General features: G+C 51.8%; 107 protein-coding genes, 8 tRNA genes and 6 pseudogenes (1 of these 121 only partly in view). 75 read left to right on the forward strand and 46 right to left on the reverse strand.

Annotation, left to right across the window (positions count from 1 at the left end):
- The 14 genes from cbiG to ldtA form a co-directional block, all read left to right on the forward strand.
- Window positions 1-167 carry the end of a cobalt-precorrin 5A hydrolase gene (gene cbiG, locus ACH0VJ_RS18385; protein WP_001098927.1) on the forward strand. 889 nt of this gene lie to the left of the window's left edge, so 167 of the gene's 1,056 nt are visible here — the last part of the coding sequence; the start codon falls outside the window, past its left edge; it ends in the stop codon at window positions 165-167.
- A complete protein-coding gene (locus ACH0VJ_RS18390; RefSeq protein WP_000953638.1) occupies window positions 167-892 on the forward strand; it encodes a precorrin-3B C(17)-methyltransferase in 726 nt (241 codons plus the stop codon). The genes cbiG and ACH0VJ_RS18390 overlap by 1 nt, the downstream gene beginning before the upstream one ends.
- Entirely contained in the window at window positions 889-1,680 is a 792-nt protein-coding gene (locus tag ACH0VJ_RS18395) for a cobalt-precorrin-6A reductase (RefSeq protein WP_001001983.1), read from the forward strand. Before ACH0VJ_RS18390 ends, ACH0VJ_RS18395 begins: the two co-directional genes overlap by 4 nt.
- A 2-nt stretch (window positions 1,681-1,682) precedes the next feature.
- Entirely contained in the window at window positions 1,683-2,477 is a 795-nt protein-coding gene (locus ACH0VJ_RS18400) for a sirohydrochlorin cobaltochelatase (protein ID WP_000709777.1), read from the forward strand.
- Window positions 2,474-3,187, forward strand: a complete 714-nt coding sequence (locus ACH0VJ_RS18405; RefSeq protein WP_001013555.1) for a cobalt-factor II C(20)-methyltransferase — start codon at window positions 2,474-2,476, stop codon at window positions 3,185-3,187. Before ACH0VJ_RS18400 ends, ACH0VJ_RS18405 begins: the two co-directional genes overlap by 4 nt.
- Window positions 3,184-3,921, forward strand: a complete 738-nt coding sequence (cbiM, locus tag ACH0VJ_RS18410) for a cobalt ECF transporter S component CbiM (RefSeq protein ID WP_000764336.1) — start codon at window positions 3,184-3,186, stop codon at window positions 3,919-3,921. The genes ACH0VJ_RS18405 and cbiM overlap by 4 nt, the downstream gene beginning before the upstream one ends.
- 1 nt (window position 3,922) lies before the next feature.
- Complete coding sequence (locus tag ACH0VJ_RS18415) at window positions 3,923-4,204, forward strand: energy-coupling factor ABC transporter substrate-binding protein (protein WP_000753212.1); 282 nt, start codon at window positions 3,923-3,925, stop codon at window positions 4,202-4,204.
- Entirely contained in the window at window positions 4,191-4,868 is a 678-nt protein-coding gene (locus tag ACH0VJ_RS18420; RefSeq protein WP_000147127.1) for an energy-coupling factor ABC transporter transmembrane protein, read from the forward strand. The genes ACH0VJ_RS18415 and ACH0VJ_RS18420 overlap by 14 nt, the downstream gene beginning before the upstream one ends.
- Window positions 4,869-4,876: 8 nt before the next feature.
- On the forward strand, window positions 4,877-5,692 hold the full coding sequence (locus tag ACH0VJ_RS18425) for an energy-coupling factor ABC transporter ATP-binding protein (protein ID WP_000881540.1): 816 nt from the start codon (window positions 4,877-4,879) through the stop codon (window positions 5,690-5,692).
- On the forward strand, window positions 5,689-7,209 hold the full coding sequence (locus ACH0VJ_RS18430) for a cobyric acid synthase (RefSeq protein ID WP_000189653.1): 1,521 nt from the start codon (window positions 5,689-5,691) through the stop codon (window positions 7,207-7,209). Before ACH0VJ_RS18425 ends, ACH0VJ_RS18430 begins: the two co-directional genes overlap by 4 nt.
- Window positions 7,206-7,751, forward strand: coding sequence for a bifunctional adenosylcobinamide kinase/adenosylcobinamide-phosphate guanylyltransferase (gene cobU / locus ACH0VJ_RS18435; RefSeq protein ID WP_000973192.1), 546 nt, complete (start codon window positions 7,206-7,208; stop codon window positions 7,749-7,751). Before ACH0VJ_RS18430 ends, cobU begins: the two co-directional genes overlap by 4 nt.
- On the forward strand, window positions 7,748-8,491 hold the full coding sequence (cobS, locus tag ACH0VJ_RS18440) for an adenosylcobinamide-GDP ribazoletransferase (RefSeq protein WP_000040003.1): 744 nt from the start codon (window positions 7,748-7,750) through the stop codon (window positions 8,489-8,491). Before cobU ends, cobS begins: the two co-directional genes overlap by 4 nt.
- A 26-nt stretch (window positions 8,492-8,517) precedes the next feature.
- A complete protein-coding gene (gene cobT / locus ACH0VJ_RS18445; protein ID WP_001193983.1) occupies window positions 8,518-9,588 on the forward strand; it encodes a nicotinate-nucleotide--dimethylbenzimidazole phosphoribosyltransferase in 1,071 nt (356 codons plus the stop codon).
- Window positions 9,589-9,665: 77 nt separating this feature from the next.
- The gene (ldtA, locus tag ACH0VJ_RS18450) at window positions 9,666-10,595 is read left to right on the forward strand and encodes a L,D-transpeptidase (protein ID WP_001252817.1); all 930 of its coding nucleotides are present in this window, start codon (window positions 9,666-9,668) and stop codon (window positions 10,593-10,595) included.
- Window positions 10,596-10,820: 225 nt separating this feature from the next.
- Here ldtA and ACH0VJ_RS18455 read toward each other — a convergent pair.
- A tRNA-Asn gene (locus ACH0VJ_RS18455) sits at window positions 10,821-10,896 on the reverse strand.
- 159 nt (window positions 10,897-11,055) lie between these two features.
- Between ACH0VJ_RS18455 and ACH0VJ_RS18460 the strand changes: the two genes are divergently transcribed.
- The 4 genes and pseudogenes from ACH0VJ_RS18460 to ACH0VJ_RS18475 all read left to right on the forward strand — a co-directional run bounded on the left by ACH0VJ_RS18460 (window position 11,056) and on the right by ACH0VJ_RS18475 (window position 13,932).
- Entirely contained in the window at window positions 11,056-12,513 is a 1,458-nt protein-coding gene (locus tag ACH0VJ_RS18460; RefSeq protein WP_001669456.1) for an EmmdR/YeeO family multidrug/toxin efflux MATE transporter, read from the forward strand.
- Window positions 12,514-12,653: 140 nt separating this feature from the next.
- Window positions 12,654-12,729, forward strand: a tRNA-Asn gene (locus ACH0VJ_RS18465).
- Between the two features lie 419 nt (window positions 12,730-13,148).
- A pseudogene (locus ACH0VJ_RS18470) lies at window positions 13,149-13,612 on the forward strand (STM2901 family protein).
- Window positions 13,606-13,932, forward strand: a complete 327-nt coding sequence (locus ACH0VJ_RS18475; protein ID WP_000228159.1) for a DUF1493 family protein — start codon at window positions 13,606-13,608, stop codon at window positions 13,930-13,932. The pseudogene ACH0VJ_RS18470 and the gene ACH0VJ_RS18475 overlap by 7 nt, the downstream one beginning before the upstream one ends.
- Here the strand turns inward: ACH0VJ_RS18475 and ACH0VJ_RS18480 are convergent.
- Window positions 13,921-14,082, reverse strand: coding sequence for a hypothetical protein (locus tag ACH0VJ_RS18480; protein ID WP_001536381.1), 162 nt, complete (start codon window positions 14,080-14,082; stop codon window positions 13,921-13,923). The genes ACH0VJ_RS18475 and ACH0VJ_RS18480 overlap by 12 nt on opposite strands.
- Before the next feature lie 45 nt (window positions 14,083-14,127).
- Here ACH0VJ_RS18480 and ACH0VJ_RS18485 point away from each other — a divergent pair, with 45 nt between their 5' ends.
- Window positions 14,128-15,582, forward strand: coding sequence for an AMP nucleosidase (locus ACH0VJ_RS18485; RefSeq protein WP_000428191.1), 1,455 nt, complete (start codon window positions 14,128-14,130; stop codon window positions 15,580-15,582).
- 522 nt (window positions 15,583-16,104) lie between these two features.
- Here ACH0VJ_RS18485 and ACH0VJ_RS18490 read toward each other — a convergent pair.
- Window positions 16,105-16,278 (reverse strand): hypothetical protein, encoded by a 174-nt coding sequence (locus ACH0VJ_RS18490; protein WP_000957535.1) that lies wholly within the window; start codon window positions 16,276-16,278, stop codon window positions 16,105-16,107.
- Between the two features lie 47 nt (window positions 16,279-16,325).
- Here ACH0VJ_RS18490 and ACH0VJ_RS18495 point away from each other — a divergent pair.
- A pseudogene (locus tag ACH0VJ_RS18495) lies at window positions 16,326-16,430 on the forward strand (DUF520 family protein); the annotation flags it as partial.
- A gap of 57 nt (window positions 16,431-16,487) precedes the next feature.
- On the opposite strand, the gene ACH0VJ_RS18500 reads toward ACH0VJ_RS18495, so the two are convergent.
- From ACH0VJ_RS18500 to mtfA, 9 genes and pseudogenes are all read right to left on the reverse strand, one after another.
- A complete protein-coding gene (locus ACH0VJ_RS18500; protein WP_000669108.1) occupies window positions 16,488-18,218 on the reverse strand; it encodes a hypothetical protein in 1,731 nt (576 codons plus the stop codon).
- A 56-nt stretch (window positions 18,219-18,274) separates the two neighbouring features.
- Window positions 18,275-19,969, reverse strand: a complete 1,695-nt coding sequence (locus ACH0VJ_RS18505; protein WP_077904895.1) for an SEL1-like repeat protein — start codon at window positions 19,967-19,969, stop codon at window positions 18,275-18,277.
- Window positions 19,970-20,652: 683 nt separating this feature from the next.
- A pseudogene (locus ACH0VJ_RS18510) lies at window positions 20,653-20,931 on the reverse strand (transposase); the annotation flags it as partial.
- A gap of 85 nt (window positions 20,932-21,016) precedes the next feature.
- Window positions 21,017-21,484, reverse strand: a pseudogene (locus tag ACH0VJ_RS18515) (phage integrase N-terminal domain-containing protein); the annotation flags it as partial.
- 477 nt (window positions 21,485-21,961) lie between these two features.
- Window positions 21,962-22,435 (reverse strand): peptidase, encoded by a 474-nt coding sequence (locus ACH0VJ_RS18520; RefSeq protein ID WP_001219015.1) that lies wholly within the window; start codon window positions 22,433-22,435, stop codon window positions 21,962-21,964.
- A gap of 162 nt (window positions 22,436-22,597) precedes the next feature.
- Window positions 22,598-22,673: transfer RNA gene (locus ACH0VJ_RS18525), tRNA-Asn, on the reverse strand.
- Window positions 22,674-23,094: 421 nt separating this feature from the next.
- Window positions 23,095-23,400, reverse strand: a pseudogene (locus ACH0VJ_RS18530) (Arm DNA-binding domain-containing protein); the annotation flags it as partial.
- 167 nt (window positions 23,401-23,567) lie between these two features.
- Window positions 23,568-23,643 (reverse strand) — tRNA-Asn (locus ACH0VJ_RS18535).
- A 100-nt stretch (window positions 23,644-23,743) separates the two neighbouring features.
- Window positions 23,744-24,541, reverse strand: a complete 798-nt coding sequence (gene mtfA, locus ACH0VJ_RS18540; RefSeq protein WP_000598920.1) for a DgsA anti-repressor MtfA — start codon at window positions 24,539-24,541, stop codon at window positions 23,744-23,746.
- Between the two features lie 88 nt (window positions 24,542-24,629).
- On the opposite strand from mtfA, the gene ACH0VJ_RS18545 reads away from it, so the two are divergent.
- The 5 genes from ACH0VJ_RS18545 to ACH0VJ_RS18565 all read left to right on the forward strand — a co-directional run bounded on the left by ACH0VJ_RS18545 (window position 24,630) and on the right by ACH0VJ_RS18565 (window position 27,866).
- Window positions 24,630-24,719: transfer RNA gene (locus ACH0VJ_RS18545), tRNA-Ser, on the forward strand.
- A 590-nt stretch (window positions 24,720-25,309) separates the two neighbouring features.
- Window positions 25,310-25,729, forward strand: coding sequence for a translesion error-prone DNA polymerase V autoproteolytic subunit (locus ACH0VJ_RS18550; protein ID WP_000394197.1), 420 nt, complete (start codon window positions 25,310-25,312; stop codon window positions 25,727-25,729).
- Window positions 25,730-25,731: 2 nt separating this feature from the next.
- A complete protein-coding gene (locus ACH0VJ_RS18555) occupies window positions 25,732-27,000 on the forward strand; it encodes a Y-family DNA polymerase (protein ID WP_000457663.1) in 1,269 nt (422 codons plus the stop codon).
- Between the two features lie 454 nt (window positions 27,001-27,454).
- Window positions 27,455-27,667, forward strand: coding sequence for a cold shock domain-containing protein (locus ACH0VJ_RS18560; protein ID WP_000208509.1), 213 nt, complete (start codon window positions 27,455-27,457; stop codon window positions 27,665-27,667).
- Window positions 27,668-27,677: 10 nt separating this feature from the next.
- Window positions 27,678-27,866 (forward strand): cold-shock protein, encoded by a 189-nt coding sequence (locus ACH0VJ_RS18565; RefSeq protein ID WP_079833561.1) that lies wholly within the window; start codon window positions 27,678-27,680, stop codon window positions 27,864-27,866.
- Window positions 27,867-28,126: 260 nt separating this feature from the next.
- Here the strand turns inward: ACH0VJ_RS18565 and ompS1 are convergent, their stop codons facing one another.
- Window positions 28,127-29,305 carry a porin OmpS1 gene (ompS1, locus tag ACH0VJ_RS18570; protein WP_001080668.1) on the reverse strand — a complete coding sequence of 393 codons (1,179 nt, stop codon included), beginning with the start codon at window positions 29,303-29,305 and terminating at the stop codon, window positions 28,127-28,129.
- Between the two features lie 649 nt (window positions 29,306-29,954).
- Between ompS1 and drpB the strand changes: the two genes are divergently transcribed.
- From drpB to ACH0VJ_RS18590, 4 genes are all read left to right on the forward strand, one after another.
- Entirely contained in the window at window positions 29,955-30,266 is a 312-nt protein-coding gene (drpB, locus tag ACH0VJ_RS18575; protein WP_000107435.1) for a cell division protein DrpB, read from the forward strand.
- A 79-nt stretch (window positions 30,267-30,345) separates the two neighbouring features.
- Entirely contained in the window at window positions 30,346-31,041 is a 696-nt protein-coding gene (locus tag ACH0VJ_RS18580; protein ID WP_000377039.1) for a phosphohydrolase, read from the forward strand.
- 73 nt (window positions 31,042-31,114) lie between these two features.
- Complete coding sequence (locus tag ACH0VJ_RS18585; protein ID WP_001157307.1) at window positions 31,115-32,545, forward strand: DNA cytosine methyltransferase; 1,431 nt, start codon at window positions 31,115-31,117, stop codon at window positions 32,543-32,545.
- Window positions 32,526-32,996: a very short patch repair endonuclease gene (locus ACH0VJ_RS18590; RefSeq protein ID WP_000785981.1), complete on the forward strand. Its 471-nt coding sequence runs from the start codon at window positions 32,526-32,528 to the stop codon at window positions 32,994-32,996. The genes ACH0VJ_RS18585 and ACH0VJ_RS18590 overlap by 20 nt, the downstream gene beginning before the upstream one ends.
- Here ACH0VJ_RS18590 and yedA read toward each other — a convergent pair.
- A complete protein-coding gene (yedA, locus tag ACH0VJ_RS18595) occupies window positions 32,985-33,905 on the reverse strand; it encodes a drug/metabolite exporter YedA (protein ID WP_001212263.1) in 921 nt (306 codons plus the stop codon). The two genes, ACH0VJ_RS18590 and yedA, sit on opposite strands and share 12 nt — an antisense overlap.
- 169 nt (window positions 33,906-34,074) lie before the next feature.
- Between yedA and ACH0VJ_RS18600 the strand changes: the two genes are divergently transcribed.
- From ACH0VJ_RS18600 to dgcQ, 3 genes are all read left to right on the forward strand, one after another.
- The gene (locus tag ACH0VJ_RS18600) at window positions 34,075-34,992 is read left to right on the forward strand and encodes a DUF808 domain-containing protein (RefSeq protein WP_085920526.1); all 918 of its coding nucleotides are present in this window, start codon (window positions 34,075-34,077) and stop codon (window positions 34,990-34,992) included.
- A 76-nt stretch (window positions 34,993-35,068) separates the two neighbouring features.
- Window positions 35,069-35,254, forward strand: coding sequence for a YodC family protein (locus tag ACH0VJ_RS18605; protein WP_000232161.1), 186 nt, complete (start codon window positions 35,069-35,071; stop codon window positions 35,252-35,254).
- Window positions 35,255-35,418: 164 nt separating this feature from the next.
- A complete protein-coding gene (gene dgcQ / locus ACH0VJ_RS18610) occupies window positions 35,419-37,131 on the forward strand; it encodes a cellulose biosynthesis regulator diguanylate cyclase DgcQ (protein ID WP_001119828.1) in 1,713 nt (570 codons plus the stop codon).
- Here dgcQ and ACH0VJ_RS18615 read toward each other — a convergent pair.
- Together ACH0VJ_RS18615 and yodD are read right to left on the reverse strand one after the other, a co-directional pair.
- The gene (locus tag ACH0VJ_RS18615; protein ID WP_000948794.1) at window positions 37,110-37,925 is read right to left on the reverse strand and encodes a mannosyl-3-phosphoglycerate phosphatase-related protein; all 816 of its coding nucleotides are present in this window, start codon (window positions 37,923-37,925) and stop codon (window positions 37,110-37,112) included. The genes dgcQ and ACH0VJ_RS18615 overlap by 22 nt on opposite strands.
- Before the next feature lie 309 nt (window positions 37,926-38,234).
- Window positions 38,235-38,462 carry a YodD family peroxide/acid resistance protein gene (gene yodD / locus ACH0VJ_RS18620; RefSeq protein WP_000844798.1) on the reverse strand — a complete coding sequence of 76 codons (228 nt, stop codon included), beginning with the start codon at window positions 38,460-38,462 and terminating at the stop codon, window positions 38,235-38,237.
- Window positions 38,463-38,590: 128 nt separating this feature from the next.
- Here yodD and dsrB point away from each other — a divergent pair, with 128 nt between their 5' ends.
- Window positions 38,591-38,785, forward strand: coding sequence for a protein DsrB (gene dsrB / locus ACH0VJ_RS18625; protein ID WP_000867218.1), 195 nt, complete (start codon window positions 38,591-38,593; stop codon window positions 38,783-38,785).
- Window positions 38,786-38,823: 38 nt separating this feature from the next.
- Here dsrB and rcsA read toward each other — a convergent pair whose 3' ends face one another.
- The 14 genes from rcsA to fliF all read right to left on the reverse strand — a co-directional run bounded on the left by rcsA (window position 38,824) and on the right by fliF (window position 50,341).
- Window positions 38,824-39,447 carry a transcriptional regulator RcsA gene (rcsA, locus tag ACH0VJ_RS18630; protein WP_000103971.1) on the reverse strand — a complete coding sequence of 208 codons (624 nt, stop codon included), beginning with the start codon at window positions 39,445-39,447 and terminating at the stop codon, window positions 38,824-38,826.
- Window positions 39,448-39,728: 281 nt separating this feature from the next.
- Window positions 39,729-40,523 carry a flagellar biosynthetic protein FliR gene (gene fliR / locus ACH0VJ_RS18635; protein WP_000616949.1) on the reverse strand — a complete coding sequence of 265 codons (795 nt, stop codon included), beginning with the start codon at window positions 40,521-40,523 and terminating at the stop codon, window positions 39,729-39,731.
- A gap of 8 nt (window positions 40,524-40,531) precedes the next feature.
- On the reverse strand, window positions 40,532-40,801 hold the full coding sequence (gene fliQ / locus ACH0VJ_RS18640) for a flagellar biosynthesis protein FliQ (protein ID WP_000187355.1): 270 nt from the start codon (window positions 40,799-40,801) through the stop codon (window positions 40,532-40,534).
- A gap of 9 nt (window positions 40,802-40,810) precedes the next feature.
- Window positions 40,811-41,548, reverse strand: a complete 738-nt coding sequence (fliP, locus tag ACH0VJ_RS18645; RefSeq protein ID WP_001253411.1) for a flagellar type III secretion system pore protein FliP — start codon at window positions 41,546-41,548, stop codon at window positions 40,811-40,813.
- Window positions 41,548-41,925 carry a flagellar biosynthetic protein FliO gene (gene fliO, locus ACH0VJ_RS18650; protein WP_000978276.1) on the reverse strand — a complete coding sequence of 126 codons (378 nt, stop codon included), beginning with the start codon at window positions 41,923-41,925 and terminating at the stop codon, window positions 41,548-41,550. The genes fliP and fliO overlap by 1 nt, the downstream gene beginning before the upstream one ends.
- Window positions 41,925-42,338 carry a flagellar motor switch protein FliN gene (gene fliN, locus ACH0VJ_RS18655; RefSeq protein ID WP_001282111.1) on the reverse strand — a complete coding sequence of 138 codons (414 nt, stop codon included), beginning with the start codon at window positions 42,336-42,338 and terminating at the stop codon, window positions 41,925-41,927. Before fliN ends, fliO begins: the two co-directional genes overlap by 1 nt.
- Complete coding sequence (gene fliM, locus ACH0VJ_RS18660) at window positions 42,335-43,339, reverse strand: flagellar motor switch protein FliM (protein WP_000502811.1); 1,005 nt, start codon at window positions 43,337-43,339, stop codon at window positions 42,335-42,337. Before fliM ends, fliN begins: the two co-directional genes overlap by 4 nt.
- A gap of 4 nt (window positions 43,340-43,343) precedes the next feature.
- A complete protein-coding gene (gene fliL / locus ACH0VJ_RS18665) occupies window positions 43,344-43,811 on the reverse strand; it encodes a flagellar basal body-associated protein FliL (RefSeq protein WP_371359476.1) in 468 nt (155 codons plus the stop codon).
- Between the two features lie 104 nt (window positions 43,812-43,915).
- Window positions 43,916-45,139, reverse strand: coding sequence for a flagellar hook length control protein FliK (fliK, locus tag ACH0VJ_RS18670; protein WP_000631673.1), 1,224 nt, complete (start codon window positions 45,137-45,139; stop codon window positions 43,916-43,918).
- The gene (fliJ, locus tag ACH0VJ_RS18675; RefSeq protein ID WP_000046981.1) at window positions 45,136-45,579 is read right to left on the reverse strand and encodes a flagellar export protein FliJ; all 444 of its coding nucleotides are present in this window, start codon (window positions 45,577-45,579) and stop codon (window positions 45,136-45,138) included. Before fliJ ends, fliK begins: the two co-directional genes overlap by 4 nt.
- 21 nt (window positions 45,580-45,600) lie before the next feature.
- On the reverse strand, window positions 45,601-46,971 hold the full coding sequence (fliI, locus tag ACH0VJ_RS18680; protein WP_000213257.1) for a flagellar protein export ATPase FliI: 1,371 nt from the start codon (window positions 46,969-46,971) through the stop codon (window positions 45,601-45,603).
- A complete protein-coding gene (gene fliH / locus ACH0VJ_RS18685) occupies window positions 46,971-47,678 on the reverse strand; it encodes a flagellar assembly protein FliH (RefSeq protein ID WP_000064160.1) in 708 nt (235 codons plus the stop codon). The genes fliI and fliH overlap by 1 nt, the downstream gene beginning before the upstream one ends.
- Complete coding sequence (gene fliG / locus ACH0VJ_RS18690; protein WP_000067735.1) at window positions 47,671-48,666, reverse strand: flagellar motor switch protein FliG; 996 nt, start codon at window positions 48,664-48,666, stop codon at window positions 47,671-47,673. The genes fliH and fliG overlap by 8 nt, the downstream gene beginning before the upstream one ends.
- Window positions 48,659-50,341: a flagellar basal-body MS-ring/collar protein FliF gene (fliF, locus tag ACH0VJ_RS18695; RefSeq protein ID WP_001276833.1), complete on the reverse strand. Its 1,683-nt coding sequence runs from the start codon at window positions 50,339-50,341 to the stop codon at window positions 48,659-48,661. Before fliF ends, fliG begins: the two co-directional genes overlap by 8 nt.
- A gap of 216 nt (window positions 50,342-50,557) precedes the next feature.
- On the opposite strand from fliF, the gene fliE reads away from it, so the two are divergent.
- Entirely contained in the window at window positions 50,558-50,872 is a 315-nt protein-coding gene (gene fliE / locus ACH0VJ_RS18700; RefSeq protein WP_000719036.1) for a flagellar hook-basal body complex protein FliE, read from the forward strand.
- A 119-nt stretch (window positions 50,873-50,991) separates the two neighbouring features.
- Here the strand turns inward: fliE and ACH0VJ_RS18705 are convergent, their stop codons facing one another.
- The 3 genes from ACH0VJ_RS18705 to yedE form a co-directional block, all read right to left on the reverse strand.
- The gene (locus ACH0VJ_RS18705; protein WP_000639596.1) at window positions 50,992-51,378 is read right to left on the reverse strand and encodes a hypothetical protein; all 387 of its coding nucleotides are present in this window, start codon (window positions 51,376-51,378) and stop codon (window positions 50,992-50,994) included.
- A 265-nt stretch (window positions 51,379-51,643) separates the two neighbouring features.
- Window positions 51,644-51,877: a sulfurtransferase-like selenium metabolism protein YedF gene (yedF, locus tag ACH0VJ_RS18710; protein ID WP_000790504.1), complete on the reverse strand. Its 234-nt coding sequence runs from the start codon at window positions 51,875-51,877 to the stop codon at window positions 51,644-51,646.
- On the reverse strand, window positions 51,874-53,079 hold the full coding sequence (yedE, locus tag ACH0VJ_RS18715; protein ID WP_001537117.1) for a selenium metabolism membrane protein YedE/FdhT: 1,206 nt from the start codon (window positions 53,077-53,079) through the stop codon (window positions 51,874-51,876). The genes yedF and yedE overlap by 4 nt, the downstream gene beginning before the upstream one ends.
- Window positions 53,080-53,264: 185 nt before the next feature.
- Here yedE and yedD point away from each other — a divergent pair, with 185 nt between their 5' ends.
- A complete protein-coding gene (gene yedD / locus ACH0VJ_RS18720) occupies window positions 53,265-53,678 on the forward strand; it encodes a lipoprotein YedD (RefSeq protein ID WP_000754694.1) in 414 nt (137 codons plus the stop codon).
- Window positions 53,679-53,717: 39 nt separating this feature from the next.
- Here the strand turns inward: yedD and amyA are convergent, their stop codons facing one another.
- From amyA to fliD, 4 genes are all read right to left on the reverse strand, one after another.
- Window positions 53,718-55,202, reverse strand: a complete 1,485-nt coding sequence (gene amyA, locus ACH0VJ_RS18725; protein WP_000795486.1) for an alpha-amylase — start codon at window positions 55,200-55,202, stop codon at window positions 53,718-53,720.
- Window positions 55,203-55,273: 71 nt separating this feature from the next.
- On the reverse strand, window positions 55,274-55,642 hold the full coding sequence (fliT, locus tag ACH0VJ_RS18730) for a flagella biosynthesis regulatory protein FliT (RefSeq protein ID WP_000204899.1): 369 nt from the start codon (window positions 55,640-55,642) through the stop codon (window positions 55,274-55,276).
- The gene (fliS, locus tag ACH0VJ_RS18735; protein ID WP_000287764.1) at window positions 55,642-56,049 is read right to left on the reverse strand and encodes a flagellar export chaperone FliS; all 408 of its coding nucleotides are present in this window, start codon (window positions 56,047-56,049) and stop codon (window positions 55,642-55,644) included. The genes fliT and fliS overlap by 1 nt, the downstream gene beginning before the upstream one ends.
- A gap of 14 nt (window positions 56,050-56,063) precedes the next feature.
- Entirely contained in the window at window positions 56,064-57,467 is a 1,404-nt protein-coding gene (gene fliD, locus ACH0VJ_RS18740) for a flagellar filament capping protein FliD (RefSeq protein WP_000146802.1), read from the reverse strand.
- A gap of 256 nt (window positions 57,468-57,723) precedes the next feature.
- Here fliD and ACH0VJ_RS18745 point away from each other — a divergent pair, with 256 nt between their 5' ends.
- The 9 genes from ACH0VJ_RS18745 to sdiA all read left to right on the forward strand — a co-directional run bounded on the left by ACH0VJ_RS18745 (window position 57,724) and on the right by sdiA (window position 66,495).
- Window positions 57,724-59,205 (forward strand): FliC/FljB family flagellin, encoded by a 1,482-nt coding sequence (locus ACH0VJ_RS18745; RefSeq protein ID WP_000079808.1) that lies wholly within the window; start codon window positions 57,724-57,726, stop codon window positions 59,203-59,205.
- 78 nt (window positions 59,206-59,283) lie between these two features.
- Window positions 59,284-60,489, forward strand: coding sequence for a flagellin lysine-N-methylase (gene fliB / locus ACH0VJ_RS18750; RefSeq protein ID WP_000659252.1), 1,206 nt, complete (start codon window positions 59,284-59,286; stop codon window positions 60,487-60,489).
- A 196-nt stretch (window positions 60,490-60,685) separates the two neighbouring features.
- Window positions 60,686-61,405 carry an RNA polymerase sigma factor FliA gene (locus tag ACH0VJ_RS18755; protein WP_001087453.1) on the forward strand — a complete coding sequence of 240 codons (720 nt, stop codon included), beginning with the start codon at window positions 60,686-60,688 and terminating at the stop codon, window positions 61,403-61,405.
- A 58-nt stretch (window positions 61,406-61,463) separates the two neighbouring features.
- The gene (gene fliZ, locus ACH0VJ_RS18760) at window positions 61,464-62,015 is read left to right on the forward strand and encodes a flagella biosynthesis regulatory protein FliZ (protein ID WP_000218080.1); all 552 of its coding nucleotides are present in this window, start codon (window positions 61,464-61,466) and stop codon (window positions 62,013-62,015) included.
- 146 nt (window positions 62,016-62,161) lie between these two features.
- On the forward strand, window positions 62,162-62,962 hold the full coding sequence (tcyJ, locus tag ACH0VJ_RS18765; protein ID WP_000761634.1) for a cystine ABC transporter substrate-binding protein: 801 nt from the start codon (window positions 62,162-62,164) through the stop codon (window positions 62,960-62,962).
- A 153-nt stretch (window positions 62,963-63,115) separates the two neighbouring features.
- Entirely contained in the window at window positions 63,116-64,102 is a 987-nt protein-coding gene (gene dcyD, locus ACH0VJ_RS18770) for a D-cysteine desulfhydrase (RefSeq protein ID WP_001128188.1), read from the forward strand.
- Between the two features lie 20 nt (window positions 64,103-64,122).
- On the forward strand, window positions 64,123-64,791 hold the full coding sequence (gene tcyL, locus ACH0VJ_RS18775) for a cystine ABC transporter permease (RefSeq protein ID WP_001158235.1): 669 nt from the start codon (window positions 64,123-64,125) through the stop codon (window positions 64,789-64,791).
- Window positions 64,788-65,540 (forward strand): L-cystine ABC transporter ATP-binding protein TcyN, encoded by a 753-nt coding sequence (gene tcyN, locus ACH0VJ_RS18780; RefSeq protein WP_001273041.1) that lies wholly within the window; start codon window positions 64,788-64,790, stop codon window positions 65,538-65,540. The genes tcyL and tcyN overlap by 4 nt, the downstream gene beginning before the upstream one ends.
- A 232-nt stretch (window positions 65,541-65,772) precedes the next feature.
- The gene (gene sdiA, locus ACH0VJ_RS18785; RefSeq protein WP_001157169.1) at window positions 65,773-66,495 is read left to right on the forward strand and encodes a transcriptional regulator SdiA; all 723 of its coding nucleotides are present in this window, start codon (window positions 65,773-65,775) and stop codon (window positions 66,493-66,495) included.
- A gap of 66 nt (window positions 66,496-66,561) precedes the next feature.
- Here sdiA and ACH0VJ_RS18790 read toward each other — a convergent pair whose 3' ends face one another.
- Both ACH0VJ_RS18790 and ACH0VJ_RS18795 read right to left on the reverse strand, forming a co-directional pair.
- A complete protein-coding gene (locus tag ACH0VJ_RS18790; RefSeq protein WP_000106483.1) occupies window positions 66,562-66,786 on the reverse strand; it encodes a DUF2594 family protein in 225 nt (74 codons plus the stop codon).
- Window positions 66,783-66,938 (reverse strand): hypothetical protein, encoded by a 156-nt coding sequence (locus tag ACH0VJ_RS18795; protein WP_000546188.1) that lies wholly within the window; start codon window positions 66,936-66,938, stop codon window positions 66,783-66,785. Before ACH0VJ_RS18795 ends, ACH0VJ_RS18790 begins: the two co-directional genes overlap by 4 nt.
- A gap of 311 nt (window positions 66,939-67,249) precedes the next feature.
- On the opposite strand from ACH0VJ_RS18795, the gene uvrY reads away from it, so the two are divergent.
- The 10 genes from uvrY (at window position 67,250) to ACH0VJ_RS18845 (ending at window position 74,470) form a co-directional block, all read left to right on the forward strand.
- A complete protein-coding gene (gene uvrY, locus ACH0VJ_RS18800) occupies window positions 67,250-67,906 on the forward strand; it encodes a UvrY/SirA/GacA family response regulator transcription factor (protein WP_000611323.1) in 657 nt (218 codons plus the stop codon).
- Window positions 67,903-69,735 carry an excinuclease ABC subunit UvrC gene (gene uvrC / locus ACH0VJ_RS18805; protein WP_001289470.1) on the forward strand — a complete coding sequence of 611 codons (1,833 nt, stop codon included), beginning with the start codon at window positions 67,903-67,905 and terminating at the stop codon, window positions 69,733-69,735. The genes uvrY and uvrC overlap by 4 nt, the downstream gene beginning before the upstream one ends.
- Before the next feature lie 56 nt (window positions 69,736-69,791).
- Complete coding sequence (pgsA, locus tag ACH0VJ_RS18810; protein ID WP_001160192.1) at window positions 69,792-70,340, forward strand: CDP-diacylglycerol--glycerol-3-phosphate 3-phosphatidyltransferase; 549 nt, start codon at window positions 69,792-69,794, stop codon at window positions 70,338-70,340.
- A 151-nt stretch (window positions 70,341-70,491) separates the two neighbouring features.
- Window positions 70,492-70,567 (forward strand) — tRNA-Gly (locus ACH0VJ_RS18815).
- 53 nt (window positions 70,568-70,620) lie between these two features.
- Window positions 70,621-70,694 (forward strand) — tRNA-Cys (locus tag ACH0VJ_RS18820).
- An 11-nt stretch (window positions 70,695-70,705) separates the two neighbouring features.
- Window positions 70,706-70,792: transfer RNA gene (locus tag ACH0VJ_RS18825), tRNA-Leu, on the forward strand.
- 249 nt (window positions 70,793-71,041) lie between these two features.
- Window positions 71,042-71,374, forward strand: a complete 333-nt coding sequence (locus ACH0VJ_RS18830) for a hypothetical protein (RefSeq protein WP_049833052.1) — start codon at window positions 71,042-71,044, stop codon at window positions 71,372-71,374.
- Between the two features lie 213 nt (window positions 71,375-71,587).
- Window positions 71,588-73,027 carry an SH3 domain-containing C40 family peptidase gene (locus ACH0VJ_RS18835; protein WP_077907585.1) on the forward strand — a complete coding sequence of 480 codons (1,440 nt, stop codon included), beginning with the start codon at window positions 71,588-71,590 and terminating at the stop codon, window positions 73,025-73,027.
- A gap of 212 nt (window positions 73,028-73,239) precedes the next feature.
- Entirely contained in the window at window positions 73,240-73,566 is a 327-nt protein-coding gene (locus ACH0VJ_RS18840; protein ID WP_000240832.1) for a glucose-6-phosphate dehydrogenase, read from the forward strand.
- 238 nt (window positions 73,567-73,804) lie between these two features.
- Window positions 73,805-74,470, forward strand: coding sequence for a YecA family protein (locus ACH0VJ_RS18845; protein WP_000781526.1), 666 nt, complete (start codon window positions 73,805-73,807; stop codon window positions 74,468-74,470).
- Window positions 74,471-74,544: 74 nt separating this feature from the next.
- Here the strand turns inward: ACH0VJ_RS18845 and tyrP are convergent, their stop codons facing one another.
- Complete coding sequence (tyrP, locus tag ACH0VJ_RS18850) at window positions 74,545-75,756, reverse strand: tyrosine transporter TyrP (protein ID WP_023196173.1); 1,212 nt, start codon at window positions 75,754-75,756, stop codon at window positions 74,545-74,547.
- Between the two features lie 226 nt (window positions 75,757-75,982).
- Here tyrP and ACH0VJ_RS18855 point away from each other — a divergent pair, with 226 nt between their 5' ends.
- Window positions 75,983-76,222 carry a YecH family metal-binding protein gene (locus ACH0VJ_RS18855; RefSeq protein WP_000377238.1) on the forward strand — a complete coding sequence of 80 codons (240 nt, stop codon included), beginning with the start codon at window positions 75,983-75,985 and terminating at the stop codon, window positions 76,220-76,222.
- Between the two features lie 45 nt (window positions 76,223-76,267).
- Here ACH0VJ_RS18855 and ftnA read toward each other — a convergent pair whose 3' ends face one another.
- Entirely contained in the window at window positions 76,268-76,765 is a 498-nt protein-coding gene (gene ftnA, locus ACH0VJ_RS18860; protein WP_000920619.1) for a non-heme ferritin, read from the reverse strand.
- 239 nt (window positions 76,766-77,004) lie between these two features.
- A complete protein-coding gene (locus ACH0VJ_RS18865; RefSeq protein ID WP_000803229.1) occupies window positions 77,005-77,340 on the reverse strand; it encodes a YecR-like lipofamily protein in 336 nt (111 codons plus the stop codon).
- Between the two features lie 255 nt (window positions 77,341-77,595).
- On the opposite strand from ACH0VJ_RS18865, the gene ACH0VJ_RS18870 reads away from it, so the two are divergent.
- The gene (locus ACH0VJ_RS18870; protein WP_000684804.1) at window positions 77,596-78,234 is read left to right on the forward strand and encodes an RpiB/LacA/LacB family sugar-phosphate isomerase; all 639 of its coding nucleotides are present in this window, start codon (window positions 77,596-77,598) and stop codon (window positions 78,232-78,234) included.
- 178 nt (window positions 78,235-78,412) lie between these two features.
- On the opposite strand, the gene ACH0VJ_RS18875 is transcribed toward ACH0VJ_RS18870, so the two are convergent.
- Window positions 78,413-78,916, reverse strand: coding sequence for a non-heme ferritin-like protein (locus ACH0VJ_RS18875; RefSeq protein WP_000741707.1), 504 nt, complete (start codon window positions 78,914-78,916; stop codon window positions 78,413-78,415).
- Window positions 78,917-79,466: 550 nt separating this feature from the next.
- On the opposite strand from ACH0VJ_RS18875, the gene ACH0VJ_RS18880 reads away from it, so the two are divergent.
- The 4 genes and pseudogenes from ACH0VJ_RS18880 (at window position 79,467) to otsA (ending at window position 82,857) form a co-directional block, all read left to right on the forward strand.
- Window positions 79,467-80,024 carry a DJ-1/PfpI family protein gene (locus ACH0VJ_RS18880; RefSeq protein WP_000754797.1) on the forward strand — a complete coding sequence of 186 codons (558 nt, stop codon included), beginning with the start codon at window positions 79,467-79,469 and terminating at the stop codon, window positions 80,022-80,024.
- A 228-nt stretch (window positions 80,025-80,252) separates the two neighbouring features.
- Window positions 80,253-80,435, forward strand: a pseudogene (araH, locus tag ACH0VJ_RS18885) (L-arabinose ABC transporter permease AraH); the annotation flags it as partial.
- A gap of 222 nt (window positions 80,436-80,657) precedes the next feature.
- Window positions 80,658-81,461 (forward strand): trehalose-phosphatase, encoded by an 804-nt coding sequence (gene otsB / locus ACH0VJ_RS18890; protein ID WP_000840120.1) that lies wholly within the window; start codon window positions 80,658-80,660, stop codon window positions 81,459-81,461.
- Window positions 81,436-82,857: an alpha,alpha-trehalose-phosphate synthase gene (otsA, locus tag ACH0VJ_RS18895; protein ID WP_000089045.1), complete on the forward strand. Its 1,422-nt coding sequence runs from the start codon at window positions 81,436-81,438 to the stop codon at window positions 82,855-82,857. Before otsB ends, otsA begins: the two co-directional genes overlap by 26 nt.
- A gap of 17 nt (window positions 82,858-82,874) precedes the next feature.
- Here otsA and uspC read toward each other — a convergent pair whose 3' ends face one another.
- Together uspC and ACH0VJ_RS18905 are read right to left on the reverse strand one after the other, a co-directional pair.
- Window positions 82,875-83,303 carry a universal stress protein UspC gene (gene uspC, locus ACH0VJ_RS18900; RefSeq protein ID WP_000122603.1) on the reverse strand — a complete coding sequence of 143 codons (429 nt, stop codon included), beginning with the start codon at window positions 83,301-83,303 and terminating at the stop codon, window positions 82,875-82,877.
- Window positions 83,300-83,416, reverse strand: coding sequence for a hypothetical protein (locus ACH0VJ_RS18905; protein WP_001617301.1), 117 nt, complete (start codon window positions 83,414-83,416; stop codon window positions 83,300-83,302). Before ACH0VJ_RS18905 ends, uspC begins: the two co-directional genes overlap by 4 nt.
- Window positions 83,417-84,098: 682 nt before the next feature.
- On the opposite strand from ACH0VJ_RS18905, the gene flhD reads away from it, so the two are divergent.
- The 15 genes from flhD (at window position 84,099) to ACH0VJ_RS18980 (ending at window position 99,720) form a co-directional block, all read left to right on the forward strand.
- Window positions 84,099-84,440, forward strand: a complete 342-nt coding sequence (gene flhD / locus ACH0VJ_RS18910) for a flagellar transcriptional regulator FlhD (protein ID WP_001518146.1) — start codon at window positions 84,099-84,101, stop codon at window positions 84,438-84,440.
- A complete protein-coding gene (flhC, locus tag ACH0VJ_RS18915; RefSeq protein WP_000605987.1) occupies window positions 84,437-85,021 on the forward strand; it encodes a flagellar transcriptional regulator FlhC in 585 nt (194 codons plus the stop codon). The genes flhD and flhC overlap by 4 nt, the downstream gene beginning before the upstream one ends.
- Window positions 85,022-85,145: 124 nt before the next feature.
- Window positions 85,146-86,033 carry a flagellar motor stator protein MotA gene (gene motA / locus ACH0VJ_RS18920; RefSeq protein ID WP_000906312.1) on the forward strand — a complete coding sequence of 296 codons (888 nt, stop codon included), beginning with the start codon at window positions 85,146-85,148 and terminating at the stop codon, window positions 86,031-86,033.
- Window positions 86,030-86,959 carry a flagellar motor protein MotB gene (motB, locus tag ACH0VJ_RS18925; protein ID WP_000795653.1) on the forward strand — a complete coding sequence of 310 codons (930 nt, stop codon included), beginning with the start codon at window positions 86,030-86,032 and terminating at the stop codon, window positions 86,957-86,959. The genes motA and motB overlap by 4 nt, the downstream gene beginning before the upstream one ends.
- Before the next feature lie 4 nt (window positions 86,960-86,963).
- The gene (cheA, locus tag ACH0VJ_RS18930) at window positions 86,964-88,979 is read left to right on the forward strand and encodes a chemotaxis protein CheA (protein ID WP_000061322.1); all 2,016 of its coding nucleotides are present in this window, start codon (window positions 86,964-86,966) and stop codon (window positions 88,977-88,979) included.
- Between the two features lie 20 nt (window positions 88,980-88,999).
- Window positions 89,000-89,503: a chemotaxis protein CheW gene (gene cheW / locus ACH0VJ_RS18935; RefSeq protein ID WP_000147295.1), complete on the forward strand. Its 504-nt coding sequence runs from the start codon at window positions 89,000-89,002 to the stop codon at window positions 89,501-89,503.
- Window positions 89,504-89,739: 236 nt separating this feature from the next.
- Window positions 89,740-91,401 carry a methyl-accepting chemotaxis protein II gene (tar, locus tag ACH0VJ_RS18940; RefSeq protein ID WP_000483266.1) on the forward strand — a complete coding sequence of 554 codons (1,662 nt, stop codon included), beginning with the start codon at window positions 89,740-89,742 and terminating at the stop codon, window positions 91,399-91,401.
- A 160-nt stretch (window positions 91,402-91,561) separates the two neighbouring features.
- Window positions 91,562-92,428, forward strand: a complete 867-nt coding sequence (cheR, locus tag ACH0VJ_RS18945; RefSeq protein WP_000204362.1) for a protein-glutamate O-methyltransferase CheR — start codon at window positions 91,562-91,564, stop codon at window positions 92,426-92,428.
- Window positions 92,425-93,474, forward strand: coding sequence for a protein-glutamate methylesterase/protein glutamine deamidase (gene cheB / locus ACH0VJ_RS18950; RefSeq protein WP_000036389.1), 1,050 nt, complete (start codon window positions 92,425-92,427; stop codon window positions 93,472-93,474). The genes cheR and cheB overlap by 4 nt, the downstream gene beginning before the upstream one ends.
- Window positions 93,475-93,491: 17 nt before the next feature.
- Window positions 93,492-93,881, forward strand: a complete 390-nt coding sequence (gene cheY, locus ACH0VJ_RS18955) for a chemotaxis response regulator CheY (RefSeq protein WP_000763861.1) — start codon at window positions 93,492-93,494, stop codon at window positions 93,879-93,881.
- Window positions 93,882-93,891: 10 nt separating this feature from the next.
- Window positions 93,892-94,536 carry a protein phosphatase CheZ gene (gene cheZ / locus ACH0VJ_RS18960; RefSeq protein WP_000983585.1) on the forward strand — a complete coding sequence of 215 codons (645 nt, stop codon included), beginning with the start codon at window positions 93,892-93,894 and terminating at the stop codon, window positions 94,534-94,536.
- Window positions 94,537-94,729: 193 nt separating this feature from the next.
- Window positions 94,730-95,881: a flagellar biosynthesis protein FlhB gene (flhB, locus tag ACH0VJ_RS18965; RefSeq protein WP_000797089.1), complete on the forward strand. Its 1,152-nt coding sequence runs from the start codon at window positions 94,730-94,732 to the stop codon at window positions 95,879-95,881.
- The gene (gene flhA, locus ACH0VJ_RS18970) at window positions 95,874-97,952 is read left to right on the forward strand and encodes a flagellar biosynthesis protein FlhA (protein WP_000002386.1); all 2,079 of its coding nucleotides are present in this window, start codon (window positions 95,874-95,876) and stop codon (window positions 97,950-97,952) included. Before flhB ends, flhA begins: the two co-directional genes overlap by 8 nt.
- Window positions 97,952-98,344 carry a flagellar protein FlhE gene (gene flhe, locus ACH0VJ_RS18975; protein ID WP_001233621.1) on the forward strand — a complete coding sequence of 131 codons (393 nt, stop codon included), beginning with the start codon at window positions 97,952-97,954 and terminating at the stop codon, window positions 98,342-98,344. The genes flhA and flhe overlap by 1 nt, the downstream gene beginning before the upstream one ends.
- 236 nt (window positions 98,345-98,580) lie before the next feature.
- Window positions 98,581-99,720, forward strand: a complete 1,140-nt coding sequence (locus tag ACH0VJ_RS18980; protein ID WP_000989901.1) for a glycoside hydrolase family 105 protein — start codon at window positions 98,581-98,583, stop codon at window positions 99,718-99,720.
- Window positions 99,721-99,773: 53 nt separating this feature from the next.
- On the opposite strand, the gene mrdA is transcribed toward ACH0VJ_RS18980, so the two are convergent.
- Window positions 99,774-101,645: a penicillin-binding protein 2 gene (mrdA, locus tag ACH0VJ_RS18985; RefSeq protein ID WP_000142857.1), complete on the reverse strand. Its 1,872-nt coding sequence runs from the start codon at window positions 101,643-101,645 to the stop codon at window positions 99,774-99,776.
- Window positions 101,646-101,898 lie beyond the last annotated feature (253 nt).

The following is a 101,898-nucleotide window of genomic DNA, read 5'->3' on the forward strand; positions in this document are numbered from 1 at the left end:
CGTTGCGCGAATTCGAACACCATTTTCCCGGTTCTGGCTTCGTCAGAAAAACGGTGGGTGTTGGCAGCGTATCCGGCCCGGCTGCGTGGTTATTAAGCCAGGGACAATTGTTAGGCGAGACCCTGCGAGAACAGGGCGTCACTATTACTTTAGGAGTTGCACACTGATGTTGAGCGTAATTGGTATTGGCCCCGGTTCGCAGGCAATGATGACGATGGAGGCGATTGAGGCGCTTCAGGCGGCGGAAATCGTCGTGGGTTACAAAACCTATACCCATCTGGTTAAAGCATTCACTGGCGACAAACAGGTGATCAAGACCGGCATGTGTAAGGAAATTGAACGCTGCCAGGCGGCTATTGAACTGGCGCAGGCCGGGCATAACGTAGCGCTCATCAGCAGCGGGGATGCGGGAATTTACGGCATGGCGGGTCTGGTGCTGGAACTGGTCGGCAAGCAAAAACTGGACGTCGAGGTGCGGCTCATTCCTGGCATGACCGCCAGCATCGCCGCCGCCTCTTTATTGGGCGCGCCGCTGATGCATGACTTCTGCCATATCAGCCTCAGCGACCTGCTGACCCCGTGGCCGGTTATTGAAAAACGCATCGTTGCCGCCGGAGAGGCAGACTTTGTTATCTGTTTTTACAACCCGCGCAGCCGCGGGCGCGAAGGGCATCTGGCGCGCGCGTTTGACCTGCTTGCCGCCAGTAAAAGCGCGCAGACGCCGGTTGGCGTGGTGAAATCCGCTGGACGTAAAAAAGAGGAAAAATGGCTGACTACGCTCGGCGATATGAATTTTGAACCGGTAGATATGACCAGTCTGGTCATCGTCGGTAATAAAACGACCTATGTTCAGGATGGGCTGATGGTAACGCCGCGAGGTTACACGCTGTGAATGAGGGGGAAGTGCTGGTGGTGGGCGGCACCAGCGATGCGCGCGCGTTATGCCGACAACTGGATGCGGCGAACGTCGCGTACACCTTATCCGTGGCGACGCCAGCCGGAAAAGCGCTGGCTGGCGACATTAAAGGACAGGTGCGCTGTGGTCGTCTGGAGTACGGGCAGATGGTCGCCTGGCTAAAAGAAAACCGTACTCGCTGGGTAATAGATGCATCACATCCTTATGCAGAAATGGTCAGCCATAACCTCCTTCGCGCCTGTGAAACGGCGGGCGTGTTGTTAAGTCGTTATCAGCGTCCGGAGCAGCTTAGCAATCTGACGCATCCGCTTCTCTATACGGCGCGCAGTATTGCCGATGCCTGCGAGATAGCGAGGCGTTTTGGTCCGCGCGTGTTACTGACGACCGGCAGTAAAGATCTGGCCGTCTGGCGTGCCGGGCTGGCGGAAAAAACGTTGCTGGCGCGCGTACTGCCCGTGGCGGAGGTGATTCAACGCTGCAGCGAACTGGGGTTCGGCGTTGGAGAAATTTTCGCACTGTGTGGGCCGTTCAGCGCTGATTTTAACGCCGCGTTTTACCACCAGTGCCGGGCCGACGTAGTCATTACCAAAGCGTCCGGCGCGGAGGGGGGATATCAGGAAAAAGTTCAGCCCTGTCTGGATGCGGGCATTCCCTGCATCGTTATTGCGCGCCCGACGCCGCTTGTGACGGGTGATGAGTTACTGGAAAGCCAGGCCGCCTTTGCGCAGCGTTTATCGCGCTGGCTGGCCGCAGCTAAGGAGTAAAAATGAAAAAAGCGCTTCTGGTAGTCAGTTTTGGCACCAGCTATCACGACACCTGTGAAAAAAACATTGTGGCGTGCGAACGTGATCTGGCGGCGTCCTGTCCCGATCGCGACCTGTTTCGCGCCTTCACTTCCGGAATGATCATTCGCAAGCTTCGCCAGCGTGACGGTATCGACATCGATACGCCATTACAGGCTTTGCAAAAGCTTGCCGCACAGGGATATCAGGACGTGGCGATTCAGTCGTTGCACATTATTAACGGCGACGAATATGAAAAAATTGTCCGTGAAGTACAAATCTTGCGTCCGTTATTCACTCGCCTGACGCTGGGCGTGCCGCTGCTGAGCAGCCATAACGATTATGTGCAGCTAATGCAGGCGTTGCGACAACAGATGCCATCGCTCAGACAAACGGAGAAAGTCGTTTTTATGGGCCACGGCGCCAGCCATCACGCATTCGCAGCTTATGCCTGTCTCGATCATATGATGACCGCGCAGCGCTTTCCGGCGCGCGTCGGCGCCGTAGAAAGCTACCCGGAGGTCGACATCCTGATCGACAGCCTGCGTGACGAAGGCGTCACCGGCGTACATTTGATGCCATTAATGCTGGTGGCGGGCGATCACGCCATTAATGATATGGCTTCAGACGACGGCGACTCATGGAAAATGCGCTTTAACGCGGCGGGCATTCCGGCGACGCCGTGGCTGAGCGGGCTGGGAGAAAACCCGGCTATCCGGGCGATGTTTGTCGCGCATTTGCACCAGGCGCTGAACATGGCGGTAGAGGAGGCGGCATGAACGGTAAATTATACGCATTAAGCACCGGGCCAGGCGCGCCCGACCTGATAACCGTCCGCGCAGCGCGGATTCTTGGCTCGCTGGACATTCTGTATGCGCCCGCCGGTCGTAAGGGGGGCGATAGTCTGGCGCTGTCGATTGTGCGCGACTATCTCGGCGAGCAGACGGAAGTACGTTGTTGCCATTTCCCTATGAGCGCTGACGGCGCCGAGAAAGAAGCGGTCTGGAACGAGGTTGCCGCCGCGCTTACCGCAGAGGTGAAAGCGGGTAAACAGGTCGGTTTTATTACCCTGGGCGATGCGATGCTATTCAGTACCTGGATTTTTTTACTCCAGCGTATCGGCTGCCCGGAGTGGCTGGAGATTGTCCCCGGCGTCACGTCCTTCGCCGCGATAGCCGCCCGCGCGAAAATGCCGCTCGCCATAGAACAGCAATCGCTGGCGGTTATTTCTTGTACCGCGCCGGAAGCGGAAATAGCCCAGGCGCTACAACAGCATGATAGCCTGGTGCTGATGAAAGTGTATGGCCGGTTCGCTCGTATTAAAGCGTTGCTGGCGCAGGCTGGCCTGCAGGAATGCGCCTTAATGATGTCCGAGGCCACGCTGCCCGGCGAGCAGTGCTGGCGCCATCTCCACGAGGTCAACGATGATCGACCGTTGCCCTATTTTTCGACCATTCTGGTCAATAAACAGTGGGAGTATGCAGAATGAAACTTGAACAGCAGCTTCGACAGTTGTCTTTCAGTGGACTGGCTGCAGCGCTATTGCTGATGGTTGTCCCGCAACAGGCGTTTGCGATGCATATCATGGAGGGCTTTTTACCGCCAGTGTGGGCGCTGGCCTGGTGGTTACTGTTTTTACCCTGCTTGTGGTATGGACTGGTGCGCTTACGGCGTATTGTGCAGGAGGATAATCATCAGAAGGTACTGCTGGCGCTGTGCGGCGCGTTTATTTTTGTCCTGTCCGCGCTCAAAATTCCGTCGGTAACGGGGAGTTGTTCACATCCGACCGGCGTTGGTCTGGCGGTTATCTTGTTCGGGCCCGGGGTGGTGGCGATTCTCGGCGCGGTTGTGCTGTTGTTTCAGGCGCTGTTGCTGGCGCACGGCGGCCTGACGACGCTTGGCGCAAACGGAATGTCGATGGCGGTGATTGGCCCGGTTGTCGGTTATCTGGTGTGGAAAATGGCCTGCCGTGCCGGACTGCGCCGCGATGTCGCCGTTTTTCTGTGCGCGATGCTGGCGGATTTGGCGACCTATTTTGTGACTTCAGTCCAGCTTGGCGTTGCGTTTCCCGATCCCCATGCCGGAGCGACAGGGTCTGTTGTGAAGTTTATGGGGATTTTCTGCCTCACACAGATTCCTGTCGCCATTGCCGAAGGTTTATTAACCGTCATGATTTATGACCAGTTAACCAAACGGCAAGTGATTACCGTACAAGGACATTAAAATGAAAAAAACGTTGATGTTGTTAGCGATGGTGGTGGCGCTGGTGATTCTGCCGTTTTTTATTAACCATGGCGGTGAATATGGCGGTTCAGACGGCGAAGCGGAAAGCCAGATTCAGGCTATTGCGCCGCAGTATAAACCCTGGTTTCAGCCGTTATATGAACCTGCCAGCGGTGAAATTGAAAGCCTGCTGTTTACCCTTCAGGGCTCTCTTGGCGCGGCGGTGATTTTTTATATCCTGGGGTATTGCAAAGGTAAACAACGCCGTGATGACCGGGCTTGATCGACTCAGCTATCAAAGCCGCTGGGCACACGTTGCGCCGCAGCGCAAGTTTTTGCTGTGGCTGGCGATGATGATACTGGCGTTTGCTCTGCCGCCTGTAGGGCAGGGCATTGAGCTGCTGATCATTGCCGGATTGAGCTGTTGGCTATTGCGCATATCCCTCTGGCGCTGGTGTCGATGGATGGCGATACCTTTTGGATTTTTGTTGGTCGGCGTGATAACGATTATCTTCAGCATCAGCCGCGAGCCGCAAATGCTGTTGGCTGGCATATCTGTCGGGCCGTACTGGATCGGGATTACCCGTGCGGGCGTGGTTACGGCGAATGAAACGTTCTGGCGTAGCCTGACGGCGCTGTCCGCGACGTTGTGGCTGGTGATGAACCTACCGTTTCCGCAGTTAATTAGCTTGCTTAAGCGCGCGCATATTCCACGCCTGCTTACCGAGCAAATCCTGTTAACGTGGCGCTTTCTCTTTATTCTTCTGGATGAGGCGGCGGCAATTCGTCGCTCGCAAACGCTGCGTTTTGGTTATTGCAGCCTGCCGAACGGCTATCGATCTCTGGCAATGCTAACTGGACTCCTGTTTACGCGGGTGTTAATGCGTTATCAGCAAATGACTACCACGCTGGATATCAAACTGTATCAGGGTGATTTTCACCTGTAAGGACTATTATGCTTGCCACTTCAGACCTGTGGTTTCGTTATCAGGATGAGCCGGTACTTAAAGGGTTAAATCTGGATTTTTCGCTTTCGCCTGTTACCGGTTTGGTGGGCGCGAACGGCTGTGGGAAGTCTACGCTTTTTATGAACCTGAGCGGCCTGTTGCGTCCGCAAAAAGGGGCCGTGTTGTGGCAGGGAAAACCGCTGGATTACAGCAAGCGCGGACTACTGGCGCTGCGCCAGCAAGTTGCGACGGTTTTTCAGGACCCTGAACAGCAGATTTTTTATACTGATATCGATAGCGACATTGCGTTTAGTTTACGTAATTTGGGGGTGCCGGAGGCGGAAATCACGCGCCGCGTCGACGAGGCGCTAACGCTGGTTGACGCCCAACATTTTCGCCATCAGCCCATTCAGTGTTTGAGTCATGGGCAAAAAAAACGTGTGGCTATCGCCGGAGCGCTGGTGCTACAGGCGCGCTATCTATTGCTGGATGAACCCACTGCTGGTCTCGATCCCGCTGGGCGCACTCAGATGCTTGCTATCATCAGGCGGATTGTGGCGCAGGGAAATCATGTCATTATCTCCAGCCATGATATCGATCTTATTTATGAAATTAGCGATGCCGTATACGTATTACGCCAGGGCCAGATCCTGATGCATGGCGCGCCTGGCGAGGTTTTCGCGTGTACGGAAGCGATGGAACACGCGGGGCTAACCCAGCCCTGGCTGGTCAAACTTCATACTCAACTGGGACTGCCGCTGTGTAAAACAGAAACGGAGTTTTTTCATCGAATGCAAAAGTGCGCATTCAGGGAGGCGTCATGACGCAGGCAGTTATGTTGCAGGGGACGGCATCCGACGTCGGCAAAAGTGTGCTGGCGGCGGGTTTATGCCGCATTTTTTATCAGGATGGTCTGCGTACCGCGCCGTTTAAATCGCAAAATATGGCGCTTAATTCTGGTATTACGCCGGATGGTAAAGAGATGGGGCGGGCGCAGATTTTTCAGGCGGAAGCCGCGGGGATCACGCCAGATGTGCGTATGAATCCGGTGCTGCTCAAACCGACCAGCGATCGTCAGGCGCAGGTCGTGCTGATGGGGAAAGTGGCGACCAATATGGATGCGGTGAGTTACCATGACTATAAACCGCGTTTGCGTGAGCAAATCCTTGCGGTCTATAACAGTCTGGCGCAGGAATATGACGTTATTGTGCTGGAAGGCGCCGGAAGCCCGGCGGAAATCAATCTGCGCGATCGCGATATCGTCAATATGGGAATGGCGGAAATGGCCCAGTGTCCGGTTATTCTGGTGGCGGATATCGACCGGGGCGGCGTATTCGCCGCTATTTATGGCACGCTGGCGCTGCTGCATAAACAGGAGCGTGACAGAGTAAAGGGCGTCATTATCAACAAATTCCGCGGCGACGTGGCGCTACTCTATTCCGGTATCGAACAAATCGAATCGCTTACCGGCGTCCCGATCCTGGGAGTGATGCCGTGGCTGGATGTGGATCTGGAAGATGAAGATGGCGTCGCGCTGCAAAACGATAAATATCGCGGTAACGCCCCCCGTGATATCACTATTGCCATTGTGCAACTGCCACATATTTCTAACTTTACGGATTTTAACGCTCTGGCGGCGCAGCCGGATGTGCGCATACGCTATATTCGCCGCCCGGAAGCGTTGGCAGACGTTGATCTGGTGATCCTGCCGGGCAGTAAGAATACGCTGAGCGACCTCGCCTGGCTGCGCGAAAGCGGGATGGCGGATGCGGTATTGCAGACACATCGGCAGGGCGTGCCGGTGATGGGGATTTGCGGCGGCTACCAGATGCTGGGCGACACCATTGTGGATGAGGTGGAGTCGGGGCTGGGTACGCAGCCGGGCCTGGGGCTGCTTAATACAATCACTCGCTTTGCACAGGATAAAACCACGACGCAGGTTAACGCGACAATGTCAGGCGAGCTGCCCGGCTGGCTGGCTGCCGCGGCGGGGCTACCGGTACGCGGTTATGAAATTCACATGGGGGAAACGGTGCTGCAGGAAGGATGCTGTACGGCCATGACGTTACAGAAAAATGGATGCTCTATGGCGGATGGCGCGGTCACCGCCGACGGACTGGCGTTTGGCACTTACCTTCATGGCCTGTTTGACAGCGATGCGTTTACCCGTGCGGTGGTCAATGGGTTACGGGCGCGAAAAGGGTTTGCGCCGTGGGAAACGACTTTTTGTTATGCGGATCATAAAGCGCGGCAATTTGATCTGCTGGCGGAAGCGATGCGGCAACATATTGATATTGATAAAATTTATAGCATCATGCAACAACATCAGGAGCCGGTATGATGATTCTGGTGACGGGCGGGGCGCGTAGTGGTAAAAGCCGTCATGCTGAAACCTTAATTGGCGATGCGCCGCAGGTACTGTATATCGCCACCTCGCAGATTCTTGATGACGAGATGGCGGCGAGAATTCAGCATCATAAAGATGGCAGGCCGGCACACTGGCGGACCGCAGAATGCTGGCGGCATCTTGATACGTTGATTACCGCGGATCTTGCCCCTGACGACGCGATTTTACTGGAATGTATTACCACCATGGTGACGAATCTGCTGTTTGCGCTGGGAGGCGCAAACGATCCCGAACAGTGGGATTATGCGGCGATGGAGCGCGCCATTGACGATGAAATTCAGATTTTAATTGCAGCCTGCCAGCGCTGCCCGGCGAAAGTGGTACTGGTGACAAATGAGGTGGGAATGGGGATCGTCCCGGAAAACCGTCTGGCGCGCCATTTTCGTGATATTGCCGGTCGGGTCAACCAACGACTGGCGGCAGCGGCGGATGAGGTCTGGCTGGTGGTCTCAGGTATTGGAGTCAAAATTAAATGAGTAAGCTGTTTTGGGCCATGCTCGCTTTTATTAGCCGCTTGCCCGTGCCGTCACGCTGGTCGCAGGGACTGGATTTCGAGCAATATTCGCGTGGGATCGTGATGTTTCCCTTTATCGGGTTGATTCTGGGGGGCGTAAGCGGCCTGATTTTCATCCTCCTGCAATCCTGGTGCGGTATTCCGCTAGCGGCGTTGTTCTGTATTCTGGCGCTGGCGCTGCTGACCGGTGGTTTTCACCTGGATGGGCTGGCCGATACCTGCGATGGTATTTTTTCCGCGCGCCGCCGTGAGCGAATGCTGGAGATTATGCGCGATAGTCGTCTGGGAACCCATGGCGGGCTGGCGCTTATTTTTGTGCTACTGGCAAAAATTCTGGTGGTCAGCGAACTGGCGTTACGTGGAACGCCAATGTTGGCGGCGCTGGCAGCGGCCTGTGCGGCTGGGCGCGGCAGCGCCGTTTTATTGATGTACCGTCATCGCTACGCCCGTGAAGAGGGGCTTGGCAATGTATTTATCGGTAAAGTCAGCGGACGGCAAACCTGCATTACTCTGGGATTGGCGATAATCATCGCCACGGTATTACTGCCTGGTATGCAAGGGTTGGCCGCAATGGTGGTCACATGCGCGGCGATTTTCATCCTTGGCCAGTTGCTTAAACGTACGCTTGGCGGTCAAACCGGCGATACGCTGGGCGCGGCGATCGAACTTGGTGAATTGATCTTTCTGCTGGCTCTGTTATGAGCCGATTATTACGGACGAGACATCTTATGCAGACACTACACGCTTTACTCCGTGACATTCCTGCGCCGGACGCCGAGGCGATGGCGCGTGCGCAGCAACATATTGACGGCCTGCTCAAACCGCCGGGCAGCCTGGGCAGACTGGAAACCTTAGCCGTTCAGCTCGCGGGTATGCCGGGTCTTAACGGTACGCCGCAGGTAGGTGAAAAGGCGGTGCTGGTGATGTGCGCCGACCATGGCGTCTGGGATGAAGGCGTAGCGGTTTCGCCCAAAATCGTGACGGCGATTCAGGCGGCGAATATGACGCGGGGAACAACCGGCGTATGCGTGCTTGCCGCTCAGGCCGGTGCGAAGGTGCATGTCATTGATGTCGGTATTGATGCCGAACCTATTCCTGGCGTAGTTAATATGCGCGTCGCGCGCGGCTGCGGAAATATTGCCGTTGGCCCGGCGATGAGTCGCTTGCAGGCTGAGGCGCTTTTGCTGGAGGTTTCCCGCTACACCTGCGACCTGGCGCAACGCGGCGTGACCTTATTTGGCGTAGGGGAGCTGGGAATGGCGAACACTACGCCAGCCGCCGCGATGGTCAGCGTTTTTACAGGAAGTGATGCAAAAGAGGTGGTGGGGATTGGCGCGAATCTTCCGCCTTCCCGCATCGATAATAAAGTGGACGTCGTGCGGCGGGCGATTGCGATTAATCAGCCCAATCCGCGCGACGGCATTGATGTGTTGTCGAAGGTGGGTGGTTTTGATCTGGTCGGGATGACCGGCGTGATGCTTGGCGCGGCAAGGTGTGGCTTACCCGTATTGCTGGATGGCTTTCTTTCCTACTCGGCAGCGCTGGCGGCCTGTCAGATTGCGCCTGCGGTGAGACCTTATCTGATCCCGTCGCACTTTTCGGCGGAAAAGGGCGCCCGCATCGCGCTCGCGCATTTGTCTATGGAACCCTATTTGCATATGGCGATGCGGTTAGGTGAAGGAAGCGGCGCGGCGCTGGCGATGCCGATCGTGGAAGCCGCGTGCGCCATGTTCCACAACATGGGGGAGTTGGCGGCCAGTAATATTGTCCTGCCGGAGGGGAACGCAAACGCAACATAACCCGGGCGCACAACATCAGCCATGTGAGAAAAAAGCTATACTTAACGCACACCTGCCGCGACAAAGGAAGGGATATAATGCGTCGTATCACACCTTTTTTTCCGTTTTTCGTCTTGTTGGTAAGCCATTTCTCGCTGGCTATAAGCTATCCGTTGCCGCCCGAAGGCAGTCGTCTGGTAGGACAGCCTGTCACAATCGCCGTACCGCAGAACAATACTCAGCCCTTAGAGTCATTTGCCGCCCGCTATGGTCAGGGGCTGAGTAATATGCTTGAAGCGAATCCCGGCGTGGATGTGTTTTTACCTCAGTCTGGTTCCACACTGGTAGTGCCGCAGCAGTTGATTCTGCCTGACACCGTTCGTGAAGGTATTGTGGTAAACGTCGCCGAGATGCGCCTTTATTATTATCCCGCAGGCACGAATACGGTTGAGGTGCTACCCATTGGTATTGGTCAGGCTGGCCGTGAAACGCCGCGCAACTGGGTAACTGCGGTTGAACGCAAACAAGATGGCCCGGTTTGGGTGCCAACGGCTAATACGCGTCGGGAATATGCTAAAGAGGGAAAAACGCTGCCCGCGATGGTGCCTGCGGGGCCGGATAACCCTATGGGGCTATACGCAATATATATCGGCAGGTTATATGCCATCCATGGCACTAATGCTAACTTTGGCATTGGCCTTCGCGTCAGTCAGGGCTGTATCCGTTTACGCAATGACGATATTAAATATTTATTCGACCATGTTCCTGTAGGAACCCGCGTTCAGATTATCGACAGGCCCGTTAAATTTTCGGTAGAGCCGGATGGCAGTCGTTGGCTGGAGGTACACGAACCGCTTTCTCGTAACCGTGCTGAATTTGAGTCAGACAAAAAAGTTCCATTGCCCGTTACGCCAGTGCTGCGCACGTTTATCAAAGGGGATGACGTTGATACTTCGCGGGTTAATGAGGTGCTGGAGCGCCGTTCCGGAATGCCGGTCAACATTAGCGCGGGCAGGTCTGGCCTTTAAATATCCTGCCACATTGCTGGTTTTCATGGGCTGGAGTATCTGTATTAGTAGTGAGTGTCATGGCAGGGGCTTCATTTTCTCAACGAACCGTGAGGCCCCCGATTAAGCCCTCAAAAACTATGGGTGTCAAAAAACCCGGCAAACCTTATCAGGTTAACCGGGTAAAGATAAGTTCTTATTTTTTGAACGTTTCCGGACTCACCAGGATGTCCCGAAACTAAAATCTGGCTCCTCTGACTGGACTCGAACCAGTGACATACGGATTAACAGTCCGCCGTTCTACCGACTGAACTACAGAGGAATCGTGTGGGGTCGTATATTAGCGGCGGAAAAATTTTTGTCAAACCCCATTTAACCTCTTACAGATTCGATTGCGGGTTATCTCATCACTTTGTTGCATTTGCAGACATTTTTTCTGCAAAAAGCTTTGCAGCCTTACGATTTCTCGCTCATTATTGAAATGTGGTTTCAACTCTCTTCTTTAAGGTCCATTTTGAACGTCTCCACTGCCTTACGCCAGGCTGTCGTCCGTACGCCCTGGTATGCCAAACGCAAGAGCTACAAAGTGTTGTTCTGGCGTGAAATCACCCCACTTGCTATCCCTATTTTTCTGGAAAATACCTGTGTTTTGCTAATGGGCGTGCTCAGTACTTTTCTCGTCAGTTGGCTGGGCAAGGAAGCAATGGCGGGCGTGGGGCTTGCCGACAGTTTTAATATGGTAATTATGGCTTTTTTTGCGGCTATCGATCTTGGTACTACGGTGGTGGTCGCCTTTAGCCTCGGCAAGCGCGACAGGCGACGCGCAAGGGCGGCGGCGCGCCAGTCGCTGGTGATTATGACGCTATTTGCCGTTGTGCTGGCAGTGGTCATTCATTATTTCGGCAGTGAAATTATTAATATTGTCGCAGGCGAGGCGACGCCAGAAGTAAAGGGGCTGGCGTTAACGTACCTTGAACTGACGGTGCTGAGTTATCCGGCTGCGGCAATTGCGCTAATCGGTAGCGGCGCGCTGCGTGGGGCAGGGAATACGAAAATCCCGTTGATGATTAACGGCGGGATGAACATTCTCAATATTATTATCAGCAGCATCCTGATTTACGGGGCTTTCTCCTGGCAAGGGCTGGGTTTTGCCGGCGCGGGGCTGGGATTAACCATTTCGCGCTACATCGGCGCGGTAGCGATTATTTGGGTGCTGATGATTGGTTTTAATCCGGCGCTGCGCATTCCGCTGAAAAGCTATCTGAAGCCGCTGAATTTCGGCATTATCTGGGAAGTGATGGGTATCGGTATTCCGGCGAGCATTGAATCAGTGCTGTTCAACGGTGGCAAGCTACTGACGCAAATGTTTGTCGCCGGAATGGGCACTAACGTTATTGCGGGTAACTTTATTGCCTTTTCCGTGGCGGCGCTTATCAACCTGCCGGGTAACGCCCTTGGTTCGGCGTCGACTATTATCACCGGTAAGCGTCTTGGTACCGGGCAAATTGGTCAGGCAGAGCGTCAACTGCGCCATGTATTCTGGATGTCGACTATCGTACTTACGGCAATTGCCTGGGGGACGGCGCCGTTTGCGGGTCTGTTTGCCTCATTTTATACCCAGGAGCAGGACGTAAAAGAGGTAGTGAAAGTTCTGCTCTGGCTTAATGCTGCCTTTATGCCAATTTGGGCGGCCGCGTGGGTGTTGCCGTCGGGTTTTAAAGGCGCGCGCGATGTGCGATTTGCGATGTGGGTATCGATGCTGGGGATGTGGGGCTGTCGCGTTGTGGCAGGGTATACGCTTGGTATTGTGCTGGGTATGGGGGTTGTAGGGGTTTGGCTGGGGATGTTTCTTGACTGGGCCGTGCGTGGCGCACTGTTTTACTGGCGTCTGATAAGCGGGCGCTGGCTGTGGAGATACCCGCGCGTAAAGAGGGAGTAAGCGCTTTTTGCTGTGAAAATCATCAGGAAACGGTGAATTTTAACCGAAGTGTGGAATAAAGCAGCAAACGAACTTTTTTTGTGAAAACAGGCTTTGACAAGCCAGGGGCACCTCGTTAATATTCGCCCCGTTCACACGATTCCTCTGTAGTTCAGTCGGTAGAACGGCGGACTGTTAATCCGTATGTCACTGGTTCGAGTCCAGTCAGAGGAGCCAGATTTTAGTTTCGGGATATCCTGGTGAGTCCGGAGACGTTTAAAAAACAATAAATTATCTTTACCCGGTTGACCTGAGAAGGTTTACCGGGTTTTTTGACATCCATAGTTTTTAGGGGCTTAATCGGGGCCTCGCGGTTCGCTGAGAAAATGGAGCCCCCACGTATGGCATTAACCGATACCGCTATCCGCAAGATCAAACCCGTATCAGTATGCTGACATATAGATGTGTTCGGTTCAAACGGAGCGATCACACAAGCTTGCCAGGTGATGCCCCTGGTGGGAATCGCGACTGTCTCTTTCATCTGATTTCAGATATTTCCAGTGATCTTGATCCGTTCTTTCCCAAAAGATTGATTTCTTTCATTCGAAACAAGGATGTACAATAAGTAAACCAAAATAGTAACTATAGAGTTTCTAATGGATACAGTAGAAGAACTAAATGGAACATACTTCTATGCAGGAAAATCCAATCTGACTGCTGCCGAACTTCTGTTATGATTTTTTGTGAGAATACCGCAAGCCAGTTTGGGATTGGTGTTGCAGATTTCGGGGCTGTTGTTGCTTTGGCATCAGGTCGTAATAATCTTTGGACAAGGGCGAAACCCGCTGGAGCGACTAAAGGCACATCATACGCGTCCAGGACTGCACGTGCAGTGTTTAAAAAGTCAAAATTTCCCTTTGGAATATTCCTTCCGACATGGTTAGGCGGTTACACCCCGTGGACAGCCAGACGTGTTATGGTTCGTAACATTGCGCCGTTTGTTGGACGTTTCATTCCTTTGATCGGGGAAATTATCCTTGCCGCAGATGTGTCACAAATAACATATCTCACTATACGCGACTACAATACCATTGCTCGGGGCAATGATAAGTTATGGTAGACAATATTGAACAGCAAGTTTACGAGCTTGTACGGCCTTATGCTGGCACATATCTGTTCAACATTAAGCAAGTGGAATTAACACCAGAGATTGACCTTGATACTGATCTGAGCATTGATGAACTTGAAGCCGAAGATCTCATGAATAAATTCTTCGAGAAACTCAATGTCGAGCGAGGTAACTTCAGAATAGAAACCTATTTTCCTAATCACCCTTTTTCATGGCATCCGTTCAAGAAAACGGAACCTGTACCCGTCCCAGATTTCACTATCAGCATGCTGATCGAGTCAGCAAAAGCCGGGAAATGGTTATATGACTAATTGTAATGAACTTAACAAATGGCTGTACCAGTACCCTTCTTTTTGAGCGATGATGGTGGCGCTAAGATAGTTCTCTTTTCTTTTTAAAGGGTTCATGTTTACTGTCGCCACCCCTACGCTAACCCCTTTAGTTTCCTCCTTTGCTGTCATACTATCGAATGACGTGCCTCACCTGTGAACGCTAAGGAGAATAATATGGAAAATAAAGGCACAAACCTGACGCCCGAGCAGGCGCTGGATCGCCTGGAGGAGCTATACGAGCAGTCGGTTAACGCGCTCCGTGAAGCCATCGCTGACTATGTTGATAACGGTACGCTGCCCGATCCCCACGCCAGGCTTAATGGACTGTTTGTTTATCCTTCGCTGTCTGTAAGCTGGGATGGCGCGACACCGAACCCGCCTAAAACACGCGCTTTTGGACGCTTTACTCATCCTGGCTGTTATACCACTACCGTTACGCGGCCTGCGCTATTTCGCGCTTATCTTCTGGAACAGCTTAACCTCGTTTACCATGATTATGGCGCGCATATTGCGGTAGAGGCCTCGCACCATGAGATCCCGTATCCTTATGTGATCGATGGCTCGGCTCTGACGCTGGATCGTTCTATGAGCGCCGGGCTAACGCGCCATTTTCCTACCACAGAACTGGCGCAGATTGGCGATGAGACGGCAGACGGTCTGTTCCACCCCGGCGAATTCTATCCGCTATCGCACTTCGACGCGCGTCGTGTTGACTTCTCGTTGGCCCGGTTACGGCACTATACCGGTACGCCGGTTGAACATTTTCAGCCCTTCGTTTTGTTTACCAACTACACCCGCTATGTCGATGAGTTTGTGCGCTGGGGATGCAGCCAAATTCTTGATCCTGACAGTCCCTATATCGCGCTTTCCTGTGCCGGCGGAATTTGGATCACGGCAGAAACGGAAGCGCCGGAAGAGGCTATTTCCGATCTGGCCTGGAAGAAGCATCAGATGCCCGCCTGGCACCTGGTAACGGCAGATGGGCAGGGGATTACGCTGGTAAATATCGGTGTCGGCCCTTCAAATGCTAAAACGATTTGCGACCATTTGGCCGTGTTGCGGCCTGACGTCTGGCTTATGATTGGGCACTGTGGAGGGTTACGAGAAAGTCAGGCGATTGGTGATTATGTGCTGGCCCATGCCTACTTACGCGATGATCATGTGCTGGATGCTGTTCTGCCGCCTGATATTCCTATTCCAAGCATTGCGGAAGTACAGCGTGCGCTGTACGACGCTACCAAAGCGGTTAGCGGAATGCCCGGCGAAGAGGTGAAACAGCGACTGCGCACGGGAACAGTCGTCACCACGGATGATCGTAACTGGGAGCTTCGTTATTCCGCATCGGCGCTGCGATTCAACCTTAGCCGCGCGGTCGCGATTGATATGGAGAGCGCGACGATTGCAGCCCAGGGCTATCGCTTCCGCGTGCCTTACGGCACGCTGCTTTGTGTTTCTGACAAACCTTTACACGGTGAAATTAAACTGCCCGGGCAGGCAAACCGGTTTTATGAGGGGGCTATTTCAGAACATTTGCAAATTGGTATTCGTGCTATTGATTTACTACGCGCAGAAGGTGATCGTTTGCACTCACGTAAATTACGCACGTTTAATGAGCCACCGTTTCGCTAACGAAATGAGCTGTCGCCTGCTGTTGGACAGGAGTGGAAGAGGCGTATTTATGTGATATGAAAAGCGGCACAATAAGGCCTTAGCGGGAGGCGATTCTGCATCCCGCTAAGGCCTTATTGTGCCGCGAGCTTCATCACCATCGCCGGATACCTGTCGCCGATAACCGCGTCTATGCCAGGAAACGCGCCGGAAGGCGAAAACATTGCGCCACACTTCACGCTCCTTGAGCGCCTGGACCCACAAGCCCGGATTAACAAGCAGATACCGACCGTGAGAATCGATCAGCTTAAAGGGGTTATCAGAAGGCTTGATACTGAGGATTTTCGCGTCGGACAGGGATATAGGGTGGTCACGCCATTATCGAACTCATAGCGCCACGAGTGGCGCGGAAAGCCTTCATCATCATAGTGGCGCACGTCGGTAAAGCGCACCAGCCGGTGCTCGCCGTTCCATTCAAATCGGTGCTCCCGGCACTGCGCCTTGCCCCAGCGGTCAGCGATGGGATTGCCGAACTCGTCGTACTCATAGTGGTGGTCTGCCCTGTAGCAACAGGCGGTCGCCTTTGACTTTCGCCTGATGCTCGCCACCTTCGGGCGGCATGTTCATGCCCAGCAGGTTGTCGTCGTCGTCAAAGCTGAACTCCTCGTGCAGAGCGTTCCAGCGCGGGTCTTCCGGCAGGCGGTGTTGGGTCAACATTAATATCTTGCGGTAATCTCTGTGGGTTTGGATTCGAATTTACGTTAGTGCGTGTGACCGGTAAATCCCGCGACTATCTGCAGGCAGCGATGGCGCTGGTGCGCGGCGGCAATTTGGGCCAGCCGTTCCAGTTCAAAAACTTCCGCGATTGATTTTTCCCGCCCGCCGCCTTCCCGCATGTGAGAAAGGTGGCCGGGCGGGTAAATCGATTAAGGCGTGGCTTTTTTAGTCTCTGCGGCCTTGTTATACAACGCCTGAATCAGCGCCTGCTGTTCCGCTCCCGGTATGATACCCAATCTGTGAAAAATATTCCCAATCTGATAAAGCTGCTGATTACCGGTGTCGTCCTGGCGGGTAATCGACGCCTGCGTGGTTAATTTTTTCAGCGTAAAGGTAATATGTTCCTGACACTCGGGCGTGTTTTCAGAACAAATCTGGCGTAACAGCATCAGGTTTTTATTATCGACCCTATCTGCGTTAATCATCAATTCCCTTGCCTGACTCCACTGTTTTGCATTCATGTGGTGGTCGATCATCGCCTCCTCTTCGAGAGAGGGAACGTGCTGGTGTAACACCCGTTTGGCATTCACCGTGTCGTTGCCATAGCCGTAAAGCTCCGCAAGTCTTTGAAAGGAACGCGACATATCTTCATCAGGCCAGGCTTTTGCTTGGCTGAGGTAAATCGCCTCGGCGCTGACGGCTAATTTTTGCGCTGCCTCAGGATGACCAATTTCTTTGAGTACTTCACCCATTTCATTTGTTGCATCTTCCCATTCGGCGAACGTCAGGGTTTGCGCCTCGGCGGAGAGGGTTGCGATATGCTTTTCCGCCACAGCATTCTGCTTATGCTGAAAGAGATTCTTCAGCGCTTTGATTTTGTACTCGTAGCAATACCTGTCGTCGTAGCAGGTATATTCCGGCGCGCTCATCAGCAAATCGATACGCTTATTCATCAGCGCAACATCATCAAGCTTGCTTAATAAATCAATCAGCTCCATTTCAATGCGCGGCGAAGGGGCAAAATTGAATATTTTATCGACCTGCGTCACATAGGTTGAAAGCGTCTCCTGATAATTCTGTGTCAGCTCGTTTTTCTTATAAAAAGAGAGCAATCCCGGTAATGAATACTGGAAATAGCTTCCTTTATTGCCGGTTGCTTTGCGCAATCTCGCAGACAACGCCATCGCCTTCTCTTTATTACCCGTGGCGTAATAGATCTCCATCAGGTCGAGATACTCCTGATAACGGTAGGCTTCAGCACTCGGTTGTTGAACAATAGCCGTATCAAACATTTTCAGCGCGCTATCTGCGTAAACCAACGCCTTTGCGGTGTCGCCCTTGGCATGGTACTGCTTCGCAATAATAAGCAGCATTTTTAGCTGAGTATAAGGAACAACAATTTTATCAGCGTAATTTTCATTATAAATAGCGACGGTTTTATCAGGATCTGAGTGCCAGGATTTTAAAACCGTGGCTAAATAAAAATTCCTCGCGTCGGCATTTTTGCTAAGAAGGGCTAAGGCTTTTTCAGGCTGTTTGCGATTAACCCAGCCATCAACGTAGCTCTCGTAGGCGGTAATGCTCGACGGTTTATCGAGACCAATTTTGGACAGGAAAATCATCGCGGCATCCGGGCTATTATTTTCAGCGATCCACGAGGCCTCATGGTTTAGCGAAAACTTCGCATCATTCGATTGTGTGTCCAGCTTTTTCAGTAATGCATCCGCACGGCTCATCGGGCCGTACATAAACAGTTCCCTGTGTAATTCAAACCAGGCTGCCTGCGATTTAAAAGTGGTGTTTTCATTTAAAGGGACGGCATTTTGCAGTTTCTGTTCGACAACTGACCAGACATCAGGCGATTGCTGACTTTGTGCAACGCTCTGATAAGAGTAAAAAACCGTGGCGGCTGTGAGTAATGTGGCGAATTTAAATTTCATAGCAACGTGTATCCTTTCAGTTCCGTTTGAATAGCCTCTTTACAGCAAAGTCATATTTACTTAGTTTGAGGCGTTAATTCCTTTAAGGCTGCCAGTGCAGGTTTGACGCCGCCTTTTACCGCCGCTGTAAGATGAAGTTTGGCTTTGTTGAGGTCTTTCTCAACGCCATCACCATTCCTGTACATGAGTCCAAGGTTATAGTGCGCCTGAGCATTTCCCTGGTCAGCGGATTTTTTAATCCACTTATAGGCTTCCGGCAGGTTTTTCGGCATTCCTTCGCCGATAAGATTTAAATATCCCACTTCTAACTGCGCATCACTTTCGCCAAGCTCTGCCGCTTTGAATAAATAGGAGAGATATTTTTTGCTGTCTTGCGTTACGCCATCACCGTCGTTGTACGCATAGGCCAAAAAGAGAAGCGCGCCGGGATGATTTTGCTCTGCGGACTGAGTTAACCATTTCATCGCCGCATCGTAGTTTGTGCATTCAAACTCATACTTACCTAAATGATATTGCGCAGTGCTGTCACCCTGCTTTGCCTTATTGGTGACGTCAGTCGGCGCATATAGCTCTGAAAGCTCTTCATCGTTGTGGTAACAACGGATGTATTTTATGCCGTCTTCATCATAGGCTTCTTCTGTACCTTCCTTGTCGCCATCGACATAGGGCAGCGCACTTAAGACCTTACCCGTACGATCGTTAAACTCTCTTTTCAGGCCGTTTCTTTCATCATTAGCAAACATAACCTCTTCAACAAGTTTACCGGTACGTTCGCTCCAGCGGCGATCGGCTCCCTGCTTTTTATCGTCTTTATATTCGGTGGTATAGGTGAGTTTGCCCTGTTCATTCCAGTGCTTAGCATCCCCATTTAGCATACCGTTTTTATAGGGATAGACTGATTCGCGGTGACCATTTTCGTACCACTTTTCGGAATCCCCGTCTAACACATCATGTTTATACATTTTGGATGAGGCAGGCTTTCCGTTGCTGAACCATTCTTTGACCGCACCATGTTTACGGCCTTCACTATCAAAAGAGGATTCTTCTTTGGGATGCCCATTTCCATACCAGCTCTGAGCAGAAAGCTGTTTGCCATTTTTATAAGTCGCTTTAGAAAGGAGTTTGCCCTCTTCACTGTATTGTTCGAACGTTCCGTCGTTTTCACCTTGGTTATTTCTGTGGTAAACACCACGAATTTTACCGGTAGAATAATATTCCGTACTGGTACCGACAATGGTGCCTTTTCTGTATGAATATTTCCCCTTTATTTTCCCATCAGGGAAATATTCAAATGCCGGGCCTTCCAGTTTCTGATTTAAATAGCTGTGTTTTTGTTTTAAAACGCCGTTATCATAAAAATGTGGGCATTCGCCATCTTTAATTTTACCTTGGGCAAAGTAACGTTTACTTTCAACGGCTCCGTTTTCATGGTATACGATGTATTCCCCTTCGGGTTGACCATCTTTAAACGTCAGCGTTTCCGCTATTTTGTCTTTTTCATCAAAGTAAGTTTCAGCTTTTCCGTCACGCTTATTTTGCGCATTATAATGATAAATATTTTTGAGATTGCCGCTTTCATAGAAAGATTTAAATACAGAAACACGTTGTCGGTTAGCGAAGTTTTCTTCGTTGGTATAGCCTTCAAAGGCTATCTGTTTACTCTGCATCACCTCCCCTGTTTCTTCTGAGGATTCCAGATACCAGCCGGTGACTTTCCATAATTTTTTCTCTTTGTCATAGGGGAGGGGCATATGGACTACTGTTGTTGCCTGACGTTTAACCGTCGGTTGCAGTTCATCATCCAGCCACAAGTCAGACGATCTTTTCATGTATTCGGCACCGCACAGCGCTTCGGTACATAGCTCGATTCCAGTCAGCATGGGCGTGCCGCCAGCATCGCACTGATCGACCGTCAGGTAAAAATAACGGTCATCGAGAATAGCCGGTCTTAAACTGCGTATTTTATTAATATATTCTTCTGTCGTCAGTCCCATTGATTCTGCGCGCGCAGAAAGGGTATTAGTATTACAGGGTGTTTTATCTTTAAAATAATAACGGTCGGCGAGTAAAAGTTTCAGGTCACTGCTAATGGCGGTTTTATTAAAATCGATATTTTCAATTTGGGCGATGAAATTAACGGGTTTGGATTCTGTACTGGGGGATTGTTTTGCACATATATTCGCGCAATATAATGAAACTATAATTGTTATGAATATTTTCTTCAAGATGTTCTCCTTGTATGAATAATAACTCCCTGAAACTTATTTCATGCTATAGAAACAAAGAGTTAATGTAAAGGATGCGAGGAGCATATTCTGGCAGGAGAGAGTTTTCTTCAGTTACCAGTAAGAATAATTTAAGTATTACGAGCGCGTTGTTTTTAATTTGATAATAACGCGCTGATGATTATTAACGATTATATACCCAATAAACCTCAAGATGCGGGAGTGAGCACCTGAAAGTGATCTTTAATTCGGGATGTCAGTGAGTCCGCTATATCCGGCAGCCTCTGGTTAAAAAAGACAGATATTGCGTCCCTGAACTCTCGCGTACTGCTGAAGTAGCGATTATTCCGGGCATGTTCGTTCATTAATTTCCACATTCGTTCTATCGGATTCAGGTTTGGACTGTAAGGGGGAAGGTAATGCAGCCTGATATTTACCACCTCCGCCCAGTCTTTCACTAACTGTGAACGGTGGTAACCTGCTCCATCCGCTGCTCGCTCTTAGCCAGCTGTCAAATTTGCCCATACACCTGCGCCACATACCGCCCACGCCCGTCCCCATGCCCCAGATCCATTGCACGCTCTGCACCGCTTCCTGTGAACGTAAGCCCATCAGCCTCGCCAGTTCCAGCGCCGCCGCCAGTCCCGGATCTTTCATGCGGGCCGTCTCCAGCACATGATGATAATGTTCCGGCGTGATCGCCTGTCGCGTCCCGCTGCGCGATGCACCAGCCAGACCCAGCGATTTATTAGTCAGCCACTCATGCTCTGCCACCTGTTTACGCCCGGCCTGTTGCAGAACAGCGCGCAGCGAGGCCATTTCATTTTGCAGCGTGCGTTTGCCGATCCCCTGCGCCAACCTTTCATGAATATAGCTTTCAATGTGGCGCACCTTAATCTGCGCAACCCGCTGGATATGGACGTTCAAAGCCCGTAAGTGGTGATCGAAACGCTGCACGATATGAATGCAATCGTTCACCGTTTTATGGCTACCGCCACAGTGCTTTGCCAGTGCCTTCATTTCACCACCTAACTTGCCCATACACTTCTCCTGTGATTTTGAGAACACAAACAGTCTCCGGCGTATGCTCTTTGGCTGCGCCAGAACGATACCTTTACGCCGGAGTGGCAGTTTGTTGAGGTATAGGGAGTTTCAGACTGTACGCGGTACAGGCTGCCTGCGTGAGCAGAAATTCTCCGGGGCATCAGCCCCCCCCCCCTCGGTATCGATCTTTTTCTCTTCTTTCTTGCTGACAGCGGCCCCAAAAAGGCGTGTCAGATTCGGGAATGAACGCCGGAACCCCGAAAACAGGGGCATGGCGCGGTGTAGTGGTTGTGCGTCACTTTGTCGCTTTGCGCGACGAAAGTGACGCACCGGTTGAGTGCCGGGCGCGAAAGATCGCGGATTCTGGCGCAGATTGACGGTCACGCGGCAGCAAAGCCGGACGTCTTTGCAGGCCGCAGCCCGTAAAGTAAAAGGCGCTGATGTGGTAACAGGTGCCGGGTGGAATCGCTTCCGTCACGGTGCAGCATTGACCAGAGATCTGGCGCAGGTACCATCGAGATACTCTTTCAGTTCTTTGGTACCGAACGTGTCGATAGCCCGCTGAGCTGCGCCAAGATTAGACGCCAGCTTGTCACCGCCAATGTCTTTATCGGCTTTAACTGCCGCAGCCCAGTCTTCTGTTTGCTTCTGCCATGACTCCGCTTGCTGTTGTTGCACTCCCGCCAGCACTTTCGGATAGACGTCCACCAGCTTCTGCGCCTGCTCCTGCGTCAGGTTCAGTTCACGCGCCACTGGTTCGAACTGCGCCAGCGCGCTGGTATCGAGTTCCTGACCTTCAGGGGCGGTGAACGCGTATTTCTCCGGCGCGCCGGGCGGCGTTTCTTCTTTCGGTGGAGTGGGCTTATTGGGAGCGGCGGGTGGATTTTCTGACGGTTTTCCTGTACCCGGATCGGTCTGCGTGCCGCCAGCGGTATCGGTTAATGCCATAGGAGGGGGCTCCATTTACTCAACGAACCGTGAGGCCCGATTAAGCCCCAAAAACTATGGATGTCAAAAAACCCGGCAAACCTTATCAGATCAACCGGGTAAAGATAATTTCTTGTTTTTTAAACGTCTCCGGACTCGCCAGGATGTCCCGAAACTAAAATCTGGCTCCTCTGACTGGACTCGAACCAGTGACATACGGATTAACAGTCCGCCGTTCTACCGACTGAACTACAGAGGAATCGTGTGAACGGGGCGCATAGTAACGATGTGCGATCGGCTTGTCAAAGGGGGAAATAAGGTTGCGCGTTTGTTTGCTGACAAAAACAACAAAGCGTTGAAGTTTTGATCTAATTCCTACTTTGCTCCGGCATGGCGCAACTTTGTCTGTAATTGCACAAGTCAAATGCTGTGACCTTACCGCAATGGCTATGTACCAGCGTCTGATGAAACGTGAAAAACTGGCAGGCACTTGGCAAATAATTCTGAGACATAACGCCGTAGAGATTAAGGGCAGGGAGTAGAATGAACTTTAGACGTGAAATATTTTGTGAAAATGGTTGATACAGGCAGTCTGACGCCGGTAGCGGAAATGGCAGATAAATTTCTGGTGCAGGCGAAAAGATTTCCGTCAATATCATAGGCAGAATTATGGTGCATCAGCTTTTGGCGACGACACGGAACGAGCGGGTTTTATCGCGCTTTTCCTGAAGGATTTTTTCATCAGCCTGTTTTTTGCGTTCGGGTCAATCCCCTGATCCAGCAGCCTTTTGACCTCGTCACGGCGTTGTCTGGCATCAGCAAGAGAAACCGCAGGGTAAACCCCAATAGAAAACACCTTCTGTTTGCCATTAAAGCGATAGCCTGACTGCCAGTATTTTGAATCGATAGAGGCCAAACCCGTCAGCGATCTTGACGGCCTTTTCCGCTGGTCTGGCATTTTTTACTTTAGTATCAGTCAGTGACATGACGGTTCCCTCCGCGTGCTGGTAAAACGCAAATCGAACCAGCTTTACCAGCAAAAGGGTATAGCTTCGAGTGGTTTTTAGTAAACGAGAGTGAACCTGAAGAAGGGGTTAATCAGTTGATATAAATGCAGAAAGCAGACGTCAGTGAACGTCTGCTTCCCTAAATTTGGCTCCTCTGACTGGACTCGAACCAGTGACATACGGATTAACAGTCCGCCGTTCTACCGACTGAACTACAGAGGAATTGTTTCAACGAGGCGCATAATACTGGGCCGGCTATAACGTGTCAACAGTAAAATTAACGCGCCAATTCAATTGGTTAATTAACCCACAAAGTGAGGAATTAATGTTCGGATTCCTCGCCGTAGTCGCCTTCGGCAGCGCTTACCCGTAAGCGCTGAGAAGGATCCTGGCGATAGAACTGGCAAAAACGCTGCCATAGTGCCGGGAAACGTGGAGCAAACAGTTCTGGCGCGCTGAAAAAATACTCTGACAACACGGCAAAACATTCAGCAGGGTCGGTGGCGGCATAGGCATCTATACTGGCAGCGCTTTCGCCAACAAGATCGATTTCATCCTGAATATTATTCATTGCCGCGTGGAGATCGTGTTCCCAGCCAGCCACATCGCGCAACGGGATGAAAGGGATGCCGCTGGCGCGATCGCCATTACGCATATCCAGTTTGTGCGCGACTTCATGAATAATGAGATTGAAACCCGAAGCATCGAACGAGTCCTGGATATCCAGCCAGTTCAGAATAATGGGCCCTTGTTGCCAGCTTTGCCCCGACTGTACGACACGCTGGCTGTGCACCAGACCTATGTCATCTTCCCATTCATCATCTACCACAAAGGGCGCGGGATAAATGAGCACTTCATGAAAACCATCAAGCCACTCAATACCGAGCTCCAGGATCGGTAAGCAAAAAATTAACGCAATACGTGCACTTTTTAACGAGTCGAGCTCAAATCCCTGTAGCGCTACCAGTCTTTTCTGCTGCAAAAAACGTTCGGCTAGCGCAATAAGCCGAGCCTGTTCTTGCGCGGTGAGGTTTACCAGAAGAGGTATAGCCAGCGCATCATCCCACGGCCAGTCTTCGTTCTGGGTTATTTCTTGTGCTTTCCAGGGCCACTTAATCATCGTTTTGCTCGTAAACTCGTCACTTGAACAAAATTACCCGAATAGGGTCTGTTAAAATGCCAAATTACCTGGCATCATTGCAATATACGGAGAGATGCCGGAGCGGCTGAACGGACCGGTCTCGAAAACCGGAGTAGGGGCAACTCTACCGGGGGTTCAAATCCCCCTCTCTCCGCCACAATTCAAACACTTAGCTCATCTTCTTTCAGCGATCAGTCTCACACTTAGAATATACTTAGAATATTCTGTTAGAATATTACGTGAAAAACGTATCGCCATCTTATGCTTTTTCTGCCAGAAGAGGGGGCCAGGGATAGTGTTATTTTTACTTTTCGATCATAAGTCAACTCCTGGTTTTCTGCCCCGCTCTTTCGCCGTCTCCCATCTGGATTAATATTGATGTCACTAGCGGCGATTTAACGCCGTCGTCCTCGGTAATCGTCGCACCCGGCCTGTTGCTCGACATGTTCCCCTGTAGACATGGGCGCAGGGCGAAAGATTAATTACTGTCAGGGAAACGCGCTGGCGCGTGGCGATAACTTACGCTGCGGGACTGTCGACGCTGTACAGAAAATCTGGCCTCCAGGCTGGCTTAAATATGCACACATGACAATACAACCGGAAAATTTACAAAACCCATAATTTGAACTGAGAGAGAAACTTACAAACGAAGCGACGAAGATTTCAACAGCCGCAGCGACTCCGGTATCTTGCGCGCATGTTCAAATAATACTACTGTATATAAAAACAGTATTCGAGGTATGGATTATGGAATTTTTCAGACCTACAGAGTTGCGCGAAATTATTCCTCTCCCATTTTTCAGTTACTTAGTGCCGTGTGGATTCCCCAGCCCCGCGGCGGACTACATTGAGCAGCGTATCGATCTTAATGAGTTGCTCGTTTCTCATCCCAGCTCAACATATTTTGTCAAAGCCACGGGTGATTCAATGATTGAAGCAGGCATCAGCGACGGCGACCTGCTGGTGGTGGATAGCTCACGGAACGCTGACCACGGTGACATTGTAATTGCGGCAATTGAAGGAGAGTTCACCGTAAAACGGTTGCAGTTGCGCCCGACAGTGCAGTTAATCCCCATGAACGGCGCCTATCGACCTATACCTGTCGGCAGTGAAGACACGCTCGACATATTCGGGGTGGTGACCTTTATCATTAAAGCGGTCAGTTGATTATGTTCGCGCTCTGCGATGTTAATAGCTTTTACGCCTCCTGCGAAACGGTCTTTCGTCCTGATTTATGTGGCCGACCGGTGGTGGTGTTATCAAACAATGATGGCTGCGTTATCGCGTGTAGCGCCGAGGCGAAACAGCTCGGTATCGCACCAGGTGAGCCATACTTCAAACAGAAAGAACGCTTCCGGCGATCCGGTGTTGTTTGCTTCAGCAGTAATTACGAGCTTTACGCTGATATGTCGAACCGGGTAATGACCACACTCGAGGAGATGGTGCCGCGGGTAGAAATTTACAGCATTGATGAGGCTTTTTGTGATCTGACGGGGGTACGAAACTGCCGGGATCTGACAGATTTCGGGCGCGAGATAAGAGCGACGGTCCTGAAGCGCACGCACCTGACTGTCGGTGTAGGCATTGCCCAGACGAAAACCCTTGCCAAGCTGGCTAACCATGCTGCGAAAAAGTGGCAGCGCCAGACCGACGGGGTGGTTGACCTGTCGAACATCGATCGCCAGCGTCGGCTGCTGGCCCTGATACCCGTAGAGGATGTCTGGGGTGTCGGCAGACGCATCAGTAAGAAGCTAAATTCCCTGGGCATCAAGACTGCTCTCGATCTCTCTGAACAAAGTACCTGGATCATCAGGAAACACTTCAATGTCGTGCTGGAGCGTACCGTGAGAGAGCTTCGCGGAGAGCCATGTCTGGAGCTTGAAGAGTTTGCGCCGGCAAAGCAGGAAATCGTTTGTAGCCGCTCTTTCGGCGAGCGGGTCACAGACTATGAGGAAATGCGCCAGGCTGTTTACAGCTACGCTGCGCGCGCGGCAGAAAAACTCCGCGGCGAGCACCAGTACTGCCGTTTCATTTCAACATTCGTCAAAACATCACCCTTTGCCCTGAACGAGCCCTACTACGGTAACAGCGCCGCGGTGACGCTTCTCACCCCCACGCAGGATTCACGTGACATTATCAATGCGGCTGTGAAATGTCTGGATAAAATCTGGCGCGACGGCCATCGCTACCAGAAAGCGGGGGTGATGCTGGGTGACTTCTTCAGCCAGGGCGTAGCGCAACTCAACCTTTTCGACGATAACGCGCCGCGCGCCGGTAGTGCGAAGTTGATGGAAGTACTGGACCATCTTAACGCAAAAGACGGGAAGGGGACGCTGTACTTCGCCGGGCAGGGGATGTCGCAACAGTGGGCTATGAAGCGAGAAATGCTTTCGCCTCGGTACACCACAAGATACTCTGATCTACTGCGTGTTAAGTAACTTGTGCGATCAATGCCTGAGATGGTTGCCAAATCATCCCCGTTCTCTAACCGGTTTTGGTCGCACAAGATCACAGGAACCTCTCACGATGAGGCGCATGTATCCTGGTTTACGACATCAGAAAATGTGGCGCGTTTATTGCCCGGCAGGCGTTGTGAGACGTCACTTATTTACGCCAGGTTTCAGCCGTAGCGACAGGCATGGATAAAAAGAGTATGGCAATCAGCGTGATAATGCTAAAAAACAATTAATATTTTTTTAACAAAACTAAAGCTTGCTATGTTCAGTTAACCATGCGTTAATGGTTGTGCGGTTTGATACAAACTTATCTGAAGTAGTGATTGTAATATTTCTCATCATTTGTTCCTCTTGAGATCTCCTTTAGGTTTTTTTCTCTCTGATAATTTTCTTCAGGCCATTTCGCCCAAGGGCTCATTCAAAAGGTAACAATATTATGACGACGAAAATCACTGGTTTAGTAAAATGGTTTAACCCTGAAAAGGGCTTTGGTTTCATTACGCCTAAAGATGGCAGCAAAGATGTGTTTGTGCATTTTTCCGCCATTCAAAGTAATGAATTCCGCACTCTGAATGAAAATCAGGAAGTGGAGTTTTCAGTAGAACAGGGACCAAAAGGTCCATCAGCGGTCAACGTTGTGGCGCTTTAAGGTATCTGATATTACTAATAAAATTCACTTCCGGTGTCCATGTTGCCATGGTTCACAATACAGAACATCGACATTCGATGTTACTGAGCAAAACCCATTTGGCGCGAAATGTATTTTTTGTAAGTTAACCATGATCACTTTTGATAATGTTGGATTATACATTCGCTCAGGACAGGTTCCGCCAGATTTTAGAAAATAATTCATATTAGCTCCGTACCGGAGCTTTTTTTATGCCCGGATGATTATCATCTATAGACGCTGACATCCATCATCTATAGTGGCATTTACCTTTCCCCAAAGGTGTTATTTCTCTTGCAGACAGCGCCTGAAAAAAGCGACGTTGTCCTCATCTATCCGATGAAGCCAGGTCACCTGTCTTTGCGCCGTTATCCGTTATTTAATTCTTGCCCTATAATAACAAGCCCGCGCTAAGCACGGGCTTGAATAACATAAAGCGTCTTAGAACTGGTAGACCAGACCAACACCTACGATATCATCGGTTGCAATACCGTTGCTTGCGTAGAAGTCATCATCTTCGTCCAGCAGGTTGATTTTATAATCAACATAGGTGGACATATTTTTGTTGAAGTAGTAAGTCATACCGACGTCAACATATTTAACCAGATCTTTGTTGGTGTAACGCCAGTTGCCACGATGGACTTCCTGACCGCCTAAATCTTTGCCCTTAGACTGCAAGTAGGCGATGGACGGACGCAGACCGAAATCGAACTGATACTGCGCAACCACTTCAAAGTTCTGGGTTTTGTTAGCAATACCGCCATTATCTTCGCCATTGCCGCCGCCATAATAGGTCATGTTGCGGGTTTCAGCGTACATCGCCGCCAGGTAAACATTGTAGGCGTCATATTTGGCACCTACGGTCCAGGCTTCAGCGGTTTCACCACCAGCATAGTTGTTGCGCTCATTCATGCCGTCGCCATAACCACGAGCAACCTGATTGTCCGTACGGTCAGAGGAAGAGTAGGCCGCACCCAGGCTTAACCCGAAGTCAAAGTCGTAGGAGGCAGACATACCGAAACCGTCGCCGTTTTCACGGGCCAGTTTGCGGCTGCCGCCGTTACCTGTACCTTCACCAGCACCGCCATTTTCATTATTACCCTGGTACTGCAACGCGAAGTTCAGGCCTTCCACCAGACCGAAGAAGTCGGTATTACGGTAGGTAGCAACGCCGTTGGTTCTGCCCAGCATATAGACATCGGTCTGGGTATAAGTATCACCGCCGAATTCCGGCAGCGCATCGGTCCAGGCTTCAATGTCGTAGATAACACCATAGTTACGGCCATAATCGAAAGAGCCGTACTCGCCGAATTTCAGACCGGCAAAGCCCAGACGAGTCCAGGAGTTTGCACCTTCGCCTTCGGTGGTGTTCACCTTAATGTTGTATTCCCACTGACCATAGCCGGTCAGCATATCGTTGATCTGCGTTTCGCCTTTAAAGCCAATACGGGCGTAGGACTGGTCGCCATCGTCGCCTGCATTGTCAGAGAAGTAACGCAGACCATCAACTTTGCCGTACAGGTCGAGTTTGTTGCCATTTTTATTATAAATTTCAGCCGCATTTGCTGCGCCTGCCACTAATAACGCCGGGACAAGCAGTGCCAGAACTTTTCTGTTCATTATGTATTCCCTTATGATAATAATTTATATGAATATGTAGCCACTTCAACAAAACTACAAATTGATACTATTCTATGAAGTTCATGGAATTTAAAAAATAACATGTAACAAAGGTATTTAAAATATTTCAATTTGTTTCTGTTTGGTTTTTTATAATACAGAGTATATAAGTAATTAAGAATATATATTCTATAATTATCATTTTTTATCAATGGGTTATGTGTTTTTGTTTGATGGCTGTTGGCGTGAATATAATTTGTTTTTTATATGTATTTGATGCTTTGATTATGAAAAAGCATAAAAAAAACCGGCATAAATGCCGGTAATGTGGGTAATGATAAAATAAATGATAAAAGGCTAATAACCGAATCATTCTGACATTTAATGCTAATAAAATAAAACGCTATCGCGGTGCGTAAAAATAAGTTGTTCTGGTTATAGGTTATTCTGCATCAGAGTGCGATTCAATCACCATTCCCTTATTTAACAGCAGGTTCAGCGCCAGACGTAACATTAACTGAGAATAAACTATTTGTGGAATGAATAGCCAGAACAGGTGGATGAGGTATTCCATGGTCGAAATGTGATTAATATCACATTATAATGTAATTAATGTCATATGACTTACATCACAAAAGCGGAGTAAAGTTTGAGTACCAGGGAGGACAACGCCACCCGTAGCATGGGCGGTAAATTAGCGTTATGGGTTTTTTATACCTTTTGCGGCTACTTCATCTGGGCGATGGCGCGTTGCGTGTGGCTGATGTCCGCCATACAAACCGAGCCGGTTCTCGGCCCAATCAGCACTCCTGGCAGCGCAACGGAAAAATGGCTTAACGCGCTTTCGCTGGGCGTCGTCTGGCTTATTCTGGGGAGTATTGCCTGGTACACCCGGCCTCGCAAAAACAGGGGGTATCCCGCCGACACTCAGCCAGAAACGCGCAAGCACGCAAGGATGTAAAGTGGTGGCGGATATGTCAGGATAGCGAACCCTGTGCTCAGGCATGTAATAAAAATGGTCTGCTATAAAGAGAGGGCGTATGGACTCAGGATACTGGCAATCGCAGTTTGAAGACTGGCTACGTCACCACCACCAGGAACAGGATGCCGCCCATGACATCTTCCATTTTCGTCGTGTTTGGGCAACCGCGCAAACGCTCGGGGAAAACAGTCCTGTCGACTGGCTGGTGGTGCTATCGGCATGTTATTTCCATGACATCGTCAGCCTGGCGAAAAATCATCCGCAGCGGCATCGTTCTTCCATTCTGGCGGCGGCAGAAACCCGGCGTATTTTTCTGCGGGATTTTCCTGACTTTCCGGCAGAAAAACTGGCGGGCATTTGTCATGCTATCGAAGCGCATAGCTTCAGCGCAAAAATTGCGCCTACCACGCCAGAGGCAAAAATCGTGCAGGATGCAGACAGGCTGGAGGCGTTGGGCGCCATTGGTCTGGCGCGGGTCTTCGCGGTCTCCGGCGCGCTGGGCGTCGCGTTGTTTGATGCCGACGATCCCTTTGCCGACAGACGGCCTCTTAACGATAAGCAATTCGCGCTCGACCATTTTCAAACCAAACTGCTGAAACTGCCGCTGACGATGCAGACTGAACGGGGCAAGTGCCTGGCGCAGCGTAATACGGATTTTCTGGTGTCGTACATGGCGAAACTGAGCGCTGAGCTGAAAGGCGACTATGAAACACGGGATGAGGCGGTCATCCAGATGTTTGCTACGCATCAGTAACCCCTGCCGCTGAAACGTAAACCGCGTCATTTTATGTTAGTCTGTCGGCAATTATTTTTGGCCGGTTAAATGTATGCAGGAAAATATTTCAGTAACACACGCCCGGAACCTCATCGCCGACGACGCCGGAAGCGAGATCCAGGCGATGCTGAGTCAATTGCTGGAAATCTACGATGTTAAAACGCTGGTGGCGCACCTTAACGGCCTGGGCGAACAGCACTGGAGCCCGGCCATCTTAAAGCGCGTAATGATGAACGCGGCATGGCATCGTTTGAGCGACAATGAACTCACCTGTCTTAAAACAGAGTTGCCGACGCCGCCAGCGCATCATCCACATTACGCCTTTCGTTTTATCGATCTCTTCGCGGGCATCGGCGGCATTCGCCGCGGATTTGAAGCGATAGGCGGACAGTGCGTGTTTACCAGCGAATGGAATAAGCACGCGGTACGGACATATAAAGCGAACTATTTTTGCGATCCGCTGCAACATCGCTTTAATGAAGATATCCGCGATATCACGTTGAGCCACCGGGAAGGGGTCAGCGATGATGAGGCGGCGGAACACATTCGCCAGCATATTCCGCAACATGATGTCCTGCTGGCGGGCTTTCCCTGTCAGCCATTTTCTCTGGCGGGCGTTTCCAAGAAAAATGCGCTGGGCCGCGCCCACGGCTTTGCCTGCGAGACTCAGGGGACATTATTTTTTGATGTCGTAAGAATTATCGACGCCCGCCGCCCCGCGCTGTTTGTGCTGGAAAACGTGAAAAACCTTAAAAGTCACGACCAGGGCAACACCTTCCGCATTATTATGCAAACGCTCGATGAACTGGGATATGACGTGGCGGATGCCGCTGACAATGGCCCGGACGATCCGAAAATTATCGACGGGCAGCACTTTCTTCCTCAGCATCGGGAACGTATTGTGTTGGTGGGATTCCGTCGCGATTTAAACCTGAAAACCGATTTTACGTTACGCAATATCGCCCGTTGTTATCCACCGCGCCGTCCGACGCTGGCAGAACTGCTGGAGCCCGTCGTCGAAGCCAAATATATCCTGACGCCGGTGCTGTGGAAATATTTATATCGCTACGCGAAAAAGCACCAGGCGCGGGGAAACGGTTTTGGCTATGGCATGGTTTATCCTGACAATCCGGAAAGTGTGGCGCGCACGTTATCTGCTCGCTACTACAAAGATGGTGCCGAAATTCTGATCGATCGTGGTTGGGATATGGCGAAAGGCGAAGTGAATTTCGACGATGCTGGCAACCAACAACATCGTCCCCGCCGACTCACGCCGAGAGAGTGCGCGCGTTTAATGGGATTTGAGGCGCCGCAAACGTACCAGTTCAGGATACCTGTCTCGGATACGCAGGCCTATCGCCAGTTTGGCAACTCCGTGGTGGTGCCGGTATTTGCTGCGGTAGCAAAGCTGCTGGAACCCAAAATTCACCAGGCGGTGACGCTGCGTCAGAGAGAGACGGCAGATGGCGGACGTTCACGATAAAGCCACGCGCAGTAAAAATATGCGCGCGATAGCGACCCGCGATACGGCGATTGAAAAACGTCTTGCTGGCCTGTTAAGCGCGCAGGGGATTACGTTTCATACTCAGGACACGACATTACCGGGCAAGCCGGACTTTGTGGTGAATGACTATGATTGTGTGATTTTTACTCACGGCTGCTTTTGGCATCATCACCACTGTTATCTGTTCAAAGTACCGGCCACGCGAACGGCTTTCTGGCTGGAAAAAATCGGTAAGAACGTTGAGCGCGATGAGCGCGATATTCAGCGTTTACAGGCGCTTGGCTGGCGGGTACTGATCGTCTGGGAGTGCGCCTTGCGCGGGCGAGCGAAATTGAGCGACGCGGCGTTGGCGGAGCGCCTGGAAGAGTGGATCTGCGGCGGCGGCGCCAGCGCGCAGATCGACACCCAGGGGATTCATCTACTGGCGTGAATCTTCCGTTTTACACGGCGTGACCACCGCCCTGGCGGGAAACAGGTACTTACCCAGAGTCACCAGCACTACGGCAAACACAATCACACCCAGCGCGGCCCATTCAACGGGCGATAACCTCTCGCCGCCCAGGCCAGTGCCAAGCAACACGGCGACAACCGGATTCACATAGGCGTAGCTGGTCGCCAGCGCCGGACTGACGTTGCGAATCAGGTACATATAGGCATTAATGGCGATAATAGAACCGAACAACGCCAGGTAACCGACGGCCATAAACCCCGATAAACCAGGCAGCGTGGCGAGCTTTTCGCCGGAAAGAAACGCCGCGCAAAGCAATACCACGCCCGCCGCCAGCATTTCAATCGCGCCCGCCATCATGCCCACAGGGAGGGCGATGCGCGAGCCGTAAACGGAACCAAATGCCCAGCTCATCGAACCTATCAGGATCAAAATCGCGCCCCACGGATTGCCGCTTAAGTTGCCGCCGCTGTTCAGCAGAATAATCCCGGCAAGTCCAATGGCAATCCCCACCCATTCTAATTTGCGCGTTTTAATACCAAAAAAGTAGCTAAAGCACAGCGTAAATAGCGGGACAGTGGCGACCACGACGGCAGCAATGCCCGATGGCACGTTTTGATGCTCCGCCACCGTCACCAGGCCGTTACCCACCGCCAGCAGCAGTAGACCAATCAGCGCGGCGTTGATGGTCTGGCGCAGCGGCGGAAGTTTTTCGCCGCGCAACAGCAAAAACGCCATGAGCAACATCCCCGCCGAGAGAAAACGTACGCCTGCCATCATCAGCGGCGGCCAGCTTTCAACGCCTATGCGGATAACAAAATAGGTAGACCCCCAAATGATGTACAAGGCAAAAAGCGCGCCAAAAAGAGGTAATAACTGCCGGAAACGCATAATCACTCACGGTGAAATAAAAAGGGTGAATATAGTAAACGTCAAAATTATTATGCTGGCGAGCATTATAATTGTCCTTTTGGAATAAAAAGGCGTTGACCCGCGCCGCCGGTTTCGGCATTACGCATTTTGCTACATACTTAACGTCTTAGAAGAAAAGACCGAGGAAATCATTTTGGCAGGAAGTAGCTTACTGACATTACTCGACGATATCGCCACGCTGCTGGACGATATTTCGGTAATGGGCAAATTGGCCGCGAAAAAAACCGCGGGCGTACTGGGGGATGACCTGTCGCTCAATGCGCAGCAGGTGACCGGCGTTCGCGCTAATCGCGAGCTGCCAGTGGTATGGAGCGTGGCGAAAGGATCATTAATCAACAAGGTTATTCTGGTGCCGTTGGCGCTGTTGATAAGCGCATTTATCCCGTGGGCCATTACGCCTTTATTAATGTTAGGCGGCGCGTTTCTCTGCTTTGAAGGGGTAGAAAAAGTCCTGCATACCTTTGAGGCGCGAAAACACAAAGAAGACCCGGCGGAGCGGCAAAAACGTCTTGAGGCGCTGGCTGCGCAAGATCCTTTGGCCTTTGAAAAAGATAAAGTAAAAGGGGCGGTACGTACCGATTTCATTCTGTCCGCTGAAATTGTGGCCATTACCCTGGGGATTGTCGCGCAGGCGCCGCTGCTTAATCAGGTGTTGGTGCTGGCGGGGATTGCGTTGGTTGTGACCATTGGCGTGTATGGCCTGGTGGGTATTATTGTCAAACTGGATGATATGGGGTACTGGTTGGCGGAAAAGCGTAGCGTGCTGGCGCAGGGCGTCGGTAAAGGATTACTGATTATCGCGCCCTGGTTAATGAAAGCATTATCCATTGTCGGTACGCTGGCGATGTTTCTGGTCGGCGGCGGGATTGTCGTACACGGTATTGCGCCGCTACACCATGCCATTGAACATTTTGCGCAGCAGCAGGGGGCTTTCATGGCGCATACGATCCCTGCGGGGCTGAATCTGGTGCTCGGCTTTATTATCGGCGCCATTGTGGTGGCGCTGGTGAAAGGTGTGGCGAAAATTCGCGGTGTTTCGCACTGATTTTCTAGAATGAATTATGCAAAATTGCCCATCCTCGTCTAAGGTGAAAACGTTTCATCTGATACAGGAGGCAGGTATGGTCTTTTCTGTCAGTGAGGAAGTTACCGTGAAAGAGGGTGGGCCCCGGATGATCGTCACCGGTTATTCCAGCGGAATGGTAGAGTGTCGCTGGTATGATGGTTTTGGCGTAAAGCGGGAGGCATTCCATGAGAATGAGCTCGTGCCAGGCAAGGAAAGGCGCGTGCGGGACGAAGCCCGATGACAAAACGCCCGGTTAATGCCGGGCGTTTTGCTGTGGAGAAAAAGAGTCGTCGCGCTGCGACATGCAGCTACCTGGTTATGCCAGGATTGAGTGGTATCCCTTGATGAGGTCTGGCTACCGTAAGCCATCAGGGGGCGTTGTATCAATAACCAGGAGTTACCAGGGTGCCGCACGAAACACTGTTAGATAATCAAGGCTGGTTTAAAAAGCTGGCGCGGCGTTTTGGTCCCGGTCATGTCGTCAACACCTGTTTTCTGATCGTGATGCTGTTCTCGACGCTACTTACCTGGCGGGAAGTGATGATATTGAAAGACGCGTATGTCGCCAGTCAGCGCAATCATCTGGGGAGCGTCGCGAATGTCCTTGACCGCCAACTGCAATTCAACATGGACAGGTTGATCTTTTTACGCAACGGTATGCATGAAGCGCTGGTGGCGCCGCTGGCTTTTTCCGCATTGCAAAGCGCGGTGACGCAGTTTGAGCAACGACGCGTCAGACATTTCTGGCAACTGGAGCTGGATAAGCGGCGGACATTGCCGTTATATGGCGTTTCCGATCAATTTGTCGCCCGGACGACGCTTCTTTCGCGGGAGAGTCGTGACCTGGCAAATGAATTAACCGCCACGCTGGAGTTAGGGTATCTGGCGCGTCTGGCGCGCTCATCCGCCATGCTGACGCTGGAGACGATGTATGTTTCTCGCTCAGGGTTTTACCTCTCAACTCTCCCTACGGCGTACGGTAGCGATATTGTCTCCCGTTACTATCAGTACGTGACTCAGCCCTGGTTTATCGAGCAAAGCCAACGGCGTAACCCACAGCGCGGCGTGCGGTGGTTTACCTCCGCACAGCCCTATGTTGCTGACGAGCAGAAAAAAGTGACAGCCAGTCTACCGCTGGATCACGATAATTACTGGTATGGCGTACTGGCAATGGATATTCCCGTCGCGTCATTACAGCGGTTCCTGCGCGATGCGGCCGAAAAGGATATTGAAGGGGAATATCAGCTATACGATAACCATCTCCGTTTGTTGACGGACTCCGCGCCGGAACAACAAACCGCGAATACGTTAAATGACCGTGAGCGCGCCTTACTGGCGCGTGAAATAGAAAAAGATACCCTGGGCGGGCTGCGTTTAGGAACGCATTATGTAAGCTGGGAGCGGCTGGATCATTTTGATGGCGTCCTGCTGCGCGTGCATACATTACGTGAAGGCATACAAGGGAATTTTGGCAGTATTAGTATCGCGCTGACGCTGTTATGGGTGCTTTTTACGGCGATGCTGTTGATCTCCTGGGGCGTTATTCGACATATGGTCAAAAACATGTTTGTTCTGCAAAATTCGCTGCAATGGCAGGCATGGCACGATCCTCTGACCCGGCTATATAACCGTGGCGCGCTGTTTGAAAAAGCGTCCAGGCTGGCAAAGCGCTACCGGGAAGCCCGCCAGCCATTTTCTGTGATACAGCTGGATTTAGATTATTTTAAAAGCGTTAACGATCGCTTTGGTCATCAGGCAGGCGATCGCGTGTTGTCCCATGCCGCTGGGCTCATTGGCAGCACCATTCGAGCGCACGACATCGCCGGACGGGTAGGGGGCGAAGAGTTTTGTATCGTTCTGCCCGGCGCGACGAAAGCGCAGGCGCTGCAGATTGCCGAACGCATACGCCAGCGCATTAATGACAAAGAGATTCTGGTGACGAAAAGCACGACGCTTCGTATCAGCGCGTCAATGGGGATCAGTAGCGCGGAGGAATACGGCGACTATGATTTTGAGCAGTTGCAGTCGCTGGCCGACAAACGGCTTTATTACGCCAAACAGTCCGGACGTAACCGTATTTGCGCCAGCGACGCGACTCAGGAGCGGGAAAAGAAATAGTCCATGCCTTCGCGCCAGCCATCCGGCCCTTCGTTCTGGCTACGGTAGACGCGCTGAGGATCGTCGTTACGCAAATGTACGCCCTCCCGGTTTAGCCCTTTAACGACAACCGCATAATCCATCACATCCAGTAAGGGCGCATCATTGGGGCCGTCTCCTAGCCCCAACGTCAGAGGACGCGCGCGCCACTGCCGACGATATGCTTCAATCAGCCAGTTGGCAGCCTGATCTTTTCCGGCGGAGGCGTCCAGCACATGCCAGAAACGGGCGCCATGGACAAATTGCAGTCCCAGGTCATTTAAACGGGCGACAAACTGCGCCATGCGTTCATCGCTATCGCGCCAGATCAGCGACACCGACGCTTCATGCAGACGGGTTAGGGCAGACTGTGCCCGGTTTAGGCCCGTCCATTCGCTTATCACCTGATCGTCAACGTCATCAAACGTGGTGAACTTAAACTGTTCCTTTTCACGCAACTTATGCAGGACGAGGCGGATTTCGTTGTGAGAAATACCGGCTATCAGGCGGGGATAGTTGGGATGGTCTTCCCAGTGAACGTCCAGTTGGATCACCGCGCCGTTTTCCGCAATCAGCGGCAGTCCCTGTAGATTTAACGTCGTCTGGAGCTGGAGCATTTCAGCCGCGGTTTTACTGCTACAGAGGATCACAGGCACGCCGCTTTCATGCAGGCGTGTAAGCCAGGGGGCCGCGGGCTGCCACTCAAAAGTGTGGCTGTTCAGCAATGTGCCGTCCAGATCGGTAAAAATCAGCAAGGGGTCATGGATTGAGAGCATTTTTTCCTCATTTTCCGTTGCAACGGCGGGCTTATTTCCAGGAAAAATCCTAAAGCACATCCGAAAGAAGTCGAACGCTAACTGGAACCGATCCCGTCGCTTCCAGGCAGCACATGCGTTGTCACACTTTTGCTACCGAACTATTAGCGCGCTTAATTATTCATGTAAAAAATATTTACTTGTCATGCAAAAAAATTGCAGATAAGGTAAATCTCACATCAGATTTCCTGGTGTAACGAATTTTCAAGTGCTTCTTGCATAAGCAAGTTTGATCCCGACCCGTAGGGCCGGGATTTTTTTCGGCCATTTTTAACGGTTTACTTCTGTTACACTAAAATCATGAATATCCAGCTCGAATGCTTCAGCTAATTCATGCCATGTATGATATTCCCGTCCGTCTACGCTCACCCGCTCAGGATCTTCCTGGCTACGGTGAACCTCGCTTTCGCTGATTTCATTGATGGCCGCCAGTAGCGCATCTACATCGACGCTCACTTCGCGCTTGGCCGTATCACTGTACTCTTTTGCCGTTTTCATCTTCACTACCTCACGGGTTCCTGACAGCCTAAGTATAGACCGTTGAGAAAACCAGCAAACACGCCGGCAAGGCGCTGTCAGACGCAGAAAATTGTTCTACACTGGCACAAAGCGACAGGAGGAAAATGATGAAGGTGAATGATCGGGTAACCGTTAAAACGGACGGCGGTCCCCGCCGACCAGGCGTGGTACTGGCAGTGGAAGAATTTAGTGAAGGCACAATGTACCTGGTTTCGCTGGAGGATTACCCGCTCGGCATCTGGTTCTTCAATGAGTCAGGTCACCAGGATGGTATTTTTGTCGAGAAGGCGGAGCAGGACTAATTGAGCCGGACTGGAGGTACATTGCCAGTCCGGATGTCTCAGCGCATGTTAACAAAAATGCCGTTAGTGACGTTATCTGTCAGCCGCACTACGTGATAGATCACTTGTTTATTATGCGTTTTTATCTTTCTTTTTATATTCCCCTTATGGGAGGATACTGTTTTTGCTTTAATATTCATTCTGTCAGAAATCTGAATGGTTCCCTGACCTTCCATCCACATTCGCAACATGCTGGATTCAGTTCGACTTAACGATAATGTTGGTAAATTTATGGTTCCTGAAATACCCGACTCTTTTTTCAGAATATCGCCAAGAATGGTATCCAGCGAGTCAGGTTTAATCGATTTCGAGCTAATCAATAAGTTTTTTCTTACTAATAAATATTCATCAAAATGCACATTAGCAATTGCCATAAAAACAATAAATAACGTGTCAGGATGTTGATTAATGATTTGCTTTATTTGTTGACTGTCTGAAGGCGTATGAATGAAACAGTCCTCATTAATAAACACCACCGAAGGCTGATGCGCGCCACAAGCGATAGCGAGTTCGTCAACGGTTTCGATGTCGTTGATTTCCCTTTTTTTCACCCCTCTGCTGACCAGATACCCGCTTAACCCTAGCCGGGTGTAACTGCATAAATCCATAATAATCGTTGACATGGCATACCCTCACTCAATGCGTAACGATAATTCCCCTTACCTGAATAACTCACCATAATCAGACGGAACACGAATAGTCACCTTAGACAACGCTTACGCGGTTTTTCAGGCGAACTTACTATCCCGTAAAGTTACATATAATTTGCCAGGAATCATCTTAAAGTAAAGTGAATGTTGCGTTATGTGAGTGAAGTAAAAACAAATAAGGGGCAGCGGATATATCCTGGTGAATGTTTTTTAAAATTTATTTTCGGATAAACCTTAGTAAAACAGGATAAAAATTATGGGTTATTATTTATCGGCATCTCGCTAACAATATCAGCAAGCAAATTGAAAATTTCGCTGAATAAATGTTCGCAAAACGGCGCAATTAATGGCATTAGCGCGGCCATCAGCATAATGCCGACGGTGAGGGTAAGCGGGAAACCGATAACAAATATCGAGAGCTGCGGCGCCATGCGGTTTAATAGCCCCAGCGCCAGGTTAAGCGTAAGCAGGAGGGTAATGACCGGCAATGCCAGCATCAGTCCGTTTAAGAAAATGAGCCCTCCGGCCCTGGCGAGCGCCATAAATGCATTACTGTTCACCGGGTTACTACCGATGGGCAGAGTGTGGAAGGTATCGACCAGCAGCGAAATAAGCCACAAATGGCCATTAAAGGTGAGAAACAGTAGCATGGCGAGCATATCCATAATACGCGCCAGAACCGGCATATTCAGGTGGCTGCCCGGGTCGACGAAGGTGGCAAAGGAAAGCCCCATTTGCAGACCGATAAACTCACCTGCGGTACGCACCGCCGCAAAGGCGAATTGCATGGTAAATCCCAGCGCAATACCGATCAGAATTTGTTGCATCGCCAGCCATAAGGCGGCAATAGAAAAAAGCGGCGTATCGTTTGCCGGTAGCGACGGCGCGATAACGAGGGTAATCATTATTCCCAACCCCAGTTTTACCCGCTTGGGAATAGCGCGCTCACTGAGAATGGGCGCCGTTGAAATCAGCGCCAGTATGCGCAGCAAAGGCCAGAAATAGAGATGCAGCCAGTATAGCCATTGCTCGCTTGTAACCTGTATCATCGTTCTGTTTATCCGATGATATAAGGTAAATTGCTGAACAGAGTGCGTACGTAGTCCAGCAGCAGGTTGAGCATCCACGGGCCGGCAACGATAATTGCGATGAATACCGCGACGATTTTAGGGATAAACGACAGCGTCATTTCATTAATCTGAGTCGCGGCCTGCAAGATGCTGATAATGAGGCCGGTAATCAGCGCGACGAGTAACAGCGGCGCAGCCAGGGCGAGAGCGACTTTCATCGCCTCGGTGCCCATCATCATGACGGATTCAGGAGTCATTTTGCGCCTCTAACTGTAAAAGCTTTGGGCCAGCGACCCTACAAGCAATTGCCAACCATCGACCAGCACAAACAGCATCAGCTTAAACGGCAGGGCGATTGTCGCTGGCGGCACCATCATCATCCCTAACGCCATCAATACGCTGGCGATCACCAGGTCGATAATCAAAAAAGGGATAAAAATCGTAAAACCGATCTGAAACGCCGTCTTTAATTCGCTGGTGACATAAGCGGGCAGGAGGATACGCATCGGTACTGCTTCCGGTCCCTGTAACGGACCGCTATTGGCCAGACGGGCAAACAGCGCCAGATCGGCTTCGCGGGTTTGGCGCAGCATGAACGCGCGTAACGGTTGCGCGCCTTTGTCCAGCGCTTCCTGCATAGAAATTTTCTGCTCGCTAAACGGCTGGTAAGCATCCACGTAAATCTTGTCAATGACGGGCGACATAATAAAAAAGGTCAAAAACAACGCCAGCCCGAGTAACACCTGATTTGGCGGTGCCGAGGGCGTGCCCAGCGCGTTACGCAACAGGCCAAAAACAATGATGATACGCGTGAAGCTCGTCATCATCAGTAAAATCGCCGGCAGAAACGTCAGCGAGGTGATGAAAACCAGCGTCTGGACGGATAATGACCAGCTTTGGCCTCCGCCCGCTAATGGTTGGCTGATAAGCCCCGGCAGTTGCGCAGCGGCGGCGGGACTAAAAAGCCACAGACCCGCCAGAGAAAGGAATAACAAACGGCGCATCAGGATCTCCCGGAACGCTTGAGTAAGCTCTTCATCATGTTCTGGAAATCCGCCGGTGGGGCAACGGGTGCTTCCGTGTCATTCTCCGCGGGCGGGAGGGTGTGCAGCAGGTTGATCTGCGAGGCGGTCACGCCCAGTACCAGACGCGCATTTTCGACCTCGACAATCACCACGCGTTCGCGCGGGCCAAGCGAGGCGCTGGCTGACACCTTGAGTCCCCGGACGCTATTTCCTTTGGGCGCGAATCCCATACGCTTAATCACCCAGGCCGCCGCCAGAATGAGCGCAATAATGCCAATTAATGCGCCGCTCACCTGCATGAGCGGCGATCCGGCTGGCGCGGTGGGCTGAGAAACCGTGGCCTCTGTCTTCATCATTAACGACTCAAACGACGCATACGCTCGGACGGCGTAATAATATCGGTGATACGTACGCCGTATTTATCCGCCACGACGACCACTTCACCCTGGGCAATCAGGTAGCCATTAATCAGGATATCCAGCGGCTCGCCGGCCAGCCCGTCCAGCGCGACGACCGACCCCTGCGTCAGACGCAGCAGTTCTTTAATGGTCATTCGCGTGCGGCCCAGCTCTACGGTCAGTTTGACCGGGATATCCATAATCAGATCGATATCCTGCATAGCACCGCTGACATCGCCGCCGCCAAGCTGTTGGAAAACCGCGTCGGCGGCGCTTTTATTGGTGGTCGCTTTTTGCTCGTTTAACGCGTCAGCCCACAGATCATCCAATGCGCCAGTATTCTCATCGGACGGATTATTCATGTCACTCATTTGGGCTGTTCCTCATTCAGCGAATTCAAAATTGGGTTGATCAAATGTTCTACGCGTAGCGCATACTGTCCGTTTACGGTGCCATATTGGCTGGTGAGTACCGGAACGCCGTCCACATGAGCAATAATGCGGTCGGGTTTTTCAATCGGCAGTACATCGCCGGGTTTCAGCTTCAAAATCTGGGAAAGACGTAACGGAATATCGGCAAAATTGGCCACCAGCTCCAGTTCAGAGTGCTGAACCTGGCGTACCAGGTTATCACGCCAGTTCTGATCTTCATGGCGCGAGTTTTCCAGCGGCGGATTCACCAGCAGCTCACGCAGCGGCTCGATCATGCTAAATGGCAGACAGATGTTAAATTCACCGGTCAGATTGCCGATCTCCACATGAAACGGCGTATTGACGACGATATCGTTCGGCGAGGTGGTGATATTGGTAAATTTCACCTGCATTTCGGAACGCACATACTCCACTTCCAGCGGATTAATGGCTTTCCATGCGTCGCTATAGCCTTCCAGCGCCAGTTTCAGCATACGGTTGATGACACGCTGTTCCGTATGGGTAAACTCGCGGCCCTCGACTTTGGTCGGAAAACGACCGTCGCCGCCGAACAAGTTATCGACGGCAATAAACACCAGACTCGGCGAGAACACCACCAGCCCGGTGCCGCGTAGCGGCTTCAGGTGGATCAGGTTCAGGTTGGTCGGTACCGGCAGGTTACGCGCAAATTCGTGATACGGCTGAATACGTATGGCACCCACGGTAATATCCGGGCTGCGGCGCAGCAGGTTAAATAATCCCATCCGGAACTGGCGTGCGAAACGCTCGTTAATAATCTCCAGCGCCTGCAAGCGTTCACGCACGACGCGACGCTGAGTATTGGGATCGTAAGGGCGAATATCGCTATCGCTTGCGATACCGGGAGTGGGTTCGTCTTTGGTGTCGCTGTCGCCGTTCAACAGCGCGTCGATTTCAGCCTGAGAAAGAATACTATCGCCCATATCGTTACCGCAGAATAAAAGCTGTATAAAGCACGTCAGTGACGACCTGTTTTGGTTGTCCGGCAACGATCGGCGCGGCCAGCGTCTCTTTAATGGCGGCAATCAGTTTTTGTTTGCCAGCTTCTGTTGAGAGCTCGGCGGCATTCTGGCGGGAAAACAACAACAGCAGACGGCTGCGTACTTCCGGCAGATATTCATTTAATCGCGCGCGTGTCGCTTCGTCTTTCAGGCGCAGGGTCACGCCGATATACAACACGCGATCCGCATCGCCCAGATTGACGGTAAACGTATCCAGCGCAAAAAATACCGGCGCGGGCGGCGGAGCCGGTTCCGCTTTAGCGTTCGTGGTCGGTTGCTGCTGCATACGCCAGTAGCTATAACCGGCGGTCGCGCAGGCGGCGAGGGTAATCAACACCAGCAAAGGTATCCAAATCGAGCGTTTGCTCTTTTTGTTAATCGCGGAGTCAGTCATCTGATACGGGCTTCCTGTTTCGGTACTGCTTATTGGCTGATTATCCCGTGTCCTGTCCACGACAAAGCGTGGAAAAGACGCGGATAATCATGCTACCTCTGGCGTTAGGCGAAGATATCCACTGCGCCATTGCCGCGCGCGGCGGCCTGAAGCGAGGCCGGCGCCGCTAACGCTATGTCATCTTCAGCGCCAAACGCGTCCGTGTGTTGGGCGCGGGAAGACTGTTGTTGCGATGAAGACTGCTGCTGTCCGGCAAAGCTTTCGCTACTGATGCTGCTTTGTCCCAACTGAATGCCGCTTTCCGCCAACTGAGTGCGCAACATGGGCAGGGCGGCTTCCAGCGCGGCGCGGACATGGCTGTGCGGCGATACCATCTGGAGCTGCGCCTGATTGTCATCCAGCTTGAGCGAAATATGCACCTGACCTAACTCTTCCGGATGCAATCGAAGCTGCGCGCTTTGCTGTCCCTGACGCGTAAATAACATGACCTGCTGACTGAACGTTTGCTGCCATTCATGGCTGCCTAACGGCGCGCTGAGTACCGGGGCTGAGGCGACAGGTAGCGGTTGCGGTTGCGCCGTGGCGCTGCTGAGCGTCGGCATTGCCGCGCCATGCGTTACTGGCGCGGGCGGGCTATCCACCTCCACTTTCGCGCTGGTCGCGGCGGCAGCGACCACCAGCGGCGTCAGTGATGGCCCCGTGGCGCGATCGTCGCTGGCGCGCGCAAGCGACGCCTCGGTTTTCCCTTTTTCATGCTCGCTAAAAGAGAGCGTATGTGTCTCTTCCTGCGGCGCCGATGGCATGTCGCCGCGCAACAGTGACGGCAAGGCGATGTGATTTTCAGCCGGCGTCTCTCCGGCGACAGGCGTCGCGACAGGTTGTCCGGGCAGCATGGCGAATAAGGCGCTCAGACTGGCAAGATCCTCATCGCTCAGCGCGGGCGTTTTCTCATCATGCTGCGCCGTCTTACTCAGTGCGGCCAGAGCGCTGGTTTTCAACGATGGCGTTAGCGTAGACAGTAGATGCTGCGCTTGTGTCAGATCGGTAAGCGTTTCATCCGTCGCATTCGCTTTTTGCGCCAGCAGGTCGGCAAGCTTCACCGCCTGGCCCGGCTCGCCATGTTGGGTCAGTAGCTCTTTCGATAACTTGCCGCCTGCCGCCTGTAAATCGGCCAGCGTGATGCGGGCGTCTTTGCCCTGTGCGCCGTCTGCGCCTAACGCGCCCGCCAGGAGCGCCAGAAAGTCCTCGGCTGAACCGGTGGTTTTTCCTGACGTCAGACCCGCGGTCATGTCGGTATCGGTGGTGATCAGTTGGGGCAGGGTGATCATTCGGGTTTCCTCATTGCTGCACGCTGAGCAAATTCATCCATCTTTTTCTGATCCATGCGGTTTTCAGCTAACAGCGCTGCCGCGGTTTGTCGGTCCTGTAAGGTTTGCCAGGCCTGAAGTCGCTGCTTTTTCTCACGCCAGCTCTTCAGCGCCAGGTCGACTTTTTGCGTCCACTGCGTAAGCTGGAGGCGATGCTGCTCTATCGCCTTTTCCAGTGTCTGAATAAACTGCTGATAGTTGATCCAGCGATTACTGGCGATGCCGTTGCCCATATCGGTGTTCAAATTACTGCGATACTCATTCTGATAATCGATCAGCATTTTGAGCTGTTCTTCCGCCTGTTGGCAGCCGCGACGCATTTCGCCCAGTAAACGCGCCGCGTCATCTACCTCTTTTTCGGCCAGATCTTTGAGTGTTTCCAGAGCGCCATGTTGTGCCATGATCGTCGCCCTCCTGCTTTATCACACCGTCGGGAAAATTAAATCGAGCGCCTGCAGAGAGTCCTCCCAGTCGGCCCGTTCAAAAATGCCTTGCTGTAAAAACGCTTCCAGTTGCGGCCATAAGGTAATGGCTTTATCGAGCATCGGATCGCTACCTTTGGCATAAGCGCCGACGCTGACCAGATCGCGGTTACGCTGGAAACTGGAAAGCAACTGTTTAAATAGCCGTACCCGCGCATAGTGCTGCTCGGTAATGAGCGCGGTCATCGCCCGGCTGATTGACGCCTCTATATCAATGGCCGGATAGTGCCCGGCCTCCGCCAGACGGCGGGACAAGACAATGTGCCCGTCGAGGATTGCGCGTGCCGAGTCGGCAATGGGATCTTGTTGGTCGTCCCCCTCGGTCAACACGGTATAAAACGCGGTGATAGAGCCACCGCCGTGGATGCCATTACCGGCACGCTCGACCAGCGCCGGCAGCTTTGCGAACACCGAGGGCGGATAACCTTTGGTGGCTGGCGGTTCGCCGATTGCCAGCGCAATTTCACGCTGTGCCATCGCATAGCGCGTCAGCGAATCCATAATCAGCAACACATGCTGTCCGCGATCGCGAAAGTCTTCGGCGATGCGGGTGGCATAGGCGGCGCCCTGCATTCGCAGCAGCGGCGAAACATCCGCCGGGGCGGCAATCACCACCGAACGCGCGCGACCGTCGGGGCCGAGAATATTTTCGATAAAATCTTTAACTTCGCGGCCACGTTCGCCGATAAGTCCCACGACAATCACGTCCGCCCGCGTGTAGCGCGCCATCATGCCAAGCAGAACCGACTTACCGACGCCGGAACCAGCAAAGAGTCCCATACGCTGACCGCGCCCTACGGTTAACAACGCGTTGATAGCGCGTACGCCGGTATCCAGCACATGTTCGATTGGCGTTCGCTGTAGCGGGTTAAACGGCGGCGTGATTAACGCGCCGGTTTCCAGCGTATCCGGCGCAGGCAGTCCGTCGAGCGGTTTACCGCCGCCATCCAGCACCCGACCAAGCAGGGCCGGGCCGAGCGGTAGCTGTTTGCCGCTTTGCAGACCGTCGCCATGTCCGTTACGGGCGTAAACGCGGGCACCGGGCAGAATGCCTTCGACCTCTTCCAGCGGCATTAAAAACAGACGCTGGCCGTTAAAACCGACGACTTCCGATTCCACCTCTTTGGTTTCAGGGCCGTCCTGGCGCTCAATAATGCAGGTGGCGCCCAGCGGAAGCTGGAGACCGGTGGCCTCCAGTACCAGGCCCGTGGCGCGGGTTAAACGTCCATAACGACGCACCGCCGGTAATAACGCCATTTTGGCTTCAAAGTTGTCGAGCGCGGTAAGCCAGCGGGTCAGACGCGTGGTCATCAGAGCACTCCCGGCGCCGCCAGGCGACACAACTCTTGCCAGCGAGTGGCGACGCTGGCGTCCAGATCGCCCTCATCGGCAGAGACTTTACACCCGCCGTGATGCAACGTTGGATCGCCGCGTAACCGCCATCCGTGAAGACTGAGCGTGGCGCCCAGCATCTCTTCCACCCGCTGTAAGTCGTCCGGATGCACGCGCAACTGCGGCTTGCCGCTAAAGAGCGGCTCTTGCTGCAACAGTTGTTGAATCTGTTTAATCAGCGCCGAGTTGTCCACCGCCGGCGTTTGGCCGATGACCTGACGCGCGGCCTCCAGGGCCATTTGCATCAGCCGTGAGGCGATAACGCTATCGAGCGCGTCAAGCGTGTTCTGAAACTCGCTCACTAACTGCTGCATACGGGCATGAATCGGCGCCTGCTGCGTCTGCGCCTGGGCTTGTCCTCGCTCCAGCCCCTGCGCTAACCCTTCCTGGTATCCCTGCGCGTGTCCTTTTTGCCGTCCCTCCGCCAGCCCGGCGTTATAACCTTGTTCATGGGCCTGTATTTTTAGCTGCGCCAGCTCCTGCTCCAGCTGCTGTTCGGCAGTGAGTTCGGGCTCCGGCGTATCGTCTGTCAAGGTCACGTTATCAGCCTCAACCGGCACAAACGTCTCCGGCGGCGGGGCGAGATCGTCGGGGGTCCAGACTTGCCACGGCAATTCATTAGACATAGGTATCCTCGCCGCTGCCAATCACCATTTCGCCGGTTTCCGCCAGACGACGCACAATAAGCAGAATCGCTTTCTGCTCGTTTTCCACCTGAGACAGACGAACCGGGCCACGGTTGGCAAGGTCGTCGCGCAGGATATCGGCGGCGCGCTGGGACATATTGCGCAGGAACTTCTCGCGTAATGGCGGTTCGGCGCCTTTCAGAGCGATCAGCAGCGATTCGGAATCCACTTCCTGCAACAGACGCTGGATACTGCGATCGTCCACATCCACCAGATTTTCGAACAGGAACATCTCGTCGATGATTTTCTGCGCCAGTTCGCCGTCGAATTCGCGCACAGCGGTAATAACCGCTTCTTCCTGCTGCGTTTTCATCAGGTTGATAATTTCCGCCGCGGTTCTTACGCCGCCCATTTTGCTGCGTTTCAGGTTCTGACCATCGAGCAGGCCATTCAGCACTTCGGTCAACTCCGCCAGCGCCGCCGGCTGTACGCCGCCAAATGTCGCGATACGCAGCATCACATCATGACGCAGTCGTTCGTCAAACAGCGCCAGAATATCGGCGGCCTGACTGCGTTTGAGGTGGACCAGAATGGTGGCGATAATCTGCGGGTGCTCGTCGCGAATCAGGTCGGCGGCGCTCTGCGGTTCCATAAAGTTGAGCGTTTCGATACCGCTGGTGGTATCGCGCGTTTCCAGAATATCTTCCAGCAGGCTGGAGGCGCGTTCTTCGCCCAGCGCTTTAACCAGTACGGAGCGCAGGTATTCGTTGGCGTTAATATTCAGCGCGGCGAACTGCTCCGCTTCTTGCTCAAACTCTGATAGTACGTCCGTCAGTTGTTTGTTGGAGATCTGACGCACGTTAGCCATCGCCGTACTTAACGCCTGTACTTCGCGGGTGGAGAGGTGTTTAAACACCTCTGCCGCCCGGTCTTCGCCAATGGTCATCAACAAAATGACACTTTTATCGGTACCGCTAAGATTACTCATGATCGTTACTCATCCACTGGCGAATGACCAGCGCCACCACGCGCGGATCGTTGTCTGACATTTCGCGAATACGCTGGCTCATCACCTCAGCGCCCAGACGCTGGTTAGCCCGGCGTTGCTGGAGCTGCTCGTCTTTGCTAAGGCGTACTTCCACGGCTTCTTCGGTTTCCTGGCGAACCTGCGCCTGTTCCTGCGCCGCTTTCGCTTCTTCAACGCGGCGCGTCAACTGCGGACGTACCGCTTTGCGCCACAGAATCCAGGCCACCACCAGCACCAGTAACCAGCGACCTGCCGCGAGCAACTGATCGATAAAGGACTGCTGTTGCCAGAAGGGCAGTTCGCCGCCGGTGTCATCCACTGCGCTAAACGGTGAATTCACCACGTTTAGCGTATCGCCGCGTTTATCAGAAAAACCCATCGCCTCACGGGTTAGATCCTCGATCTGTTTCATCTGATCGGCGGTCAATGGCAGCGGTTTGCCATCCGCCAGCGTTTTGTAATTCACCACGACGGCCACGGAGAGACGCTCAATATCGCCCACGTTCATTTTGGTGTGACGAATGGTGCGGTCCACTTCGTAGTTACTGGTTTCATTACGCTGTGTACTGCGCGGGCCAGCACTGTTACTGTTGGTACTGGTGCTGGTTTGTGGCGTATTCTGCGCGTTTTGTTGATTGGTCGGCGGCGTAGCGATCGGCGCCTCGTTAGGCGGCGCTGGTTGGTTCGACAGCGCGCCAGGCACGCCGCCGGGATAGCCCGCGCCTACCTGTTCGCTAATATTCAACTGACGTGAACGCAGGGTGGCCTTCGACGCATCGCCGTTCGGGCTGTAGTGCTCTTCCGTCTGCTCTTTATTGGCAAAATCCAACTGGGCGGTTACCTGAGCGTGAACATTACCGTTCCCGACGATAGGCGACAGAATGGCTTCGATACGGCGTTGGATGCGGCTTTCCACATCATTAGCAAATTTTAATTGCGCGTCATTAAGGTCGCGACCGCTGGTATTGGATTGCGTGAGCAGATGACCGGATTGATCGACCAGAGTGACGTTTCCTGGCGGCAAACCGGCGACAGCGCTGGAAACCAGATGTACCACGGCGCTAATTTGTCCTTCATCCAGCGCCCGTCCCGGTTCCAGTGTGACGGTGACGGAGGCGGAAGGGGATTTTTGTTCCCGCACAAATAGCGACGGCTTTGGCATCGCAAGGTGAACGCGGGCGCTTTTTACCGGCCCCAGCGTCTCGATCGTCCGGGCCAGTTCACCTTCCAGCGCGCGCTGATAATTCACCTGCTCGCTGAACTGGCTGATACCGAATTTTTCCTGATCAAGCAGTTCAAAGCCTACCGCGCCGCCTTTAGGCAGCCCCTGCTGCGCCAGACGCAGACGCAGTTCATGCACTTTGTCGGCGGGCACTTCAATCGCGCCGCTGCCATTGGCAAAGCGATAGGGGATATTCATCTGGGTCAACTGCGCGACGATCGCGCCGCCGTCCTGATCGGAAAGGTTGCTAAATAGCGTGCGGTAATCGGGCGTTTTGGCCCACAGCACCATCGCAACGACGATCGCCACGGCAGCGGAACCCGCCACAATTAACGGAATTCGGGGATTCGCGCGTAGGCGATTAAGCCACTCGAGAGGTTTAGGTTGGGTTGCAGTCGATGCAGTCGCACTCATCTCGCACCTCGTGACTGATCGTGGACGGCGTTTTTTGCAAAGTGGAACAAGACTCACTCCCGGGTCAGCAAACTCGAAAAATTGACGGTCTCATTATTTGTGGTTTCGAATTTTTCTATGCGCTAAAAACCGAGGTTTTTTATCGTTATTTAACGCCTTTATCTTATTGACAAACTGGTAATCTCTGCTGCGTAAAAAATCATCCAGGGGAATAGCATGGCAGCAATACAGGGGATTGAAGGGGTTATTAGCCAGTTACAGGCGACGGCGATGGCCGCGCGCGGGCAAGACACGCACTCGCAGTCGACGGTGAGTTTTGCCGGCCAGCTACATGCTGCGCTGGATCGTATTAGCGACAGACAAGCGGCGGCGCGCGTTCAGGCGGAAAAATTCACTCTGGGTGAGCCGGGCATTGCGCTTAATGACGTGATGGCCGATATGCAAAAAGCGTCCGTCTCCATGCAAATGGGGATTCAGGTGCGCAACAAGCTGGTCGCCGCGTATCAGGAAGTCATGTCCATGCAGGTTTAAGCCAGGGCTGACAACACATCCGCAGCGAACTCCCGGGCGCTTACCTACGTCAGCGGCGGGGGACGCGACGCCCATGCAACCAGTGCGTGATTATGTGGGCTTATTTTTGCGAGGCGCGCTCATTTTATTGATAAGCGGGTTGCACATTGTTGCAGGGACTTATTAAAAATAGGGTACGCCTGTTTACTAACGCCATTCATTCCTACTATTCGTTCTGATGCTATTGTCATTGAGTTTGCAATCCAGAATGTTCCTGCAATATATGCGCCGTTGCGATAATACACGGTAAATTCTTTATTAATGCCTGGAATATCTGTTTCATGGAGATCCAGTATATACCCATACGGGGACAGATTATCAGCGAGACAGCGGGCAATGGCGCTCGGATGTGCATTGACCACTGTGACGGGTGAGTAACGGGCAGCGGCAAGACAGACGACTCCAATAATGGAGATGAAAATAATTTTTATCATTTTTTTGGCTTCTGCTGTGCATAAATAAATCATCACCTGATAATGTCAGTGAGTAAAAATATAAATACCTGATAGTCTTTTATGACGTAGAGGGAAAATAATAATTATTTTATGTTTTGCTTAAAATAGTCATGGGTTTTTCATCGGCTCAAACAAAATTAAAACGGTATACGTTATATAATAGATTTATGCCACGGCGCACAAGACGACCTTGTCTGATTTCTTTTATGCGTTTTAGATTTTTGCCGGTTATGCCGTAAAAAGGTCTCCCGCCGTAACGTACAGCGGGAGTATGCGCTTATTTTTGAATCAGATAACGAATTGTCGGGCCATCCTGTTGGATATCCAGCACCGTATAGCCATGATTGCGCGCATCCAGTGGAATATTATTAATGGACTGCGGACAGTCGCTCACCACTTCCAGGATCTCACCTTTTTTTAGCTGCGGCATCGCTTCCAGAGTGGCGACCGCCGGGTACGGGCAAGGTTCGCCAACCATATCCAGACGGTAATCAGGGACGATATTTTTCATACAGATTCCTTAGCAGGCGTCAGCCCCGCACGGCGGAAAAAACGTTTTTCCCAGCCGATAATTAACATCAGCGCGGTAAATAACAACAGGTAGGTGACCAGCAGACCGCCCAGCGGACCAAAGGTATTCAGCAGGTTAACTTTATCCCAACTGGTCGCCAGAGCGGGCGCGAAATCATCCCAGTAGTAAGCCAGGATGGTCGAACCGATGACATTGCCGAGGCCCACCCACCAGTAATGCACCTGGCCTTCTACGGCGCGGTACATCCAGCCGGTTTCGCAGCCGCCCGCCAGCACGATGCCAAAACCGAACAGCAGTCCGCCAATGACCGCATTCGGGCCAGCCCACATAATTTTAGGTGCAACGCCCAACTGCACGTAGCTGAAAATACCAATGGCGCTGACCGCCATGCCAAAAATAATCGCTTTCGCCATATGGGCGCGTCCGGAGATCCACAGGTCGCGAAAGGCCGAAGTAAAGCAGATTTGCGCGCGCTCGATCAGCAGCCCAAACCCGACGCCGAACAGCATCGCCAGCCCCAGTTTCGGCTGATGCATTGCCGTTAATAACGCCCAGCCAATCATGCCGATAAAGACCAGCATACCGAGCCTGAAACGCCGTCTTGCCTGATCCGGTTTCTGCGTCAGTGGCGAAGCCGCGGAGACCTTTTGCATTTTCACCGGTATGCGAAATATCGGCAGCAACGTAAAGCGGGCGCCGAACCAGGAACCGATAGCGGTCGCCAGCGCAAAGAACCACGCGTGTAGGGAGAACTGCGGGATCCCGGTAAAAAAGGCGGCCAGGTTACACCCCATCGCCAGACGCGCGCCGAAGCCAGCGATCATGCCTCCGGCCACCGCCTGTACGATACGGATTCGGCTGCGCGGCATACGCAGTTTTACGTTGTTGGCCCACAGCGCCGCAGCGAAACAGCCGCCGAACATGCCGAGGATCATCATGCCGTCGATACGCGTCAGCGGCGTACCTTCCAGATGAATCAGCTTGTAGTAGCCCCACTGTTCGGCATGAACGCCAAAAAGCTGCAAAATTTGCCCGCCCCAGCGGGTAAATTCGCCCGTCACGGCCCAGAACGTGCCGGTGATGCCAAAATAGTAGGTAGAGAGAATACCGGCTGCGATCACCGCAGGGGCCGGCGCCCAGAATTTAATTAACCAGGTTTGCTTGAAGTGTTGCCATGACATGTGTTTAGCCTCTGAACTCAGAAGGTGTGAAACAAGAAGTGCGCATACTACACCGATCACAGAATTTGCCTACACCTAATAAGCGGTAATACCGACTGGATCAAATTGCGGCCAGCGCCTGGAAAGGCTGGCGGCGTCAGGGCTTTAATGCCACAATTCCTCTTTCTTCTGATGCAGGATGAATGATGAAAAAAGTAGCGATCGTTGGCGCATTGCTGGTTCTGGCCGGATGCGCCGAGGTGGAAAACTATAATGATGTGGTGAAAACGCCCGCGCCGGCCGGTCTGGAAGGGTACTGGCAGTCAAAAGGCCCGCAACGTAAGCTGGTGAGCCCTGAAGCTATCGCCAGCCTGGTAGTGACTAAAGAAGGCGATACGCTGGACTGCCGCCAGTGGCAGCGCGTTATTGCTCTGCCGGGCAAGCTGACCATGCTCTCCGATGACTTAACCAATGTTACGGTTAAGCGTGAGCTCTATGAGATTGAGCGCGACGGGAATACCCTGGAATATGATGGCATGACGCTGCAACGGGTCGCTCGTCCGACGCCGGAGTGCGCCGCCGCGTTAGAAAAAACGCCGCTGCCGACGCCGCTGCCGTAATTTCGCTTCCCGGCAGCGCTCTGCCGCCGGGAACGCTCATCACACGTCCTCAATGATCCACACGCTGACGCTGCCTGCGTTGCAGAAGAACGTCGCTTCGCCTTGATCATTAGTTACAACATGCTCACTGCGGTTTCCCAGAAAATCACGCCAGGTCTTGTTAGCGTAATTGTCGCCGAGCAGGAGGGTTTTTTCACCGTCGTCGCCATTGGAAAGTACAACCACACAGCCTGGATTCTCTTCAGTACCGCTGCGACTAAAGGCGATACAGTTAGGATGATCGAAAAAGAGTGTTTGTATACCGTGCGCAAAACGCTGACGAGCGAGGATCAGCTGATCCAGTTGGTTAATCACCGGCATGTCGACCCGACAGGTCTCGCCATTTTCGCCGCTATCCTCATAGCTGGCGCCGTATAAATCGGGATAAAACACTGACGGTACGCCGTTTTCACGAAGCAGGATCAGCGCATAGGCTAATGGTTTGAACCAGGGTTCTACCGGCGCTTCCAGCGCCTGTAACGGTTGTGTATCGTGGTTAGCGACCAGCGTCACCGCATGAAAAGGGTCGGCTTCTACCAGCGTGCCGGTGAATATGTGGCGCATGTCATACTCCGCGCCCTGGCGCGAGGCCTCGTGAAATTTCATCTGCAACGGCGCGTCGAACAGCATGGTTTTCCCGTCGACCTGATCGATGTACGTTTGCAGTTTATCTACTTCATGCGACCAGTATTCTGCGACAATAAACAGCGGTTTTGGTGCAACCGCCTGTACATGCTCAATCCATTCTTTATAAAACCAGGCGGGTATATGTTTTACCGCGTCCAGGCGAAAGCCGTCACAATGGGTTTGTTCCATGACCCAGCGAGCCCAATATTTAATCTCCTCCGTAACCGCGTGATTGCGAAAATCGATATTTTCCCCCATCAGATAGTCGAAATTACCCATCTCATCATCAACCTGATCGTTCCAGCCATCGCCGGTATAGTCATTGACGATCTTAAAAATGCCGTCTTCGTCGGGATTCTCGATGTGATCAATGCCGCTGAAACAGTGATAGTCCCAAATAAAGTTGGAATACTGGCCCGCGCGGGCAGGGAAGGTGTAGCGCGTCCAGCCTTCGCATTCAATGATGTTGTCATCGATTTGCGTGCGGTCATCCTGATTCACGCGCTGAACGCGAATACGTTCTTTTTCGTCTGCGCCCATTTTGTGGTTCACGACGACGTCGAGCAGCACCGCAATATTATTTTTTTTGAGCGCGTCTATCGCCGTCAGTAACTGGCGTTTATCGCCGTACTTTGTCGCGATAGTTCCTTTTTGGTCAAATTCGCCGAGGTCAAACAGGTCGTAGGTATCATAGCCTACGGAATAGCCGCCGGAGGCGCCTTTACAGGCGGGCGGTAGCCAGACCATATTGATACCGATATCATTCAGCCCATCAGCACGTTCCGCCAGCTCAGACCAGAGTTTACCGCCGTCGGGATAATACCAGTGGAAGTACTGCAATAACGTGGGGTTTTTCATCTTCCGTGCTCCAGAAGTCGTTTAGCCGACCTCTGGAGTATGGAAGAATTTTCATACGAGACGGGAAAATATTATGAGGCGCCAGGCGCGTCTGGCACGAGTAACATACCGGAGAGACGGCCATACGCGTTGTTGAGTGATTTTTGGCGGGTGGATTGTCCGATCAAACTACTCAGTTCATCCAGTCGCTGTTGCAGCAGCCCTTTCAGGAGCTGCTCATTATCCAGCGTTTGTTTGATGTATCCGGCGACCATATCCTGAATACTTCGCGTAATGCCCGGTGGAGTTTGCTTTTCCATCACCGTTTCAATACTTTGCAGATAGGAGACCTCTTGTTGCAATAAGAGATCCCATTCACCTCGCTGCGCAAGTTCAAGCAGCGATTGACTGAGCAGCGCAATACGCTGCCAACGGTTGATAAACTCCACGGTTGAGGTCATTAACGAGACTCCTGGAAAGATGCTTTCGGTGAAATCTGTTTCCAGGCTTCTGCAATATTGCTGAGTAACCCTTCCACTTCTTCGATGGCCTGAGCGTCGTTACGCAAATTAGCCTGCAGTAAACGGCGAATCATATAGTCGTATAGCTCGGAAAGATTCGTCGCAATCTCACCGCCTTTTTCCTGATCGAGACCGGCTTTCAGCCCGTTATCGATAATATTGATGGCTTTGCTTAACGCTTCACCTTTCGCGACAACATCGCCTTGTTCTAAAAACAGGCGAGCGCGCACCAGAGCGCTATTCGCGCCATCAAACAACATTTCAATCAACTGATGCGGGCTGGCGCTCATCACGGCGCTTTCCACGCTGACTTGCGCATAAGCTTTGATACCGCTCGCGGTGTACATGGTGACCTCTGTTATCAGGACTTGTTCATAGCTGTAAATTGCTGGGTCAAATAACTACTGGTGTTATTCAGCTTACTCATCATGGTATCCAGTTGGGTAAACTGGGCCTTGTAACGGGCAACGGTTTCATCGATGCTGTTGCTAACGGACAGGTACTGTTTCGTCAGGCTTTTCAGCGTGGCGTTAACGTTGTCCTGCGCATTATCAATAATGCCGTCATCCGCCAGATAACTTTTCACTTCGGTGGCAATTTTGGTGGTGATCCCCGTTTCTTTACCATCGCCCACCAGCAGCTCACGCGCTGCGGCTGTGTTATCTTTCAGTACTTTGGTCAGCTTATCATCATCAATCTTCAGTTTGCCGGAAGTCCCATCCTGAGTGATGCCAATTTCCGCCATTGTTTTGAACGCAGAATTACTGCCGCTATTGGCAAATTGTGCCCGAATCCCGGTCTGGATAGTACGAACCACACTATCGCCTAACAGCGCGCCGTTTTTATCGCTGGCTTCTTCGCCCGGCTCAACGGCGGTATATTTGGTTAACGAGCTAAAGGTATCCACCAGCGAGTTATAGGCATCCACCCAGGATTTAATCGCCTCTTTCGCCTTGGTATCATCTTTCGTTACCGTCACGGTCGCGTCGGTCACTTTCTTCGTCAGGGTGAGCGTAATTCCCTGAGGGGCGTCGGTTACGGTATTGCTCTGACGTTCAATGTCGATGCCGTTTACGTTCAGCTTCGCGTTTTCTGCTTTCACCAGCTCTTGCATATTGCCGGTATTGGTGGTGCTGTCATAAGCGAGTAGATCGTTAAGTTTTGTATCGCCTTCCACCGTGATCTTCATCGTATTGTCGGTACCGCTATTGGCGGTAAGCACCAACTGGAATTCGTTCTCTTTGACCTTAACGATACTGGCGGCGATACCGCTGTCGGCGTCATTGATGGCGTCACGGATCGCCTCCATGGAGGTGTCGCCTTTATCCAGCTTAATTTCCAGCGGCTCTTTACGTCCCGGCTGTTCAATTTTAATTGTCCGGGACGTGACCGACGTATCGCCCAACTGCTCTTTGGTGGTCGCGAAGGTGGTTTTTGTCGCCAGCGACTGTGCGGCGGCAAGCTGGGTTACGTTAATCTTATAAGTCCCTGCGGCAGCGCCAGCGGTAGTACTGACTTTGAGATCTTCAGTGGTGCTGGACGCCACGGTAGACTTAAATAAATCCGCTTTATTTAACGCGGTATTTGCCGTCTGGAATTTTTCTAATGCGCTTTTCAATGTGCCATAGGCGGTTAGCTTTGCCGAATTCGCGCTCTGCTGTTTGGTAATTGGCGTTAAGCGTCCTTTTTCGTTCTTTGTCAGGTCTGTCAACAACTGGTCTAACGGTAAGTTTGATCCCACACCTAATGATGAAATTGAAGCCATGCCTTCTTCCTTTTTGATTGCAAACAGTAGTTAAGCGCGTTATCGGCAATCTGGAGGCAAAGTTTAATGATAATTTTGCAAAAATAATGCGCGGAATAATGATGCATAAAGCGGCTATTTCGCCGCCTAAGAAAAAGATCGGGGGAAGTGAAAAATTTTCTAAAGTTCGAAATTCAGGTGCCGATACAAGGGTTACGGTGAGAAACCGTGGGCAACAGCCCAATAACATCAAGTTGTAATTGATAAGGAAAAGATCATGGCACAAGTCATTAATACAAACAGCCTGTCGCTGTTGACCCAGAATAACCTGAACAAATCCCAGTCCGCTCTGGGCACCGCTATCGAGCGTCTGTCTTCCGGTCTGCGTATCAACAGCGCGAAAGACGATGCGGCAGGTCAGGCGATTGCTAACCGTTTTACCGCGAACATCAAAGGTCTGACTCAGGCTTCCCGTAACGCTAACGACGGTATCTCCATTGCGCAGACCACTGAAGGCGCGCTGAACGAAATCAACAACAACCTGCAGCGTGTGCGTGAACTGGCGGTTCAGTCTGCTAACAGCACTAACTCCCAGTCTGACCTCGACTCTATCCAGGCTGAAATTACCCAGCGTCTGAACGAAATCGACCGTGTATCCGGCCAGACTCAGTTCAACGGCGTGAAAGTCCTGGCGCAGGACAACACCCTGACCATCCAGGTTGGTGCCAACGACGGTGAAACTATCGATATCGATCTGAAGCAGATCAACTCTCAGACCCTGGGTCTGGATACGCTGAATGTGCAACAAAAATATAAGGTCAGCGATACGGCTGCAACTGTTACAGGCTATACAGATTCTGCTACTGCTATTGACAAATCTACGTTTGCTGCATCAGCAACTACCTTAGGTGGTACTCCTGCTATTACTGGTGATCTGAAGTTTGATGATACTACTGGAAAATATTACGCTGATGTTTCAGGTACTACGGCTAAAGATGGTGTTTATGAAGTAACAGTTGCAGCCGATGGAAAAGTCACTTTAACTGGCACACCAACAGGACCAATTACTGCTGGCTTCCCTTCAACTGCAACAAAAGATGTTAAACAAACTCAGCAAGAAAACGCTGATTTGACAGAGGCCAAAGCCGCATTGACAGCAGCGGGTGTTGCAGCGGCTGGCACAGCATCTGTTGTTAAGATGTCTTATACTGATAATAACGGTAAAACTATTGATGGTGGTTTAGCAGTTAAGGTAGGCGATGATTACTATTCTGCAACTCAAAATAAAGATGGTTCCATAAGTATTAATACTACGAAATACACTGCAGATGACGGTACATCCAAAACTGCACTAAACAAACTGGGTGGCGCAGACGGCAAAACCGAAGTTGTTTCTATTGGTGGTAAAACTTACGCTGCAAGTAAAGCCGAAGGTCACAACTTTAAAGCACAGCCTGATCTGGCGGAAGCGGCTGCTACAACCACCGAAAACCCGCTGCAGAAAATTGATGCTGCTTTGGCACAGGTTGACACGTTACGTTCTGACCTGGGTGCGGTACAGAACCGTTTCAACTCCGCTATTACCAACCTGGGCAACACCGTAAACAACCTGACTTCTGCCCGTAGCCGTATCGAAGATTCCGACTACGCGACCGAAGTTTCCAACATGTCTCGCGCGCAGATTCTGCAGCAGGCCGGTACCTCCGTTCTGGCGCAGGCGAACCAGGTTCCGCAAAACGTCCTCTCTTTACTGCGTTAATCCGGCGATTGATTCACCGACACGTGGTACACAATCAAGGCAGCGAAAGCTGCCTTTTTTAATTCCGGAGCCTGTGTAATGAAAGAAATCACCGTCACTGAACCTGTCTTTGTCACCCGCTTTTCCTGTTCTGGCTCGGCCTGTCGCGACCACTGTTGTAAGGGCTGGAAAATCACGCTGGATAAGACGACGGTTAAAAAGTATCTCGCCAGTAAAGACGCGACGATTCGTACCATCGCGCAAGACCATATTATCCTGCTGAAAAAGAACAACAGCCACTGGGGCGAAATTAAGCTGCCTTCGGCGCTGGGGAATTGCCCTTATCTGGATGAGGACCGTCTGTGCCGGGTACAAAAAACGTTAGGCGCAAAGGCATTAAGTCATACCTGTTCCTCTTTCCCGCGGGCGCATCATACCTACAAAAATGAGGTACGTAACTCCCTGAGTCTTGCCTGCCCGGAGGTGACGTCCCGCATTTTAAACGATCCTGACGCGATGGCGCTCGGCGAAAAAACAATCATTCAGCAGACATTCAATACTGCGCCGTTATTCCCAGCGCAGCAAAAGTTACTCAATCTGTTTTGCCTGAGTCTGATCAACCATGCCAACAGCAGTACGGAAGCCGCGCTCTATGCGTTGATTAAATTTGTCATGTATACGCAGAAATTTGCCAAAATAGATGATGCCGCGCTGGGCGAACTGGAACAGGTGTATGCCGCGTTACTTGAGCAGTTGCAGACCGGCGTGCTGGCGCAGGAATTGATGAATATCGCGCCGGACAGCAAGGTAAAAACCTCGCTGGTATTGCAGATGCAGGACTATTTCCGCTCGCTCCCGCTTAATCGTGGCAGTGTTATCCTCGATCACTACATCCAGTGCCTTCTGCGGGTGCTGACGGCGGAAGAGGGCGTTTCAATGGAGCAGAAGGTGAGCGATATTGAGTCCTCATTAGCGCGCTGTCTACAGGCGGATGAGCAGCAGAAGAACTGGGCCTTCAGAAATTTAATTCTCTATAAAATTTGGGAAAATAATTTCCCCAACCAGCCGAATGTCGACCCGTTACGCGCGCTGTATATTATCGTGGCGGAATATGCCTTTATTAAGCTATTAACGGCAGCCTGCGTGCATGAGCGCGGGCGGCTTGAGTGGGATGACGTTACTAATATTGTGTATAGTTTTCACTCCCGCAGCCAGCATAACAGCGAGGTGGCGAAGAATTTTCATCGCCATATAGAAACGGTGCGTACTGGCGACGATCTGTCGATGATTCATCTTCTGACATAGTTTTGTTCGGGGTGGGCTTTTGCGCATCCCGTTTATCCTATCTGGCTGATTTTATTCTGCTCTTTGAGCCGCTAAAAAGGCGCTACAGGTTACATAAGTGAAATAACCCTTCTTTTATAGCCTTATTCCTTCGATAGAACCCTCTGTAGAAACGGATAATCATGCCGATAACTCATTTAACGCAGGGCTGTTTATCGTGAATTCACTGTATACCGCTGAAGGTGTAATGGATAAACACTCGCTGTGGCAGCGTTATGTACCGCTGGTGCGTCACGAAGCATTGCGCCTGCAGGTGCGATTGCCGGCGAGCGTGGAACTGGACGATCTGCTACAAGCGGGCGGCATCGGGTTATTAAATGCGGTCGACCGATATGACGCTTTGCAAGGAACGGCATTTACCACTTACGCAGTGCAGCGTATTCGTGGGGCGATGCTGGATGAATTACGCAGCCGCGATTGGGTGCCGCGTAGCGTCCGGCGTAATGCCCGCGAAGTGGCGCAGGCGATGGGACAACTGGAGCAGGAACTGGGGCGTAATGCGACGGAAACCGAAGTGGCGGAACGTCTTGGCATTCCTGTTGCGGAGTATCGTCAGATGTTGCTCGATACCAACAACAGCCAACTTTTCTCTTACGATGAGTGGCGGGAGGAGCATGGCGATAGCATCGAACTGGTGACTGAAGAACATCAACAGGAAAACCCGTTACATCAACTGCTGGAGGGCGACCTGCGACAGCGGGTAATGGACGCGATTGAATCGCTGCCGGAACGCGAGCAACTGGTGTTAACGCTGTATTACCAGGAAGAGCTCAACCTCAAAGAGATTGGCGCGGTACTGGAAGTCGGCGAATCGCGGGTCAGCCAGTTGCATAGTCAGGCCATCAAACGATTACGCACCAAACTGGGTAAGTTATAGGTCGCGCATGGTCGCACCCGAAAAGTGCCGCACAACGTATAGACTACCAGGAGTTCTCATGACGGTGCAGCAACCTAAAAGGCGGCCCTTGAGCCGCTATCTTAAAGACTTTAAACACAGCCAGACGCATTGCGCGCATTGTCACAAACTGCTCGACCGCATTACGCTGGTTCGCCGTGGCAAGATCGTTAATAAAATCGCTATTTCACAGCTGGATATGCTACTTGACGACGCTGCCTGGCAGCGGGAGCAGAAGGAGTGGGTGGCGCTATGTCGCTTTTGCGGTGATTTGCACTGCAAAAAGCAGAGTGATTTTTTCGATATTATCGGTTTCAAACAGTATTTGTTTGAACAAACCGAGATGAGTCATGGCACGGTGCGGGAATATGTCGTGCGTTTACGACGTCTTGGCAATTACCTCAGCGAGCAAAACATTTCCCACGATCTGCTGCAGGACGGTTTTCTCGATGAAAGCCTGGCGCCATGGTTGCCGGAAACCAGCACCAATAATTACCGTATCGCACTACGTAAATACCAGCAATATAAAGCGCATCAGCAGATTGCGCCCAGACAGAAATCCCCCTTTACCGCCAGTTCTGATATATATTAAAAAAGCATAAGATGTAGCAGAGTCGTGTTGGTGAAACGTGGCAAACCTTCTACATTAGGCTGAGTCCCCCAAAGGTTCGCGAGACGTGACGATGCGCCATGGCGGGACACAGTCTATGGTCATTAACGGCAATATTCGGGGTTACTATGAAATTAGCACTGCTGGGACGTCAGGCACTGATGGGAGTAATGGCTGTAGCGCTGGTGGCGGGAATGAGCGCGAAGAGCTTTGCCGATGAGGGTTTGCTGAACAAAGTTAAAGAACGTGGCACGCTGCTGGTAGGGCTGGAAGGTACCTATCCGCCGTTTAGTTTTCAGGGCGAAGACGGCAAATTAACCGGTTTTGAAGTCGATTTCGCCGAGGCGTTGGCAAAACATCTGGGCGTTAAAGCGTCGTTGAAGCCGACCAAATGGGACGGAATACTGGCGTCGCTGGACGCTAAACGCATTGATGTGGTGATAAACCAGGTCACGATTTCAGACGTCCGCAAGAAAAAATATGATTTCTCTACGCCTTATACTGTCTCCGGCGTTCAGGCGCTGGTGAAAAAAGGCAATGAAGGCACGATCAAAACGGCGGCCGATCTGCAGGGCAAAAAAGTTGGCGTTGGGCTGGGGACTAACTATGAAGAATGGCTACGTCAACATGTTCAGGGCGTGGATATCCGTACTTATGACGATGATCCTACAAAATACCAGGATCTGCGCGTAGGCCGTATTGACGCGATTTTAGTCGATCGTCTGGCGGCGCTGGATCTGGTAAAAAAAACCAAAGGTACGCTGGCCGTCACCGGTGATGCGTTTTCGCGTCAGGAGTCCGGCGTTGCGTTACGTAAAGGCAACGAAGACTTGCTGAAGGCGGTAGATAACGCCATTGCGGAAATGCAAAAAGATGGCACCTTAAAAGCGCTCTCCGAAAAATGGTTTGGCGCTGACGTGACCCAATAATGCTCTACGTTGCCCGGCAGGCAGTGCGCCGCCGGGCAATATCAACCTCATACTATGTCAGCAAACGGAGGCGCGTGAATCGGCGCCTTTTTTATTTCCGTTAGATCAACGTGCATAATAAAAAGAACACACCACAACGTTACCGGAGGCTCAATGCCACTACATCACTTAACGCGCTTCCCTCGCCTGGAGCTTATTGGCGCGCCGACCCCGCTCGAATACCTGCCGCGATTGTCTGATTATCTTGGCCGTGAGATTTACATTAAGCGCGATGACGTTACGCCCATTGCAATGGGCGGTAATAAACTGCGTAAGCTGGAGTTTTTGGTGGCCGACGCGCTGCGAGAAGGGGCGGATACGCTGATAACCGCAGGGGCGATTCAGTCGAACCATGTCCGTCAGACGGCGGCAGTCGCGGCCAAATTGGGACTGCATTGCGTCGCCTTGCTGGAAAATCCAATCGGTACCACCGCGGAAAATTACCTGACGAATGGTAATCGCCTGTTACTGGATTTATTTAATACGCAAATTGAGATGTGCGATGCGCTAACCGATCCGGATGCGCAGCTGCAAACGCTGGCGACGCGCATTGAAGCGCAAGGGTTCAGGCCCTATGTGATTCCGGTCGGCGGTTCCAGCGCGCTGGGGGCAATGGGATACGTAGAGAGCGCCCTGGAAATCGCCCAGCAGTGTGAAGAGGTCGTCGGGCTCTCTTCGGTGGTGGTGGCCTCCGGCAGCGCCGGAACGCACGCCGGGTTAGCTGTCGGGCTGGAACATCTGATGCCGGATGTCGAACTGATTGGCGTGACCGTTTCACGTTCTGTCGCCGAGCAGAAACCCAAAGTGATTGCCTTGCAGCAGGCTATTGCCGGTCAGCTGGCGCTGACGGCGACGGCGGATATCCATTTATGGGATGACTATTTTGCCCCGGGTTACGGCGTGCCAAATGACGCGGGGATGGAGGCGGTGAAACTGCTGGCGAGCCTGGAGGGGGTGCTGCTGGATCCGGTATATACCGGTAAAGCGATGGCGGGTCTGATAGACGGCATCAGCCAGAAACGCTTTAACGATGACGGGCCGATTCTCTTTATTCACACCGGTGGGGCGCCTGCGCTGTTTGCCTACCATCCTCATGTATAACCTCCAGGTAATCAACGCGAATGCAAGAAAGTATCCAACTGGTTATTGAATCGCTGCCGTATTTGCTTAAAGGTGCCGTCTTTACCCTGCAACTGAGTATTGGCGGTATGTTTTTTGGTCTGCTGCTGGGATTTGTGCTGGCGCTGATGCGGATGTCTCCGCTATGGCCGGTTCTCTGGCTGGCGCGCTTTTATATCTCGATTTTTCGCGGTACGCCGCTTATCGCCCAGTTATTTATGATCTATTACGGCCTGCCGCAATTTGGGATTGAGCTGGACCCTATCCCGGCGGCGATGATTGGTTTATCGCTCAATACCGCGGCTTACACGTCCGAGACGCTGCGCGCGGCGATCTCGGCTATCGACAAGGGGCAATGGGAAGCGGCGGCGAGCATTGGTATGACGCCGTGGCAAACGCTACGTCGCGCTATTTTGCCGCAGGCGGCTCGCGTTGCGCTTCCGCCGTTGAGCAACAGCTTTATCAGCCTGGTGAAAGATACGTCGCTCGCCGCGACGATTCAGGTGCCGGAGTTGTTCCGCCAGGCGCAGTTAATTACCTCGCGAACGCTGGAGGTGTTTACCATGTATCTGGCCGCGTCGTTAATCTACTGGGTAATGGCGACCGTCTTATCGGCACTGCAAAACTATTTTGAAAACCAGCTTAACCGCCAGGAGAGAGAGCCAAAATGAGTGCGATCGAAGTCACCAACCTGGTCAAAAAATTTCATGGTCAAACGGTGCTGCACGGTATCGACCTTGAGGTAAAGCCCGGAGAAGTCGTCGCCATTATCGGCCCGAGCGGCTCAGGGAAGACAACGTTATTACGCTGCATTAACCTGCTGGAACAACCGGAAGCGGGCACCATTAAAGTGGGTGATATTATCATCGATACCGCCCGCCCATTCAGCCAGCAAAAAGGGTTGATTCGCCAGCTACGTCAGCATGTCGGCTTTGTCTTTCAGAGTTTTAACCTGTTCCCGCATCGTACCGTGCTGGAAAATATCATTGAAGGTCCGGTGATTGTAAAGGGAGAGCCGAAAGTCGAGGCGACGGCGCTGGCGCGGGAACTGTTAGCCAAAGTCGGGTTGGCCGGTAAAGAGACCCGTTATCCGCGCCGCCTGTCGGGCGGGCAACAGCAGCGCGTGGCGATTGCACGCGCGCTGGCGATGCGCCCGGAAGTGATTCTGTTTGATGAGCCGACGTCGGCGCTTGATCCTGAATTAGTCGGCGAGGTGCTTAATACGATTCGCCAGCTGGCGCAGGAAAAGCGCACGATGGTGATCGTCACTCACGAAATGGGCTTTGCGCGTGACGTGGCTGATCGGGCAATATTTATGGATCAGGGGCAAATCGTCGAGCAGGGGCCGGCGAAAACCTTGTTCGCCGATCCTCAGCATCCGCGTACCCGCCAGTTCCTTGAGAAATTTTTAGTGAAATAATACCTTTTCAACGCTCGCCCGAATTAGCCGCGCCTTGGGCGAGCGCAATGAATAATTATGAAGTCATTCTGCCAGATTATTAACCTTGCTCTCAGGCGGAAGCCAAAAAACTGTAATGCCGCTCAAGTATTCTACGTTTCGTCCGATATTTCTTATATATAAACACTATTTATGTGTTAATTTAAGCTATTCATAATAATGATTATCAATATCAAAGGCGTGACCATAAAATATGCAGGAAAATGATTTCTTCACCTGGCGACGCGCAATGTTGTTACGCTTTCAGGAGATGGCGGCAGCAGAGGATGTTTATACTGAATTGCAATATCAGACACAGCGGCTGGAATTTGATTATTATGCTCTGTGTGTTCGTCATCCCGTTCCCTTTACCCGGCCTAAAATATCGCTTCGTACCACTTATCCTCCGGCGTGGGTAACGCATTATCAGTCCGAAAACTATTTTGCGATCGATCCGGTATTAAAGCCGGAAAATTTCAGGCAGGGTCATTTACATTGGGATGACGTGCTATTTCATGAAGCGCAGGCGATGTGGGATGCCGCCCAGCGTTTCGGATTACGCAGAGGCGTAACCCAGTGTGTGATGTTGCCGAACCGGGCGCTGGGCTTTTTATCTGTCTCCCGTAGCAGTTTACGCTGCTCCTCGTTTACCTACGATGAAGTGGAGCTGAGGTTGCAACTGCTGGCGCGGGAGAGTCTTTCGGCGCTGACAAGATTTGAAGACGACATGGTGATGGCGCCTGAGATGCGTTTCAGTAAACGTGAGAAAGAGATTCTGAAGTGGACGGCGGAAGGGAAGACCTCATCAGAGATCGCCATTATTCTGTCGATTTCTGAAAATACCGTTAACTTCCATCAGAAAAATATGCAGAAGAAATTCAATGCGCCAAATAAAACACAGATTGCCTGCTACGCTGCGGCGACAGGTCTGATATGACGTGCTGACGATGCTTCGCGCCAGACGCGAAACCGGCTGAAAGCGATGCTAACAGCCGGTTTTTTACTACTGGCGGTAAGCCTGTTTAATTTGCTTAACCGTACTGGAAAATACCGCCGCTTGTGCTTCATCATCCATCTGCGCGATCTGTTTTTCCATTTTAAGAATCACGCGCCCTGCATCGGCCTGGCCCATCGCCTGCAGCATCAGCGTTAACATGGCTTTCAGGCAGTTGACTTCAGTAGCCAGTTCTTGATTATTCTCAGCGGTGGAAAAATCAGGCGTACTCATTTATTTTCCTCGTTATGTTTCAGTGAAAATGTGCGATAGCAGATGTTAAGGCGGCGGAGTATACCATAAGCTACGCTAAAAATAGCAGTGGTTGTTTTTTGATCAAAAAGCGGAGGGGTTACCCACAAAATAAACGTTTCCGCGTGATGCATATATTTTCTTCATTCTTTGTTTATTACGCGTATTTTACTCGTTAATTATTGTTACAAAGTTGATTCCCTAATTAGTGTTTAGACAGCGGAACGTGAAATTTTTGTCACCATTATGAAATATCAGCCCGGAACAGCGCCGTCAGAAGGGGCTACAACGTTGGCAGTTGCCACATGACGTACAACATAATTTCCAAAAACGAGAGCAAAATCGAATACCCGGTGTTTTTTTACGTTTCAAAGTTGAGATAAAACCAGCTAATATAAGGACGATTAACTATCAGTAGCGTTATCCCTATTCTGGAGATATTCCTTTGATCAACGTTCTTCTTGTTGATGACCACGAACTGGTGCGCGCAGGGATACGACGCATTCTTGAAGATATAAAGGGCATTAAAGTTGTCGGTGAAGCGTGCTGCGGAGAGGATGCGGTAAAATGGTGCCGTACTAACGCCGTTGACGTCGTGCTGATGGATATGAACATGCCCGGTATTGGCGGCCTTGAGGCGACGCGTAAAATTGCCCGATCGACAGCGGATATCAAAGTGATCATGCTGACCGTCCATACGGAGAACCCGTTGCCCGCCAAAGTGATGCAGGCTGGCGCAGCTGGCTATCTCAGCAAAGGCGCTGCGCCTCAGGAGGTGGTGAGCGCTATTCGTTCGGTGTATTCCGGACAACGTTATATCGCCTCCGATATCGCTCAGCAGATGGCGCTCAGTCAGATCGAGCCTGCAAAAACGGAAACGCCGTTCGCCAGTTTGTCTGAACGCGAGTTGCAGATTATGCTGATGATCACCAAGGGTCAGAAGGTCAATGAGATTTCAGAACAGCTGAATCTCAGTCCTAAAACGGTGAACAGCTATCGCTATCGTATGTTCAGTAAATTAAACATTCATGGTGATGTTGAGCTGACTCACCTGGCAATCCGCCATGGCCTGTGTAATGCGGAGACGTTAACAAGCCAGTGAGTGAAATATTTGACGCAAAGGCGTTTTTGAAAACCGTTACCAGCCAACCCGGTGTCTATCGTATGTATGACGCCGGCGGTACGGTTATTTATGTCGGTAAAGCAAAAGACCTGAAAAAGCGTCTTTCCAGCTACTTTCGCAGCAACCTGGCTTCGCGTAAAACCGAAGCGCTAGTTGCGCAAATTCAACACATTGATGTCACGGTAACGCATACCGAAACGGAAGCGCTGCTGCTTGAGCATAATTACATCAAGTTGTATCAACCGCGTTACAACGTGTTGTTGCGTGATGATAAATCCTATCCTTTTATTTTTCTGAGCGGCGATACCCATCCGCGTCTGGCGATGCACCGTGGCGCCAAACATGCGAAAGGCGAGTACTTCGGTCCATTTCCTAATGGCTATGCCGTGCGGGAAACGCTGGCGCTGTTACAGAAAATTTTCCCTATCCGCCAGTGCGAAAACAGCGTGTATCGCAACCGCTCGCGTCCTTGCCTGCAATATCAGATTGGCCGCTGCTTAGGCCCCTGCGTTGCAGGACTGGTCAGCGAGGAGGAGTACACGCAACAGGTGGAGTATGTCCGGTTGTTTTTGTCCGGCAAGGACGACCAGGTCTTAACACAACTGATTGCCCGGATGGAAAAGGCCAGCCAGGATTTGGCATTTGAAGAGGCGGCGCGTATTCGCGATCAGATCCAGGCGGTACGCCGGGTCACGGAGAAACAGTTTGTCTCCAATGCGGGCGACGATCTCGACGTGATCGGTGTGGCTTTTGATGCGGGTATGGCCTGTGTGCATGTGCTGTTTATTCGCCAGGGTAAGGTGCTGGGCAGCCGCAGCTATTTTCCAAAAGTACCTGGCGGTACGGAACTGGGCGAAGTGGTGGAAACCTTTGTCGGGCAGTTTTACCTGCAGGGTAGCCAGATGCGCACGCTACCGGGCGAGATACTGCTCGATTTTAATCTGAGTGATAAAACGCTGCTGGCCGATTCGTTGTCGGAATTTGCCGGACGGCGTATTCATGTCCAGACAAAACCGCGCGGCGATCGCGCCCGTTATCTCAAGCTGGCGCGGACCAACGCGGCAACGGCCTTAATCACTAAACTCTCGCAGCAGTCCACCATCACGCAGCGTTTGACCGCGCTGGCGGCGGTATTAAAACTTCCTGCGATCAAGCGGATGGAGTGTTTTGACATCAGCCATACCATGGGGGAGCAAACGGTCGCATCCTGTGTGGTATTTGACGCTAACGGGCCGTTACGCGCCGAGTATCGTCGTTATAATATCGCGGGCATCACGCCGGGTGATGACTACGCGGCGATGAATCAGGTGCTACGTCGGCGTTATGGCAAGGCCATAGAAGAAAGTAAGATTCCGGATGTTATTCTGATCGACGGCGGAAAAGGGCAGCTCGCCCAGGCGAAAGCCGTTTTCGCTGAGCTGGATGTCCCCTGGGATAAGCATCGTCCTTTGCTGCTTGGCGTCGCCAAAGGCACGGACAGAAAGGCCGGTCTGGAAACACTCTTTTTTGAACCGGAAGGCGAGGGGTTTAGCCTGCCGCCGGACTCGCCGGCGCTGCATGTTATTCAGCATATTCGCGATGAGTCGCACGATCACGCGATCGGCGGGCACCGTAAAAAACGCGCGAAGGTTAAAAATACCAGTACGCTGGAAACTATTGAAGGCGTTGGGCCTAAACGTCGCCAGATGCTGCTGAAATATATGGGCGGTTTGCAAGGACTACGTAACGCCAGCGTAGAAGAAATTGCAAAAGTGCCGGGTATTTCGCAAGGTCTGGCAGAAAAGATCTTCTGGTCGTTGAAACATTGAGGCCACTGTAGCAACATAGGGGTAATTTCACTGACAACAGATAGTTACCCGTCACTATGCAATTTAATATCCCTACGTTGCTCACGCTGTTTCGCGTCATCCTGATTCCATTCTTTGTCGTGGTGTTTTATTTGCCGTTCGCCTGGGCGCCGATGGTCAGCGCGCTGATTTTCTGTATTGCCGCTATTACCGACTGGTTTGACGGCTTTCTGGCGCGACGCTGGAACCAGAGTACGCGTTTCGGCGCTTTCCTCGACCCCGTCGCCGACAAGGTGCTGGTGGCGATCGCCATGGTGCTGGTCACCGAGCATTATCATAGCTGGTGGGTGACGTTACCTGCGGCGACGATGATAGCCCGCGAAATTATTATCTCTGCTCTGCGTGAATGGATGGCGGAGCTGGGCAAACGCAGTAGTGTAGCGGTCTCCTGGATCGGTAAAGTCAAAACTACCGCGCAGATGGTGGCGCTGGCGTGGCTCTTGTGGCGTCCGAATATTTGGGTAGAGTATGCCGGGATCGCGCTTTTCTTTGTCGCAGCGGTGCTAACATTGTGGTCCATGTTGCAATATTTGAGCGCTGCACGCGGAGATTTGCTTGATCAGTGATCGTTTCGCCGCAAATTTCAGCAAACGATCGTGAGTGACGAAAAATATCGTTGACTCAGTGCGTCAGGTAAGTAGAATGCAACGCATCGAACGGCAGCACTGATTGCCAGACGATAACAAAATCAAGTGATTAACAAAGTTGCTTGATACTGCGGGAATAGCTCAGTTGGTAGAGCACGACCTTGCCAAGGTCGGGGTCGCGAGTTCGAGTCTCGTTTCCCGCTCCAGTTTAAAAGCATTGGCGTAAAGCGGATGCTGGCTGAAAAGCAAAAAAAAATTTGGCGCGTTAACAAAGCGGTTATGTAGCGGATTGCAAATCCGTCTAGTCCGGTTCGACTCCGGAACGCGCCTCCAATTTTTCCCGAGCCCGGATGGTGGAATCGGTAGACACAAGGGATTTAAAATCCCTCGGCGTTCGCGCTGTGCGGGTTCAAGTCCCGCTCCGGGTACCATGGGAAAGACAAGAATAATCAAAGCAATAAGCAGTGTCGTGAAACCACCTACGGGTGGTTTTTTTGTGCCTTCAATTTGTATGCCGACCGCGAGCGTGAACTTTCCAGCGCGATACACAGTAAAAAAACACCGGTAGCGGCATTTCTGCCAGTACAACAGTTATGTGCTACCGACCCGCAAGAACTTATGCCCGGTAAATACTAAACGTCGGGTAAATCAGCCGATAAAATCCATTAATCTGTATAAAAATGCTGATATGTTTTATGCCTGCTTTATTAAAGAGAGTAGGTCTGCCAGTGAAATATACCGATAATGCAAAATTATTTATTAGCTTCATTAATATTGGGATTGTAGGTTGTGCTTTGCTACTTTTTTTTATTTTGTATGAGCCTGAGAGTGCAATCGTAACCTACTCTCTTCCCGGTGAGCTTTCCTCTTCGACATGTGATGCACATAATTTTATTGGCTACGTCGATGCAAATGACTTTGCAGAGTATATAAAAAAAGTAGAACTGACGCGCTACAATATGTATTGTCTGAAAAAAACAGGGGCAGGCCAGTGGAGTATTTATGCAAATTAAACGAGTATATAACTGTTCAGGGGTATTTTCTGCACAATTTAATTAAAGGTAGATAGCGAACTAATATTCATTACAAGGTAATGTGATCCGCATCATAATTTAATCACGTTTTGCAATATTGTCTTAATAACAGGTCAACTACAGATAATTTCAGGTTTTCGTGAATGGCGGTTTTGGTCAGTCTCTATATTATGCTTTCCCCGCTTTACGGAGATGATGATGCAAAAGAAAACCTGGGCCGTTTTATTGATACCATTGTGCCTCACCGCTTGCCACCAGACGACCTACCGATCAACAGCCAAAGATGAAATTGTCGCAGAGAGCTATATTGACCCGACAAAAACACGCTTTCCGTTAGCGGATTATTCACAGTCGGTTGATAAATGGATACCTCCGGACTCAGCTGATTACACTATTCCGGTTATTGATAGTGCTACCCAACAACGCTACTTTAACGCACTAAAATCTCATTATTTCGGAATGGACAGTGAAGCTCACTCGCCGTGGAATGGTTTTTATATTACCACATTGCTGAAAAAAAACGCAGCACAGGCCCGGGATGCCAGTATTAAGCAGTTTCTTAGCGACGGCAGTGCTTATTGGGGGGAAAACTTCAGACTTTATACCTCTCGCTGGAAAGAGGAGGTTAGAGGGAATACGGATACGCAGATTGACAATATCTATCATGCCTCCCGGCGAGGTATTATGGTCAGAGAAAGTTTAGTCAGAGCGCTGCCAACGGACGACCCGCTCTTTAACGATCCCCGTCAGGCGGGCGAGGGGTATCCGTTTGATAATTTACAAATGTCTTCGCTGCGTCCCGGTACGCCGGTCTATACGCTGACGAAGAGCAAAGACCAACGCTGGCAATATGTCGTTTCACCAGCGGTAACTGGCTGGGTTCATAGTGAAGATATTGCCAGTACGGATCAGAAATTTATAACACAGTGGGTTTTGCTCGCTCACAAGCAACTGGGGGCATTTATCAACGCGCCGGTTTCTGTCCATGCCGCAGGCGTCTATTATTTCACCGGGCGACCGGGCACTATTTTACCGTTCCGACATCAACGGGCGGGCCAGTTCCTGATTGCGGCGCCAGTTCGCGACAGCAATGGTCGTGCGTTTATCCATTGGGTCTGGCTAAGCGGTAACGAGTTTACGGCTATGCCGTGGAAAATGACGCCGGAAAATATCGCCGTGCTAATGAAAGCAATGCACGGCGCCCCCTACGGTTGGGGAAATTTTAACTTTTATAATGATTGTTCAGCCGAAGTCCGCAGCCTGTTAATGCCGTTTGGCATATTCCTGCCCAGACATTCATCCGCGCAGGTAGAGGCTGCTGGACGGGTGGTCGATCTTAGTCATAAAAGTCCCCAAATGCGGATCGATTATCTCACCAGATACGGAAAACCGTTTACTACGCTGGTCTATATTCCAGGGCATATTATGCTGTATATCGGTAACACAACCATGAATGGGCAGGTCGTGCCGATGACTTATCAGAATATCTGGGGATTGCGCCCAAACCATGCTAATAGCCGGAGCATTATCGGTGAGGCGGTTTTTTTGCCGTTACTGCGTTTTTATCCTGAAAATCCTGAGCTGATATCGCTGGCTGGTAAGGTTCTGTTTAAGCTTGGTTATATAGAATAGGTTGACAAACTGTGTTATCGCGGAAGACATGATTAAGGCAACCGTGCGCGTGGATATAAAGAGAGTATCCCTGTAAACTGTGTCTGAAAAAAGTATGCGCTATAGTGCGGGCTGTTTATTTGAAATACTATCTGGAGCTGATTCTGGATGTGATTATGTGCCTCACACATTGAAGTGAGAGTTATTGTTGGCGGTATCTGGCTGGAGGCTGGGTGGTAAAAAGACGTAATTTATTGCATTTTAATAACGGTGCCCGGTCAGAGCGCGATCTTGGGGATCTGGTCACTAAAGTTTTTGAGAAAGCGGCGAAAAAAGAACCGCAACCGCTATACACATTTAGCCTGCCGTTGCTGAGTGTGCAGGATGATATCCGTGTTTACTGTAAGAAAAAAAATATCAAAATAGGGTACGATACGCTGTTTATGGAAATAACCTTTTCTGCTGACAGAGAAGCGGTAGACGAACTCATTAAACACTTTTTTACTGAAAATAAGCTCTATTTGAGAGGGCGGTTTTATCTGTCCGCGGCGGTGGTATAAGTTAGCATGAGTATAATATAGCGAGAAACCCATCTCTCTCTTTTGTGTGGGGCGAGCGCTTCCTGGCGGAAAATCTGCGCCCTGATCCTCCTTTTGTGCGTTAACTTCCGGAATCCTCCTCATTTCGTGTTAATCTGGCCCCTGATGGTTGCCATCCAAACTGCCTGCAAAAAAATTATTTTTATCCGCTGCAATGTAAGAGGCCTACAGGCGGAAGTCATCACTGAGGAAAAGCGTTATGAAAATGGAACCATTAAACGAGAACGAGCTGGAATGGCTGGATGATGTGCTGACGAAATACAATACCGATCAGGCCATTTTGGATGTCGCGGAGCTGGACGGTCTGATTACTGCGGTACTAAGTTCTCCGCGTCCCATCGAGCCGGAACAGTGGCTGGTCGCGATATGGGGGGGACCCGCGTACGTACCGCGCTGGACATCTGAAAAAGAAATGACGCGATTTATGGAGCTGGTGTTCCAGCACATGGCGGACACAGCCGCCCGGCTTGAAGACTATCCAGAACAGTTCGAGCCGCTGTTTGGCCTGCGAGAAGTTGATGGCCATGAATTAACGATTGTTGAAGAATGGTGCTTTGGTTACATGCGCGGAGTGTCGCTGTCCGACTGGTCTGACTTGCCGGATACGCTAAAACCGGCGCTGGAAGCGATTGCCTTACACGGCACTGAAGAAAACTTTGCGCTGTTGGATAAAATGAGCCCGGAAGCGTTCGATAAAAGCGTTGATGCTATCCGTATCGCGGCGCTTGAGCTGCATGCCTGGTGGATGGCGCATCCGCACACGACGCCGCTACAGATGCCGATAAAAGCAGAGGTGAAAGTGGGGCGTAACGATCCTTGTCCATGCGGGAGCGGCAAAAAATTTAAGCAGTGCTGCCTGCATTAATGGCTCGTAAACGGCCATAGCGTGACGATTATCGAGCCTGGACGGCGTCCGGGCCCGGTAATCTTTGCCTGACATTAACCTGGATCGGGCAGGAACCCCAGTGCGATCGAAAACTGGACGCCAATCACGACAATGCCGCAGATAAACACCAGCGCCAGCGCTGGCGTGCCGCCTGCCACACGATATCCCGCCTGAGGGCTCTGTTTACGGCATTGCCAGACCAGCATAGCAGGGATGAGCAGTGCCAGCACTGCCAGCGCTACGCCGGCATAGCCTAATGCCATCACAAATCCGCGTGGGTAGAAAAGCGCAAACGCCAGCGGCGGCAGAAAGGTAATCAGCCCGGTTTGCAGGCGTCCGGACACCATACTGCGGCGCTGGAATAGATCGGCCAGGTAATCAAATAATCCTAGCGCTACGCCCAGAAAAGAGGTCGCCAGCGCCAGATCGGCGAACAGGTGGACCGCCAGTTCGACATGTGGCGAAGCGACCACTTCTCTGAGCGCCTGCAGCAGGCCATTTAACCCGGCATGGCTGGCCAGTAGCCCTCTGAATGTCGGCGAGTCGATACTTCCCAGCGTGGCGAGCTGCCAAAAAATATAGGCCACTAGCGGAATGGCGCTACCCGTCATAAAGACCCAACGCAGCCGGCGAATGTTGCCGTTCATATAACTCACTATACTCGGTACGCTTCCGTGAAAACCAAACGAGGTGAAAATGACCGGTATGGCGGATAACGCCAGCCCCTGCTGTAAAGGAAGCGTAAGAAGATTTACTTTATGAATATGTGGCGTGAGCAACGCAAGCATGATGACCAGAAAAATGATCTTTGCGCTAAACAGGAAGCGGTTAAAAAGGTCGACCAGCGAGGTGCCCACACACACCACCCCACCGGCAACAAAGGTGAACAGCAGCACCCCGGCAGCGGGCGAGAGCGTGGCGCCAAGCCAGTTATTAATACTGGATGCCAGTAATTCTCCGGCTCCGGAAATGTAGGCGGCGGTGAGCGCATACATTAAGAACATCATACTGAATCCCGTAAGCCACTGTCCGTAACGTCCAAGATAGCGTTTTGCCAACGAGCCCAGTCCGGTATCCGCCGGAACGTGTTGATATACCTCCAGTAATAGTAGCGCGGTATAACACATCAGCGCCCACAGGCCAATCAACAATCCCAGCGTGACGCTGAAACCAACGCCAGCCGCTGCCAGCGGCATTGCCAGCATCCCGGCGCCGATAGTGGTGCCTGCCACGATAAAAATACTGCCCAGAGTTCTGTTTTTCACGCTTTCTACTACCCCGGTAACAAAGAACGGTGATATCCGCGGCGCAGGGTAAGGCATTACGCTATTTTCGTCAAATGGTCGTTACAATTGGTGTGCTGTAAAGTTTACAGTTTCGGGCATAAAAGCGAATATGAGAGGAGACGCGGACAACCGCCGCAAACCTGCGCTAGCGCAAAGTCGCTCGCACAAGGACACATTAGGCTACGAGTTTTATTCAGGAGGGGTTATGGATTCCATTCACGGTCACGAAGTACTCAACATGATGATTGAGTCTGGCGAGCAGTACACGCATACCTCGCTGGAGGCGGCAATAAAAGCGCGCTTTGGCGAGCGGGCACGATTTCACACCTGTTCAGCGTCAGATATGACGGCGGCGGAACTGGTTGCGTTTCTGGCGGCAAAAGGAAAGTTTATTGCGGTGGAGGACGGTTTTTCAACGCATGAGAGTAAAATCTGCCGCCATTAATACGCCACGGTGAGAGCTCGTCTCACCGTGTAAGGACGTGCTGGATTAATTTTGTGTATCCAGGGTGGAGAGTTCTTTATCAATGAAATAAAGCCCTTCGCCGCTTTTTCCCGCCAGCGTTAATTTATCAATAATAGATTTGAACAATTTTTCTTCTTCATGCTGTTCTGCCACATACCACTGCAAGAAATTAAATGTCGGATAATCCTGGCTGGTCATTGCGGCATGAGCCAGTTCATTAATTTTTTGCGTAATAAGCTGCTCATGCTCATAGGTCGCGCGGAACAGCTCATCCAGTGAGGTGTACTCAGCGAAGGGCGAAGAAACGGTATTAATGCGCGGCAGGCTTCCGGTATCGGTAAGGTAGTCAAACAGGCGCTGCATATGCGTCATCTCTTCTTGCGCATGGCGACGAAGAAATGCGGCCGCGCCTTCAAAACTGTGATAGCTGCACCACGCGCTCATTTGTTGATAGAGCAGGGAGGAGTACAACTCCAGATTCATTTGCTCATTCAGTTTGTCGATCATTTCTGTTTTCAGCATGGTTCCGCTCCACAAATAGCAAAAGATATACAGTAATGTGGCGCCACTATAATTTGTTATTTTATTATTTGCAAAAGGTAAAATATTAAATTTAATTATTAAAAATACGAATGGGAATAAAACGCATTAACGCCAGTGTATAGGGTATAAAAATAAAGGAAAGCCAGCACCTTCATGCTGGCAATAGCGACCCTGCGCTCTCCTCCATTGTACATGGTGTCGGCATTAAGCCAGCCGCCTTAATAATAAAGCGGCATGATTTGCGGGACGGCAACGCCCCGGCACTGCCAGGAGAGGGTAAATCGGGTGTTCAGACACAACGAGCCCGCATAAATGCTACAGGTTCCTACCGGCTGACCAAACGAAACGGCATCGGCATAGCCCATCTGCTGGCATTCGCGTGTTGCGGTCCCGTGAGATACATAATCATCTGTCCGTGAAGTAAAAAATAGCGGCTGGTTATACGTCAGGCGCACGATGCCGCTTATCGGGCTGGCTTCGCTGACCTGCGCTTGTCGAGTAATGGTGCATCCCGTCAGGGCTAGCAGTGAAAGAGTAAAAATAAGAGGCTTCATAAAATCGCTCCGACAATTCGGTATCAGACCATGCTACCTCGTGTCTTGCACCGTCAATGGCTGGAATAACTTACGGATTCGCCTTGATTAAAGGTAACGGCAGGAGGTTTACAGCGGGAACAGAAAATGTGTGAGCGTCTCTTCATTTAATGAAACTTGGTTTCATTAAATTTGAATGCGTGTTCTTAAGTGTGTAGTGTGGGCAAAACGTCATGATTTACGCAGACGCGACCGTCTGCATTCAGGAGGAACACGATGAAAATTGCACTGATGATGGAAAATAGCCAGGCCAGCAAAAATGCCATCATTTATAACGAACTTAGCGCCGTCGCCAATGAAAAGGGATTTCCCGTTTTTAACGTTGGCATGTGCGACGAAAATGACCATCACCTGACGTACATTCATTTAGGCATCATGGCGAGTATTCTGCTTAATGCAAACGCGGTTGATTTTGTGGTTACTGGCTGTGGCACCGGTCAGGGCGCGCTGATGTCGTTAAATATTCATCCAGGTGTCATTTGTGGCTATTGCATCGATCCGGCAGATGCTTTTCTGTTTGCGCAGATCAACAACGGCAATGCGTTGTCCCTGCCATTTGCGAAAGGCTTTGGCTGGGGCGCTGAGCTGAACGTGCGTTTCATCTTTGAAAAAGCGTTTACCGGGCGTAAAGGCGAGGGGTATCCGCCTGAGCGCAAAGCGCCGCAGGTACGCAATGCGGGCATTTTGAATCAGGTTAAGGCCGCGGTCGTCAAAGAGAATTATCTGGATACACTACGGGCTATCGATCCTGAACTGGTTAAAACGGCGGTTTCAGGGCCGCGTTTCCAGCAATGTTTGTTTGAAAACGGCCAGAATAAAGAAATAGAAGCGTTTGTACGTGAGATGCTGGGGTAATGCCTGGACAAGACAGAGGCGTTTCGCGCCTGTCGGCTGGCATGATGTGCCGATAATACGCCAGTAGCGACAGGCACCACCTCTGGCAAACAGATCAGAAACGGTGTAGGCCGGATAAGCTGCTTCGCGTTGCTATCCGGCTAATAACGTCTCAATATTGTCGCTCGGGGTGCCGCTATCAGTGATGCTGATAGGTCACGACGTTAAGGAGATGCTGATCGGTTTGCGCCAGGCATAGCCCTGCTCGTTTAGCGCTGCGAACTTCTTCGAGAATAGTTTGTAAAAGTACGCCATCCTGCTGCTGCTCTTTTTCCAGGGTATGGAGAAAATCAAGCGTTGAGGCATCATTCAGCGCTTTCGCTTCATCTGCCAGACGCGACAGCGTGCTGGCGCGTTGCTGATAATCCTCCAGGGTTTTCTGGAACAACTCTTCCAGAGAGCAGAGCTCTTCACCCGGAACGTCAATGGCTTTAACGATAGGGGTGGCGCCGGCGTTTTTCATAAAATTAAACATGCGCATCATTTGCGTCACGTTGCCTTGCGCCTGGGTACGAAGAAAGGTGGCGGTGCCTGTTAAACTGTGTTCAGAACACCATTCGCTTAGATGGAGGTAAAGATTTGATGCGTAAAACTCAAGGTTCATTGGCGTGTTGAGCTTTTGAACCATTCCTACAGCTGCCATAACAATATCCTTATTTCCAGAAAGTGTTGATGTGCATGACAGACGAGAATGCAACGGGCCGTTGTCACATTCTTACCTCTATGCACAATAAATACTCTTAGCAGAAGAACTCCGTTCCGCCAGTCCCTTATGCGATCTCATTTCCTGTTTATCGATCGGTAATGAGAATAGCGCGTCAATAAAAATAAGAAAATCCTTAAATGCAATTGTTTATCTTTTTTTACATTTTCAGCGGTGTGATTTTTTCAGGTGTAATGATTTTGGATGAGGAGCAGTTGCAACCATTTGAAAGTTAAATGATATTATATAGATTTGTAATTTATGAAACATTGTTTCAGATCATGGGTTAAGCCTTTTAAGTATGTTAATTTCAATAAAATAAACATTAGTCAGTCTGGATATCACACGCATAAACGGTTGAGAGCAAATATGCCTGTTTTTATAAACTAGCCGATTTTGCGGTAGATCATTTTTAATGTCATTAATCATACGAGCACGTTATTCGGTTAAGCGCAGTTTTGCTGGGTGACTCGTTAACAAGGAGCAGTCAATGAAAAAGGTCGCGGTGCTGTTGGCGCCAGGATTTGAAGAAGCAGAGGCCATTGTTACTCTTGATATTCTGCGACGTTTGCATATCGACGTCGAAACGCTGGCGTGTGCTGAATCACGGGCGGTGGTGAGTTACCATGATATTCCTATGGTTGCGGACAGCACGCTGAGTGAACGCCAGCAGGCGCTTTTTGATGCGGTAGTGCTGCCGGGCGGTCCGCAGGGGAGCGCTAATCTGGCGGCTAATCCGGCGGTGATCGCTTTCGTTGCGCGTCATGATGCGGCAGGCAAATTTATTTGTCCTATCTGTTCCGCGGCGGCAAGGGTGCTGGGTGCTCACGGATTGCTGAAGGGGCGTCGTTATGTCTGTTCCGGCGACCTGTGGAAAGCGGTTCCGGAAGGTGTCTATGTGGATGCGCCCGTTGTTGAAGATGGTAATTTAATTAGCGGCAAAGGCTTGGGTCATGTCTTTGATTTCGGGCTAACCCTTTCCGCCAGACTGCTGGGAGACGATGCGCCGGTTCGCGAACAGGCTGAACATATCTATTATCCCTGGTAATCGTTATTCACCCAGGGCCATAAGGATTAGCTGGCTGATGTTATGGATTAATGGGCTGGCTTTCCTGCCTTTTGGCTGATGAATTCGCTCTGGGTTATGTCATTTTCCGCTAAAACTATTCCCGCCATCAGCATTTATCTAATGAATGAAAGACAGTGCACCGTTTTACGTCTTCTCTAACAAAAATCGTTTGATTTTACCCTACATAAAAAACGCTAAAGCAGGTCAATGACTTCCCTGGGTTATGAGTTAATCGTTATTTCTGCGTGCGTATTAGGGGGCGTTTTCCTGAGAGGCGGCCTCGGAAAAATCTCATATGTGGTGGCGAGCGTACTGATATCAGGAACGGTGGAGAACGCGATGAACCTGCTCAACATTTCACCTTTTGCACAGTACGTGGTTCGCGGCTGAATCCTTCTGGCAGCAGTTATCTTCGACCATTATAAGCAAAAAGCGAAGCGTACGATTTGATGAATTAACACTCAACTAAACAGTATAGCTTCACGTCATCGCCAGCCGCTACCCCGGCTGGCGATGGTCTTTCTAAATGGCGAGCAGCGTCACACTGTCTATACTTACATGACTAATGAGACCGTTTGTGAGTCTCAATATGATGATAAGGAGGAGACCAGGGTGGCAGAACCGTTAACCGTATCCCCCGAACTCACTGCGAACTATGCGTATTTTTTTGACCTTGATGGCACATTGGCAGAGATAAAGCCTCATCCCAATCAGGTAGTGGTACCGCATAAAATCCTTCAGTTGTTAGACCGTCTCGCGGCGCACAACGCAGGGGCACTGGCATTGATTTCAGGGCGTTCAATGACTGAGCTGGATGCTTTGGCGAAGCCTTTTCGCTTTCCACTCGCTGGCGTTCACGGGGCAGAGCGTCGTGACATCAATGGTAAAACCCATATCGTGCGCCTTCCTGAAGCGGTAGTCCGTGAGGTAGAGGCGTTATTACGTTCGACGCTTGTAGCGCTGCCCGGAACGGAGCTGGAGACGAAGGGGATGGCATTTGCGCTGCACTACCGTCAGGCTCCGGAACATGAAGCGGCGCTGTTGGCGCTTGCGCAACACGTTACGCAGCACTGGCCGCAACTGGCGTTGCAGCCTGGTAAATGTGTTGTGGAAATCAAACCTAAGGGAACTAATAAAGGCGAAGCCATTGCCGCCTTTATGCAGGAGGCGCCCTTTGCAGGACGGATTCCCGTTTTTGTGGGCGACGATTTGACCGATGAGGCTGGCTTTGGCGTGGTGAATCACGCTGGCGGAATTTCCGTAAAAGTGGGCGTCGGGGCAACCCAGGCGGCATGGCGGCTGGAAAGCGTACCCGATGTCTGGCGCTGGCTGGAACAAATCAATTATCCACAACAAGAACAACAAGTAATGAATAACAGGAGAGATGGCTATGAGTCGTTTAGTCGTAGTATCTAATCGAATTGCCCCCCCGGATAATAAAGGCGGCGCCGGCGGCCTCGCCGTTGGCGTGCTTGGCGCGCTAAAAGCGGCTGGCGGGTTGTGGTTCGGCTGGAGTGGCGAGACAGGTAACGAGGATGAGCCATTAAAAAAGGTGACAAAAGGTAATATTACCTGGGCATCGTTTAACCTGAGTGAACAAGATTACGAAGATTATTACTGTCAATTTTCCAATGCGGTTCTCTGGCCTGCGTTCCACTATCGTCTGGACCTGGTACAGTTTCAGCGTCCTGCATGGGAAGGCTATATGCGGGTGAATGCGTTATTAGCGGATAAGTTATTGCCCCTCATTAAAGAGAACGACATCATTTGGGTGCATGACTACCACCTGTTACCGTTCGCCAGCGAGCTGCGTAAACGCGGCGTGAACAACCGAATTGGTTTTTTCCTGCATATTCCATTCCCGACCCCGGAGATTTTTAACGCTTTACCGCCGCATGATGAACTGCTGGAGCAGTTGTGTGACTTTGATCTGCTCGGGTTCCAGACCGAAAATGATCGCCTGGCTTTTCTGGATAGCCTTTCGAGTCAAACGCGAGTCACGACTCGCAGCGGCAAGCAGCATATTGCGTGGGGGAAAAACTTCCAGACAGAAGTGTATCCTATCGGTATTGAGCCCGATGAGATTGCTCTGCAGGCTGCCGGGCCGTTGCCGCCTAAACTGGCGCAGCTCAAGGCGGAACTGAAAAATGTGAAGAATATTTTTTCCGTTGAGCGGCTGGATTATTCGAAAGGGTTGCCGGAACGCTTTCTGGCGTATGAAGCGCTACTGGAAAACTACCCGCAGCATCGGGGAAAAATTCGTTATACCCAAATTGCGCCTACGTCACGCGGCGAAGTACAGGCATATCAGGATATTCGCCACCAGCTTGAGACGGAAGCAGGCCGGATTAATGGGAAATATGGACAATTGGGCTGGACGCCGCTCTATTATCTGAATCAGCATTTCGACCGTAAACTGTTAATGAAGATATTCCGTTATTCAGACGTCGGGCTCGTCACCCCGTTGCGTGACGGGATGAACCTGGTGGCGAAAGAGTTTGTCGCCGCGCAGGATCCCGCTAACCCTGGCGTACTGGTACTGTCACAGTTTGCCGGCGCGGCGAATGAACTGACGTCGGCGTTAATCGTCAATCCTTACGATCGGGATGACGTGGCGGCGGCGCTCAATCGCGCGTTAACGATGCCCCTTGCCGAGCGTATTTCGCGCCATGCGGAAATGCTGGACGTGATCGTTAAAAATGACATTAACCGCTGGCAGGAGCGTTTTATTCATGACCTAAAGGAGGTCACGCCGCGTAGCCCTGAGCGTCAGCAGCAGAACAACGTGGCGACGTTCCCTAAGCTGGCCTGAAATATCGCGAGCGGCGACTAGTCGCCCGCTAACGGTACCAACAACACATCTACCTGGCTGGCGCTGACGACACTTTTTGCCGAGCAGGATGCGCGCGAAAAGAAACTATGGTTATGGTTGCCGCAAATGACCAGATCAACATGGTGTTTGCGGCACACAGCCAAAATATGCTGGCTTAACTCACCTGATGCGATGAAAGTTTGTTCAATCGGATAATCCGCCTTTTCCTCCAGCATCTTAAGAAAATTCTCGGTTTCCTCATGCATAACCGCGCGTAAATCCTCCATCATGGGCGCGGCGAACTGGTTATACAGTTCAGGATCGGAAGCGAGAGTAATCAGGCTTACTTTCGCCTGGACAGGGCGGGCGATAGAGACCGCTTTAGCCAGTAGCTGGTGACTTTCCGGGGTGACGGCAACGGCGACAAGAATATGGGTGTAGCTCATAACTCGCTCCTTGATTGCAAGAATATGAGATTGTGCTTTAGCTTTACTCTGTTTATCGCATTTCTGCAATGCGCTAATGCCACATTAATGTGAAGGACATCATAATTAATCATTAATTATTCTTATGTAAAGAATCGTGGCATAAGACACTTTTTACACACTACCAGGATGCTTTATTTAAACGGGTGAACAAGGAAAGCTAAAAGTTAAATCAAATGAGCTTATTTTTAACAGAGGAGGGCGTATGCTGTGACGAGATTAATTAATAACGTTTAATATTTAAGCTACTGTTTACTAAAGGTAAAATAAAAGCGTTTCTAAAATAGAAATAATAGCCTGTTATCTATTATCCTGGCGTTATTTTAACAGAGAGAAACAAAAAAGAATTTGGTGTTGACGTACCCCTATTCAGCAGTGTGGAATAGAAAAAGTGAACATTAGGTTATTAATTAAACAAAGTAAAAGCCATGCTGATGGTTTTATCGTAAGTATTCCGTTAAATTATGTGATCTACATCACATATTTTCTAAAATCGCCGTCCCGCTCCGTTGTATGTCACGAAGCTGACGAGTAGAGTTGCGTCGAATTAGGAAAAATCTTAGGCATTTGTAAAAATTGATGTAAACGTGTAAGGCGAATCTCAGTGGGAGGCTGCGTTATACGTCACAATGTCCATAATGTCTGAGCGCTGCTATGCATTTGACCTTTTTGCTTCTTTTACCGGGCCTTCCCGGCGACATCACGGGGTGCGGCTACGTCGCACAAAAATAAAGTTGGTTATTCTGGATGGGAACAATGCATACATCCGAGTTGCTAAAACACATTTATGACATCAATTTGTCATATTTACTCCTTGCACAGCGTTTGATCGTCCAGGACAAAGCATCTGCGATGTTCCGCCTCGGTATCAACGAAGAGATGGCAAACACACTGGGCGCGTTGACCCTGCCGCAGATGGTCAAACTGGCGGAGACGAACCAGTTAGTTTGTCATTTCCGGTTTGACGATCATCAGACGATCACCCGTTTGACTCAGGATTCGCGCGTCGATGATTTACAGCAGATTCACACAGGTATCATGCTTTCAACGCGTCTGCTCAATGAAGTGGACGATACGGCGCGTAAGAAAAGGGCATGATAATGAGTGAAAAAAGCATTGTTCAGGAAGCTCGCGATATCCAGTTGGCGATGGAGTTGATTAATCTTGGCGCTCGTCTACAAATGCTGGAAAGCGAAACACAGCTCAGCCGTGGTCGCCTCATCAGGCTGTACAAAGAATTACGCGGTAGCCCGCCGCCTAAAGGGATGCTGCCATTTTCGACAGACTGGTTTATGACCTGGGAGCAAAATATTCATGCCTCCATGTTCTGCAACGCCTGGCAATTTTTACTGAAAACCGGCTTATGCAGCGGTGTGGATGCGGTGATTAAAGCTTATCGGCTTTATCTTGAGCAGTGTCCGCAACCGCCTGAAGGGCCGTTGTTGGCGCTGACTCGCGCATGGACGTTGGTGCGTTTTGTTGAAAGTGGGTTGCTCGAATTGTCGAGCTGTAACTGCTGCGGTGGGAACTTTATTACCCATGCGCATCAGCCCGTAGGCAGCTTTGCGTGTAGTTTATGCCAGCCGCCATCCCGCGCAGTAAAAAGACGTAAACTTTCCCGAGATGCTGCCGATATTATTCCACAACTGCTGGATGAACAGATCGAACAGGCTGTTTAACCGAAACGGTGTGGACAAACACTCCAGCAGCGGTAAGTTATTACCGCTGCTTTTTTTTGCCTTGCCTTCGCGTTAATCGCCCGACTGCGCATCCTGTCATAGTCAACAGCGGAAGGATGATGTCGTGCTTATCTTATTAGGTTACCTGGTGGTTATCGGTACAGTTTTCGGCGGTTATGTCATGACCGGCGGACACCTTGGGGCACTCTATCAACCTGCTGAACTGGTCATCATTGGCGGCGCGGGGATAGGGGCGTTCATTGTCGGCAACAACGGGAAGGCCATCAAAGGCACGATGAAAGCGATCCCGTTGTTATTTCGTCGTTCGAAATACACAAAATCTATGTACATGGATTTGCTGGCGTTGCTCTATCGCCTGATGGCCAAATCACGCCAGCAGGGGATGTTCTCCCTTGAACGCGATATTGAAAATCCGAAAGAGAGTGAAATCTTCGCCAGTTATCCGCGTATTCTGGCCGATGCGGTAATGCTTGATTTTATTGTCGATTATCTGCGCCTGATCATCAGCGGCAACATGAATACGTTCGAAATTGAAGCGTTGATGGATGAAGAGATTGAAACCCATGAAAGCGAGGCGGAAGTCCCGGCCAACAGTCTGGCGATGGTGGGGGATTCGCTGCCTGCCTTTGGTATCGTCGCGGCGGTAATGGGGGTGGTTCACGCTCTGGCTTCAGCCGATCGTCCGGCAGCGGAGTTGGGGGCGCTGATTGCCCATGCCATGGTAGGTACGTTCCTCGGTATTTTACTGGCTTATGGATTCATTTCACCGTTAGCGACCGTTTTGCGCCAGAAGAGCGCCGAAACCACCAAGATGATGCAGTGCGTAAAAATTACACTGCTGTCTAATCTGAACGGCTATGCGCCGCCGATTGCCGTGGAATTTGGACGTAAAACGCTTTATTCCAGTGAGCGTCCATCATTTATTGAGTTGGAAGAACACGTTCGCGCAGTGAGAAACCCAAACCAGCAGCAGACGACTGAGGAAGCATGAAAAATCAGGCTCATCCCATTGTCGTCGTAAAACGCCGCAGGCACAAACCGCACGGCGGCGGGGCGCACGGTTCCTGGAAAATTGCCTACGCCGATTTTATGACGGCGATGATGGCTTTTTTTCTGGTGATGTGGCTGATTTCCATCTCCAGCCCTAAAGAATTAATTCAGATTGCCGAATATTTTCGTACGCCGTTGGCCACCGCGGTAACGGGGGGGAATCGGATTGCCAATAGCGAGAGCCCGATACCAGGCGGCGGCGATGATTACACCCAACAACAGGGTGAAGTGGAAAAGCAGCCGAATATCGACGAGCTGAAAAAACGGATGGAGCAGAGTCGCTTAAACAAACTGCGCGGCGATCTGGATCAACTGATCGAATCCGATCCCAAACTGCGCGCGTTACGTCCGCATCTGAAAATTGATTTGGTTCAGGAGGGGTTGCGCATCCAGATTATCGACAGCCAGAACCGCCCGATGTTTAAAACCGGCAGCGCCGAAGTTGAGCCGTATATGCGCGATATCCTGCGTGCGATTGCGCCAGTGTTAAACGGTATACCTAATCGCATTAGCCTGGCCGGCCATACCGATGACTTTCCCTACGCGAACGGCGAAAAAGGCTACAGCAACTGGGAATTATCCGCCGATCGCGCCAATGCTTCGCGTCGCGAACTGGTCGCTGGGGGGCTGGATAACGGAAAAGTATTACGGGTGGTTGGCATGGCCGCCACGATGCGGCTGAGCGATCGCGGTCCTGATGACGCCATCAACCGCCGTATAAGCCTGCTGGTGTTAAACAAACAGGCGGAACAGGCCATTTTGCATGAAAACGCTGAAAGCCAGAATGAGCCGGTAAGTGTATTACAACAGCCTGCGGCAGCCCCGCCGGCAAGCGTACCCACATCGCCAAAAGCGGAACCGAGGTGATAGCGTGAGCATGGATATTAGCGATTTTTATCAGACATTTTTTGATGAAGCTGACGAGCTGTTGGCTGATATGGAGCAGCATCTGCTGGATTTGGTGCCGGAGTCCCCGGACGCTGAACAACTGAACGCCATTTTTCGCGCGGCGCACTCCATTAAAGGCGGCGCGGGCACATTCGGCTTCACTATTCTGCAGGAAACCACACATTTAATGGAAAACCTGCTGGATGAAGCCCGACGCGGTGAAATGCAGCTCAATACCGACATTATCAACCTGTTTTTGGAAACGAAAGATATTATGCAGGAACAGCTCGACGCCTATAAAAACTCCGAAGAGCCGGATGCCGCAAGCTTCGAATATATCTGCAATGCGCTACGCCAGTTGGCGCTGGAGGCGAAAGGCGAAACCACGCCGGCGGTCGTAGAAACCGCGGCACTAAGCGCGGCGATCCAGGAAGAGAGCGTAGCCGAAACCGAATCGCCTCGTGACGAGAGTAAACTGCGCATTGTACTTTCACGGTTGAAAGCCAGTGAGGTCGATCTGCTTGAAGAAGAGTTGAGTAATCTGGCTACTCTGACGGATGTCGTTAAGGGGGCGGATTCACTGTCGGCAACGCTGGATGGCAGCGTCGCGGAAGATGACATTGTCGCGGTGCTCTGTTTTGTCATTGAGGCCGATCAGATCGCTTTTGAAAAAGTGGTCGCCGCGCCGGTTGAAAAAGCGCAAGAGAAAACCGAGGTAGCGCCGGTAGCGCCTCCGGCAGTCGTTGCGCCAGCCGCCAAAAGCGCGGCCCATGAACATCATGCGGGGCGTGAAAAACCTGCGCGTGAACGCGAGTCCACCAGCATTCGCGTGGCGGTAGAGAAAGTGGATCAGCTCATAAACCTGGTCGGCGAGTTAGTGATTACCCAGTCAATGTTGGCCCAGCGTTCTAACGAGCTGGACCCGGTAAACCACGGCGATCTCATTACCAGTATGGGTCAGTTACAACGTAACGCCCGCGACTTACAAGAGTCGGTGATGTCGATTCGCATGATGCCTATGGAATATGTCTTCAGCCGTTTCCCGCGTCTGGTACGCGATTTAGCGGGCAAACTGGGCAAGCAGGTAGAGCTGACGCTGGTGGGGAGCTCCACTGAACTTGATAAAAGCCTGATCGAACGCATTATCGACCCGCTGACGCACCTGGTGCGCAACAGTCTCGACCACGGGATTGAAATGCCGGAAAAACGCCTTGAGGCGGGGAAAAATGTTGTCGGCAATCTGATTCTTTCCGCAGAACATCAGGGCGGGAATATTTGTATTGAAGTGACCGATGACGGCGCGGGGCTTAACCGTGAGCGTATCCTGGCGAAGGCCATGTCGCAGGGGATGGCGGTGAATGAAAACATGACCGACGATGAAGTAGGCATGTTGATCTTCGCGCCGGGATTCTCAACTGCGGAACAGGTCACGGATGTCTCCGGTCGCGGCGTTGGCATGGATGTGGTGAAACGTAACATTCAGGAGATGGGCGGTCACGTTGAGATCCAGTCAAAACAAGGCTCCGGCACCACGATTCGTATTCTGCTGCCGCTGACGCTGGCCATCCTCGATGGGATGTCGGTTCGCGTGGCGGGGGAAGTTTTTATCCTGCCGTTAAATGCGGTGATGGAGTCGCTGCAACCGCGTGAAGAGGATCTTCATCCGCTGGCGGGCGGCGAACGGGTTCTGGAAGTTCGCGGCGAGTATTTGCCGCTGGTCGAATTGTGGAAAGTGTTTGACGTGGACGGGGCGAAAACCGAAGCCACGCAGGGCATTGTTGTGATCCTGCAAAGTGCGGGACGCCGTTACGCGCTGCTGGTCGATCAGCTCATCGGTCAGCACCAGGTGGTGGTCAAAAATCTGGAAAGCAATTATCGCAAGGTACCGGGGATTTCCGCCGCGACGATCCTGGGCGACGGCAGCGTCGCGCTGATTGTTGATGTTTCCGCATTGCAGGGTTTAAACCGCGAACAACGTATGGCGATCACAGCCGCCTGATTGAGTGAGAAGGGAATAATATGACCGGTATGAGTAATGTAAGCAAACTGGCCGGCGAGCCGTCAGGTCAGGAATTCCTGGTGTTTACACTGGGAAATGAAGAGTACGGCATCGATATCCTGAAAGTGCAGGAGATCCGTGGCTATGACCAGGTGACGCGCATCGCCAATACACCGGCCTTTATAAAAGGGGTGACTAACCTGCGCGGCGTGATTGTCCCCATTGTCGATCTGCGCGTGAAATTCTGCGAAGGCGACGTTGAGTACGATGACAATACGGTAGTGATCGTACTGAATCTGGGGCAACGTGTCGTCGGGATAGTGGTAGACGGCGTGTCTGACGTACTGTCGTTAACGGCGGAACAGATCCGTCCGGCGCCAGAATTTGCCGTGACCCTGTCAACAGAATATTTGACGGGATTGGGCGCGCTCGGCGAGCGTATGCTGATTCTGGTGAATATCGAAAAACTGCTTAACAGCGAAGAGATGGCGCTGCTGGATATCGCAGCATCACACGTCGCGTAATAACGTTGCCGGATGGCGTCGCGCCATCCGGCAATACTAGCCGTTATGCTTCCGCCAGCGGTGAGAGTGCCTGTTCATCGCCCGCGCCCAGCCCCTGCATTTTGCGCCGGCATCGCCGCTGCGACACTGTCATTGGCAATGTCGTCTTCCGGAACAGCGTATTTCCTTTTTGCAAAAGTAAAGTTATCACCGCAGGTGCCGATAACGTTGATAACTCGTTATCAGGAAGGTGCCTTATGTTTAACCGTATCCGCGTTGTCACAATGCTGATGATGGTGCTGGGGGTTTTCGCACTGCTACAGCTTGTTTCCGGTGGTTTGCTGTTTTCTTCATTACAGCATAACCAGCAAGGTTTTGTTATTTCTAACGAATTACGCCAGCAACAAAGCGAACTCACGTCGACATGGGACTTAATGCTGCAAACGCGCATTAACCTGAGCCGTTCCGCCGCACGCATGATGATGGACGCTTCTAACCAGCAGAGCAGCGCCAAAACGGATTTACTCCAGAATGCAAAAACGACCCTCGCACAGGCGGCGGCGCACTACGCCAATTTCAAAAACATGACGCCATTGCCAGCGATGGCGGAGGCCAGCGCGAACGTCGATGAAAAATATCAGCGCTATCAGGCCGCATTAGCCGAACTTATTCAGTTTCTGGACAATGGCAATATGGATGCCTACTTCGCCCAGCCAACCCAGGGAATGCAAAACGCGTTGGGCGAGGCGCTGGGCAATTACGCCCGGGTGAGCGAAAACCTGTACCGCCAGACATTTGATCAAAGCGCTCATGACTACCGTTTTGCGCAATGGCAACTGGGGGGGCTTGCGGTCGTGCTGGTGCTGATTTTGATGGTGGTTTGGTTCGGCATTCGTCATGCCCTGCTTAACCCATTAGCGCGAGTGATTACTCATATCCGTGAAATTGCCAGCGGCGATCTGACGAAAACGCTCACCGTCTCAGGACGTAATGAAATTGGCGAACTGGCGGGAACGGTTGAACATATGCAACGCTCGCTGATTGACACCGTGACGCAGGTTCGTGAAGGTTCGGATGCGATTTATTCCGGCACCAGTGAAATTGCCGCCGGTAATACCGACCTCTCTTCCCGTACCGAACAACAAGCCTCCGCTCTGGAGGAGACGGCGGCCAGCATGGAACAACTGACGGCCACCGTGAAGCAAAACGCCGATAACGCCCGCCAGGCTTCGCAACTGGCGCAAAGCGCCTCCGAGACCGCGCGTCATGGCGGCAAAGTGGTCGACGGCGTGGTAAACACCATGCACGAAATTGCCGACAGTTCGAAAAAAATCGCTGACATTATCAGCGTTATCGACGGTATTGCCTTCCAGACTAACATTCTGGCGCTGAACGCGGCGGTAGAAGCGGCGCGCGCGGGAGAGCAGGGGCGCGGTTTTGCGGTCGTGGCAGGCGAGGTGCGTAATCTGGCCAGCCGCAGCGCCCAGGCGGCGAAAGAAATAAAAGCGTTGATTGAAGATTCCGTCTCGCGTGTCGATACCGGTTCTGTGCTGGTGGAAAGCGCCGGGGAAACCATGACTGACATCGTCAATGCCGTTACGCGCGTCACGGATATCATGGGCGAAATCGCCTCCGCCTCGGATGAGCAAAGCCGGGGTATCGATCAGGTCGCTTTGGCCGTTTCCGAAATGGATCGCGTAACGCAACAGAACGCCTCGCTGGTTCAGGAATCCGCAGCGGCCGCCGCCGCGCTGGAAGAGCAGGCCAGCCGTCTGACCCAGGCGGTATCGGCTTTCCGCCTGGCATCGCGACCGCTGGTGGCAAATAAACCTGAGATGCGTTTGTCAGTGGACGCTCAGTCCGGCAATACGCCGCGGCCCTTAGCCGCCGGGGATGATGCGAACTGGGAAACCTTCTGATCGACGTGCGCTGTGTGCTGTCGGTTATCGATTAATTTGCGAACCCGCCGATCCCTTTCGTCTGGTTCGCATAGATAAAAGCAAAAAATGTGTAATACGGGAAGCATGGCGCTGCCGCAGGGCGCGCCCGTTGTACTTTGAATGTGATTAAGAAGGCGCTATGACATCATCTCTGCCCTCCGGGCAAACGTCAGTATTGTTACAGATGACACAGCGCCTCGCGCTGTCCGACGCGCATTTTCGTCGGATATGTCAATTAATCTACCAGCGCGCAGGGATCGTGCTGGCCGACCATAAGCGGGATATGGTTTATAACCGCCTGGTCCGTCGGCTGCGTGCCCTGGGACTGGATGATTTTGGCCGTTATCTCAGTATGCTGGAGGCTAATCAAAACAGCGCTGAGTGGCAGGCTTTTATCAACGCTCTGACTACCAACCTGACCGCTTTTTTTCGCGAGGCGCACCATTTTCCCATCCTTGCGGAACATGCGCGTCGCCGCCACGGCGAGTACCGCGTCTGGAGTGCGGCGGCATCGACAGGAGAAGAACCTTACAGTATCGCCATTACGCTGGCGGATGCGTTGGGGATGGCCCCCGGTCGCTGGAAAGTATTCGCCAGCGATATTGATACTGAAGTGCTGGAAAAAGCGAGAAGCGGTATTTATCGCCTCAGCGAACTGAAAACGTTATCGCCGCAGCAGCTACAACGTTACTTCATGCGCGGTACGGGGCCGCATGAAGGACTGGTGCGCGTGCGTCAGGAACTGGCCAATTATGTTGAATTTTCCTCCGTTAATTTGTTGGAAAAGCAGTACAACGTACCCGGTCCCTTTGACGCGATTTTTTGCCGTAACGTCATGATCTATTTTGATAAAACGACTCAGGAGGACATTCTGCGCCGTTTTGTTCCACTCCTTAAACCTGACGGACTGTTGTTTGCCGGTCACTCAGAAAACTTTAGCAACCTCGTGCGCGAGTTTAGCCTGCGCGGACAGACGGTGTATGCGCTAAGTAAGGATAAAGCATGAGTAAAATCAGGGTATTGTCAGTTGATGATTCCGCGCTAATGCGCCAAATCATGACTGAAATTATTAATAGCCATAGCGATATGGAGATGGTGGCGACTGCGCCGGACCCGTTGGTCGCCAGGGATCTCATCAAAAAATTTAATCCGGACGTATTGACCCTGGACGTTGAGATGCCGCGTATGGACGGCCTCGATTTTCTGGAAAAACTGATGCGCCTGCGACCGATGCCGGTGGTGATGGTCTCTTCGCTGACCGGGAAAGGTTCTGAAGTGACGCTACGGGCGCTGGAGTTGGGGGCCATCGATTTTGTCACCAAACCGCAGCTTGGCATTCGTGAAGGTATGCTGGCGTATAGCGAGATGATCGCCGAAAAAGTGCGTACCGCCGCGCGGGCCCGCATCGCCGCACATAAACCGATGGCGGCCCCGGCAACCTTAAAAGCCGGTCCGCTGCTCAGTTCGGAAAAACTGATTGCTATCGGCGCTTCAACGGGCGGTACTGAAGCTATCCGACATGTGCTGCAACCGCTGCCGCTTTCCAGTCCGGCAGTGATTATTACGCAGCATATGCCGCCTGGCTTTACCCGCTCGTTTGCCGAGCGCCTGAATAAACTCTGTCAAATCAGCGTTAAGGAGGCCGAGGATGGCGAACGCGTATTGCCAGGTCATGCCTACATTGCACCCGGCGACAAGCATATGGAGCTGGCGCGTAGCGGGGCGAATTATCAAATCAAAATTCATGATGGCCCGCCGGTAAACCGGCATCGGCCTTCCGTGGATGTGCTGTTTCATTCGGTGGCGAAACACGCGGGGCGCAACGCCGTAGGCGTCATTCTTACGGGGATGGGCAACGATGGCGCCGCTGGAATGTTAGCGATGTACCAGGCTGGCGCCTGGACCATTGCGCAAAACGAAGCAAGTTGTGTGGTGTTCGGCATGCCGCGCGAGGCCATCAATATGGGTGGCGTAAGCGAAGTGGTCGATCTTAGCCAGGTAAGCCAGCAGATGCTGGCGAAAATCAGTGCCGGACAGGCGATACGTATTTGAACCAGGAGTAGTATTTTATGGCGGATAAAGAGCTTAAATTTTTGGTTGTGGATGACTTTTCGACCATGCGTCGTATCGTGCGCAACCTCTTAAAAGAGCTTGGATTTAACAATGTGGAAGAGGCCGAAGACGGCGTCGATGCGCTGAACAAGCTCCAGGCGGGCGGCTTTGGTTTTATTATCTCCGACTGGAACATGCCGAACATGGATGGCCTGGAGCTGCTGAAAACCATTCGCGCCGATAGCGCCATGTCGGCGTTACCCGTGTTGATGGTCACGGCGGAAGCCAAAAAAGAGAATATTATCGCCGCCGCACAGGCTGGCGCCAGCGGTTATGTCGTAAAACCGTTTACCGCAGCGACTCTGGAAGAGAAGCTCAACAAAATCTTTGAGAAACTGGGCATGTGAGGATGCGATGATGATGCAACCATCTATCAAGCCTGCTGATGAAGGTTCAGCAGGAGACATCATTGCGCGCATCGGTAGTCTGACCCGAATGCTGCGCGACAGCCTGCGTGAGCTGGGGCTGGACCAGGCGATTGCCGAAGCGGCGGAGGCGATCCCTGATGCGCGCGACCGTCTGGATTACGTCGTCCAGATGACGGCGCAGGCGGCGGAACGCGCGCTAAACAGTGTCGAAGCCTCGCAGCCGCATCAGGATGCGATGGAGAAAGAGGCGAAAGCGCTAACCCAACGTTGGGACGAGTGGTTTGACAATCCGATCGAGCTTGCCGACGCCCGTGAACTGGTGACGGATACGCGCCAGTTTCTCAGGGATGTCCCGGGCCATACCAGCTTTACTAACGCGCAACTGCTGGACATCATGATGGCGCAGGATTTCCAGGATCTGACGGGTCAGGTGATCAAACGCATGATGGACGTGATTCAGGAGATTGAGCGCCAGTTATTAATGGTACTGCTGGAAAACATCCCGGAACAGAGCGCACGACCAAAACGCGAGAACGAAAGCTTACTCAACGGCCCGCAGGTGGATACCTCGAAAGCTGGCGTCGTCGCCAGTCAGGATCAGGTGGACGACCTGCTGGACAGTCTTGGGTTTTAAGCTTTTTTGACCTGATGGCGCTGCGCTTATCGGGTTCGAATCCGTCAACCCGGCCGGATACGAGACTTTCTTATCGTATCCGGCTATCTCTATTAACGCCATAAACCCCGCCTTTTTTACCGCTTACTCTGCCCATTGGCGTAAAGCGGTTCTGGCATCATTCTCGCTTATCAATCTATCCAGGGTTTGCTGCGTGGCAGAAGAGAGCGACGACGACAAAACAGAAGCCCCCACACCCCACCGACTTGAAAAAGCGCGGGAAGAAGGGCAGATCCCCCGTTCCAGAGAACTGACCTCACTGCTGATATTGCTGGTGGGCGTTTGTATTATTTGGTTCGGCGGCGAGTCGTTAGCGCGGCAACTGGCGGGAATGCTCTCAGCAGGCCTGCACTTCGATCACCGTATGGTGAACGATCCTAACCTGATCCTGGGGCAGATAATTTTGCTGATTAAAGCGGCGATGATGGCGTTGCTACCGCTCATCGCGGGCGTGGTGCTGGTGGCGCTTATCTCGCCGGTTATGCTTGGCGGCCTGATTTTTAGCGGTAAGTCGCTACAGCCAAAATTTTCTAAATTAAACCCGCTGCCGGGAATTAAGCGCATGTTTTCGGCGCAGACCGGCGCGGAACTGCTAAAAGCGGTGTTGAAATCCACGCTGGTCGGCTGCGTTACCGGCTTTTATCTCTGGTATCACTGGCCACAAATGATGCGCCTGATGGCGGAGTCGCCGATCGTCGCAATGGGGAATGCGCTGGATCTGGTTGGACTCTGCGCGTTACTGGTGGTACTGGGCGTGATTCCGATGGTGGGATTTGACGTTTTTTTCCAGATCTTTAGCCACCTGAAAAAATTACGCATGTCGCGGCAGGACATCCGCGACGAATTTAAAGAGAGCGAAGGCGATCCGCATGTTAAGGGCAAAATTCGCCAGATGCAACGCGCCGCCGCGCAGCGCCGCATGATGGAAGATGTGCCGAAAGCGGACGTCATTGTCACTAACCCGACGCACTATTCCGTGGCGCTGCAGTATGACGAAAACAAAATGAGCGCGCCGAAAGTGGTCGCGAAGGGGGCTGGATTAATAGCGCTGCGCATTCGCGAGATCGGCGCTGAACATCGGGTTCCCACTTTAGAAGCGCCGCCGCTGGCGCGGGCATTATATCGCCACGCCGAAATCGGTCAGCAAATTCCCGGGCAGTTATATGCTGCCGTTGCGGAAGTGTTGGCCTGGGTCTGGCAGCTTAAACGCTGGCGGCTTGCGGGCGGGCAACGTCCTCCACAACCTGAGAACCTTCCGGTGCCAGAAGCGCTGGATTTTATGAACGAGAAGAATACTGATGGCTAATCTGGTCGCGATGCTGCGCCTGCCCAGCAACCTGAAATCGACGCAATGGCAAATTCTTGCCGGGCCGATCCTCATTCTGCTGATTTTGTCGATGATGGTGCTGCCGCTACCTGCTTTTATCCTCGACTTATTGTTTACCTTTAATATTGCGCTATCAATTATGGTGCTGCTGGTGGCGATGTTTACCCAGCGTACTCTGGATTTTGCCGCGTTTCCGACCATCCTGCTGTTTACCACGCTACTGCGTCTGGCGCTTAACGTAGCCTCAACGCGCATTATTTTGATGGAAGGGCATACCGGCGCGGCGGCGGCGGGAAAGGTAGTGGAGGCGTTCGGTCATTTCCTGGTCGGCGGTAACTTCGCGATCGGGATTGTGGTTTTTATCATCCTCGTCATTATCAACTTCATGGTCATCACCAAAGGCGCCGGACGTATTGCCGAAGTCGGCGCGCGCTTTGTGCTGGACGGTATGCCCGGTAAGCAAATGGCGATTGACGCCGATCTTAATGCCGGTCTGATTGGTGAAGACGAGGCCAAAAAACGGCGTTCGGAAGTCACTCAGGAAGCCGACTTCTACGGCTCGATGGACGGGGCAAGTAAATTTGTACGCGGCGACGCCATCGCCGGTATTCTCATCATGGTCATTAACGTGGTCGGCGGGCTGCTGGTCGGCGTATTGCAGCACGGAATGAGCATAGGCAGCGCGGCGGAAAGCTACACTCTGCTGACCATTGGCGACGGCCTGGTCGCCCAGATCCCGGCGCTGGTTATCTCCACGGCGGCGGGCGTCATTGTGACCCGCGTCAGTACCGATCAGGATGTAGGCGAGCAGATGGTTGGCCAACTGTTCAGTAATCCAAGGGTGATGCTGCTGGCGGCGGCGGTGCTGGGGCTGCTTGGCATGGTGCCAGGAATGCCTAACCTGGTATTTTTACTTTTTACCGCCGCTTTGCTCGGCCTGGCATGGTGGCTGCGCGGGCGTGAAGAAAAAGCGCCGGAGGAGCCGCAGCCGGTAAAAATGCCGGAAAATAACTCGGTGGTCGAAGCCACCTGGAATGACGTACAGCTTGAGGATTCACTGGGAATGGAAGTGGGCTACCGCCTGATCCCGATGGTGGATTTTCAACAGGATGGCGAATTGCTCGGACGTATTCGCAGCATTCGTAAAAAATTCGCGCAGGATATGGGGTTCCTGCCGCCGGTTGTCCATATTCGCGACAATATGGATTTACAGCCTGCGCGCTATCGTATTTTGATGAAAGGGGTAGAGATTGGCAGCGGGGACGCCTATCCGGGACGTTGGCTGGCTATTAACCCTGGCACGGCGGCGGGAACGCTACCGGGCGAGAAAACCGTCGATCCAGCTTTTGGCCTTGATGCCATCTGGATTGAAAGCGCCCTGAAAGAGCAGGCGCAAATTCAGGGCTTTACCGTCGTGGAAGCCAGTACCGTTGTGGCGACGCACCTTAACCACTTGATTGGCCAATTCTCCGCCGAACTGTTTGGCCGTCAGGAAGCGCAGCAACTGTTGGATCGTGTCTCTCAGGAGATGCCTAAACTCACGGAAGATCTGGTCCCCGGCGTCGTGACCCTCACGACTTTACACAAAGTCCTGCAAAACTTACTGGCGGAAAAAGTCCCGATTCGCGATATGCGCACCATTCTGGAAACGCTGGCGGAACATGCGCCGTTACAAAGCGATCCGCATGAATTAACCGCCGTGGTACGCGTGGCATTAGGGCGAGCGATTACGCAACAGTGGTTCCCCGGTAATGAAGAAGTGCAGGTGATTGGCCTGGATACCGCGCTGGAGCGTTTGCTGCTTCAGGCATTGCAGGGCGGCGGTGGACTTGAGCCTGGGTTGGCGGATCGCCTGCTGGCGCAGACGCAAGAGGCGCTTTCTCGCCAGGAGATGCTGGGCGCGCCGCCGGTATTACTGGTTAACCATGCGCTACGTCCATTATTGTCCCGCTTTTTGCGGCGCAGTTTACCGCAGCTGGTGGTGTTGTCGAACCTTGAGCTTTCCGATAACCGTCATATCCGCATGACGGCGACCATTGGAGGAAAATAATGCGTAAATGGCTGGCATTGTTGCTCTTTCCCCTAACGGTTCAGGCCGCAGGCGAAGGCGCGTGGCAGGATAGCGGTATGGGCGTAACCTTAAATTACCGGGGCGTTTCCGCATCGTCTTCGCCATTGTCGGCGCGTCAGCCGGTTTCCGGTGTGATGACACTGGTCGCCTGGCGTTATGAACTGAATGGCCCGACTCCCGCGAGCTTACGGGTACGTTTATGTTCCCAGTCCCGTTGCGTAGAACTTGATGGTCAGAGTGGCACGACCCACGGTTTTGCTCATGTTCCCGCAGTCGAGCCGCTCCGCTTTGTCTGGGAAGTCCCCGGCGGCGGCCGACTTATCCCGGCGTTAAAAGTGCGGAGCAATCAGGTGATTGTGAACTACCGCTAACCGCCCCTTTCTTTGCCAGGTAGCAGACCTGACTCTCTTTTTGAATAAATAGAAACGCCGTTTTATAAAATGGTGAGGTAGGTTGCCGAACTCTTTGTGTTTTTGCCATTTACGCTCTGGCAATGGCAGAAACAAAAAGGTTTCCGCCCAGCTTAGCTTTTACTGTAGCGAATCGACTGCGTCGGCGGTAAAACTGCACGCAGCACTGAATTCGACATTACACAGAGGTTAAGCAAATGATGGTTTATCCAGTCAAACACAGTCCGCTATTGCGTCAGCCTGAGCATTTTATCGCCAGAGATGAACTAAAAGCCCTGGTGCAAAAGGTGACGCATAACCTGGTCAATATTAAAGATGAGACAGGCGAATTTTTATTGCGACTGGACGACGGACGCGTGATCGATACTAAAGGCTGGGCCGGATGGGAGTGGACGCACGGCGTGGGCCTGTACGGAATGCATCACTATTACCAACAGACCGGCGACCAGACGATGCGTAAGATCATTGATGACTGGTTTGCCGATCGTTTTGCGGAAGGCGCGACGACGAAAAACGTTAATACGATGGCGCCGTTTTTAACGCTGGCGTATCGCTATGAAGAGACGCGTAATCCAGCGTATTTACCGTGGCTGGAAACGTGGGCCGAATGGGCGATGAATGAAATGCCCCGTACCGATCACGGCGGAATGCAGCACATCACGCTGGCGGAGGAAAATCATCAGCAGATGTGGGACGACACGCTAATGATGACGGTGCTGCCGCTGGCGAAAATCGGTAAACTGTTGAACCGGCCGGAATATGTGGAAGAGGCAACCTATCAGTTCCTGCTGCACGTGCAGAATTTGATGGATAAAGAGACGGGGCTGTGGTTCCACGGCTGGAGCTATGACGGTCATCATAACTTCGCTAACGCTCGCTGGGCGCGCGGCAACAGCTGGCTGACCATTGTGATCCCGGATTTTCTTGAACTGCTGGACTTGCCAGAAAATAATGCCGTGCGCCGTTACCTGGTCCAGGTACTGAATGCGCAGATCGCCGCGCTGGCGAAATGTCAAGATAAAAGCGGTTTGTGGCATACGCTGCTTGACGATCCGCACTCTTATCTTGAGGCGTCGGCGACGGCGGGTTTTGCCTACGGTATTCTTAAAGCGGTGCGCAAACGCTATGTCGAACGGCACTATGCGCAGGTGGCGGAAAAAGCTATTCGGGGGATAGTGAAACATATCTCGCCGGAAGGCGAACTGCTGCAAACGTCATTTGGCACTGGCATGGGCCACGATCTCGATTTTTACCGTCATATTCCGTTGACCTCTATGCCTTACGGGCAGGCGATGGCAATGCTGTGTTTGACGGAATATCTGCGTAACTATTTCTGATGTATGCAGATATTCCGGTCGTATCCTTGTCTGATGGCGCTTTGCTTATTTGACTATGGCGCCTGACCCGACTGTGTGGTATCAGCCTGTGGATCAAACAGGTGGTCAAGGATTTTTCGCATGATGGGCGCGGCGGTAACGCCGTCGCTTCCGCCGTTTTCCAGAATCAAGGCAATAGCGACCTTAGGGTTTTTATACGGTGCAAAAGCGGTATAAAACACATGATCGCGCAGGCGAATGGGGATCATTTTCGCATTGTAGGTCTGATTTTCTTTCAGGCTAAACACCTGCGACGTGCCGCTTTTGGCCGCAATGCCGTAGGGCGCGGTGTGAAAGAACTTATAGCCCGTTCCGTTGGGTGCATTCGCCATGCCGTACATCGCCTGACGCACCAGTCCCCAGTATGGCGACGCCGGATCGGCTATCTGTGCCGGTGTTCCTGAAGGGCGATACGGAACCACCGTTTTGCCGCTCTCTTCATTGAGTAACAGGTGAGGGGCAATCACCTTACCGTTGTTGATGAGCGCCACCATCGCTTTTACCATCTGGATGGGGGTGGCAATCCAGTAGCCCTGGCCGATGCCGACAGAGATGGTATCGCCCTGATACCAGGCTTTTTTATGGACCCGCTGTTTCCATGCGCGGCTGGGAAGCAGCCCGTCATACTCTTCATTAAGGTCGATGCCCGTCGGTTTGCCATAGCCGAACTGAGACAACATCGTGTCGATACGGTCAATACCCATCATATAAGCGACCTGATAGAAAAAGGTATCCGCAGATTCCTCAATCGCTTTAGTGACATCCAGCATACCGTGTCCGGTTTTTTTCCAGTCCCGGTAATGACGCTGCGTGCCGGGAAGCGTCCAGGTTGGCGCGCCAAAGAAGGTGGTTTGCGGCGTAATAATCCCGCATAACAGCGCGGACATCGCCATATAGGGTTTAACCGTTGACGCCGGGGGATAAAGCCCTTGCGTCACGCGGTTGATCAGCGGCAGATTTTTATCGTGCAGCAGTTTGCCGTAATCCTGATAGCTAATGCCTTTTACAAAGGGGTTCGGGTCGTAGCTGGGCATAGATACCATCGCCAGCACTGAACCATCGTGCGGATCTTCAACCAGTACGGCAGCACGCTGCCCGGCCAGCAAACTTTCAATGTACTCTTGTAAATGGAGATCCAGCGTCAGGTGAATGTTCTTACCCGCGATGGGAGGAACGTCTTTCAGCAGGCGGACAATACGCCCGTGATTATCCACCTCGACCTCCTGATAACCGGTTTTGCCATGAAGATCGTTTTCGTAGTAACGCTCAATCCCCTGTTTACCGATGTTATGGTCCGCCGCGTAATTCTCTGCCAGCCCTTTTTTATCCAGCGCTTTAAGGTCGTTATCGTTTATCTTTGACACGTAACCGAGAACATGCGCCAGCTCCGCGCCGTAAGGATACTGCCGATCCTGATAGCTATTGATCGTGACGCCGTTGAAATGAAACTGATTGACCGCAAAGCGTGCGATTTCAACATCCGTTAGCGCGTTTTTGAGCACCACCGGACGATAGCGGCTACTGGATTTTAGCGCATGGCGAAAGTCGGCGATATCATCGGGGGAGAGATCAACAATAGGGGTGAGCTGTTTTAGCAGCGCATCCATATCGGCAATTTTATAGGGCGTAACCGCGATATCATACCAGGTTACGTTACGCACTAGCGGAATGCCGTTGCGATCGTAAATGATGCCGCGCGTGGGCGCGACGGGTAGCATCTTGATATCGTTCTCATTCGAACGGGTGGTGTAGTAGTGGTGCTGGCGGATTTGCAAGTTATAGAGGTTGAAGATCAGGATACCAAAGCAGACAACCACTACACCAAACGCCACAATCACACGTCTCAGGAAGAGTTTCTCTTCCGCATCAAAGTCTTTAAAAGTCATTACCTGTACCTGAACAATCCGCCGCCTAATGATACGGGGCGGTCAGCGCCAGCACAGGTAAAAGATGTTCCATCTCTCTATAGAAATGTGTCATTCCTTGTGATTTGTTACAGATATACCGCTGTGTGACTAGTCCTGATATAGGTTGACAGTTTTTTGTCTGTAAAACGCCTGATGAACATCATCGGGCGTTTTGTATTTCAGGGCCAGGTGTGGCCGTTCATGGTTATAAATTGCCACGGACTCTTTTACT

The sequence above is a fragment of the Salmonella sp. 2020_1459 genome (assembly GCF_043847915.1).
GTDB classification, from domain to species: Bacteria; Pseudomonadota; Gammaproteobacteria; order Enterobacterales; family Enterobacteriaceae; genus Salmonella; species Salmonella enterica.

What these genes read in the sequence shown, in the direction of transcription:
- ACH0VJ_RS18550 (WP_000394197.1), top strand. Translation starts at nt 25,310, where the DNA reads ATGGAATTTTTCAGACCTACAGAGTTGCGCGAAATTATTCCTCTCCCA.
- flhA (WP_000002386.1), top strand. Translation starts at nt 95,874, where the DNA reads ATGGCTAATCTGGTCGCGATGCTGCGCCTGCCCAGCAACCTGAAATCG.
- rcsA (WP_000103971.1), bottom strand. Translation starts at nt 39,447, where the DNA reads ATGTCAACGATTATTATGGATTTATGCAGTTACACCCGGCTAGGGTTA.
- cheZ (WP_000983585.1), top strand. Translation starts at nt 93,892, where the DNA reads ATGATGCAACCATCTATCAAGCCTGCTGATGAAGGTTCAGCAGGAGAC.
- ACH0VJ_RS18980 (WP_000989901.1), top strand. Translation starts at nt 98,581, where the DNA reads ATGATGGTTTATCCAGTCAAACACAGTCCGCTATTGCGTCAGCCTGAG.
- ACH0VJ_RS18505 (WP_077904895.1), bottom strand. Translation starts at nt 19,969, where the DNA reads ATGCCCCTCCCCTATGACAAAGAGAAAAAATTATGGAAAGTCACCGGC.
- fliL (WP_371359476.1), bottom strand. Translation starts at nt 43,811, where the DNA reads ATGACTGACTCCGCGATTAACAAAAAGAGCAAACGCTCGATTTGGATA.
- ldtA (WP_001252817.1), top strand. Translation starts at nt 9,666, where the DNA reads ATGCGTCGTATCACACCTTTTTTTCCGTTTTTCGTCTTGTTGGTAAGC.
- ACH0VJ_RS18745 (WP_000079808.1), top strand. Translation starts at nt 57,724, where the DNA reads ATGGCACAAGTCATTAATACAAACAGCCTGTCGCTGTTGACCCAGAAT.
- tcyN (WP_001273041.1), top strand. Translation starts at nt 64,788, where the DNA reads ATGAGTGCGATCGAAGTCACCAACCTGGTCAAAAAATTTCATGGTCAA.
- fliJ (WP_000046981.1), bottom strand. Translation starts at nt 45,579, where the DNA reads ATGGCACAACATGGCGCTCTGGAAACACTCAAAGATCTGGCCGAAAAA.
- ACH0VJ_RS18855 (WP_000377238.1), top strand. Translation starts at nt 75,983, where the DNA reads ATGGATTCCATTCACGGTCACGAAGTACTCAACATGATGATTGAGTCT.
- ACH0VJ_RS18520 (WP_001219015.1), bottom strand. Translation starts at nt 22,435, where the DNA reads ATGGCATTAACCGATACCGCTGGCGGCACGCAGACCGATCCGGGTACA.
- flhD (WP_001518146.1), top strand. Translation starts at nt 84,099, where the DNA reads ATGCATACATCCGAGTTGCTAAAACACATTTATGACATCAATTTGTCA.
- yedD (WP_000754694.1), top strand. Translation starts at nt 53,265, where the DNA reads ATGAAAAAAGTAGCGATCGTTGGCGCATTGCTGGTTCTGGCCGGATGC.
- tar (WP_000483266.1), top strand. Translation starts at nt 89,740, where the DNA reads ATGTTTAACCGTATCCGCGTTGTCACAATGCTGATGATGGTGCTGGGG.
- ACH0VJ_RS18500 (WP_000669108.1), bottom strand. Translation starts at nt 18,218, where the DNA reads ATGAAATTTAAATTCGCCACATTACTCACAGCCGCCACGGTTTTTTAC.
- yedF (WP_000790504.1), bottom strand. Translation starts at nt 51,877, where the DNA reads ATGAAAAATATCGTCCCTGATTACCGTCTGGATATGGTTGGCGAACCT.
- ACH0VJ_RS18400 (WP_000709777.1), top strand. Translation starts at nt 1,683, where the DNA reads ATGAAAAAAGCGCTTCTGGTAGTCAGTTTTGGCACCAGCTATCACGAC.
- ACH0VJ_RS18485 (WP_000428191.1), top strand. Translation starts at nt 14,128, where the DNA reads ATGGAAAATAAAGGCACAAACCTGACGCCCGAGCAGGCGCTGGATCGC.
- ACH0VJ_RS18590 (WP_000785981.1), top strand. Translation starts at nt 32,526, where the DNA reads ATGGCGGACGTTCACGATAAAGCCACGCGCAGTAAAAATATGCGCGCG.
- ACH0VJ_RS18405 (WP_001013555.1), top strand. Translation starts at nt 2,474, where the DNA reads ATGAACGGTAAATTATACGCATTAAGCACCGGGCCAGGCGCGCCCGAC.
- ACH0VJ_RS18475 (WP_000228159.1), top strand. Translation starts at nt 13,606, where the DNA reads ATGGTAGACAATATTGAACAGCAAGTTTACGAGCTTGTACGGCCTTAT.
- yedE (WP_001537117.1), bottom strand. Translation starts at nt 53,079, where the DNA reads ATGTCATGGCAACACTTCAAGCAAACCTGGTTAATTAAATTCTGGGCG.
- ACH0VJ_RS18880 (WP_000754797.1), top strand. Translation starts at nt 79,467, where the DNA reads ATGAAAAAGGTCGCGGTGCTGTTGGCGCCAGGATTTGAAGAAGCAGAG.
- fliN (WP_001282111.1), bottom strand. Translation starts at nt 42,338, where the DNA reads ATGAGTGACATGAATAATCCGTCCGATGAGAATACTGGCGCATTGGAT.
- ACH0VJ_RS18420 (WP_000147127.1), top strand. Translation starts at nt 4,191, where the DNA reads ATGACCGGGCTTGATCGACTCAGCTATCAAAGCCGCTGGGCACACGTT.
- ACH0VJ_RS18425 (WP_000881540.1), top strand. Translation starts at nt 4,877, where the DNA reads ATGCTTGCCACTTCAGACCTGTGGTTTCGTTATCAGGATGAGCCGGTA.
- ACH0VJ_RS18460 (WP_001669456.1), top strand. Translation starts at nt 11,056, where the DNA reads ATGTGGTTTCAACTCTCTTCTTTAAGGTCCATTTTGAACGTCTCCACT.
- fliO (WP_000978276.1), bottom strand. Translation starts at nt 41,925, where the DNA reads ATGATGAAGACAGAGGCCACGGTTTCTCAGCCCACCGCGCCAGCCGGA.
- ACH0VJ_RS18605 (WP_000232161.1), top strand. Translation starts at nt 35,069, where the DNA reads ATGGTCTTTTCTGTCAGTGAGGAAGTTACCGTGAAAGAGGGTGGGCCC.
- tcyL (WP_001158235.1), top strand. Translation starts at nt 64,123, where the DNA reads ATGCAAGAAAGTATCCAACTGGTTATTGAATCGCTGCCGTATTTGCTT.
- ACH0VJ_RS18560 (WP_000208509.1), top strand. Translation starts at nt 27,455, where the DNA reads ATGACGACGAAAATCACTGGTTTAGTAAAATGGTTTAACCCTGAAAAG.
- ACH0VJ_RS18870 (WP_000684804.1), top strand. Translation starts at nt 77,596, where the DNA reads ATGAAAATTGCACTGATGATGGAAAATAGCCAGGCCAGCAAAAATGCC.
- fliF (WP_001276833.1), bottom strand. Translation starts at nt 50,341, where the DNA reads ATGAGTGCGACTGCATCGACTGCAACCCAACCTAAACCTCTCGAGTGG.
- fliS (WP_000287764.1), bottom strand. Translation starts at nt 56,049, where the DNA reads ATGTACACCGCGAGCGGTATCAAAGCTTATGCGCAAGTCAGCGTGGAA.
- amyA (WP_000795486.1), bottom strand. Translation starts at nt 55,202, where the DNA reads ATGAAAAACCCCACGTTATTGCAGTACTTCCACTGGTATTATCCCGAC.
- cheY (WP_000763861.1), top strand. Translation starts at nt 93,492, where the DNA reads ATGGCGGATAAAGAGCTTAAATTTTTGGTTGTGGATGACTTTTCGACC.
- ACH0VJ_RS18865 (WP_000803229.1), bottom strand. Translation starts at nt 77,340, where the DNA reads ATGAAGCCTCTTATTTTTACTCTTTCACTGCTAGCCCTGACGGGATGC.
- ompS1 (WP_001080668.1), bottom strand. Translation starts at nt 29,305, where the DNA reads ATGAACAGAAAAGTTCTGGCACTGCTTGTCCCGGCGTTATTAGTGGCA.
- cobT (WP_001193983.1), top strand. Translation starts at nt 8,518, where the DNA reads ATGCAGACACTACACGCTTTACTCCGTGACATTCCTGCGCCGGACGCC.
- fliE (WP_000719036.1), top strand. Translation starts at nt 50,558, where the DNA reads ATGGCAGCAATACAGGGGATTGAAGGGGTTATTAGCCAGTTACAGGCG.
- ACH0VJ_RS18795 (WP_000546188.1), bottom strand. Translation starts at nt 66,938, where the DNA reads ATGCATCACGCGGAAACGTTTATTTTGTGGGTAACCCCTCCGCTTTTT.
- cobS (WP_000040003.1), top strand. Translation starts at nt 7,748, where the DNA reads ATGAGTAAGCTGTTTTGGGCCATGCTCGCTTTTATTAGCCGCTTGCCC.
- ftnA (WP_000920619.1), bottom strand. Translation starts at nt 76,765, where the DNA reads ATGCTGAAAACAGAAATGATCGACAAACTGAATGAGCAAATGAATCTG.
- ACH0VJ_RS18835 (WP_077907585.1), top strand. Translation starts at nt 71,588, where the DNA reads ATGATGATGCAAAAGAAAACCTGGGCCGTTTTATTGATACCATTGTGC.
- ACH0VJ_RS18415 (WP_000753212.1), top strand. Translation starts at nt 3,923, where the DNA reads ATGAAAAAAACGTTGATGTTGTTAGCGATGGTGGTGGCGCTGGTGATT.
- motB (WP_000795653.1), top strand. Translation starts at nt 86,030, where the DNA reads ATGAAAAATCAGGCTCATCCCATTGTCGTCGTAAAACGCCGCAGGCAC.
- ACH0VJ_RS18830 (WP_049833052.1), top strand. Translation starts at nt 71,042, where the DNA reads ATGCTGATATGTTTTATGCCTGCTTTATTAAAGAGAGTAGGTCTGCCA.
- cheW (WP_000147295.1), top strand. Translation starts at nt 89,000, where the DNA reads ATGACCGGTATGAGTAATGTAAGCAAACTGGCCGGCGAGCCGTCAGGT.
- ACH0VJ_RS18580 (WP_000377039.1), top strand. Translation starts at nt 30,346, where the DNA reads ATGGACTCAGGATACTGGCAATCGCAGTTTGAAGACTGGCTACGTCAC.
- sdiA (WP_001157169.1), top strand. Translation starts at nt 65,773, where the DNA reads ATGCAGGAAAATGATTTCTTCACCTGGCGACGCGCAATGTTGTTACGC.
- ACH0VJ_RS18875 (WP_000741707.1), bottom strand. Translation starts at nt 78,916, where the DNA reads ATGGCAGCTGTAGGAATGGTTCAAAAGCTCAACACGCCAATGAACCTT.
- cbiM (WP_000764336.1), top strand. Translation starts at nt 3,184, where the DNA reads ATGAAACTTGAACAGCAGCTTCGACAGTTGTCTTTCAGTGGACTGGCT.
- fliG (WP_000067735.1), bottom strand. Translation starts at nt 48,666, where the DNA reads ATGAGTAATCTTAGCGGTACCGATAAAAGTGTCATTTTGTTGATGACC.
- tcyJ (WP_000761634.1), top strand. Translation starts at nt 62,162, where the DNA reads ATGAAATTAGCACTGCTGGGACGTCAGGCACTGATGGGAGTAATGGCT.
- fliB (WP_000659252.1), top strand. Translation starts at nt 59,284, where the DNA reads ATGAAAGAAATCACCGTCACTGAACCTGTCTTTGTCACCCGCTTTTCC.
- fliT (WP_000204899.1), bottom strand. Translation starts at nt 55,642, where the DNA reads ATGACCTCAACCGTGGAGTTTATCAACCGTTGGCAGCGTATTGCGCTG.
- uspC (WP_000122603.1), bottom strand. Translation starts at nt 83,303, where the DNA reads ATGAGCTACACCCATATTCTTGTCGCCGTTGCCGTCACCCCGGAAAGT.
- fliP (WP_001253411.1), bottom strand. Translation starts at nt 41,548, where the DNA reads ATGCGCCGTTTGTTATTCCTTTCTCTGGCGGGTCTGTGGCTTTTTAGT.
- mtfA (WP_000598920.1), bottom strand. Translation starts at nt 24,541, where the DNA reads ATGATTAAGTGGCCCTGGAAAGCACAAGAAATAACCCAGAACGAAGAC.
- fliH (WP_000064160.1), bottom strand. Translation starts at nt 47,678, where the DNA reads ATGTCTAATGAATTGCCGTGGCAAGTCTGGACCCCCGACGATCTCGCC.
- fliK (WP_000631673.1), bottom strand. Translation starts at nt 45,139, where the DNA reads ATGATCACCCTGCCCCAACTGATCACCACCGATACCGACATGACCGCG.
- ACH0VJ_RS18430 (WP_000189653.1), top strand. Translation starts at nt 5,689, where the DNA reads ATGACGCAGGCAGTTATGTTGCAGGGGACGGCATCCGACGTCGGCAAA.
- cobU (WP_000973192.1), top strand. Translation starts at nt 7,206, where the DNA reads ATGATGATTCTGGTGACGGGCGGGGCGCGTAGTGGTAAAAGCCGTCAT.
- yodD (WP_000844798.1), bottom strand. Translation starts at nt 38,462, where the DNA reads ATGAAAACGGCAAAAGAGTACAGTGATACGGCCAAGCGCGAAGTGAGC.
- flhe (WP_001233621.1), top strand. Translation starts at nt 97,952, where the DNA reads ATGCGTAAATGGCTGGCATTGTTGCTCTTTCCCCTAACGGTTCAGGCC.
- ACH0VJ_RS18490 (WP_000957535.1), bottom strand. Translation starts at nt 16,278, where the DNA reads ATGTTGACCCAACACCGCCTGCCGGAAGACCCGCGCTGGAACGCTCTG.
- fliM (WP_000502811.1), bottom strand. Translation starts at nt 43,339, where the DNA reads ATGGGCGATAGTATTCTTTCTCAGGCTGAAATCGACGCGCTGTTGAAC.
- fliI (WP_000213257.1), bottom strand. Translation starts at nt 46,971, where the DNA reads ATGACCACGCGTCTGACCCGCTGGCTTACCGCGCTCGACAACTTTGAA.
- dcyD (WP_001128188.1), top strand. Translation starts at nt 63,116, where the DNA reads ATGCCACTACATCACTTAACGCGCTTCCCTCGCCTGGAGCTTATTGGC.
- yedA (WP_001212263.1), bottom strand. Translation starts at nt 33,905, where the DNA reads ATGCGTTTCCGGCAGTTATTACCTCTTTTTGGCGCGCTTTTTGCCTTG.
- flhC (WP_000605987.1), top strand. Translation starts at nt 84,437, where the DNA reads ATGATAATGAGTGAAAAAAGCATTGTTCAGGAAGCTCGCGATATCCAG.
- ACH0VJ_RS18845 (WP_000781526.1), top strand. Translation starts at nt 73,805, where the DNA reads ATGAAAATGGAACCATTAAACGAGAACGAGCTGGAATGGCTGGATGAT.
- fliQ (WP_000187355.1), bottom strand. Translation starts at nt 40,801, where the DNA reads ATGACTCCTGAATCCGTCATGATGATGGGCACCGAGGCGATGAAAGTC.
- mrdA (WP_000142857.1), bottom strand. Translation starts at nt 101,645, where the DNA reads ATGACTTTTAAAGACTTTGATGCGGAAGAGAAACTCTTCCTGAGACGT.
- cheR (WP_000204362.1), top strand. Translation starts at nt 91,562, where the DNA reads ATGACATCATCTCTGCCCTCCGGGCAAACGTCAGTATTGTTACAGATG.
- fliD (WP_000146802.1), bottom strand. Translation starts at nt 57,467, where the DNA reads ATGGCTTCAATTTCATCATTAGGTGTGGGATCAAACTTACCGTTAGAC.
- ACH0VJ_RS18705 (WP_000639596.1), bottom strand. Translation starts at nt 51,378, where the DNA reads ATGATTTATTTATGCACAGCAGAAGCCAAAAAAATGATAAAAATTATT.
- ACH0VJ_RS18585 (WP_001157307.1), top strand. Translation starts at nt 31,115, where the DNA reads ATGCAGGAAAATATTTCAGTAACACACGCCCGGAACCTCATCGCCGAC.
- ACH0VJ_RS18480 (WP_001536381.1), bottom strand. Translation starts at nt 14,082, where the DNA reads ATGACAGCAAAGGAGGAAACTAAAGGGGTTAGCGTAGGGGTGGCGACA.
- fliZ (WP_000218080.1), top strand. Translation starts at nt 61,464, where the DNA reads ATGACGGTGCAGCAACCTAAAAGGCGGCCCTTGAGCCGCTATCTTAAA.
- ACH0VJ_RS18905 (WP_001617301.1), bottom strand. Translation starts at nt 83,416, where the DNA reads ATGATTAATTATGATGTCCTTCACATTAATGTGGCATTAGCGCATTGC.
- ACH0VJ_RS18390 (WP_000953638.1), top strand. Translation starts at nt 167, where the DNA reads ATGTTGAGCGTAATTGGTATTGGCCCCGGTTCGCAGGCAATGATGACG.
- dsrB (WP_000867218.1), top strand. Translation starts at nt 38,591, where the DNA reads ATGAAGGTGAATGATCGGGTAACCGTTAAAACGGACGGCGGTCCCCGC.
- otsA (WP_000089045.1), top strand. Translation starts at nt 81,436, where the DNA reads ATGAGTCGTTTAGTCGTAGTATCTAATCGAATTGCCCCCCCGGATAAT.
- pgsA (WP_001160192.1), top strand. Translation starts at nt 69,792, where the DNA reads ATGCAATTTAATATCCCTACGTTGCTCACGCTGTTTCGCGTCATCCTG.
- ACH0VJ_RS18790 (WP_000106483.1), bottom strand. Translation starts at nt 66,786, where the DNA reads ATGAGTACGCCTGATTTTTCCACCGCTGAGAATAATCAAGAACTGGCT.
- fliR (WP_000616949.1), bottom strand. Translation starts at nt 40,523, where the DNA reads ATGATACAGGTTACAAGCGAGCAATGGCTATACTGGCTGCATCTCTAT.
- ACH0VJ_RS18555 (WP_000457663.1), top strand. Translation starts at nt 25,732, where the DNA reads ATGTTCGCGCTCTGCGATGTTAATAGCTTTTACGCCTCCTGCGAAACG.
- ACH0VJ_RS18615 (WP_000948794.1), bottom strand. Translation starts at nt 37,925, where the DNA reads ATGCTCTCAATCCATGACCCCTTGCTGATTTTTACCGATCTGGACGGC.
- cheB (WP_000036389.1), top strand. Translation starts at nt 92,425, where the DNA reads ATGAGTAAAATCAGGGTATTGTCAGTTGATGATTCCGCGCTAATGCGC.